Source organism: Pseudomonas sp. W17 (assembly GCF_040268305.1).
GTDB classification, from domain to species: domain Bacteria; phylum Pseudomonadota; class Gammaproteobacteria; order Pseudomonadales; family Pseudomonadaceae; genus Aquipseudomonas; species Aquipseudomonas protegens.
In genome coordinates, this window is record NZ_CP158490.1 from 6,199,485 (window position 1) to 6,311,635 (window position 112,151).

The 112,151-nt window shown below is 63.5% G+C and carries 105 protein-coding genes and 2 pseudogenes (2 of these 107 cut by a window edge); 51 read left to right on the forward strand and 56 right to left on the reverse strand.

Features of this window, described 5'->3' with window-relative positions:
• A protein-coding gene (locus ABCR88_RS28495; protein WP_053160128.1) for a HigA family addiction module antitoxin crosses the window boundary here: on the forward strand, positions 1–115 show its end. 176 nt of this gene lie to the left of the window's left edge; only the last 115 of its 291 coding nucleotides appear in the window; its start codon lies beyond the left edge, outside the window; its stop codon occupies positions 113–115.
• A gap of 3 nt (positions 116–118) precedes the next feature.
• Here ABCR88_RS28495 and ABCR88_RS28500 read toward each other — a convergent pair whose 3' ends face one another.
• On the reverse strand, positions 119–670 hold the full coding sequence (locus ABCR88_RS28500) for a DJ-1 family glyoxalase III (RefSeq protein WP_350403742.1): 552 nt from the start codon (positions 668–670) through the stop codon (positions 119–121).
• A 66-nt stretch (positions 671–736) separates the two neighbouring features.
• Positions 737–1,186 carry a DUF4879 domain-containing protein gene (locus ABCR88_RS28505; RefSeq protein ID WP_350403743.1) on the reverse strand — a complete coding sequence of 150 codons (450 nt, stop codon included), beginning with the start codon at positions 1,184–1,186 and terminating at the stop codon, positions 737–739.
• A gap of 206 nt (positions 1,187–1,392) precedes the next feature.
• Between ABCR88_RS28505 and ABCR88_RS28510 the strand changes: the two genes are divergently transcribed.
• Together ABCR88_RS28510 and trmA are read left to right on the forward strand one after the other, a co-directional pair.
• Entirely contained in the window at positions 1,393–2,685 is a 1,293-nt protein-coding gene (locus ABCR88_RS28510) for an NCS2 family permease (RefSeq protein ID WP_041119966.1), read from the forward strand.
• On the forward strand, positions 2,682–3,761 hold the full coding sequence (trmA, locus tag ABCR88_RS28515) for a tRNA (uridine(54)-C5)-methyltransferase TrmA (RefSeq protein WP_350403744.1): 1,080 nt from the start codon (positions 2,682–2,684) through the stop codon (positions 3,759–3,761). Before ABCR88_RS28510 ends, trmA begins: the two co-directional genes overlap by 4 nt.
• 168 nt (positions 3,762–3,929) lie before the next feature.
• Here the strand turns inward: trmA and ABCR88_RS28520 are convergent, their stop codons facing one another.
• From ABCR88_RS28520 to ABCR88_RS28550, 7 genes are all read right to left on the reverse strand, one after another.
• A complete protein-coding gene (locus ABCR88_RS28520) occupies positions 3,930–5,267 on the reverse strand; it encodes a TolC family outer membrane protein (protein WP_350403745.1) in 1,338 nt (445 codons plus the stop codon).
• Complete coding sequence (locus ABCR88_RS28525; RefSeq protein ID WP_232644529.1) at positions 5,264–6,613, reverse strand: HlyD family type I secretion periplasmic adaptor subunit; 1,350 nt, start codon at positions 6,611–6,613, stop codon at positions 5,264–5,266. The genes ABCR88_RS28520 and ABCR88_RS28525 overlap by 4 nt, the downstream gene beginning before the upstream one ends.
• On the reverse strand, positions 6,610–8,403 hold the full coding sequence (locus tag ABCR88_RS28530) for a type I secretion system permease/ATPase (RefSeq protein ID WP_350403746.1): 1,794 nt from the start codon (positions 8,401–8,403) through the stop codon (positions 6,610–6,612). The genes ABCR88_RS28525 and ABCR88_RS28530 overlap by 4 nt, the downstream gene beginning before the upstream one ends.
• 218 nt (positions 8,404–8,621) lie before the next feature.
• Positions 8,622–9,239: a heme acquisition protein HasA gene (locus ABCR88_RS28535; RefSeq protein ID WP_011063600.1), complete on the reverse strand. Its 618-nt coding sequence runs from the start codon at positions 9,237–9,239 to the stop codon at positions 8,622–8,624.
• Between the two features lie 82 nt (positions 9,240–9,321).
• Positions 9,322–12,027: a TonB-dependent receptor gene (locus tag ABCR88_RS28540; RefSeq protein WP_041119970.1), complete on the reverse strand. Its 2,706-nt coding sequence runs from the start codon at positions 12,025–12,027 to the stop codon at positions 9,322–9,324.
• 131 nt (positions 12,028–12,158) lie between these two features.
• Positions 12,159–13,172, reverse strand: coding sequence for a FecR domain-containing protein (locus ABCR88_RS28545; RefSeq protein WP_183001057.1), 1,014 nt, complete (start codon positions 13,170–13,172; stop codon positions 12,159–12,161).
• Between the two features lie 63 nt (positions 13,173–13,235).
• Positions 13,236–13,757 carry an RNA polymerase sigma factor gene (locus tag ABCR88_RS28550; protein WP_011063603.1) on the reverse strand — a complete coding sequence of 174 codons (522 nt, stop codon included), beginning with the start codon at positions 13,755–13,757 and terminating at the stop codon, positions 13,236–13,238.
• A gap of 259 nt (positions 13,758–14,016) precedes the next feature.
• On the opposite strand from ABCR88_RS28550, the gene aroQ reads away from it, so the two are divergent.
• Positions 14,017–14,466, forward strand: coding sequence for a type II 3-dehydroquinate dehydratase (gene aroQ / locus ABCR88_RS28555; protein WP_011063604.1), 450 nt, complete (start codon positions 14,017–14,019; stop codon positions 14,464–14,466).
• A complete protein-coding gene (locus ABCR88_RS28560) occupies positions 14,463–15,317 on the forward strand; it encodes a shikimate dehydrogenase (protein ID WP_183001059.1) in 855 nt (284 codons plus the stop codon). Before aroQ ends, ABCR88_RS28560 begins: the two co-directional genes overlap by 4 nt.
• 67 nt (positions 15,318–15,384) lie before the next feature.
• On the opposite strand, the gene ABCR88_RS28565 is transcribed toward ABCR88_RS28560, so the two are convergent.
• The 3 genes from ABCR88_RS28565 to quiC form a co-directional block, all read right to left on the reverse strand.
• Entirely contained in the window at positions 15,385–15,609 is a 225-nt protein-coding gene (locus ABCR88_RS28565; RefSeq protein ID WP_015637127.1) for a hypothetical protein, read from the reverse strand.
• Positions 15,610–15,723: 114 nt separating this feature from the next.
• The gene (locus ABCR88_RS28570) at positions 15,724–16,401 is read right to left on the reverse strand and encodes a TetR/AcrR family transcriptional regulator (protein WP_041119973.1); all 678 of its coding nucleotides are present in this window, start codon (positions 16,399–16,401) and stop codon (positions 15,724–15,726) included.
• Positions 16,402–16,503: 102 nt separating this feature from the next.
• A complete protein-coding gene (gene quiC, locus ABCR88_RS28575; protein WP_350403747.1) occupies positions 16,504–18,414 on the reverse strand; it encodes a 3-dehydroshikimate dehydratase QuiC in 1,911 nt (636 codons plus the stop codon).
• A gap of 537 nt (positions 18,415–18,951) precedes the next feature.
• Between quiC and ABCR88_RS28580 the strand changes: the two genes are divergently transcribed.
• Together ABCR88_RS28580 and ABCR88_RS28585 are read left to right on the forward strand one after the other, a co-directional pair.
• On the forward strand, positions 18,952–20,286 hold the full coding sequence (locus ABCR88_RS28580) for an MFS transporter (protein WP_011063608.1): 1,335 nt from the start codon (positions 18,952–18,954) through the stop codon (positions 20,284–20,286).
• Positions 20,287–20,376: 90 nt separating this feature from the next.
• Complete coding sequence (locus ABCR88_RS28585) at positions 20,377–21,999, forward strand: methyl-accepting chemotaxis protein (RefSeq protein WP_350403748.1); 1,623 nt, start codon at positions 20,377–20,379, stop codon at positions 21,997–21,999.
• A gap of 6 nt (positions 22,000–22,005) precedes the next feature.
• Here ABCR88_RS28585 and ABCR88_RS28590 read toward each other — a convergent pair whose 3' ends face one another.
• The 4 genes from ABCR88_RS28590 to ABCR88_RS28605 form a co-directional block, all read right to left on the reverse strand.
• Positions 22,006–22,884 carry a DMT family transporter gene (locus ABCR88_RS28590; RefSeq protein ID WP_210458035.1) on the reverse strand — a complete coding sequence of 293 codons (879 nt, stop codon included), beginning with the start codon at positions 22,882–22,884 and terminating at the stop codon, positions 22,006–22,008.
• A gap of 100 nt (positions 22,885–22,984) precedes the next feature.
• Complete coding sequence (locus tag ABCR88_RS28595) at positions 22,985–23,800, reverse strand: sugar phosphate isomerase/epimerase (RefSeq protein WP_350403749.1); 816 nt, start codon at positions 23,798–23,800, stop codon at positions 22,985–22,987.
• Between the two features lie 7 nt (positions 23,801–23,807).
• A complete protein-coding gene (locus ABCR88_RS28600; protein ID WP_350403750.1) occupies positions 23,808–24,860 on the reverse strand; it encodes a Gfo/Idh/MocA family oxidoreductase in 1,053 nt (350 codons plus the stop codon).
• Positions 24,861–25,096: 236 nt separating this feature from the next.
• Positions 25,097–25,873 carry an IclR family transcriptional regulator gene (locus tag ABCR88_RS28605; protein WP_011063613.1) on the reverse strand — a complete coding sequence of 259 codons (777 nt, stop codon included), beginning with the start codon at positions 25,871–25,873 and terminating at the stop codon, positions 25,097–25,099.
• 320 nt (positions 25,874–26,193) lie between these two features.
• On the opposite strand from ABCR88_RS28605, the gene ABCR88_RS28610 reads away from it, so the two are divergent.
• The gene (locus ABCR88_RS28610; protein WP_123431473.1) at positions 26,194–27,042 is read left to right on the forward strand and encodes an aldo/keto reductase; all 849 of its coding nucleotides are present in this window, start codon (positions 26,194–26,196) and stop codon (positions 27,040–27,042) included.
• 80 nt (positions 27,043–27,122) lie between these two features.
• On the opposite strand, the gene pcaG is transcribed toward ABCR88_RS28610, so the two are convergent.
• From pcaG to pcaQ, 3 genes are all read right to left on the reverse strand, one after another.
• A complete protein-coding gene (gene pcaG / locus ABCR88_RS28615; RefSeq protein ID WP_232644541.1) occupies positions 27,123–27,728 on the reverse strand; it encodes a protocatechuate 3,4-dioxygenase subunit alpha in 606 nt (201 codons plus the stop codon).
• A gap of 10 nt (positions 27,729–27,738) precedes the next feature.
• On the reverse strand, positions 27,739–28,458 hold the full coding sequence (gene pcaH / locus ABCR88_RS28620) for a protocatechuate 3,4-dioxygenase subunit beta (RefSeq protein ID WP_011063616.1): 720 nt from the start codon (positions 28,456–28,458) through the stop codon (positions 27,739–27,741).
• Between the two features lie 103 nt (positions 28,459–28,561).
• Positions 28,562–29,491 carry a pca operon transcription factor PcaQ gene (pcaQ, locus tag ABCR88_RS28625; RefSeq protein WP_011063617.1) on the reverse strand — a complete coding sequence of 310 codons (930 nt, stop codon included), beginning with the start codon at positions 29,489–29,491 and terminating at the stop codon, positions 28,562–28,564.
• Positions 29,492–29,630: 139 nt separating this feature from the next.
• Here pcaQ and ABCR88_RS28630 point away from each other — a divergent pair, with 139 nt between their 5' ends.
• Both ABCR88_RS28630 and ABCR88_RS28635 read left to right on the forward strand, forming a co-directional pair.
• Positions 29,631–30,527 carry a neutral zinc metallopeptidase gene (locus tag ABCR88_RS28630; RefSeq protein ID WP_011063618.1) on the forward strand — a complete coding sequence of 299 codons (897 nt, stop codon included), beginning with the start codon at positions 29,631–29,633 and terminating at the stop codon, positions 30,525–30,527.
• Positions 30,528–31,499: an alpha/beta hydrolase gene (locus ABCR88_RS28635; RefSeq protein WP_232644542.1), complete on the forward strand. Its 972-nt coding sequence runs from the start codon at positions 30,528–30,530 to the stop codon at positions 31,497–31,499. It begins immediately after the preceding gene.
• A 75-nt stretch (positions 31,500–31,574) separates the two neighbouring features.
• Here the strand turns inward: ABCR88_RS28635 and ABCR88_RS28640 are convergent, their stop codons facing one another.
• The 3 genes from ABCR88_RS28640 to ABCR88_RS28650 all read right to left on the reverse strand — a co-directional run bounded on the left by ABCR88_RS28640 (position 31,575) and on the right by ABCR88_RS28650 (position 33,705).
• Positions 31,575–32,168 (reverse strand): HAD family hydrolase, encoded by a 594-nt coding sequence (locus ABCR88_RS28640; protein ID WP_047289414.1) that lies wholly within the window; start codon positions 32,166–32,168, stop codon positions 31,575–31,577.
• Positions 32,165–33,034 (reverse strand): acyl-CoA thioesterase II, encoded by an 870-nt coding sequence (gene tesB, locus ABCR88_RS28645; RefSeq protein ID WP_011063621.1) that lies wholly within the window; start codon positions 33,032–33,034, stop codon positions 32,165–32,167. Before tesB ends, ABCR88_RS28640 begins: the two co-directional genes overlap by 4 nt.
• 101 nt (positions 33,035–33,135) lie before the next feature.
• Complete coding sequence (locus ABCR88_RS28650; RefSeq protein ID WP_236186392.1) at positions 33,136–33,705, reverse strand: GNAT family N-acetyltransferase; 570 nt, start codon at positions 33,703–33,705, stop codon at positions 33,136–33,138.
• Positions 33,706–33,780: 75 nt separating this feature from the next.
• Between ABCR88_RS28650 and ABCR88_RS28655 the strand changes: the two genes are divergently transcribed.
• The 4 genes and pseudogenes from ABCR88_RS28655 to ABCR88_RS28670 all read left to right on the forward strand — a co-directional run bounded on the left by ABCR88_RS28655 (position 33,781) and on the right by ABCR88_RS28670 (position 37,847).
• On the forward strand, positions 33,781–34,701 hold the full coding sequence (locus ABCR88_RS28655) for a histone deacetylase (protein ID WP_041119986.1): 921 nt from the start codon (positions 33,781–33,783) through the stop codon (positions 34,699–34,701).
• A 326-nt stretch (positions 34,702–35,027) separates the two neighbouring features.
• Positions 35,028–35,312, forward strand: a pseudogene (locus tag ABCR88_RS28660) (hypothetical protein); the annotation flags it as partial.
• 76 nt (positions 35,313–35,388) lie between these two features.
• Positions 35,389–36,411, forward strand: a complete 1,023-nt coding sequence (gene galE / locus ABCR88_RS28665; RefSeq protein WP_350403751.1) for a UDP-glucose 4-epimerase GalE — start codon at positions 35,389–35,391, stop codon at positions 36,409–36,411.
• 203 nt (positions 36,412–36,614) lie between these two features.
• Positions 36,615–37,847 (forward strand): TIGR03862 family flavoprotein, encoded by a 1,233-nt coding sequence (locus ABCR88_RS28670; RefSeq protein WP_041120715.1) that lies wholly within the window; start codon positions 36,615–36,617, stop codon positions 37,845–37,847.
• A gap of 77 nt (positions 37,848–37,924) precedes the next feature.
• On the opposite strand, the gene ABCR88_RS28675 is transcribed toward ABCR88_RS28670, so the two are convergent.
• A complete protein-coding gene (locus ABCR88_RS28675; protein ID WP_065364703.1) occupies positions 37,925–39,259 on the reverse strand; it encodes a DEAD/DEAH box helicase in 1,335 nt (444 codons plus the stop codon).
• A gap of 215 nt (positions 39,260–39,474) precedes the next feature.
• On the opposite strand from ABCR88_RS28675, the gene ABCR88_RS28680 reads away from it, so the two are divergent.
• Entirely contained in the window at positions 39,475–39,933 is a 459-nt protein-coding gene (locus ABCR88_RS28680) for a hypothetical protein (RefSeq protein ID WP_350403752.1), read from the forward strand.
• 77 nt (positions 39,934–40,010) lie between these two features.
• Entirely contained in the window at positions 40,011–41,060 is a 1,050-nt protein-coding gene (locus tag ABCR88_RS28685) for an alpha/beta fold hydrolase (protein WP_350023263.1), read from the forward strand.
• Here ABCR88_RS28685 and yedA read toward each other — a convergent pair whose 3' ends face one another.
• A complete protein-coding gene (gene yedA / locus ABCR88_RS28690; protein WP_350403753.1) occupies positions 41,061–41,969 on the reverse strand; it encodes a drug/metabolite exporter YedA in 909 nt (302 codons plus the stop codon).
• 161 nt (positions 41,970–42,130) lie between these two features.
• Here yedA and ABCR88_RS28695 point away from each other — a divergent pair, with 161 nt between their 5' ends.
• Positions 42,131–42,577 (forward strand): Lrp/AsnC family transcriptional regulator, encoded by a 447-nt coding sequence (locus tag ABCR88_RS28695; RefSeq protein ID WP_011063630.1) that lies wholly within the window; start codon positions 42,131–42,133, stop codon positions 42,575–42,577.
• A 10-nt stretch (positions 42,578–42,587) separates the two neighbouring features.
• Here the strand turns inward: ABCR88_RS28695 and ABCR88_RS28700 are convergent, their stop codons facing one another.
• From ABCR88_RS28700 to ABCR88_RS28710, 3 genes are all read right to left on the reverse strand, one after another.
• The gene (locus ABCR88_RS28700) at positions 42,588–43,199 is read right to left on the reverse strand and encodes a 3'-5' exonuclease (RefSeq protein WP_011063631.1); all 612 of its coding nucleotides are present in this window, start codon (positions 43,197–43,199) and stop codon (positions 42,588–42,590) included.
• A 27-nt stretch (positions 43,200–43,226) separates the two neighbouring features.
• Positions 43,227–43,706, reverse strand: coding sequence for an NYN domain-containing protein (locus tag ABCR88_RS28705; RefSeq protein ID WP_011063632.1), 480 nt, complete (start codon positions 43,704–43,706; stop codon positions 43,227–43,229).
• Between the two features lie 136 nt (positions 43,707–43,842).
• A complete protein-coding gene (locus ABCR88_RS28710; RefSeq protein WP_350023265.1) occupies positions 43,843–44,625 on the reverse strand; it encodes a DUF2076 domain-containing protein in 783 nt (260 codons plus the stop codon).
• A gap of 181 nt (positions 44,626–44,806) precedes the next feature.
• Here ABCR88_RS28710 and ABCR88_RS28715 point away from each other — a divergent pair, with 181 nt between their 5' ends.
• Together ABCR88_RS28715 and ABCR88_RS28720 are read left to right on the forward strand one after the other, a co-directional pair.
• Positions 44,807–45,469 (forward strand): YciC family protein, encoded by a 663-nt coding sequence (locus ABCR88_RS28715; RefSeq protein ID WP_236186400.1) that lies wholly within the window; start codon positions 44,807–44,809, stop codon positions 45,467–45,469.
• A gap of 89 nt (positions 45,470–45,558) precedes the next feature.
• Positions 45,559–46,635 (forward strand): endonuclease/exonuclease/phosphatase family protein, encoded by a 1,077-nt coding sequence (locus tag ABCR88_RS28720; protein WP_015637151.1) that lies wholly within the window; start codon positions 45,559–45,561, stop codon positions 46,633–46,635.
• A 37-nt stretch (positions 46,636–46,672) separates the two neighbouring features.
• Here the strand turns inward: ABCR88_RS28720 and hrpB are convergent, their stop codons facing one another.
• Entirely contained in the window at positions 46,673–49,192 is a 2,520-nt protein-coding gene (gene hrpB, locus ABCR88_RS28725) for an ATP-dependent helicase HrpB (protein ID WP_015637152.1), read from the reverse strand.
• 130 nt (positions 49,193–49,322) lie between these two features.
• Here hrpB and ABCR88_RS28730 point away from each other — a divergent pair, with 130 nt between their 5' ends.
• Together ABCR88_RS28730 and ABCR88_RS28735 are read left to right on the forward strand one after the other, a co-directional pair.
• Positions 49,323–49,742 carry a hypothetical protein gene (locus tag ABCR88_RS28730; protein WP_011063637.1) on the forward strand — a complete coding sequence of 140 codons (420 nt, stop codon included), beginning with the start codon at positions 49,323–49,325 and terminating at the stop codon, positions 49,740–49,742.
• A 27-nt stretch (positions 49,743–49,769) separates the two neighbouring features.
• Positions 49,770–50,666, forward strand: coding sequence for a cation diffusion facilitator family transporter (locus ABCR88_RS28735; protein WP_350403754.1), 897 nt, complete (start codon positions 49,770–49,772; stop codon positions 50,664–50,666).
• Here ABCR88_RS28735 and ABCR88_RS28740 read toward each other — a convergent pair.
• A complete protein-coding gene (locus ABCR88_RS28740; RefSeq protein ID WP_236186401.1) occupies positions 50,660–51,760 on the reverse strand; it encodes a DUF6515 family protein in 1,101 nt (366 codons plus the stop codon). The genes ABCR88_RS28735 and ABCR88_RS28740 overlap by 7 nt on opposite strands.
• A 416-nt stretch (positions 51,761–52,176) precedes the next feature.
• On the opposite strand from ABCR88_RS28740, the gene ABCR88_RS28745 reads away from it, so the two are divergent.
• Positions 52,177–52,656, forward strand: a complete 480-nt coding sequence (locus ABCR88_RS28745; RefSeq protein ID WP_011063640.1) for an Lrp/AsnC family transcriptional regulator — start codon at positions 52,177–52,179, stop codon at positions 52,654–52,656.
• A gap of 110 nt (positions 52,657–52,766) precedes the next feature.
• On the forward strand, positions 52,767–52,976 hold the full coding sequence (locus ABCR88_RS28750; protein ID WP_003228500.1) for a DUF2788 domain-containing protein: 210 nt from the start codon (positions 52,767–52,769) through the stop codon (positions 52,974–52,976).
• On the opposite strand, the gene ABCR88_RS28755 is transcribed toward ABCR88_RS28750, so the two are convergent.
• From ABCR88_RS28755 to ABCR88_RS28770, 4 genes are all read right to left on the reverse strand, one after another.
• Complete coding sequence (locus ABCR88_RS28755) at positions 52,971–53,609, reverse strand: pseudouridine synthase (protein WP_041119996.1); 639 nt, start codon at positions 53,607–53,609, stop codon at positions 52,971–52,973. The genes ABCR88_RS28750 and ABCR88_RS28755 overlap by 6 nt on opposite strands.
• Positions 53,610–53,683: 74 nt before the next feature.
• The gene (gene amn, locus ABCR88_RS28760) at positions 53,684–55,156 is read right to left on the reverse strand and encodes an AMP nucleosidase (protein ID WP_015637154.1); all 1,473 of its coding nucleotides are present in this window, start codon (positions 55,154–55,156) and stop codon (positions 53,684–53,686) included.
• A 100-nt stretch (positions 55,157–55,256) separates the two neighbouring features.
• A complete protein-coding gene (locus tag ABCR88_RS28765) occupies positions 55,257–56,909 on the reverse strand; it encodes an acyl-CoA dehydrogenase family protein (RefSeq protein ID WP_041119997.1) in 1,653 nt (550 codons plus the stop codon).
• A gap of 74 nt (positions 56,910–56,983) precedes the next feature.
• Complete coding sequence (locus tag ABCR88_RS28770) at positions 56,984–59,350, reverse strand: 7TM diverse intracellular signaling domain-containing protein (RefSeq protein ID WP_350023269.1); 2,367 nt, start codon at positions 59,348–59,350, stop codon at positions 56,984–56,986.
• A gap of 289 nt (positions 59,351–59,639) precedes the next feature.
• On the opposite strand from ABCR88_RS28770, the gene ABCR88_RS28775 reads away from it, so the two are divergent.
• The 4 genes from ABCR88_RS28775 to ABCR88_RS28790 all read left to right on the forward strand — a co-directional run bounded on the left by ABCR88_RS28775 (position 59,640) and on the right by ABCR88_RS28790 (position 63,153).
• Positions 59,640–60,437: a hydroxymethylpyrimidine/phosphomethylpyrimidine kinase gene (locus tag ABCR88_RS28775; protein WP_011063645.1), complete on the forward strand. Its 798-nt coding sequence runs from the start codon at positions 59,640–59,642 to the stop codon at positions 60,435–60,437.
• A gap of 18 nt (positions 60,438–60,455) precedes the next feature.
• Positions 60,456–61,079, forward strand: coding sequence for a thiamine phosphate synthase (thiE, locus tag ABCR88_RS28780; protein ID WP_236186403.1), 624 nt, complete (start codon positions 60,456–60,458; stop codon positions 61,077–61,079).
• A gap of 17 nt (positions 61,080–61,096) precedes the next feature.
• Entirely contained in the window at positions 61,097–62,380 is a 1,284-nt protein-coding gene (gene hemL / locus ABCR88_RS28785) for a glutamate-1-semialdehyde 2,1-aminomutase (RefSeq protein ID WP_337155247.1), read from the forward strand.
• Between the two features lie 218 nt (positions 62,381–62,598).
• Positions 62,599–63,153: a tetratricopeptide repeat protein gene (locus ABCR88_RS28790; RefSeq protein ID WP_350023270.1), complete on the forward strand. Its 555-nt coding sequence runs from the start codon at positions 62,599–62,601 to the stop codon at positions 63,151–63,153.
• 77 nt (positions 63,154–63,230) lie between these two features.
• On the opposite strand, the gene ABCR88_RS28795 is transcribed toward ABCR88_RS28790, so the two are convergent.
• The gene (locus tag ABCR88_RS28795; RefSeq protein ID WP_007927079.1) at positions 63,231–63,557 is read right to left on the reverse strand and encodes a DUF1820 family protein; all 327 of its coding nucleotides are present in this window, start codon (positions 63,555–63,557) and stop codon (positions 63,231–63,233) included.
• Between the two features lie 134 nt (positions 63,558–63,691).
• Here ABCR88_RS28795 and miaB point away from each other — a divergent pair, with 134 nt between their 5' ends.
• From miaB to lnt, 5 genes are all read left to right on the forward strand, one after another.
• Positions 63,692–65,020: a tRNA (N6-isopentenyl adenosine(37)-C2)-methylthiotransferase MiaB gene (miaB, locus tag ABCR88_RS28800; RefSeq protein WP_232644560.1), complete on the forward strand. Its 1,329-nt coding sequence runs from the start codon at positions 63,692–63,694 to the stop codon at positions 65,018–65,020.
• Between the two features lie 113 nt (positions 65,021–65,133).
• Positions 65,134–66,153, forward strand: a complete 1,020-nt coding sequence (locus tag ABCR88_RS28805) for a PhoH family protein (protein ID WP_011063651.1) — start codon at positions 65,134–65,136, stop codon at positions 66,151–66,153.
• Positions 66,146–66,604 carry an rRNA maturation RNase YbeY gene (gene ybeY, locus ABCR88_RS28810; protein ID WP_011063652.1) on the forward strand — a complete coding sequence of 153 codons (459 nt, stop codon included), beginning with the start codon at positions 66,146–66,148 and terminating at the stop codon, positions 66,602–66,604. Before ABCR88_RS28805 ends, ybeY begins: the two co-directional genes overlap by 8 nt.
• 42 nt (positions 66,605–66,646) lie before the next feature.
• The gene (locus ABCR88_RS28815) at positions 66,647–67,486 is read left to right on the forward strand and encodes an HlyC/CorC family transporter (protein WP_011063653.1); all 840 of its coding nucleotides are present in this window, start codon (positions 66,647–66,649) and stop codon (positions 67,484–67,486) included.
• A 190-nt stretch (positions 67,487–67,676) separates the two neighbouring features.
• Entirely contained in the window at positions 67,677–69,200 is a 1,524-nt protein-coding gene (gene lnt, locus ABCR88_RS28820) for an apolipoprotein N-acyltransferase (protein ID WP_053160199.1), read from the forward strand.
• 44 nt (positions 69,201–69,244) lie between these two features.
• On the opposite strand, the gene ABCR88_RS28825 is transcribed toward lnt, so the two are convergent.
• Positions 69,245–70,006, reverse strand: coding sequence for a YdcF family protein (locus tag ABCR88_RS28825; protein WP_015637160.1), 762 nt, complete (start codon positions 70,004–70,006; stop codon positions 69,245–69,247).
• Positions 70,007–70,133: 127 nt separating this feature from the next.
• A complete protein-coding gene (locus ABCR88_RS28830) occupies positions 70,134–70,454 on the reverse strand; it encodes a hypothetical protein (RefSeq protein WP_011063656.1) in 321 nt (106 codons plus the stop codon).
• A gap of 260 nt (positions 70,455–70,714) precedes the next feature.
• Between ABCR88_RS28830 and leuS the strand changes: the two genes are divergently transcribed.
• From leuS to ABCR88_RS28855, 5 genes are all read left to right on the forward strand, one after another.
• On the forward strand, positions 70,715–73,321 hold the full coding sequence (leuS, locus tag ABCR88_RS28835; RefSeq protein ID WP_041119999.1) for a leucine--tRNA ligase: 2,607 nt from the start codon (positions 70,715–70,717) through the stop codon (positions 73,319–73,321).
• An 89-nt stretch (positions 73,322–73,410) separates the two neighbouring features.
• Positions 73,411–74,016 (forward strand): LPS assembly lipoprotein LptE, encoded by a 606-nt coding sequence (gene lptE, locus ABCR88_RS28840; RefSeq protein WP_041120000.1) that lies wholly within the window; start codon positions 73,411–73,413, stop codon positions 74,014–74,016.
• 39 nt (positions 74,017–74,055) lie between these two features.
• Positions 74,056–75,093 (forward strand): DNA polymerase III subunit delta, encoded by a 1,038-nt coding sequence (gene holA, locus ABCR88_RS28845; protein WP_053160160.1) that lies wholly within the window; start codon positions 74,056–74,058, stop codon positions 75,091–75,093.
• 112 nt (positions 75,094–75,205) lie between these two features.
• A complete protein-coding gene (arfA, locus tag ABCR88_RS28850) occupies positions 75,206–75,367 on the forward strand; it encodes an alternative ribosome rescue factor ArfA (RefSeq protein WP_015637164.1) in 162 nt (53 codons plus the stop codon).
• A 63-nt stretch (positions 75,368–75,430) separates the two neighbouring features.
• Positions 75,431–76,753, forward strand: coding sequence for a lytic murein transglycosylase (locus tag ABCR88_RS28855; RefSeq protein WP_337155259.1), 1,323 nt, complete (start codon positions 75,431–75,433; stop codon positions 76,751–76,753).
• Positions 76,754–76,799: 46 nt separating this feature from the next.
• Here ABCR88_RS28855 and ABCR88_RS28860 read toward each other — a convergent pair whose 3' ends face one another.
• From ABCR88_RS28860 to ABCR88_RS28920, 13 genes and pseudogenes are all read right to left on the reverse strand, one after another.
• Positions 76,800–77,747: an LD-carboxypeptidase gene (locus ABCR88_RS28860; RefSeq protein WP_015637166.1), complete on the reverse strand. Its 948-nt coding sequence runs from the start codon at positions 77,745–77,747 to the stop codon at positions 76,800–76,802.
• A 151-nt stretch (positions 77,748–77,898) separates the two neighbouring features.
• A complete protein-coding gene (gene lipA, locus ABCR88_RS28865; protein WP_011063663.1) occupies positions 77,899–78,921 on the reverse strand; it encodes a lipoyl synthase in 1,023 nt (340 codons plus the stop codon).
• Position 78,922: 1 nt separating this feature from the next.
• Positions 78,923–79,570: a lipoyl(octanoyl) transferase LipB gene (gene lipB / locus ABCR88_RS28870; RefSeq protein ID WP_015637167.1), complete on the reverse strand. Its 648-nt coding sequence runs from the start codon at positions 79,568–79,570 to the stop codon at positions 78,923–78,925.
• Complete coding sequence (locus ABCR88_RS28875; RefSeq protein WP_011063665.1) at positions 79,570–79,845, reverse strand: DUF493 domain-containing protein; 276 nt, start codon at positions 79,843–79,845, stop codon at positions 79,570–79,572. Before ABCR88_RS28875 ends, lipB begins: the two co-directional genes overlap by 1 nt.
• Positions 79,846–79,926: 81 nt before the next feature.
• Positions 79,927–81,084, reverse strand: a complete 1,158-nt coding sequence (locus tag ABCR88_RS28880; RefSeq protein WP_011063666.1) for a D-alanyl-D-alanine carboxypeptidase family protein — start codon at positions 81,082–81,084, stop codon at positions 79,927–79,929.
• A gap of 185 nt (positions 81,085–81,269) precedes the next feature.
• Complete coding sequence (locus tag ABCR88_RS28885; protein WP_011063667.1) at positions 81,270–82,268, reverse strand: septal ring lytic transglycosylase RlpA family protein; 999 nt, start codon at positions 82,266–82,268, stop codon at positions 81,270–81,272.
• On the reverse strand, positions 82,268–83,278 hold the full coding sequence (gene mltB, locus ABCR88_RS28890) for a lytic murein transglycosylase B (protein WP_232644568.1): 1,011 nt from the start codon (positions 83,276–83,278) through the stop codon (positions 82,268–82,270). Before mltB ends, ABCR88_RS28885 begins: the two co-directional genes overlap by 1 nt.
• Before the next feature lie 17 nt (positions 83,279–83,295).
• Positions 83,296–84,399 (reverse strand): rod shape-determining protein RodA, encoded by a 1,104-nt coding sequence (gene rodA, locus ABCR88_RS28895; RefSeq protein WP_015637169.1) that lies wholly within the window; start codon positions 84,397–84,399, stop codon positions 83,296–83,298.
• 31 nt (positions 84,400–84,430) lie between these two features.
• On the reverse strand, positions 84,431–86,326 hold the full coding sequence (gene mrdA / locus ABCR88_RS28900) for a penicillin-binding protein 2 (protein WP_232644569.1): 1,896 nt from the start codon (positions 86,324–86,326) through the stop codon (positions 84,431–84,433).
• Positions 86,327–86,338: 12 nt separating this feature from the next.
• Positions 86,339–86,806, reverse strand: a complete 468-nt coding sequence (gene rlmH / locus ABCR88_RS28905) for a 23S rRNA (pseudouridine(1915)-N(3))-methyltransferase RlmH (protein ID WP_011063671.1) — start codon at positions 86,804–86,806, stop codon at positions 86,339–86,341.
• A gap of 9 nt (positions 86,807–86,815) precedes the next feature.
• Positions 86,816–87,223: pseudogene (rsfS, locus tag ABCR88_RS28910) on the reverse strand (ribosome silencing factor); the annotation flags it as partial.
• 75 nt (positions 87,224–87,298) lie between these two features.
• Complete coding sequence (gene nadD / locus ABCR88_RS28915) at positions 87,299–87,943, reverse strand: nicotinate-nucleotide adenylyltransferase (protein WP_011063673.1); 645 nt, start codon at positions 87,941–87,943, stop codon at positions 87,299–87,301.
• Positions 87,943–89,208, reverse strand: coding sequence for a glutamate-5-semialdehyde dehydrogenase (locus ABCR88_RS28920; RefSeq protein WP_350403755.1), 1,266 nt, complete (start codon positions 89,206–89,208; stop codon positions 87,943–87,945). Before ABCR88_RS28920 ends, nadD begins: the two co-directional genes overlap by 1 nt.
• Positions 89,209–89,384: 176 nt before the next feature.
• On the opposite strand from ABCR88_RS28920, the gene ABCR88_RS28925 reads away from it, so the two are divergent.
• A complete protein-coding gene (locus ABCR88_RS28925) occupies positions 89,385–90,071 on the forward strand; it encodes a DNA-3-methyladenine glycosylase (RefSeq protein ID WP_011063675.1) in 687 nt (228 codons plus the stop codon).
• Between the two features lie 45 nt (positions 90,072–90,116).
• A complete protein-coding gene (locus ABCR88_RS28930; RefSeq protein WP_041120003.1) occupies positions 90,117–91,433 on the forward strand; it encodes a bifunctional DedA family/phosphatase PAP2 family protein in 1,317 nt (438 codons plus the stop codon).
• Between the two features lie 42 nt (positions 91,434–91,475).
• On the opposite strand, the gene ABCR88_RS28935 is transcribed toward ABCR88_RS28930, so the two are convergent.
• The 3 genes from ABCR88_RS28935 to ABCR88_RS28945 are packed head-to-tail and all read right to left on the reverse strand — an operon-like array spanning position 91,476 to position 93,152.
• The gene (locus ABCR88_RS28935; RefSeq protein ID WP_011063677.1) at positions 91,476–92,066 is read right to left on the reverse strand and encodes an LON peptidase substrate-binding domain-containing protein; all 591 of its coding nucleotides are present in this window, start codon (positions 92,064–92,066) and stop codon (positions 91,476–91,478) included.
• A 10-nt stretch (positions 92,067–92,076) separates the two neighbouring features.
• Positions 92,077–92,793 (reverse strand): LrgB family protein, encoded by a 717-nt coding sequence (locus ABCR88_RS28940; RefSeq protein WP_011063678.1) that lies wholly within the window; start codon positions 92,791–92,793, stop codon positions 92,077–92,079.
• Positions 92,790–93,152, reverse strand: coding sequence for a CidA/LrgA family protein (locus ABCR88_RS28945; RefSeq protein WP_011063679.1), 363 nt, complete (start codon positions 93,150–93,152; stop codon positions 92,790–92,792). Before ABCR88_RS28945 ends, ABCR88_RS28940 begins: the two co-directional genes overlap by 4 nt.
• Positions 93,153–93,330: 178 nt before the next feature.
• Here ABCR88_RS28945 and ABCR88_RS28950 point away from each other — a divergent pair, with 178 nt between their 5' ends.
• The 3 genes from ABCR88_RS28950 to ABCR88_RS28960 all read left to right on the forward strand — a co-directional run bounded on the left by ABCR88_RS28950 (position 93,331) and on the right by ABCR88_RS28960 (position 96,278).
• Positions 93,331–93,786: a MaoC family dehydratase gene (locus tag ABCR88_RS28950; RefSeq protein WP_015637175.1), complete on the forward strand. Its 456-nt coding sequence runs from the start codon at positions 93,331–93,333 to the stop codon at positions 93,784–93,786.
• 103 nt (positions 93,787–93,889) lie between these two features.
• The gene (locus ABCR88_RS28955) at positions 93,890–95,608 is read left to right on the forward strand and encodes a C13 family peptidase (protein ID WP_350403756.1); all 1,719 of its coding nucleotides are present in this window, start codon (positions 93,890–93,892) and stop codon (positions 95,606–95,608) included.
• A gap of 28 nt (positions 95,609–95,636) precedes the next feature.
• Positions 95,637–96,278, forward strand: coding sequence for an oxidoreductase (locus ABCR88_RS28960; protein ID WP_350403757.1), 642 nt, complete (start codon positions 95,637–95,639; stop codon positions 96,276–96,278).
• A 60-nt stretch (positions 96,279–96,338) separates the two neighbouring features.
• Here ABCR88_RS28960 and ABCR88_RS28965 read toward each other — a convergent pair whose 3' ends face one another.
• The 4 genes from ABCR88_RS28965 to ABCR88_RS28980 form a co-directional block, all read right to left on the reverse strand.
• On the reverse strand, positions 96,339–96,626 hold the full coding sequence (locus ABCR88_RS28965) for a YceK/YidQ family lipoprotein (protein ID WP_011063683.1): 288 nt from the start codon (positions 96,624–96,626) through the stop codon (positions 96,339–96,341).
• On the reverse strand, positions 96,619–97,251 hold the full coding sequence (gene ubiX / locus ABCR88_RS28970; protein ID WP_011063684.1) for a flavin prenyltransferase UbiX: 633 nt from the start codon (positions 97,249–97,251) through the stop codon (positions 96,619–96,621). Before ubiX ends, ABCR88_RS28965 begins: the two co-directional genes overlap by 8 nt.
• On the reverse strand, positions 97,248–98,597 hold the full coding sequence (gene mpl / locus ABCR88_RS28975) for a UDP-N-acetylmuramate:L-alanyl-gamma-D-glutamyl-meso-diaminopimelate ligase (RefSeq protein ID WP_041120006.1): 1,350 nt from the start codon (positions 98,595–98,597) through the stop codon (positions 97,248–97,250). Before mpl ends, ubiX begins: the two co-directional genes overlap by 4 nt.
• A 141-nt stretch (positions 98,598–98,738) precedes the next feature.
• Complete coding sequence (locus ABCR88_RS28980) at positions 98,739–100,661, reverse strand: sigma-54-dependent Fis family transcriptional regulator (RefSeq protein WP_015637178.1); 1,923 nt, start codon at positions 100,659–100,661, stop codon at positions 98,739–98,741.
• 375 nt (positions 100,662–101,036) lie between these two features.
• On the opposite strand from ABCR88_RS28980, the gene ABCR88_RS28985 reads away from it, so the two are divergent.
• The 9 genes from ABCR88_RS28985 to ABCR88_RS29025 form a co-directional block, all read left to right on the forward strand.
• On the forward strand, positions 101,037–102,557 hold the full coding sequence (locus tag ABCR88_RS28985) for an aldehyde dehydrogenase family protein (protein WP_011063687.1): 1,521 nt from the start codon (positions 101,037–101,039) through the stop codon (positions 102,555–102,557).
• A gap of 177 nt (positions 102,558–102,734) precedes the next feature.
• A complete protein-coding gene (gene eutH / locus ABCR88_RS28990) occupies positions 102,735–104,015 on the forward strand; it encodes an ethanolamine utilization protein EutH (RefSeq protein WP_011063688.1) in 1,281 nt (426 codons plus the stop codon).
• Positions 104,016–104,040: 25 nt separating this feature from the next.
• The gene (locus tag ABCR88_RS28995; RefSeq protein WP_011063689.1) at positions 104,041–105,477 is read left to right on the forward strand and encodes an ethanolamine ammonia-lyase reactivating factor EutA; all 1,437 of its coding nucleotides are present in this window, start codon (positions 104,041–104,043) and stop codon (positions 105,475–105,477) included.
• A gap of 29 nt (positions 105,478–105,506) precedes the next feature.
• The gene (locus ABCR88_RS29000; protein ID WP_041120009.1) at positions 105,507–107,702 is read left to right on the forward strand and encodes an ethanolamine ammonia-lyase; all 2,196 of its coding nucleotides are present in this window, start codon (positions 105,507–105,509) and stop codon (positions 107,700–107,702) included.
• A gap of 51 nt (positions 107,703–107,753) precedes the next feature.
• Complete coding sequence (locus ABCR88_RS29005) at positions 107,754–109,148, forward strand: ethanolamine ammonia-lyase subunit EutB (RefSeq protein WP_011063691.1); 1,395 nt, start codon at positions 107,754–107,756, stop codon at positions 109,146–109,148.
• A gap of 11 nt (positions 109,149–109,159) precedes the next feature.
• Positions 109,160–109,984 (forward strand): ethanolamine ammonia-lyase subunit EutC, encoded by an 825-nt coding sequence (gene eutC / locus ABCR88_RS29010; RefSeq protein WP_041120010.1) that lies wholly within the window; start codon positions 109,160–109,162, stop codon positions 109,982–109,984.
• A gap of 106 nt (positions 109,985–110,090) precedes the next feature.
• A complete protein-coding gene (locus tag ABCR88_RS29015) occupies positions 110,091–110,549 on the forward strand; it encodes a GNAT family N-acetyltransferase (RefSeq protein WP_011063693.1) in 459 nt (152 codons plus the stop codon).
• 242 nt (positions 110,550–110,791) lie between these two features.
• The gene (locus tag ABCR88_RS29020; protein WP_011063694.1) at positions 110,792–111,448 is read left to right on the forward strand and encodes a DedA family protein; all 657 of its coding nucleotides are present in this window, start codon (positions 110,792–110,794) and stop codon (positions 111,446–111,448) included.
• A 5-nt stretch (positions 111,449–111,453) separates the two neighbouring features.
• Positions 111,454–112,151, forward strand: partial view of a M90 family metallopeptidase gene (locus ABCR88_RS29025; RefSeq protein ID WP_015637182.1) — the 5' portion only. It continues 115 nt past the right edge of the window; the window shows 698 of its 813 coding nt (coding positions 1–698); the start codon lies at positions 111,454–111,456; the stop codon falls past the right edge of the window.

A 112,151-nucleotide genomic window follows, 5' to 3' on the forward strand; every position in this document is an offset into this window, starting at 1 on the left:
CGCCGGGATCGGCAAGGCCAAGGTCTGGCTGGCGGTACAGGCCGATTACGACATATGGCACACCGAGCAGGAACTGCAACCGGTGATCGAGCCCATCGTGGCCCATGTTGGCTGAGCCCTAAACCAGCAGCTCTCCAGCCACCTTGGCGCGCTTGCCGCGACCGCACAACGCTTCCACCAGGGCCAGGGCAAACGCCAGGGCCGCGGCGGAACCCTGGGCGGTGATGCAGTTGCCGTCCACCACCACCGGCTGATCGACAAAGGTGCAGCCCAGTAGCTGATGGCTGGCGCTGGGCAGGCAGGTCATGCGCCGCTGGCGCAGCACGCCATACGCCTGCAAGGCCAGGGCCGGGGCTTCGGCGATGCCGGCGAACAGGCGCCCCGCTGCGGCCTGATCCTTGACCAGTTGCTGCAGCGGTTGATGGGCCGCCAGGTGCTGGGCGCCCACCGCGCCGCCGGGCAATACGATCAGGTCGAAGCGCTGGGCCAGCACGTCCACCAACATGGCGTCGGCGGTCAAGCGGGTGCCCCGGGCGCAGGTGAGCATGCGCCGGCCTTCGACGCTGGCGGCCAGCACTTCGACTTCGGCACGGCGCAATACGTCGATCAGGGTCACGCTTTGCAGGTCGTCGATGCCTTCGGCAAGGGTGACCAGGGCTCTGAAGGTCATGGGGATGACTCCGCGTGGAGGTCTTTAGAGCTTAGTCAGCTTTGCCGGCTGCCGTTCAGGGCGCCGTCACTTGATGTAGATCTGCGCGCCCAGGCTGTTGCCCGGGGCGTTGAGCGAGGTGTTGCGGAAGCTGAAGGTGCCCTCCTGCTTGCCCGCCAGGTCGAAGATATAGACATAGCCGACGGTAGTCCCCGAGTTGCCGCAGGGCACATAGCTGGAGCCGTCCTCGCACACCGGCGAGCGGGTGCCATCGACCTCGAAGCCGTCCAGGGTCACATGAGGCTCGCGGCCATAGCCGATCTCCAGCACGTAGACCTTGATGTTCGAGCCGTTGTGATCGCACTGGGTCCGTTCACGGCCGTCGGAGACATCCTCCAGGCCGCAGGAAGGTGACAGCACCTTGAGAATCTCCACCCGGCTCAGCAGCGGGGCCGAGCGCGCCATGGCCGGGGCCGCCAGCCAGCAGGCTGTCGCGCCGAGCAATACCAGGGCTGTCATTTTCACTGTGCTGCGCATAAATCCCCCCTAAAACCAGGGCGCAGTATGCGCTACTTGCCAGCGCGGCAAAACATCGCCGACGATCGCAGCCATTGGCCCACGCTGCTGGTATGATGCGCGGCTTTTTCCGACCCAGCGCAAATCCGCAGGCACCTTATAAAGTCTGTGCTTTGCTGTTGGAGTCGATACATTCACGGCGCCCGGCGGCGCCACGGGGAGCAGACATGCTGGAAAGGCTGTTTCAACTCAAGGCACACAACACCAACGTGCGCACCGAGATTCTTGCGGGCGTGACCACCTTCCTGGCCATGGCCTACATCCTTTTCGTCAACCCGAGCATTCTCGGCGAGACGGGCATGGACAAGGGCGCGATCTTCGTTGCCACCTGCCTGGCGGCGGCCATCGGTTCCACCGTCATGGGCCTGATCGCCAACTACCCGATCGCCCTGGCGCCGGGCATGGGCCTGAACGCCTTCTTCACCTACACCGTGGTCCTGCACATGGGCCACACCTGGCAAGTGGCCCTGGGTGCCGTGTTCATCTCGGCGGTGCTGTTTTTCATACTGTCGATCTTCAAGATCCGCGAATGGATCATCAACAGCATCCCCCTGCCCCTGCGCTCGGCCATTGCCGCCGGTATCGGCCTGTTCCTGGCGCTGATCGCCCTGCATAACGCCGAGATCGTGGTGGGCAACTCGTCGACCCTGGTAGGGCTGGGCGACCTGAGCAAACCGGCACCTATCCTCGCGGCCCTGGGCTTTGCCCTGATCGTGGCCCTGGAGGCCCTGAAAGTGCGCGGCGCGGTGCTGATCGGCATTCTCGCGGTGACCATCGTCTCGATTCTCATGGGCGTCACCCCGTTCGGCGGCGTGACCTCGATGCCACCGTCCCTGGCCCCGACCTTCCTGCAACTGGACATCAAGGGCGCCCTGGATATCGGCCTGATCAGCGTGATCTTCGCCTTCCTGTTCGTCGATCTGTTCGACAACTCCGGCACCCTGATCGGCGTCGCCAAGCGCGCCGGCCTGATGGGCAAGGACGGCCACATGCCGAAAATGGGCCGGGCGCTGATCGCCGACAGCACCGCCGCCATGGCCGGTTCCTTGCTGGGCACCTCGACCACCACCAGCTACATCGAATCCGCGGCGGGCGTGAGCGCCGGCGGCCGCACCGGCCTGACCGCCATCGTGGTGGCGATCATGTTCCTGCTGGCGCTGTTCTTCTCGCCACTGGCGGCCAGCGTACCCGCCTTCGCCACCGCACCGGCCCTGCTGTTCGTCGCCGTGCTGATGACCTCGGGCCTGGCGGAAATCGACTGGGAAGACATCACCGTCGCCGCTCCCGTGGTCGTCACCGCCCTGGCCATGCCGTTCACCTATTCCATCGCCAACGGCATCGCCTTCGGCTTCATCGCCTGGACCGTGATCAAACTGCTGTCGGGCCGTGCCCGTGAGCTGAACGCGCCTCTGGTGATCCTGTCGATCCTGTTCGTGATCAAGCTCGGTTACCCCGCATGACTTTTGACGCCGCAAGCTACACCACCCAGTTGAATGACAAGGTCGCGCGCTTGCGCGACCTGCTGGCCCCCTTCGATGCGCCCGAGCCTCAGGTCTTCGACTCGCCCCTGCAGAACTTCCGCCTGCGGGCAGAGTTCCGCCTGTGGCGCGAGGCCGGTGAACGGCACTACGCGATGTTTTCCCAGGACGACAAGCGCACGCCGATCCTCATCGAGGAGTTCCCCATCGCCAGCCAGCGCATCAACCAGTTGATGCCCCAGCTCAAGACCGCCTGGCAAGCCAGCGCGCCCCTGAGCCACAAGCTGTTCCAGGTGGAGTTCCTCACCACCCTGGCCGGCGACGCGATGATCACCCTGTGCTACCACCGCCCCCTGGACGAGCACTGGCACAAGGCCGCGAGCCAGCTGGCTGCCGACCTCAAGGTCAGCGTGATCGGCCGCTCCAAGGGCAAGCGCGAGGTTATCGGCCAGGACTACGTGGTGGAAAAGCTCGAAGTCGGCGGGCGTACCTTCAGCTACCGCCAGCCCGAAGGCGCCTTCACCCAGCCCAACGGCACGGTGAACCAGAAGATGCTCAACTGGGCTTATGAAGTCCTGGGCGAGCGCGAGGACGACCTGCTGGAACTGTACTGCGGCAACGGCAACTTCACCCTGCCCCTGGCCACCCGGGTGCGCAAGGTGCTGGCCACCGAGATCAGCAAGACCTCGGTCAACGCCGCCTTGAGCAACCTCAGCGAAAACGCTGTGGATAACGTCACCCTGGTGCGTCTGTCCGCTGAGGAACTGACTGAAGCCCTGAACGACGTGCGCCCGTTCCGCCGCCTGCATGGCGTGGATCTGAAGAGCTACGAGTTCGGCAGCGTGTTCGTCGACCCGCCCCGGGCCGGCATGGACCCGGACACCTGCGAACTGACCCGGCGCTTCGACAACATCCTGTACATCTCCTGCAACCCGGAAACCCTGGCGGCCAACATCGCCCAGTTGCACGACACCCACCGCATCACCCGTTGTGCTCTATTCGACCAGTTCCCCTGGACCCACCACATGGAATCCGGAGTCCTGCTGACCCGCCGCTGATTTGCCGTGCAATAGCCAACAGCCGTCCTCGTGACGGCTGTTTGCATTCTGTCTCCCCCTCCGTAGGAGCCGGCTTGCCGGCGAAGAGGCCCCTGAGCCTTGTGCCAATCCGGCCGACGCCTTCGCTGGCAAGCCAGCTCCTACAGGGTAGGTGCGGCGGCACTGGTGTCAGCCCGTGGGGCGGAAGTAGCCGGCCAGTTGCTGCAGGTCCTGTTCGTTGAGCAGGCCGGCGTAGTACTTGAGCTGGATCCGCGCCAACAGGTAAGCATGCCGGGCATCCGCCAGGTCACGGCGGGCGGTAAACAGTTGTTGCTCGGCGTCCAGTACATCCAGGTTGACCCGCTCGCCGCCGTGCACGCTTTTCTGGGTCGCGGTCACCAGGGCCTCGGCGGAGCTGACGGCCATTTCATAGGCCCGGACCTTGGCCGCGGCGCTGGTATTGAGGTTGAACTGCTTGCGCAGTTCGTTGAGGGTGGTGGCGGTCTTGGCGTCCAGTTCGAACTGGGCCTGGGACAGCTGGCTGGCCGCCTGTCGGGTCGAGGCCGATACCGAGCCACCGGCAAACAGCGGCAGGCTGACCTGGATGCCCACGGTATTGGTGTCGTACTTCTGGTTGTAGGAGCTTTCCGAATCGGAACTGGTCTGACGGCTGCTGGCATACAAACTCACCTTGGGCAGGTGCCCGGCGCGCTTGCGTTCCACTTCGTACTCCGCCACTCGCAGCGCCTGCTGCTGGGACGCCAGGTCCGGGTTGTTGGCCATGGCCAGGTCACGCCAGCTGTCGAAGCGGTTGGGCAGCAGCGGCTGGATCTGGAACTGCCGGGTCAGCGGATCCAGTTGTTCGATCTGCAACGGTTCGCCAACGATGGCTTGCAGCTCGCGCAGGGCGGCATCCTGCTGGTCCTGGGCCTCGATCTCCTGCGCCAGGGCCAGGCTCAGCCGGGCCTGGGTCTCCAGCACATCGGTGCGGGTGCCCTCGCCGCCCTTGAGCAGGCGTTCGTTGAGCTGCAAGCGTTCGGCGTAGGCACGCTTCTGCGCCCGGCTCAGTTCGATGCGCTCCTGGGCCAACAGCGCCTGGCTGTAGGCACTGAGCAGGCGTACCGCCAGTTCCTGGCTCTTGCCGCGAAAGCGCTCATCGGAAAACAGCGCCTGGGCCGAGCCCTGGCGGTAGCGCGCATAGGCTTCGTAGTCCAGCAGCGGTTGCTGCAGGGTCAGGGTCGAGGCGTAGCTGCGGTAGTCCCGGTCATTGGTGACATCACCGCCAACCGTCTCCTGGGTCACTTCGGACTGGTTGCGCGAATTGTTGTAGCTCCAGGACAGGTTCGGCAGCAGCCCGGCACGGCCGATGGCGCGGTTCTGTTCCCCGGCATCGTGTTCCTTGATCGCCGCCTGGAAGGTCGGGTCATTGCGCAAGGCCAGGTCATAGGCGTCCAGCAAGCCCAGGGCCTGGACCGACGGGCTGCTCAACAGGCACAGCAGGGACAGGTAGCACCAGGCTCGAATCATTCTTCCACCAACGCCATGTGAGTCCGGTCCAGCAGGGGCTTGAACAGGTAATTGAGCATCGAGCGTTCGCCGGTACGGACAAAGGCTTCCACCGGCATTCCCGGGCGGATCTGCAAGCCCTGCAACTGTTGCATGCCCTGGGCGCTGACCGTGGCCCGCAGGGTGTAGTAAGGCTCCTCGGTGCGCTCGTCCACCTGCCGGTCGGCGGACACCAGGGTCACCTCCCCCGGCACCCTGGGCGTGGTGCTCTGGTTGAAGGCCGAGAACATCAGCTCCACCGGCAGCCCCGGGTGCACCTTGTCCACCAGTTGCACCGGCACCCGCGCCTCCACCAGCAGCGGCTCGTCCTGGGGCACGATGTCCATCAGCGGCTGGCCCGGCTTGATCACCCCACCTTCGGTGTAGACCTCCAGCCCCACCACCACCCCGGCGGCCGGGGCGCGCACCTGGCTGTTGGCCAGTTCGAACTCGGCGGACGCCAGGCGATTGCGCAGGTCTTCGGTGCGCACCCGGGTATCGGCCAACTGGCTGCGCAGGTCTTTCTGGAAATCCTCGGTGGTCTGGCGGATGCGCAGGCGCAGTTCGAGGATCTGCCGCTGCAATTGGCCGATGCGGCCGAAGTCCTCGGCGATCGAGCCATCGATCTGCGCGTATAGGCGCTCGCTGTCCAACAGCCGGTTGCGCGGGATATAGCCGTCCCGGGCCAGTTCCCGCAGCCCCTGCAACTGTTCATTCAAGGCGCGGCGCTGCGCCAACTTGCTGGCCTGGGAATCCCGGGTGCCACGCAACTGCGCCTCGGAGCCGGCGATGGTTTCGGCAATCCCCTGCTGCTCCATGCTCAGGGCCTGGCGCCGGCTGCTGAACAGCTGCCGTTGCAGCGCCAGGCTGGCGGCCACGTCCGGCTCGCTGGCCAGGGCCTGAAGTTGCGGGTCGAAGACGATATCGCTGGCGCCGTCGCGCTCGGCATTGAGCCGCGCTTCGCTGGCCAGCGAGCCCAGGTACTGGCTGCGCAGGGACTGCATCTGGGTGCGCAGCGGCGTCTCGTTGAGGCGCAGCAGCACCTGCCCGGCGCTGACCCGATCGCCTTCCTTGACCTCGATCCGCTCGACGATGCCGCCGCTCTGGTGCTGCACGGTCTTGCGATGGCCCGAGACCATGACCTTGCCCGACACCGCCACGCCCTTGTCCAGCGGCGCCAGGGCGGCCCAGCCGATAAACCCGGCAAAACCTCCCAGCACCAGGAGCCAACCGAGCCGTGAGTACTTCCTGTCGTCCAGGGACAACACATTGCTGGCGGCCGGCCCCGCGACCGGCGCAGCAGGACCTGTGGATAAATTCGCCTTCATGCCTTTTTCCCTTCGCCGCCGGCCACGCCCAGGCGGTAGTTCATGTTCAAGCTGGTCACCGGGCTGCTCGCCGGATTGCTCATCGGTACAGCCGGCGGCGGCGCGGCCTTGGCCTTGTTCGCCTCCAGCACCCGCGCCGTAGGACCATAGGCCTGCAACTGGCCGTCGCGCAGGATCATCAACTGGTCGGTCAGGGTCAGCACGTTGGGCTTGTGGGTAATCAGCACCAGGGTCCGCTGCTGTTGCTTGAGCTGGCTGATGGCCTGCAGCAGCGCCTGCTCGCCGGCTTCATCGAGGTTGGAATTGGGCTCGTCGAGCACGATCAGCGCCGGCAGGCCGTACAGCGCCCGGGCCAAGCCGATGCGCTGGCGCTGGCCACCGGACAACCCGGCACCGCCCTCGCCCAGGCGCGTGTCATAGCCCTGGGGCAATTGCAGGATCAGCTCATGCACCCCGGCCATTTGTGCGGCCTGCAGGACCTGATCCGAGTCCAGCTGGGCAAAACGCGCGATGTTCTCGGCGATGCTGCCGGCGAACAGCTGGATGTCCTGGGGCAGGTAACCGATATGCGGCCCCAGTTGCTGCCTGTCCCACTGAGCCAGGTCTGCGCCATCCAGGCGTACCTTTCCCGTCAGGGGCGTCCAGGCACCGACCAGCAGCCGGGCCAGGGTCGACTTGCCACAGCCGGAAGGGCCAATCACCCCCAGCACCTGGCCAGCCTCCAGGGTGAAGCCAAGGTTGCTCAAGGCCGGGCGACGACTGCCCGGTGCACAGGCGCTCAACTGTTCGACGCTCAACTTGCCCTTGGGCGTCGGCAGGCTCATGCGTGCCGGGCGCGGCGGGTTGGCCTGCAACAACTCGGACAAACGCTCGTAGGCCAGGCGCGCCGAACTCCATTGCTTCCATACCGCGATCAACTGGTCGATGGGGCTGAGCACGCGGCCCATTAGGATCGAGCCGGCGATCATCATCCCCGGGGTGATCTGGCCCTGCACCGCCAGCCAGGCGCCCAGGCCCAGCACCAGGGACTGCAGGGCCATGCGCACGCCCTTGGACCAGGCGCTGATGGTGGCGGTCTTTTCGCTGGCCAGGTTCTGCTGGGCCAGAAAGCCCTGGTGGCCAATGAACCAGCGCTCGCGCAGGGCGCCGAGCATGCCCATGGCTTCGATCGCGTCGGCATTGCGCAGGTTGGCGGTGGCCTGCTGGCTGGTGATGATCGACAACTGGCTGGCCTGGGCCAGCGGCGCCTGGCAAATGTGCTGGTTGATCCAGGCCAGCGCCACCAGCAGCACCGCACCGGCCAGGGCCAGCAGGCCGAGCCAGGGGTGAAAGAGAAAGATCACCAGCAGGTAGACCGGAAACCAGGGCGCATCGAAGAACGCGAACAAGGCATTGCCGGTGGCGAACTGGCGCAGCGCGGTCAGGTCGTTCAGAGCCTGGCCGGCGGCCTGGGGGCTGCCCTTGAGCTGGGCTTCGAAAGCGGCGTCATACACCCGCTGGTTCAGGCGCATGTCCATCTGGGTACCGAGGTGGATCACCACCTGGCTACGCACCCACTCCAACGCCCCCATCAGGCCGAACAGGCCGAGGATCATCAGCGTCAGCATCAGCAGGGTCATCTGATTGCCCGAGGCCAGTACCCGGTCGTAGACCTGCAGCATGTAAAGGGCCGGGGCCAGCATCAGCAGGTTGATCACCGCCGAGAACAGGCCGATGTTGAAAAAGCCGCCCTTGTAGGCCGTCAAGGCCGCCAGCGTCTCGGAAGCGGCAAGTGGATTCGGCCTGCTCATCAAGGTGTCCTGTGGAGAGTTTAGGGTTACAGGGCCTTCCGCTCGGGCAGAGCGGAACGACAAGAGGCGCGCCCGGTGCGTTGACAGGCACCACGGCGCTCCCCAGAATTTGCCACCGCCGCCGCCCTGGCCTTCGAAAACTCGGGCGACGGAGGTGAGTCAAGCCAGCGAATGGAGGAGCGATCCTGCATTCGCTTTTTTATGCCTCAGGCCTGCACTCAGGCGGCCAGCGCCCAGTCCTGGGCCACGTCCTGCACACCCACCAGGCCAACATCGGCAGCGGCTGCGGCAGCCGGGTTGACGTGAGCAACGCCAGCAGCGGCCAGGTCGTCAAAGGTGGAGTTCACCGACAGGCTTGGGTCGATCGCCTTGAGCAGGGCATCGATCTCGCCGGCCAGCGCCGAGCTGTCACCACTCATCAGGCCGTAGACCACCTTGTGCACTTCGCCTGCACGGCCTTCTTCCTTCAGGCTGTTGAGGCCCAGGTTGGTGAAGCTGACTTCCTGGCTGACCAGGTTGTAGTTGCTGCCCGAACCACCGGCGAGGGTGTCGCCCAGGGAGATAGTGTCCACCGAGCCCCACAGGGTGTGGCTTGGGTTGCTGAACAGGGTGTAGTGCAGGTTGCCGTCGGCGACGAAGGCCGCGTCACTGGCGGTGCTCTTGATGGCGTACTGGGTGCCGTCGAACGGGCCCGGGTTGAAGCCTCCGGTGTTGGTGCCGTCGACCACTTCGCCTGGGCGGTGGTTGACGTCGCCGAAGTAGGCCGACCAGTCAGTCAGGTATTGCGCAACAGTATTACCGCCGTAGGTAGCGCTGTAAGAGATCGAAATGCTCATGCAAAACTCCAATACATTAGGGGGTCATGTCCGCAGCACGCCACTGCCTGCTGCGGTTTTGCCCATCAATGGGCAAAAGCGGTCAGAACTGATACTCCACGGTGCCCTGCAAGGTCCGGCCACGGCCGAGGGTGAAGGCCAGGACATCGCCGAGTGGCACCAGGTAGGCGCGGTCGGTGACGTTTTCCATGGCCAGGCGCAGGGTCAGTTCTTCAGTGGCCCGGTAGCTGCCATACAGGTCGTAGACGGTGTAGGGCTTCCAGTCGGCCGGGTAGACACCGGTCTGGCTCACGGTGCCGGTGGCGGAGCCGGCGATCGAATAGCCGGCGCTGTAGCGGGCCCGGGCGCCGATATCCAGCTTGCGGTCGAAAAAGCGTGCGCCCAGGGTCAGGGTGCCGCGGTCCATGGGCATGTGTTCGGCCGAACCGAGGATCGCCGCATTGCAGCGGCTGGCGTTGTTGGCCGCATCATCGGGGCGCATGCCGGTGACGATCGCACCACGCCCACTGCCATTCTTCACCGGCTGGGTCACGCCCCCCAGCCAGGCGATTTTCGTGCAGAAATCGTTGTCGCCGATCATGCGGGTGTAGTTCAGCTGGCCGTAGGCGCGACCGGCGTCATAGTCCAGCTGGTACTCCACGCCCTTGAAGCGGGTGCTGCTGAGGTCGTTGACATAGGCACTGTTGCCGATGCCGGGCGAGCCGTAGCCAGGGGGCTGCACACCCATGGCCATATAGATGAAGTCATCGACCCGGGTATCGAAGTACGCCACCTTGATCCCCAGGCGGTCATCGTTGAACCAGAGGTTTTCCTTGAAGACGTTGACCCCCGCTTCCCAGGTGCTGGAGCGCTCCGGCTTGAGGAAGGGGTTGGGGAAGGTGCTCTCCGAGCCGCCGCCATGGGGCCGGCCGGTGATCATGGTTTCGGTCACCGCCGGTGGCCGCCAGCCCTTGCCATAGCTGGCGAACAACTGCAGCCATTCGACGCCCGGCTTGACCGACAGGCCGAAGGTCGGCGAGAAGCGCCCTTCCTCGTTGTCGATGTCATAGGCCACCGGCACCGAAATCTGCTGGGGCGTCTTGCCGATCACGAAGGTGCGGGTGTTGATTCCGGTCTCGCCCCGCAGGCGGTAGCGGTCGTAGCGCAAACCGGCGTTGAGGTTCAGCCAGCCGTCGTAGTCGAAGTCCAGGCGGGTGAACAGACTGCCCAGGACACGATCGCCCTCGGGGGTCATGCTGGCCGCGGGCGAAGCGCTGACCGCCGATCCTTTGGGCACCGGCTGGCTGGAGTCGGGGCGGACCTTGTCATAGAAGAATTCCAGACCGTAGTTGGCCTTCAGCGTGGCCAGCTCGCCGAGCGCGAAGGTCGAGGTGTTCTGCGCCTGAGCGCCATAGGTGTCGGTCTGGTAGGTGATCGAGTAGCCGGGGCTGCTGCGCCGGGTCAGGGTGCTCTGGTCGTTGCTGTTGTCGACGTAGTAGAGCTTGGCCTTGAAGTCGATCAGCGGGTTGTCCGGGGTGTAGCTGTAGTCGAGGCCGAAGTTCTGCGAGCGCACATCGCTGCTGCCGAGCTTTTCCCAGAGCTGTTGCTTGTTCTCGACGTTCATCATGTTGGCGTCGTCGTAGGACACCTGGGTGGTCAGGTAGCTCAGTTGCAGACGCTGGTCCTGGGGCAGGTTGAGCCCCAGCTTGGCCAGGCGCGAACGCATCACGGAAGCGGAATAGGCCACCTTGGAATTCTTCACCCGGTCATTGATCGACGGGTCCATCCAACTGCCAGTACGCAGCTCGCCAATGCCGCCCTTGGTCCCCGGGTTGTAGTCCCCCAGGTGCCGTTCACTGGCGGCCAGCAGCATGTCCCAGACCTCGGTGCCGATGGCGAAGGCGGTGCTGCCGATGAAATGGGTGCCGTTGCTGCGGCCACCCAGGCCGCTAGTCACGCGGATCCGGCCACCGATTTCCTGGCCGGGCTTGAGCAGGTCACGGGCTTCGACGGTACGAAAATTGGCGACCCCGCCAATCACCCCGGCGCCGCCCATGGTCGAAGTGGCGCCCTTCTCCACCATCACCTCGGAGAGCAGCTCGGGGTCGACGTAGAGGGTGCCGTTGCGCTGCTGGTGGCCGCTCTGCTGGTAGTTCTGGCGCATGCCGTCCACTGACATGTTGACCCGACCATAGTCCTGGAGGCCGCGGATATTCACGGACAGGCCCGGGTCCTGCTGGCTGACTGCCGAATACACACCGGAGGTTTCCTCCAGCATGTCGGCCGCGTGCCGGGGCGGGTTGCGATCGAGCTGCTCGCGGCCGACCACGCTCACCGAACGCGGCGCGTTATACACCCAGTCGCTCTGGCGGCCTTCGAGGTTGCCGGAGATGGTGGTGGGCGCCAGGGCCAGGGCGCCGTCACGGCCGGTTTCCACCCGGCTCAGGGTCACTTGGCGCTCGCCGGTGAAGCGGTACTGCACCGGCGCATTGCCCAACAACCGCGCCAGGCCCTCCTCGGCGCTGTAGCGGCCCTTGAGCGACGAGCTGTGCAAGCCATGCAGGCGCAGGCTGTCGAACAGCACCTGCACCCCGGCCTGCTCGGCAAACACCAGCACCGCACTGCCAAGGGCCTGGGCGGGGATATCGAAATCCATCTCGCGTTGCTGCTGGGCGCTCTGTGGGGCTGCATCCACAGGCTCTGCCGCGTGCAGCAAACCGCCTCCTGCCAACAGCCCTGCGACGCCCAAGTGAATGGCCAGGGCCAAACGACTTGCTGCGTGAATTCCAGTGCGACTGCCTACCCTCATGTCCCTTGTTCCTGCGCTGGCTATTTTTGTTTATGCGAATGCATCTCAATTAGCTAGACGTGCCAGACAGGAAAACTCAGTAAGGTTTTTTCCAATTATTTTGCACAAGGGTGGAAAAAGGCCCGCAGGCCTCAGTAAATCAGGCTGACGCCGGCCAGGTCGAAACGCTGCACCTGCAATTCCTGGGTCAGGGTAACCAGGGCTGCATCGAGCATGTCCAGACGGAAGACACCGCTGACCTGACGCTGGGCCAGAGCACTGTTGGTCAGCACCACCCGCCCGGGCCGATAGCGATTGAGGCGCTCCACCACCAGGCCCAGGGGCTGGCGGTCGAACACCAGGACACCGCGCCGCCAACTGGTGGCCCGCTGCAGGTCGAGCCCATCAAGCGCCACCACCCCCGACTGCGGGTCATAGCGCACGCTCTGCCCCTCTTGCAGCACCCGCTCGGAGGCCCCGCGTTGCGCCGGGGCATCCAGGCTTACCGCGACACTGTGCTGCAACACGCCGACCCAGGCTTGTTGAGCGCTCTCGCGCCCGACCACGAAACGGGTGCCCAGGGCGCGGGTCTGGCCGCCGGCACTCTGCACGATAAAAGGTCTTTTTTCCTCGCCGGCCATGGGCGCCACGTCAAACACCGCGGAGCCGGCCAGCAATTGAACCTGGCGCTTGTCGCCGCTGTAGTCCAGGCGAATGGCGCTGCCCGAATCCAGCTCCACCTGGCTGCCATCGGCCAGTTGTACGGTGCGCACCTCGCCCTTGCCGGTAAGGTAGTCAGCCTGCAGGTACAGCAGCGCCTGCGGTCCTTGCAGCCAGCCCAGGGCCACCGCCAGTACCAGCATCGCCGCGCTGGCGGCCCGCACCAGCCGGCGTCGACGGCGCGGGCGCGGTATTGTCGCCGCAGGCCGCGCCGCCTGGCGCCGTGGTGGGGCAGTGGCCGCCAGTTCGGGGTCCAGGCGCAACTCGCCCAGGGCCTCCCAGGTCTGCCGGGCAAACACCAGAGCCTGGGGATGACGCGGGTCGGCGGCCTGCCATTGGGCAAGCTGCGCCTGCTCGGTGGCGCTCAGGCCTCCCGCGTGCAAACGCACCGCCCAGTCGGCGGCGGCCTCGGTGATACTGCGCTCTTGCGGACCCTGGCTATTCACGTGTGAATCTCGATTTCTCGTTATATATAAGCAGTGACGTCTGACCCCGACTTTTACCGTAACTCACTCGTCGACCGGCCGACCGTCGGTAGCCTGCAAACGCTGCATCACATAGGCCAGCGCCCGGGACAGGTGCTTTTGCACCGAGCTGTCGGAAATATTCAGGTGCCGGGCCACCTCGGCGTGGGTCATGCCTTCGATACGGTTGAGGCGAAAGATTTCCTGGGTCCGCGGGGGCAGTTCCATGATCGCCTGTTTCAGTGCCTTGCGCTGTTGCTGCGCCATCGCCTGAGCCTCCAGCCCGGCCGCCTCATCCTCGATGTCGGCCAGCACTTCATGGGGCACGGTCTCGGTCTTGCGCCGCGCCTCCTGACGTACATGGTCGATCAGCAGATTGTTCGCCGTGCGGTAGAGATAGCCCTGGGAGTTGTCGATACGCTCGCCGCGCGTGTGCTCGGCCAGCCGCAGGAAACTCTCCTGCACCAGATCAGCGGCCAACTGCGGGTCCCGTATCTTGCGCGCCAGGTACCCACGCAAGGCAGCGGCATGCTTGAGAAACAGTCCCTTGAGATCCACGTCCGACAAACCGACTCCCTGGAACATGAAGGAAATTGCCGGGCATCTTACGGTCAGTCGAGAATGATTTTCAATTGATATAAGCACTCATTGGCGGCAGCCTTGCACCTGCGAGCCCTACGCTGCCGTTCGATTACCGAACACTTAATCCGCCCGCCCCCCGTTGTGCATCTACCGCCAATTGACCAAATTAACCAGTTAGTACAATTTACCTTTCAACGCCTCGTACGCTCTCCCGAGGCCGACAATAACAACGGAGATTTACCCCATGCGTCCTATCGTTCTGGTGCTCAACGGCCCGAACCTGAACCTGCTCGGCACCCGCGAGCCGGCCACTTACGGCCACGAAACCCTGGCTGACATTTCCGCCCTGTGCGGCCGCGCCGCCGAGGAGTTCGGCCTCGCCGTGGAGTTTCGCCAGACCAACCACGAAGGCGAGTTGCTCGACTGGATCCACGGGGCGCGTGGTCGCTGCGCCGGCATCCTGATCAACCCGGCCGCCTGGACCCACACCTCGGTGGCAATCCGTGACGCCCTGGTGGCCAGCGAGCTGCCGGTGATCGAAGTGCACCTGTCCAACGTCCACGCGCGCGAACCGTTTCGCCATCACTCCTTCGTTTCCGCCATCGCACAGGCGGTGATGTGCGGCTTTGGCAGCCATGGCTATCGCCTGGCGCTGGAACACTTCAGCCAGCGGTTCAAGGAGCAAGGCGCATGAGCCGGCAAGCCAGTGTTCTGGCCGGGCTGATTGGCGCCGGCATCCAGGCCTCCCGCACCCCGGCCCTGCACGAACAAGAGGGCGATGCCCAGCATTTGCGCTACCTGTACCGCTTGATCGACCTGGATCAACTGGGCCTGGACAGCAGCGCCCTGCCTGAACTGTTGCGCGCCGCCGAGCAGATGAGCTTCACCGGCCTGAACATCACCTTTCCCTGCAAGCAGAGCATCCTGCCGCTGCTCGACGAACTGTCCCCGGAAGCCCGGGGCATCGGTGCGGTGAACACCGTGGTGCTCAAGAATGGCAAACGAGTCGGCCACAACACCGACTGCCTGGGTTTTGCCGAGGGCTTTCGCCGCGGCCTGCCGGACGTGGCAAGGCGCCAGGTGGTGCAGATGGGCGCCGGCGGTGCCGGGGCCGCAGTGGCTCACGCCCTGCTGAGTGAAGGCGTGGAGCAACTGAACATTTTTGACGTGGAGCCGCAGCGGGCGCAAAGCCTGGCGGACAACCTCAACCAGCATTTCGGCAGCGCCCGGGCCCGTGCAGGCGGTGATCTGTCGAGTGCCCTGCACAGCGCCGACGGGCTGGTGAACACCACGCCCATGGGCATGGCCAAGCTGCCGGGCATGCCGGTGCCGGTGGAACTGCTGCGAGCGCAGCTGTGGGTTGCCGAGATCGTCTACTTTCCCCTGGAAACCGAACTGCTGCGCAACGCCCGGGCCCTGGGTTGCAGAACCCTGGACGGCGGCACCATGGCGGTGTTCCAGGCGGTCAAGGCGTTCGAGCTGTTCAGCGGCCAACGCGCGGACCCGCAGCGCATGCTGGCGCACTTTCACAGCATGAACGGCTGAGACAGGGCTCGGTAGCAGCTGCTGCCTTCAGGGCGCTGGCGAGCCTGCGGCAGCGGCTACAGCCTGCTTAGTCGGATTTGAGCTGCAGGCGCGAGAGCAGGCCGATCAGCAGCACATTGAAGAGAATCATCAGCAGGCTGCCGAGGATGCCCACCAGGCTGATCACCGACGACGGCAACCAGTCGAACATGCTGAACCCGGTGAGGGACAGCAGGCGCTCGCCGAACCAGAACGTGTCGACCACGATCATCAGGATCAGGATTATTTTCAGGGTTGGAACGGGGTTGCCCATGGTGCCTTCCTTGTCGTGGTGCAGGTTGCAGAAGCCTTGGTGGCGATGGCGATCTTACGGGCGCTTTCGCTGGCAAGCCAGCGCCTGCCAAGCCAGCTCCTACAAAGAGTGGGATCAGGCCTGCAGGTAGCGCAGCACCGACTCGCAGATCATCTCCCGGTGGCGTTTCTTGATGCCTTCATCCGGCAGGTCGATCTGGAAAATCTCGCCAAAGGTGTGGCGATTCGAGACCCGGTAGAAACAGAACGAGCTGATCAGCAAATGCACGTCCAGCGGATCCAGGCCGCCGCGGAACACGCCTTCGCGCGCGCCGCGCTCGAGGATCTCGCCGAGGGCATGGAGAATGGTGTTGTTCATGGCCTTGATCACGCCGGACTGCTTCACGTACTCGGCCTTGTGGATGTTCTCGATGCTGACGATACGCACGAAATCGACGTTGCGGTCGTGGTGATCGAAGGTGAACTCCACCAGCCGGCGAATCGCTTCCTGCGGCGCCAGCTCTGCCAGGTGCAGGCGGCTCTCGGTGCTGCGGATATCGCCGTAGAGCTTCTCCAGCACCTCGACGTACAGCTGCTCCTTGCTGCCGAAGTAGTAATAGATCATGCGCTTGGAGGTATGGATGCGTTCGGCGATCGCATCCACTCGCGCGCCGGACAAGCCCTGCTGGACGAACTCGACAATGGCTTCTTGAAGGATGTTCTCGCGGGTCTTTTCCGGGTTGTTCTTGCGACTCTTGCGCGGTTCGAGAGCAGGCTCATCGGGCGCAATCGAGCGTTCACTGGTCATTGTCATTCTGGGCTCACGGCCATCACTGCACACGCGGGCGATTATGGGCCGCGTCACCCTGCGAAAGAAAGCGCGACGGCGGCCGTTACCGCCGTCGTTAACAATCTTCTACAACTTGGCCTGGCGCACGGCACCGCTGCGTGATTTGGCCATGGCCGCCAGGCGCACCGCGACGTTGGCCGCACCGTAGCCGGCATAGCCGTTCTTGCGCTGGATGATCTCGAAGAAGAAGCGCCCTTCGAAGGGCTCGGTGTAGACGTGAAACAGCTCGCCGCCCTGGGCATCGCGGTCGTAGAGGACGTTGTAGTAGGCCAGTTCGCTGAGAAACTCGTCGTCGAAATCAAAGCGTGCCGCCAGGTCGTCGTAGTAGTTGAGCGGGATGTCCAGCAGCGGCACTCCAGCCTCCTTGGCCCGGCTGACTTCGGCAAAGATATCGTCGCAATCGAAAGCGATGTGGTGCACCCCGGAACCGCGATAGCTGGACAAAGCATGGGAGATCGCAGTATTGCGATTTTCCGAGATGTTCAGCGGCAGGCGGATCGAGCTGCAACGGCTGCGCAGGGCGCGGCTTTTCACCAGGCCGTAGGGGTCGGGCAGCACCACTTCGTCGTCGGCCTCGAAGTCCAGCAGGCTCTTGTAGAACAGCACCCAGCTGTCCAGGCTGTCCGCCGGCAGGGCCATGGCCATGTGGTCGATGCGCTTGAGGCCGCCCTTGGCCACCACGCCGCTGTGCATATTGAAATCGGTGTCGTACAGGTGCTGGCCGCCCTGCTGCTGATCCACCAGGTAGATCAGGCTGCCATCGGGCTCGCGCACCGCCGCCAGCTCCAGCTCATTGGGGCCCACCAGGCCGCGATAGGGCTGGCCCTTGTAGGCCACCGCCCGCTCCAGGGCCTTGGCGCTGTCCTTGACCCGGATTGCCGTGGCACACACCGAAGGGCCGTGAGCCTCGAAGAAACTGTGGGCGAAGGAATAGGGCTCGGAGTTGAGGATCAGGTTGATCTCCCCTTGGCGCATCAGGCTTACGCTCTTGGAGCGATGCTGCCCAGCCCTGGCGAAACCCAGGCGCTCCAGCCAGCCGCCGAGCTTGGCGCCCAGGGCCTCGTCCACGGCGAACTCGAGAAACTCGGTGCCGCCATAGGCCTGCACCGCAGGCGGCGCGAACAGGGTGTCGATGTTCGCCACCGGCAGGCCTTCCTGCAGCAGGCGCTCGCGGGTCTTCTCTTCCAGGTACAGCAGCGAGCGCAAGCCATCGGCGGCGTTGGCCCGCGGCGGCGCGGCGCGAAAGCCGTCGTTGAAGATCTCCAGGGACAGCGGCCCGGTGTAGCCGCTCTTGATGATCGGCGCCAGAAAGCCCGGCAGGTCGAATTCGCCCTGACCGGGGAAGCAGCGGAAATGCCGGCTCCACTCCAGCACATCCATGGCCAGGATCGGCGCATCGGCCATCTGCACGAAGAAGATCTTGTCCCCCGGAATCTCGGCAATCGCCGCCGGGTCGCCCTTGAGCGACAGGGTGTGGAAGCTGTCCAGCAACACCCCGAGGCTTGGGTGATCGGCGCTGCGCACGATGTCCCAGACCTGTTGATAAGTATTCACGTGACGGCCCCAGGCCAGGGCTTCGTAGCCGATGCGCAGGCCCCGGGCACCGGCCCGCTCGGCCAGTAGGTGCAGGTCGTCGATGAGGATCTGCCGGTCCCCCAGGCTGTCCGCCGAGGCGTTGCTGCACACCAGCACCAGGTCGGTGCCCAATTCCTGCATCAGGTCAAACTTGCGCTCGGCGCGCTCCAGGTTGCGCGGCAGGCGGTCGCGACGGCAGCCCTCGAAATCCCGGAATGGCTGGAACAGGGTGATGGCAATGCCCAGGTCGGCGCACATCTGCTTGATTTCCCGAGGGCTGCCGTCGTAGTAGAGCAGGTCATTCTCGAAGATCTCCACGCCGTCGAACCCGGCGGCGGCGATGGCTTCGAGTTTTTCCGGCAGGGTACCGCTCAGGGACACGGTGGCAATGGAACGCTGCATGATTCGACTCCCGGGTAAGGACGGCCAGTCGGGCACAGGGGGACCGCGGCTTTTTATTGGATGTTGCGGATTATTCCACAGGCCTTGTTAAAGTGTACGAACCAGTTAGTTTTGTGTTCGATTATCGAACAAAATACAGATTGGCGAATTGACGATTTTTCAGCCACTGCGCACCATCGATAGCACATTGAGCCGGCCCCAACCCCCCGGCTTCAATCACCCAGACCCAGAACACACCATAAAAATTTCAAAAATCGGGTACACCCTCATGCTTGCACTCAACGCCCTTCACTGCTGCACATCCCTTTGGCTGATACCGCCAACGGCCTCAACCGGCACTCTGGAATACGCCGCGCTACAGCCCTGAGCTGCAGCCGACCCGATGGCGTTCGCCTGCCCGGCATCTGCCGCAGCGACGCGCCGCCCCAGCCGATCAACCCGCAAGTTCCCGGGCTGCCATGCCCCCGCCGACGGTTGATCACGCGCCCTTGAGTTCCGACGAGCCCCGGCTCGCCAGTCACTGAACGGATGGCCCACATGACTCCTTCCCAAAGCTCTCGCATCGCCCCGAGCCTCAGCGTTGCCGGCGGCATCGGCGACAAGATCCGCGGCGCCATGGCGGTCGGCAAGACCCGCTGGGGCATGCTCGCCCTGGTGTTCTTCGCCACCACCCTGAACTACATAGATCGCGCCGCACTGGGCGTGATGCAGCCGATCCTGGCCAAGGAAATGAACTGGACGGCGATGGACTACGCCAACATCAACTTCTGGTTCCAGGTCGGCTACGCCGTGGGCTTCGTGCTCCAGGGCCGCCTGATCGACCGGGTTGGGGTGAAGCGGGTGTTCTTCTTCGCCGTGCTGTTGTGGAGCCTGGCCACCGGCGCCCACGGCCTGGCCACTTCGGCGGCGGGCTTCATGGTCTGCCGGTTCATTCTCGGGCTCACCGAAGCCGCCAACTACCCGGCCTGCGTGAAGACCACGCGGCTGTGGTTCCCGGCCGGCGAACGGGCCGTGGCCACCGGGATCTTCAACGCCGGGACCAACGTCGGCGCAATGTTCACGCCCATGCTGCTGCCGCTGATCCTCCACGCCTGGGGCTGGCAGGCGGCGTTCCTGTGCATGGCCGCGCTGGGTGGCATCTGGCTGCTGTTCTGGGGCCTGAAGTACTTCAACCCTGAAGATCATCCAAGCGTCAAAGCCTCCGAGCTGGCCTACATCCAGCAACAGGTGGAGCCGGAAGAAACCCGCGTGCCCTTCAGCCGCATCCTGCGCATGCGCGGCACCTGGGCCTTCGCCCTGGCCTACGCGATGACAGCGCCGGTGTTCTGGTTCTACCTGTACTGGCTGCCGCCGTTCCTCAACCAGCAGTACAACCTGGGCATCAACGTGACCCAGATGGGCATCCCGCTGATCATCATCTACCTGACCGCCGACTTCGGCAGCGTCGGCGGCGGCATCCTCTCTTCGTTCCTGATCGGGCGCGGCATGAACCCGATCAAGGCGCGGCTGCTGTCGATGTTCCTGTTCGCCTGCTGCATCATCGGCGTGATCATGGCCGCCGGCACCGCCAACCTGTGGCTGGCCGTGTTCGCCATCTCCCTGGGGATCGGCGCGCACCAGGCCTGGACCGCCAACATCTGGAGCCTGGTGATGGACTACACGCCCAAGCACATGATGAGCACGGTGTTCGGCTTCGGCGGCATGTGCGCGGCCATCGGCGGCATGTTCATGACCCAGATCGTCGGCCACATCCTGACCGTGACCAACAACAACTACACCCTGCTGTTCACCCTGATCCCGGCGATGTACTTCATTGCCCTGACCTGGATGTACTTCATGGCCCCGCGCAAGATTCCCCGCGTAGAAGACTGATGCTCCGTTCACGCAGGCCCACTCCGGGCCTGCGTTTTTTTATCTGCTCCCCCTCCCCCCTTTTGTATTTCCAGACTCGGAGATCGTCCCATGACGCTCGGTAACCTGAGCATCGCCCAACGCGCCGTGATCAGCTTCGGCGTGATTGCCCTGCTGGTCCTGCTGCAGGGGCTGTTCGCCCTCAAGCAAGTGGCCGAAGTCCGCGCTACTGGCCAACACACCGAAAACATTTCCCTGCCCAGCACCCGCTACCTGGGGGAAGTGCGCGACTATGTGTTGAGCATCCGCGTGCTGAGCCTGCGCATGGCCCTCAACCGTGAACCGCAAGTGCTGGAAAGCACCATCGCTCGCCTGCACCAAGTGCAAGCCTGGCTCGACCAGGCCCTGGCCAGGTTCGCGCCGCTGGTGGGCGATCACAACCGGGTGCAATACGAGACATTCCTCGCCACGGTCAAGAGCTACCAACAGGCCCTGGCCCAGTATGAAGCCCTGTCCCAGGACAACCGCAGCGCCGAGATGACCGCCCTGCTCAACGGCAAGATCCAGGATTACTCGACCCAGACCGGCGACCAGTTCACCGAGCTGATGAACCTGACTGCCGAGGAAGTCAGCCAGTCGGCGCAGCATGCCGACGCGCTTTACACCCAAGTAAAAATCACGGTGATCGGCGCCCTGATCGCCGTCGCCCTGCTGACCCTGTGCCTGGCCTGGCTGTTGATTCGCAGCATCGTCGTGCCCATCCGCCAGGCTGTGGACGTGGCCGAGCAAGTGGCCGCCGGCGATCTCGGCCGCCCCATCCACTGCGAGGGCAGCGATGAAACCGCGCGCCTGCTCAAGGCCCTGGCCAGGATGCAGGCCAGCCTGCGTGAAACCCTGCAACTGATCAGCAGCACCTCGACCCAACTGGCCGCCGCCGCGCAACAGATGAGCCAGAGTACCCATCAGGACTCCAGCCGGCTGCAGCAGCAACACAACGAAATCGAGCAAGCAGCCACGGCCGTCAACGAGATGACCGCGGCCGTCGAGGAAGTGGCACGCAACGCAGTGTCCACCTCCGATACCACCCGCCAGTCCACCGCCCAGGCCACCCAGGGGCAAACCCGGGTGACCCAGACCCTGGACGCGATCCAGGCCATGAGCAGCGATGTCGGCATCGCCCTGCAGCAAGTGCAGACCCTGGCCGAGCAGTCACGGGAAATCGGCAAGGTGCTGGACGTGATCCGCGCCATTGCCGAACAGACCAACCTGCTGGCCCTGAACGCCGCCATCGAGGCCGCGCGGGCTGGGGAAGCCGGCCGTGGTTTTGCCGTAGTGGCAGACGAAGTGCGGGCCCTGGCCCATCGCACCCAGCAGTCGACCCAGGAAATCGAACAGATGATCGGCCGGGTCCAGGGCGACACCGACAGCGTGGTGCAGTCCATGCACGGCAACAGTCAGCGGGTGGCCCAGACCCTGTCCATCGCCGAGCAGGCCGGGCTGGCCCTGGGGGAAATCACCCGGGCCATGGAACAGATCCACGAGCGCAACCTGGTGATCGCCAGTGCCTCGGAAGAACAGGCCCAGGTGGCCCGTGAAGTGGACCGCAACCTGCTGAACATCCGCGACCTGTCCCTGGAAAGCGCCGACGCCGCCACCCGCACCAACGCCACCAGCCAGGAGCTGTCGCACCTGGCGGCCGGCCTGCAGAACCTGGTGGTGCGCTTGCGCTTTTGAGCCGTCTCAGCGGTGGCGTTGCTGCCAGGCCGCCGCCAGCCCGCTGAGGCAGATCACGGCGATGCCCACCTGGGTGATCAACGACGGCGCGTGGCCGAACAGCAACCAGCCCAGCAACCCGGCAAAGACAATCTGGCAATAACCGAAGGGCGCCAGCAGCGCCGGCGCCGCATGACGAAAGGCCTGGGTCAGGAACAGATGGGCACTCATGCCGCAGGCGCCCAGCGCCAGCATCAGCAAGCCATGGAGGAACCCGGGGGTCTGCCAGAAGAACGGCACCAGCGCCGTCATCACCAGGGTGTTGCACAGCCCGGCAAAGAAGTTGCTGGTGGTGGGGCTGTCATGCTCGGCCAGCTTGCGTGTGAGCAGTTGATAGAAACAGAAGAACAGCGCCGAACAGAACGGCAGCAACACCGCCGGCGTGAACAGCTCGCCGCCCGGATGCACGATGATCAGCACCCCCACGAAACCGCAGATTACCGCCAGCCACTGGCCCCGGGTCACCTGCTCGCCAAGCAAAGGCACCGACAACGCGGTGACCAGTACCGGGGCGAGAAAGTTGACCGCCGTGGCTTCGGCCAGGGGAATGAACAGCAGCGCCGAGGTGAACAACAGGCTGGTGCTCAGCAAACACAGAGCCCGCAGCAGTTGCAGCAGCGGTCGCTTGCTACGTAGTACCCGCAGGCCGGATTGCGGCAGGAAGATCCCGGCCATCAGCAGGGTGTGGATCAGGTAACGGGCCCAGACCACCATGATCACCGGAAAGAATCCCGAGAGGTATTTGGACAGGGCATCGTGGCTGGCGAACAGAAAGGTCGCCAGAACGATCAGCACAATGCCCTTGAAAGGGTGGTTGGTCCCGGAAAGGGGCGTGCTGCGGGTCATGGGCTTTCCTTGGGGCAATTGTAGAAACGGCTTCGCCGGCCAGCCGGCCCCTACCGGATGTTGGCAGGAGCCGGCAGGCCGGCGAAAGGCCTGCGCGGCTTCAAATCCGAGCCAGCAACTCCCGGGTTCTGCCCAGGGCCATCTGTGCTCGCTGCAAGGCACTCACGCCCTGCTCCAGCAATTGCACCGTAGGAATCTCCAGGCTCAGGGGCAGGTTTTCCGGCAGGCACTTGAGCAGCCCCGCCAGATCGCAATCGCCCTCCCCCGGGAAACGCCGCTCGTTACGGGCCTGGCGCAAGATTTCCTGCATATCGTCCGGCCGCGGCCCGGCCACGTCGCACAACTGGGCATACCGCAACCGCGCCGGAGCCACCTTGGCCAGGTCCTCCAGGCGCGATCCCGAGCGGTCGAAGTGAAAGGCGTCCACCAGCACGCAGCCGTTGCTGCGACCGGCGTTCTCCACCACGCGCACGGCTTGCTCCAGGTTGCGCGCATCGGTCCAGGGCATGAACTCCAGATGGGGGTGCAAGCCATACTGCGCCGCCAGATCACACAAGGCGGCAAAGTTGTCGGTCATGCGGGCTTCATCCGGGTCATTGCCCGCCACCAGCAACTCGCTGGCGGCAAACTCGGCGCCCACTGCCAGCACGCCCTCGAAGTCCTTGATCCGGGTCTGCGGCTTGAGCCGCAGGATTTCCACATCCAGCACCCGCACCCCGGTATCACGTAACCGGGCCAGGGTCTGGCGGCGTAAATCGGCATCCGCCACCAAGGGAAAATGGTGCTCTTGCGGCGTCGCCGGCACCAGCCGCAGGCCAACGTGGCTGTAGCCGGCCTGGGCCGCCACCTCGATCATCTGCGGCGGGGAAAGCTCCAGCACGGTCAGGCTGGCCAGGGAGAAAATCCGCTCACTCATGCGTTCTTCACTCAATCAGGGTTGGGGTGCAGGCACGGCCGGTGGCGGCGGCCTCTCGAATCGCTTCAATCAGCGCCAGGGTGCGCGCGGCATCGGCGGCACTGACTAGAGGCTCGACTTCCCCCCGGGCCACTTGGACAAAGTGCTGCAACTGCAGGCGCAGGGCTTCGCCCGGGTCAAAGGCCTCCTGGTGCATCAGCAGAGGCTCATGCCAGCCGGCCCCGGCTTCGGCGTAGTACCAGCGCTTGAGTTGGGGGATGCTCAACGCCCCCTGAGTACCGGCCAGCAGGTAACAGGGCTGGTCGGGCTGGCGCGGGTACACCGGGTTTTCCCCGGAATCCAGCTCCCAGCTCCAGGGCGCGGCCGCGGCGTCGGAACCGGTCAGGCTGCCCAGGGCGCCGTTGTCGAATTGCAGCAGCACCGCTGCGCAATCCTCGTTGGCGTAGCCGCGCACGCTGTTGCTGGTGATGGCCTGGACCTGGCGCACCTCGCCGCACAGGTGGCGCAGCAGGTCCAGGTCGTGGATCAGGTTGGTCAGCAACATGCCGGCCCCGGCCTCGCGGCGCCAGGGAATGTCGAAATAGTGCTCGGGCTTGTGCAATTGCCAGAGTGCGGTGACGTTGGTCAGGCGCCCCAGGGCGCCGCTGCGCAGCAGTTCATGGGCGCGGGCGATCAATGGGTTGTGCCGTCGATGATGACCCACCAGCACCGGGACCCCAGTGGTCCGCGTGGCCGCTACCAATTCGCGCACTTCATCCAGATGCACGCCCACTGGTTTTTCCAGCAGCACCGGCACGCCTGCGGCGAGGCAATCCAGGGCGGTGCTGACATGGAGGTTGTTAGGATTGGCAACGATCACCGCATCCGGGCGGACTTCCCGGAGCAGGGTCTGGTGATCGGCAAAGTGCGGCACCTGCCATTGTGCGGCGACAGCCGCCGCCTGGGGGCCGGGATCGGCCACCGCGCAGAGGCAGGCCTCGGCCAGAGTCTTGAGGTACTGATAGTGCTGCTGGCCCATATTGCCGACGCCGATCAGGGCGATGCGCAGTGGCGTGCTCAATGGAAGATCCTCTTGTGATTGTTATAGGGACACTGAATTTGAAATATTTAGAACTCAGTTCCACTTTCACACAAGAGGGATAAAAAATACCGTCCGATTATCGAACAGCTTTGTGCCGAGTCGAGGTCTACGTAGCCGCTGCCGCAGGCTGCGAACGGCTGTGCAACAGATGCGGCGGTATCAAGGCCACCACCGGCCCGACGGCAGATCGCCAAGCAAGGCCCTGCGGCGTTATCTCAATTGAACAACTCGGACGCCTGGCTGGCGGCCGACAGTTCCTCGGCAAACTGCAGCAGCAGTGGCGCCAGTTCGTGCAGCCGCGCCAGAGGCAGGCGTGCGCTGGGCCCGGCAACGCTGAGCACGCCCACGACCCGGCCATCAATGGGATGGCGCACCACCGCGGCGATCGCCGAGGTGCCCACGGCGGAGCTTTCTTCGACCCAGGCATAGCCCTGCTCCCGAGCCAGGCGCAGGCGCTCCAGCAGTTCGATGTTCGAGCGCGGAGCGTTGGGCCCCAGGTCCGTCGGGGGCTCGGCCGCCTGGCGCTCCACCAGGGACAGGGCCTCGGCATCACTCAGGGTGGCCAGCCAGGCATGCCCGGAGGCGGTATAGAACAACGGTGCTTCACGGCCCATGTCCGGGTCATAGCGCAAGCCAGAACGGGCGCCCTGGGACTTGGCGATCCAGGTCTGGCGCTCGCCCTCGATCACGCCCAGGCGCACCAGCTCGCCGGATTCGACAGCCAGGCGGTCCAGTACTGGCTGAACGATATCGGCGCCGCTGGCGGACAGGTAGCGAAAGCCCATGGCTACCAGCCGCGTGGACAGCTGGTAGCGCAGGTTGTCCGGGTTCTGCCGCACATAACCCAGGCGGATCAGCTCCGCCAGCAGGCGGTGGGTGGCGCTTTTGGGAATCTCCAGTTGCTCGGCCAGGGTCTGCAGCGGCAGCCCACGGGGATCAGCGGTAAGACGTTCGAGAACACTGAAGACGCGTTCGATTTGACTGCCAGCCATGGTCGGGTCCCGACAAAATTTGGCCGATTCTAGAGACAAGCGGCCGGTTGGGGAACCGGGCGGCGGTGTTCGATTACCGCCCGGAATCGGCGCCGATCGAGTCTTGTACCCGGCACGGCGCCTTGTGGCAGGGTAGCCGAGCTCGTATATTTTTTGGAACCCGCTTCCATAAAACGCAAAATAACGGCTTACCCGCCGCATCGATTTTCCGGGCATTTTCCGCCCGCCAATGCTGTCCAACCTTCAGCAACACCCCCGCAGCCCGGATCGTCACTCGCCCCTCAACCGGCTGTGCTCTTTTATCCACAGGGAGATTGCCCATGCCTCATACCCTTGACTGCCCCGTCCTCACCCACAGCGGCCTGCACATGCCCAAGCTCGGCCTGGGCACCTGGCCAATGCTCGACCAGGAATGCACCCGCGCCGTGGAACAGGCACTGGAACTGGGTTACCGGCATATCGACACCGCCCAGGCCTACAACAACGAAGAAGCGGTGGGCCAGGCCTTGGCCAACACTCCTGTGCCCCGGGAGCAGATCCACGTCACCACCAAGGTCTGGTGGGACCAGTTGCAACCCACCGCCATGCGCCACTCACTGGAGCGCAGCCTGAAAGCCCTGCAAACCGACTACATCGACCTGTTCCACATTCACTGGCCCACCAGCGACTGGGAACTGGAACGCAGCATCGAAACCCTGGTGTCGTTCAAGGAGCAGGGGCTGGTGAAACACATTGGCGTGGCCAACTTTCCCCTGGCCCTGCTGCGCCGAGTGATCGAAGGGCTGGGCGCTCCGCTGTCGGCGATCCAGGTGGAGTACCACGTGCTGCTGGGCCAGAGCGGCCTTCTGGACTACGCCCGCGAGCGCGACATGGTGTTGACCGCCTATACCCCGCTGGCGCGCAACAAGGTCTCAGAGGTGGCCGAAATCCAGCAGATCGCCGCCAAGCACGGCGTGCTGCCGACCCAGGTGGCCCTCAAGTGGCTGCTCGACCAGGACAATGTGGCAGCCATCCCCAAGGCCAGCAGCCGGGCCAACCAGCTGGCCAACCTGGAGTCCCTGAAGATCCACCTGGACGATGCAGACCGGGCGCTGATCGCCGCCCTGCCCAAGGACCAGCGTCAGGTCAACCCGGATTTCGCCCCGGTGTGGGACCACTTCGACCACTGAAACGAAACGCCCCCTGACACCGCAGCGTGGCGTCAGGGGGCGGATTCTCGAGCGCTGGCCATCCCTGGCTTGGCGATGCTTCAGAAATCGAAGAACACTGTCTCGCCTTCACCCTGAATGCGGATATCGAAACGGTAGGCACGCTGGCCATTGACCTCACAGGGATGGGCCAGCAGGGTTTCCCGGCGCTGGGGCTGTTCGATCAGGTTCAGCACCGGGCACTGGGCGTTGGCTTCCGGCTCATCGGCAAAGTACAGCCGGGTGTGCAGGTGGATATTGATCCCCCGGGCAAACAGCGACAGGTTGATGTGCGGCGCCATGGGCACGCCGGCAGCGTTGTTCACCACCCCGGGCTTGACCGTGTTGAGTGTCCATTCCCCGGCATCGAAGGTGGTGGCGGTACGACCGAAGCAGTTGAACGGTTTCTCCGTATCGAACACCGGGTCGTAGACCCCGGCGTGGTCGGCCTGCCAGAACTCCAGGAATGAATCGCGCACCAGGTGGCCATTGCCATCGTAGACGTGGCCGATCAGCAGGATCCGCTCACCCGGCGCATCGGCCTTGGCCATCTGGTTCCAGATTTCCTCGGGGCGCGGCGGGTTTCCCGCGGCCACCAGGGCCAGGCCGATATGCACATAGGGGCCGGCCGTTTGCGAGGGGGTTTCAGGCAGCAGTTGAACAGGCATGTCAGGCTCCTCAGCAGTTCTCGAAGTGGGTCTTGCGCTGGCCGCGCAGCACGATGTCGAAGCGGTAGGCCAGGCAATCCATGGGGTTGGCGCCGCCCATGTCCAGGCGCGCGATCAGGCTCTGTACCGCGTCCGGGTTGGCGATGGACTTGACGATCGGGCACAGCGGGATCAGCGGGTCGCCTTCGAAATACAGCTGGGTGATCAGGCGCGTGGCGATCGACGGGCCACTGATGGAGAAATGGATATGCGCCGGGCGCCAGTCATTGGGGCCGTTGCGCCATGGGTAGGGGCCGGGCTTGATGGTGCGGAAACTGTAGTAGCCATCACGGTCGGTGAGAGCCCGGCCGACGCCACCGAAGTTCGGGTCCAGGGGCGCCAGGTAGCGGTCGTTCTTGTGCCGGTAGCGACCGCCGGCGTTGGCTTGCCACATTTCCACCAGGGTATGGGGAATGGGTTTGCCGTACTGATCGCAGACCCGCCCGGAAACGATGATCCGCTCGCCCACGGGCAAGCCACCGTTGTTGAAGTTGAGCAGTAGGTCGTTGTCGAAACGCCCGGTGCGCAGGTGGGAAAAGTCCGGGCCTGTGGTTTCACTAACCGATTGTGGAATGCTCACCAGCGCCTGGCGCGGGGAGCGAGTGACGGAGGTCTTGTAGTCGGGGGTCAGGGCCTTGGGGTGCCAATTACGGTCGCGAATCACGAAGCGACTGCTGTCTGCATCAGACATGTCGATCTCCTGTTGTTTGATTTATGGAGCGCAGCCGGCGCAGTTTCAAACAAACCAGGAGCGGGGAAAATTGAAATGCCGCCCTCAATCAATAACCAAATGGTTATGGATAACTGCCCTCGCGATAGGCCAGCCCCACTTCCCGGAGCACCTCCACCGCCCATTGCGCCGCCAGGGACAAAGGCAGGCTGGCATTGCTGGAAATCCCCACCGAGCCACCGGGTTCGCGCAGGCCCAGGTCCAGCTCCCGCAGTTCACCATTGGCCAGGTCCAGGCGCACGGCATCCAGCGGCGCGATCCACAGCGCATCGCTGGACAAGGTGTAGCGTCGGCTCAGGGCCACCGAGAGGGTTTCCAGGCGCTGCTGCGACGGGGCAATGCCGCACTGGATGAACAGGCTGTCGGCGTGCTTGCGAATGCTGGTGCCGGCCAGGGGCAGCACCAAGGGATAGGCGCTCACCGCGTCGCGGTCCAGAGGGCCGGTTGCCAGTGGATGCTGCGGGCGGGCCACCAGGGTCATGGATTCGCTGTACAGATGCTCGAAGCTCAGGCCGTGGATCTCCGGGCTCTCGGTCATGCGCCCCACCACCAGGTCCAGGTCGCCGACCCGCAATTGCGACAGCAGGTAAGCACTGGGGCCGGTCAGCACACTCACGGTCAGCGCCGAATGGCGCTGATGCAGGCGCCGCATCACCTCCGGCAGCAGCAGGCTTTCCACCGTGGAAAGCACACCGATGCGCACCAGCCCGGCGGCGTACTCACCGCCGCGCAGGCTGCTGACACCCTCCCGCAGGGCCTGCACCGAAGGCCCGGCATAACGCAGGAAGGCCCGCCCGGCCTCGGTCAGGCTGAGGCCGGCCTTGCTCCTGGCAAACAGCCGGGTCTCCAGCAACGCTTCCAGTTCCTTGAGGGTTTTCGACATCGCCGGCTGACTCACCGCCAGGACATCGGCCGCCCGGGCCAGGCTGCCCTGGCGGGCCATTTCAAGAAAACACACCAAGTGACGGAATTTGATGCGGGTATCGATGTTCAATAGGGAGCCCCGAATGCGCCTGGATCGGATCGATCCGTAACCGGGCCATGGTAGCGTGCAGAAAAATCCCTGACGACCGGACTGGCGCCGGTTCGAGCCACCAGCAACACTGACCAGCAGAAAAAACGAGGACACCCCCATGCTTTGGAAAAAAGGCCGGCGCAGCGACAACGTCGTGGACGCGCGAGATGACAGCAGCGCCGGCGGTGGCGGTGGCATGCGGTTCGGTGGAGGCAAGGGCTTGAGCCTGACGGCGATCGTACTCATCGTCGGCATCGGCTGGGCCACCGGCCAGGATCCGCTGCAGATCCTCGGGCAACTGCTGGGCCAGCAGAGCGGGCAGACTTCAGCGCCGGCCACCACCCAGGCACGCAAGGCACCACCGGCCAATGACGAACAGGCAGAGTTTGTTCGCGCCATCCTCGGTGACACCGAAGACACCTGGGGCCAGATATTCCAGCAAGCCGGCCGCCAGTATCAGCCGCCCAAGCTGATCCTGTTCCGGGGCCGGGTCAATTCCGCCTGTGGCGCGGCCACTTCCGCCAGCGGGCCCTTCTACTGCCCCGCCGACCGCCAGGTGTACCTGGACATGGACTTCTTCCGGGAGATGGCCCAGCGCTTTTCCGCCGCCGGCGACTTCGCCCAGGCCTACGTGATTGCCCATGAGGTCGGGCACCACGTGCAGACCCTGCTCGGGGTCTCGGCAAAAATCCAGGCCGCACGCCAGCAAGGCCAGCAGATGCAAGGCGATGGCGGCCTGCTGGTACGCCAGGAGCTGCAGGCCGACTGCTTTGCCGGGGTCTGGGCCTATCACGCACAGAAGCGCCTGAACTGGCTGGAACCCGGGGATGTGGAAGAAGCCCTGAACGCCGCCAATGCCATCGGTGACGACCGCCTGCAGCAGCAAGGCCAGGGCCGGGTGGTGCCGGACTCCTTCACCCACGGCACCTCGGCGCAGCGAGTGCGCTGGTTCAAGACCGGCTTCAGCCAGGGCCAGGTCAGCCAGTGCGACACCTTCAGCGCCAGGAGCCTGTAGATGCGCCGCCTGCTGGCCCTGCTGCTGTGCCTGGGCTGCTGCGGCGCCCAGGCGGTGGAACAGGGGGTCAAGCTCATCAGCCCGCAACGCCTGCCCCTGGAGGGCGGGCAACTGGCGCTGGGCCTGAGCCAGGATTGGCGCCAGCCGCTGCCGGGCGTAGAGCGGGCCCTGATCATCGTTCACGGCCGGCTGCGCAACGCCCAGACGTATCTGCACAGTGGGCAAAGCGCTGCCGGGCAGGCCGGGCAAAGCACAACAACCCTGGTGATCGCTCCGCAGTTTCTCAACCAGGGCGACATCGCCCGCCATCAATTGCCAGACGCGCTACTGCGCTGGAAGGGCAATGGCTGGATGGCCGGCGAGCCTTCAGTGGGCCCGCAGGCCATTAGCTCCTATGCGGTGCTCGATGCCATCCTCCAGCGCCTGGAAGACCGCAAACGTTTTCCGGCACTCAAGGAAGTGGTGATTGCCGGTCACTCCGGCGGCGCCCAGGTGGTGCAGCGCTATGCGCTGAGCACCGGCAGCCACCCCGAGCTGGAAAAAGCCGGGATCGGCCTGCGCTACGTGATCGCCAATCCGTCGTCCTACGCCTACTTCGACGCATGGCGCCCGGTGGCATTCGAACCGGCCAGTTGCCCGGGCTTCAACGACTGGAAGTACGGCCTGAACCGGCTGCCGGGCTATGCCGGCGGCCATTCCCCGGCGCAGCTCGAACAGGGCTACGTGACGCGCGACATCACCTACCTGCTGGGCCAGCAGGACACCGATCCCAACCATCCCGCCCTGGACAAGAGCTGCGCTGCCGAGACCCAGGGCGCGTACCGGTTGATTCGCGGGCACAACTACTTCGACTACCTGGTGCGGCGTCATCCGCAAGGCTTGCTGCAACGGCTAGTGGAGGTGCCCGGGGTCGGGCATGACGGAGACCGGATGTTCACCTCGCCCGAGGGGCAGGCGGCAGTGTTCAAGTAAAGAAAGGCGCTGCCTGGAATGACGCTTTCGCCGGCAAGCCGGCGCCTACGGGTGCCTTGCCGGCGAACAGGGCCCTCAGGCCGACAGCAGGTCGCGCAACTGCGCACAATCCCGGGCATGCCAGTCGGTCAGCTCCGGCCAGGGGTTGTCCGGCAGGTTGACCAGCACCGTACGGGTCCCGGCGGCCCGCCCGCAGTCCAGGTCGAAGCGGTAGTCCCCCACCATGACCATCCGTGACGGCGAGATATCCCAGGCTTCGGCCAGCTTCAGCAAACCGCCCGGATGGGGCTTGGGCGGTGCTTCGTCGCGGCCCAGCACGTCGGCCTCGGCAAAGCAGTCCGCCAGGCCGATGGCCTCCAGGGTCACATGGGCCAGCTCTCGCGCATTGCGGGTGAGGATGCCCAGGCGATAACCGCGCCCGGCCAGTTCCCGCACCAGTTCCACCGCACCCGGCGCCGGGCGTGAACCCAGGGCCAGGTCGCGCTCGTGTTCCAGCAGCCAGGCATGCTTGGCCGCGGACTCGTCCGCCGGCAAGGCCGCCAGGTGTGTGAGGATGTCATCCTCGGCAGGAATCGACAGCGCCTCGCGGATCGCCGCGAAATCATGCACAGCGATGGTCAGGGTGCCGTCCATGTCGAACACCCAATGTTTTATCTCTGAAAGACTCATGCCCAATCCTTGCGATGGCGGATCAACCCTTCCTGAGTCACCGAGGCCACCAACTGCCCGGCACGGTTGAACACGCTGCCCCGGGAGAAGCCCCGGGAGTTTCCGGCCCAGGGGCTGTCCATGGCATACAGCAGCCAGTCGTCAGCACGCAGGTCGGCGTGGAACCACAGAGCGTGGTCGAGGCTGGCGACCTGCATGTCCTTCTGCCACACCGACTTGCCGTGGGGCAGCATCGAGGTGGTCAGCAGGCCGAAGTCCGAAGCGTAGGCCAGCAGGTACTTGTGCAGCGCCGGGCTGTCGGCCAGGGCGCCGTCGGCGCGGAACCAGACGTACTTCACCGGATCCATGGGCTGCGGGTTATAGGGGTCCTTCTCGGTCACCGGGCGCACTTCGATCGGCTTGGGGCACAGCAGCTTCTCGCGCATGTGCTCGGGAATCAGGTGGGCGCGCTGGGTGGTGATCTCCAGCTCCGATGGCAGGTTTTCCGGCCCGACCACCTGGGGCATGCTGTTCTGGTGCTCGAAACCCTGTTCGTCGTACTGGAACGAGGCGCTGCAGGTGAAGATCGGATTGCCCTTCTGGATCGCCGTCACTCGCCGGGTGCTGAAGCTGCCGCCGTCGCGCACCCGGTCCACCTGGTAGACCACCGGCAGCGCGGCATCCCCGGGACGCAGGAAGTAGCCGTGCATGGAATGCACGTGGCGCGCTTCCTCCACCGTCTGACTGGCTGCGGACAACGACTGGCCGAGCACCTGGCCGCCAAACAGCTGGCGAAAACCGAGGTCCTGGCTGCGACCGCGAAACAGGTTTTCTTCGATGGCTTCCAGGGTCAACAGATCGACCAGATCATCCAGCACATGACTCATTCAGACTCTCCTCACACAGAGCAAAACCGCGCAATCTCGGCTGCGGCGGTCAAATCAATTGGGGTCGCACCTCATCGGCACATTCTAAACGTGCGCGCTTGCTATCCATGCAAGGTTTCCAACCATTGTTCGCGGGTAATGCGGTACAGCACATGCTCGCGCAGCGGGTGATCGCCAGCGAGGTTCGGATGCTCGAAGTCGTCCTCGGCAGCGTGATGCATACCAATGGCCTGCATCACCTTCTGCGACGGCAGGTTGTTGCGGGTGGTAAAGGCCACGACTTCGTCGAGGGACAGACGATCGAAAGCGCAACGCAAGGCTGTCCAGGCCGCTTCGCTGGCATAACCCAGGCCCCAGTGCTCGCGAGCCAGGCGCCAGGCGATTTCCACTGCCGGGGTGAACGACGCCTCGAAACCGACGACGCCCAGTCCGGTAAAACCGATGAACGCACCAGTGTCCTTACGCTCCAGGGCCCAGACCCCGAAGCCGTGCTCGGCAAAATGCCCGCGTATCCGCCCGATCAGCGCGGCACTTTCCAGACGACTCAAGGGCGCGGGAAAGTAGCGCATGACCTGTGGATCGGCACACATTGCCGCAAATTCCGGCAAATCATCGTCGCGCCATTGACGCAGCAGCAGGCGCGCGCTTTCGAGTTGCAGTATCGGCTCCATCAGTGCCCTCCGTTTCCGTGGGTGCAAGTCTACATCGCTGGTAGGATCCTTCACGGGTTCCTCTAAGAAAATGCCATGCCATTGCCATTGATCTATCACGACGACTACAGCCCCGAGTTCCCGCCGGAGCACCGCTTTCCCATGGACAAGTTCCGCCTGCTGCGCGATCACCTGGTGGCCAGCGGCTTGACCCGCGACGCCGACCTGCTGCGCCCCGAGCTGTGCCCGGCAGAAATCCTCGCCCTGGCCCACGACCCGGCCTATATCGAACGCTACATGAGCGGCGAGTTGTCCCGGGAGGACCAGCGGCGCCTTGGCCTGCCCTGGAGCGAAGCCTTGGCCCGGCGCACGGTGCGTGCCGTCGGCGGCTCCTTGCTGGCCGCCGAACAGGCACTGGAACACGGCCTGGCCTGCCACTTGGCCGGCGGCACCCACCACGCCCACTATGACTACCCGGCGGGGTTCTGCATTTTCAACGACCTGGCGGTGATCAGCCATTACCTGCTGGAAAGCGGACGCGTGGGCCGGGTGCTGATATTCGACTGCGATGTGCACCAGGGCGATGGCACCGCGCGGATCCTGCAACATACCGCCGACGCGGTGACCGTCTCGTTGCACTGTGAAAAGAACTTCCCCGCGCGCAAGGCCCAGAGCGACTGGGATATCCCGCTGCCCATGGGCATGGGCGACGCCGACTACCTGAACGTGGTGGACGACACCCTCAACTACCTGCTGCCCCTGTACCAGCCGGACCTGGTGTTGTACGACGCCGGGGTCGACGTGCATCAGGACGACGCCCTGGGCTACCTCAAACTCACCGATGCCGGCGTGGCCGAACGCGACGAACGGGTCATGCGCCATTGCCTGGGCCGCGACATCCCGGTGGTCGGCGTGATCGGCGGTGGCTACAGCAAGGACCGCCAGGCCCTGGCCCGTCGCCACGGCATCCTCCACCACAGCGCACAACGAGTCTGGGAGTCGTCAGGCTGCTACTGAGCCCTTGCGCCCTTACCCACATCCGCTGTGGAGCCGCTTGTGGATAACCTGGGAGAAAGCCTCTACAGCCCTTGCTCCACGTGGCCTCAAGGCTATCGTCTGTTTTTTGATCAATGTCACCAGACGGTCATGTTGTTGTGGATCGCTTACCCCCAATACCTGTGGAGCTGCCTGTGGATAACCTGAGTGAAAGGCGCTAGATCCCTTGCGCTGTAAGGCTTGCAGAGCGGTGTCTGTTTTTTGATCAGGGTGGCGACACACCTCCATGGCGTTTTTCAACGCCCATACTCGTTGCCAGATAACGACTTGCTCGATAAGCCAGATGGGGCCGTAAACCTTTTCTGCCCTTTGAAGCTGCGCGTCGCGTCCTTGCGCAAGTCACTCAACCGCGCACCGGTAAACCTTGATGGAGCTGCCGAAGCATGATGCGGTCGCACGATTATGTGCGTCATGGCACCGCCACGCTGTTGATGGCCCTGAACTAACTTCAGGGGCATTCGACCAGGAGTATTGGATATAAACATCGGCATCAGCAGTGACTGGAGTTTCTCAAGAAGATCAATCGAGAAACACCCAGGCAACTCCAACCGCATTTGATCGCCGACAACTATTTTCAAAAATCCACAATCAGATCCAGATAATATTGCGGCCGGACTGTCAGCACTCACTTGAAACAGGCTCATTACTATGCGGTTCTTAATCACTGGCGGTGCAGGGTATATCGGTTCACACACATTGCTGGAGTTGCTCCAGGCAGGCCATGAGGCGGTGGTTCTGGATAACCTGTGCAATAGTTCCATGCTCTCGCTACAGCGCGTGCAACAAATAACCGGTGTCGCGCCTGTATTTGTTCAAGGTGATGTTTGCGACCGCGCCGTCCTTGACCGAATTTTTACCCAGTACGAGATCGATGGGGTATTGCACTTCGCGGGCCTGAAAGCCGTCGGAGAGAGCGTAAAACAGCCCTTGTCCTACTATCAGAACAACGTCAGTGGCAGCATCACCTTGTGCCAGGCCATGGCCACCGCAGGCGTCTACCGCCTGGTGTTCAGCTCCTCCGCCACAGTGTACGGCGACCCGGTGCAGATACCGCTGGTCGAAAACAGCCCGCTGGGAACACCTACCAACCCCTATGGCACCTCCAAGTTAATGGTAGAGAAGATACTGCAGGATATGGCAGCCGCCGATCCACGCTGGTCAGTCGCCCTGTTGCGCTACTTCAATCCGGTGGGCGCACATCAGAGTGGACTTATGGGCGAAGACCCAAACGGCCTGCCGGAAAACCTATTGCCCTACATAAGCCGTGTCGCTGTGGGAAAGCTCGAAAGACTTTCCATCTATGGCAACGACTATCCGACCCCCGACGGCACCGGTGTGCGTGACTACATTCATGTAGTTGATCTTGCCAAAGGGCACATAGCAGCCGTGAACTACATTTCCCAGCACACCGGTATAAATGCCTGGAACCTCGGGACCGGGGTGGGTTACTCAGTACTGGAAATGATCCGGGCATTCGAGGATGCCTCTGGCTGCACCATTCCCTACACCCTCTCCCCACGCCGTCAGGGCGACATTGCGCAATGCTGGTCGGATCCGTCCAAGGCACTGCACGACCTGGGCTGGAAGGCAGAACGCGGTTTGAAGGAGATGATGGAGGATACGTGGCGTTGGCAGTCGAATAACCCGGATGGGTACAGGTCATTTGAATGAAGACGGCACTGGCCGGCACGACTGCCTCATGGGTTTTCAGGTTTCGTGCAGATTAAATCAAGAAATTGGTGACTGGCGGTGTTGAAGAGCGGCTGGTGGAGCACCCAGGACATGCCTCGGGCCATGGCCGGCAATTCATCCAGCAGGCGCTGTTCCCGAGCATTGCTTACAATAACCGCCCCTTCCATTTTCTAGGCTTTTTGATGTCCCCCACCCTTACTTCCCGCGTCGCGATTATCGGCGGCGGCCCCGCCGGCCTGATGGCCGCCGAGGTACTGAGCCAGGCCGGGGTTCTGGTCGACCTGTACGACGGCATGCCATCGGTGGGCCGAAAATTCCTCCTGGCTGGGGTCGGTGGCATGAACATCACCCACTCCGAAGCCTATCCGGCCTTCCTCTCGCGCTACGCCGAGCGTGCGCCGCAAATCGCCCCGCTGCTGCGCGAGTTCGGCGCCGAGGCACTCTGCCAATGGATTCATGAGCTGGGTATCCAGACGTTTGTCGGCAGCTCCGGCCGGGTGTTTCCTACCGACATGAAGGCTGCGCCGCTGCTGCGCGCCTGGCTCAAGCGCCTGCGCGATGCCGGAGTCGTTATCCACACTCGGCACCGCTGGCTGGGCTGGAATGCCGACGGCAGCCTGCGCATCCGGCATGCCGAGGGTGAAAGTGCGGTACGGGCGGATGGGGTCCTGCTGGCATTGGGCGGCGGCAGTTGGGCACGCCTGGGTTCCGACGGGGCTTGGCTGCCCCTGCTGGAACAGCGCGGTGTGCAGCTTGCGCCCTTGCAACCGAGCAATTGCGGTTTTGAGGTCAGCGCCTGGAGCGAGCTGCTGCGCAGCAAATTCGCCGGCGCGCCGCTGAAGAACGTGGCCATCGGCCTGAATGACGATGTGCCTCGGCTGGGTGAATGCGTGATCACCGCCAGCGGCATCGAGGGCAGCCTGATCTATGCACTGTCGGCGCCGATTCGCGAATCCATCAACCGGCACGGGCAGGCGACGGTCCATATCGACCTGCTACCGAACAAGCCCCTGGACAAGGTCCAGGCCGCCCTTTCCAAGCCACGCGGCTCGCGGTCCATGGCCAAGCACTTGCAGAGCCAGTTGGGGATCGAGGGGGTAAAGGCGGCGTTGCTGCGAGAACTGACACCCGCCCCGGCCTTCAATGACCCGGCGCTCTTGGCGGCAGCCATCAAGGCCCTGCCCCTGACGCTGATCAAGCCTCGCCCACTGGACGAAGCCATCAGCAGCGCCGGCGGCGTAATGTTTGAAGCCCTGGACAACGACCTGATGCTTCGGCAGTTGCCTGGAGTGTTTTGCGCAGGGGAAATGCTCGACTGGGAAGCGCCGACCGGCGGCTACCTGCTGACCGCCTGCTTTGCCAGCGGGCGCCAGGCGGGGCTGGGGATGCTGAAGTGGTTGCGGCGCCAGCCATAAACAGCTTCGCCGGCAAGTCGGCGCCTACGAAAGGGTAGGAGCCGGCTTGCCGGCGAAGGGCCCGGCGCGATGTCAGATCAAGGCTTGCGCTTGCGCGGCCCGGTGTTGAAAGCCGGCACCTTGCGCACCGGTTTCACCGCCGGAGCTTCAGCCACTTCGCCACTGTCCACCCACTTGCCCAGGTTGCGCTTGCCGCCACCGCCGGAGGTTTTCGGCTTCTTGGGCTTCTTCGGCTTTTTCACCACCTGGCCACTGGCGTCGGTTTCCGGCACCCGGTGCTCGGGTTCGAAATCCTGTTCCTCATGGCGCTTGAGGGTCTGGCGGGTGAGCATCTCGATCGCCGAGAGCAGGTTCACCTCGTCGGCGCACACCAGGGAAATCGCCTCGCCGGTGGAACCGGCACGGCCGGTACGCCCGATGCGGTGGATGTAGTCCTCGGCCACGATCGGCAGGTCGAAGTTGACCACCAGCGGCAGGTCTTCGATGTCCAGGCCGCGGGCCGCCACATCGGTGGCCACCAGGATCTGGATCTCACTGGCCTTGAACCGGTCCAGGGCGCGCTGACGCGTGGCCTGTGGCTTGTCGCCATGGATGCCGTCGGCATTCACGCCCTGGCCCTGGAGTTTCTCCACCAGCGCATCCACACCGTTGCGGGTCTTGGCGAACACCAGCACCTGCTTCCAGCGATTCTTGCGCAGCAGGTGGCTGAACAGCTCCGGCTTGCGCTTCTTGTCCACTGGCACCACCCATTGCTTGACCGTGTTGGCAGCCACGTTGCGCGGGCTGACCTCGATGCTCAGCGGATCGTTGAGCATCTGCCCGGCCATCTGGCGGATGGCGTCGGAGAAGGTGGCGGAGAACAACAGGGTCTGGCGTTTCTTCGGCAGGGCCGCGTAGATGCTCTTGAGCTCTTCGGAGAAACCCAGGTCGAGCATGCGGTCGGCCTCATCCAGCACCAGGGTCTGCAACTGGCTGAACTTCACCGCATTCTGACGGAACAGGTCCAGCAGACGCCCCGGAGTCGCCACCAGCAGGTCCACGCCTTTGCGCAGCTTCATCATTTGCGGGTTGATGCTGACCCCGCCGTACACCGCATAGGTGCGCAGCGGCAGGTGTTCGGCGTACTGGCGCACGCTTTCGTGGACCTGCTCGGCCAGTTCCCGGGTCGGCACCAGGATCAGCGCGCGTACCGAGTTGCTATCGACTTTCGGCCCTTCCAGGGTCAGCAACTGCAACAGCGGCAGAGCGAAACCGGCGGTCTTGCCGGTGCCGGTCTGGGCCGCGGCCATCAGGTCACGCCCGCCCAGCACTGCCGGAATGGCTTGCGCCTGCACCGGGGTCGGGGTCTGGTAGCCGAGGGTTTCGAGGGCGCGCAGCAGGGGTTCGATCAGGCCAAGAGTGGCGAATGTCATGGGGGTACCGTAGGAAAAAGTCAGCACAGGGACGCAATGGGCGGCAGTTTACCCTAATTCAGGGGCTTGCTCCCGGGCCGCCCCAGGCCTGCCAAGCCCGCCCCGGTGAGTGTATGCTCGCCCCACTGTTTGCCACGGGTCGCGCACAAGGGCAGCGCAACATCCGAGCTGGCACTCAACCGCCCCTTTGCCCTTCCCAAGGAGCCTCACCGCGCATGGACAACCAAAACCCCTTCCAGGCCCCTGCCGCCGAACTCCTGGCCAGCAAGCCAACCGATCAGAGCCTGAGCCTCTACAGCGTGGCGGCCATTGGCCTGAGCACCTTCATCGGCACCTCCGTGGCCGGCGCCTATTTCATCAGCCAGAACCTCAAGGCCATGGGCCGCGAGAGCGAAGTGAACAAAGTCTGGGCCATGGGCATCGGCCTTTTCATTGCCATGAGCGTGGCAGGCTTTTTTCTTCCGGAAAGTATCCCTGCGGTGGTGTTCATCCTGCCGCCGATCTACGGGATGAACGCCTACGCACGCCAACTGTTCGGCCCCCAGGTGATAGAGCACAAGGCCGGCAACGGGCGCTTCTTCTCGCTATGGCGAGTGGCGGGAATCAGCCTGCTGTTTTCCCTGGCCCTCGCGGCAGTGTTATTCGCCCTCGTCCTGCTGAGCGGGTTCGAGTAAGGCCCCCTGGCAGCCCTTTCAGCCGCCACAAGCCCCCACCGGGCAGCCTCTTGCGGCCTGGCTCAATGGAGTGAGCGATGCGCAATCTTGTCCTGTACACCTCAATGCTAGTGGGGCTTTGCCTGCCACACGCCTATGCAGCCGAATCCATCGGCTTTCGTGAAATCCAGCTAGGGGATTCCAGCCACAACCGTGAGCTGCATGTCGGCCTCTGGTACCCCACCGAGGACGGGTCAACGCCTGCCACCTCCTCGGAAAATCCGGTTTTCCAGGGGGTGCCGGCGATCAAGGATGCCCACCCCACCTCCCCCGCCCATCCATTGGTGGTGCTGTCCCATGGCTATGGCGGCAACTGGCGCAACCTCAGTTGGCTGGTACCGTCACTGGTCAGCCAGGGCTATATCGTGGCGGCACCTGATCATCCGGGCACCAGCACCTTCGACAAGCGCCCGGTGCAAGCCGCAAGGCTCTGGGAGCGGCCGCAGGACCTGAGCCGGGTCATAGACGCCCTCAGCGCTGACCAGTCCCTGGCAGGCGCGGTCGACCCGCAGCGCATCGCCGCCATCGGCCATTCGCTGGGCGGCTGGACAGTCACCGCATTGGCCGGCGCCCGCTATAGCCCGCAACGCTTCCTTGAGGAATGTCGGCTGCATCCCAACCCGCGTCTGTGCGGGCTGGCTCCGGAGCTGGGGATTGCGCCGCAAAACCAGGGCTCTCTGAGCACCGACCTGCGGGACCCGCGAGTCAAGGCGGTCGTCTCCCTGGACCCGGGGCTGGTCCGTGGGTTCACCCCGCAAAGCTTGTCAGCGGTGCAGACGCCGACCCTGATCCTGGGAGCAGGAGTCGATATTGCCAGCATGCCGGTGCAGCAGGAGTCGGGCTACCTGGAAACCCACCTGCCATCGGCCACCTCCAGCCTGCTGGTGATCGCCGACGCCAGCCATTTCAGCTTCATGCAAATCTGCAAGCCAGGCGCCACGGCCCTGCTCCGGGAAGAGAACCCCGAGGATGAAATCATCTGCCGGGACGGCGGCCAGCGCAGCCGCGAAGCGATTCACCAGCAAGCGAGCCAGGTCATCGGCGACTTTCTCCAACGGAGCCTGGCCGGCCTGCCACCGGGACAGTGATCAGGCCGCCTCTTCCTGGGCCGCGGCCTTGGGCTTGCGCCATTGGGGCAGGCCGATCAGCACTACGGCACTGATGATCACCAGCATGGCCATGGCCTCCTCGATGCCAATGGTTTCGCCGACGAAGACGATGCCCAGCAGCACCGCCACCGCCGGGTTGACATAGGCGTAGCTGGTGGCCGCGGCTGGACGCACGTGCTTGAGCAGGTACATGTAGGCGTTGAAGGCGATGATCGAACCGAAACCGGCCAGGTAGGCCAGGGCCAGCCAGCCTTCCATCGCAGGCAGGGTGTCCAGATGCTCACCGCTCAGGGCACTGCCGATCATCAGCACCACGCCACCGACAAGCATTTCCGCGGCACTGGCCATGGCGCCCTGGGGCAGCGGCAGATGCTTGCTCCACACCGAGCCGAAAGCCCAGGCCGCCGCAGCGAACAGCAGCAAGGCGGCGCCCATCGGGCTCGACTGCAGGTTGGACCCCAGGTTGAGCATGCCGATGCCAATCATCCCGAGGACGATCCCGGCCCACTCCAGGCGCGTGTTGCGTGCGCCCCAGAAATACCCGCAGAGCAAGGTGAACAAAGGCACCGTGGCCACCGCCAGCGCCGCGACGCCGGAGGTCACCCCGGAGTGTTCGGCCAGCGTTACCGCGCCATTGCCACAGCTCAACAGCAGCACACCGATGATCCCTGCGGCCTTCCATTGTGCCCAGGTCGGCGCCGGTACTCCGCGCCAGCGCAGAAAGGCGTACATCAGGCTACCGGCGATGATGAAGCGAATGCCGCCGAGCATCAGTGGCGGCCAGTATTCGACACCGATGCGAATCACCAGGTACGTCGAGCCCCAGATCACGTAGAGGGCAAAAAAGGCGGCGATCAACGGCAGCGAAAAACGGCTTTGGCCAGGCATGGTAGGCGGCTCTGAGGCAGGCAGGGGGAGGTCTATTCTAGAAACTCGGCCCAGGGAACTTAAGTTACAAAACCTGTTTATAACGCCCGTACACTTTCCAAAAGATGGAGATAAGGGCTATATACCGTGCTTTCGAAAGCTGGATAGATCGAGAGCCTTCCATGGACAAGTACGACCGCATGCTCCTGGCCAGCCTGCTGGAAAATGGCCGGGCGAGTTACGCCGAGCTGGCACGCAAGGTGAATCTCTCGGCACCAGCGGTGGCCGAGCGCGTGGCCAAGCTGGAGGCCAGCGGAGTGATCACCGGCTACCAGGCCAAAGTCGACATGGCCAAGGTCGGCTTGCCGATCCAGTGCGTGATCGAACTGCGCCTGGCCCAGCACGGCAACCAGAAGGCCTATGACGAACTGATCAAGATTCCCCAGCTTACCGAGTGCCACCGGGTCACCGGCGACCCCTGCGTGATCATGCAGGCCGCAGTGGGATCGATGCCGGAGCTGGAGGAGTTGATCAACCGCGTGGCCCAGTTCGGTTTCAGCAAGACTTCCATCGTGCTCTCCAGCGCCATTGAACGGCGCGTGCCCCTGGGGCAACTGGAAAGCAAATGAACCTCGGGGCTCAGAACCCGCGGTGGCGCTTGAGGTGTTCGGGTACTTTGGCCGCGGGAACCTTCTGCAGTTTGCACAGGAAGTCATGGGACAGCTCGCGCAGGCCATGCTTGTGCCTCAGTTCGCCGGCCAGGTGGGCCACCAGGTTGGCGGCCATTTCCGCATCGGCCATGGCCCGGTGAGCCTGGCCAGTGTGCGGCAGGCCGGCGAATGAAGTCAGGGTGCCCAGCTTGTGATTAGGAGCCGCCGGCATCAGGCGCCGCGCCAGCAGCAGCGAACAGGCGAAGTTCTGCAGGCGGGTGCGCTTGATCCGGCCCAGCTCGAAATCCCAGAACTTCTGGTCGAAGGCCGCGTTGTGCGCCAGCAACGGCGTGATGCCGACGAACTCGTTGACCTCGTTCATCACCTGCTCTGCCGGGGGTGCGCTGCGCAACATGGCATTGCTGATGCCGGTCAGTTGCTCAATAAACGCCGGCACCCGCACGCCGGCATTCATCAGGCTCTGGTAACGCTCGACGATGCGCCCCTGCTCAAGGATCACCACGGCTATTTCCGTGGCCCGGCAACTGCTGCTCGGGGAGATCCCGGTGGTTTCAAAGTCGATGACGGCAATGCGTTCCAAACCTGTCCTGCTCCGTATGAAAATTGATCAGCTTTTAAGCAGCAAGGCGCCTTCGATCGGCACATAACGCGTAGCCGCGCGAATCAGCGAGTTGGCGGTCAGCCCCGGCACGCCATAGGCCACCGCGCTGACCCCGTGCTTGTGGATGATGCGCTCCAGCAGCAGGTCGAAATCACCGTCACCGGAAGCCAGCACCACTTCGTCGACATGGGCCGCAGCGTCCATGATGTCGATGGTGATGCCCACGTCCCAGTCGCCCTTGGCCGAGCCGTCGCTGCGCTGGATATAGGGCTTGAGTTTTACCGTGAAGCCCAGGTTGCGCAGGATCTGCTGGAACTGCTGTTGCTTGCTGTCACCACGATCGATGGCATAGGCATAGGCTTCGACAATCTGCCCTTGCTTGCTGATATCCGCCCACAGCGCCGCATAGTTGAAGTGGCAACCATAAGCCTGACGAACGGTGTAGTAGAGGTTCTGGACATCGGCGAACACAGCGATTTTCTTCACCGCTAATCCTCATGGCGCAGCAGCGCAGGGGCTGGATCGGGCCTCGGGCCCCGAAAAGTCGCCCAGTATGCCAGTCGCAGGGATTGTTCCGCGAATAATCGGTCCGGGGCAGGTGTTTGCCCCGGACCGACGCAGGTCAGACGAAGGAGTCGTCGTCGGAGAAGAACGAGCTGTCGTCGTTGTCGTAGTCGGCATTGCTGAAGCCACCCTGGTCGCTGTTGCCCCAGGAATCGTTGTTGGCCAGGCGCTGGTCGTCATTGCCCCAGCCGCTGTTGTCGCTGGCCGGCGCCGGCTCTTCCTTGATGACTTCGACGATTTCCTGGGGCTGCTGGTTGTTGTGGAACAGGCTGCTAATGCCCTGGGCCAGCATGACCCCGCCCGCAACGCCGGCGGCAGTTTTCAAGGCGCCGCCCAGGAAACTGCTACCCGCTGCCGGTGCCTGCTGCGGTGCATAGTTCTGTGGCGGTGCGGCGTAATTCTGCTGCGGCGCGCCGAAGTTCTGTGGCGCGGTGGCGCCAAAGGAAGAACGCGCCGGTTCACGCCAGCCTCCACCGGACGACGGCGGCGGCGCGCTCTGGTTCGGTGCCGGCTGTGGCTCGCGGGAACCGCCGAAGATGCTCGACAGGAAACCGCCACCGGCCGCCGGTGCCGGTGCACTGGCCTGGGCCCGGGCTTGTTGCAGGTCAGCCTGCAATTGCTGGACTTGCTGGGTCAGCTGCTGGTTCTGCTCGTTGAGGCTCTTAAGTGCGGCCTCCTGCACCAGGATCGCCTGGGTCATGAAATACCCGGCCGCAGGCTGGCGGGTCAGATGCTCCTTGATCCGCGCCTCTGCCTGGGCGTCGCGCGGGGCTGAATCCGTTTCGGCTTGCTGCAACCGTGAAAACAGTCCATCGATCAGGGTTTGCTCTTGGTTGTTCATGGCGACCTCTTTAGATTGCCGGTAGAAATCTGGTCCGCCGCTCGGACAGAGCGGTGGTACGCACCAGTTATGGGGCTGGTGCGACGACTTTCAATGGTCTTTACCCAAGGTTTACGTTTGCTCGGGCGGGGCCTGCATCGGTTAAAGTGTGCAACCGCTTCTTCAACTGCGATCTCATCGAATGAATCCGTTAGATGTACTGCGTGACTCTCTGTATTTCTTCCAGCGCAACCTCGGGCAGATCACCCAGCTGTGCCTGCCGCTGGTGATTCTCGAAGCCTTGCTGCAACAAGGGGTCAACAGCGCCCTGGGCCCCGATACCTTCCCGGGCTACAGCGTGGTGGTGGGCCTTCTGGTGTACCCGTTGTACACCGGTGCGCTGATCCTGTTTCTCGACGCCCGCACCCGGGGCGAGTCGCCGCGTACCCGGGACCTGCTGGCCATGGCCCTGACCCTGTGGCCGCGTTTTGCCCTGCTGACGGCGGTCAGCACCCTGCTGATCCTGGTGGGGTTGTCGCTGTATTTCCTGCCGGGGCTGTGGCTGATGGTGGTACTGGCTTTCGCCGAGTACCTGCTGGTGCTCAAGGGCATGGCGCCGCTGGCGGCCATCAGCGAAAGTTTCCGCCTCAGCCGTGGGCACTTCCTGCGGATCCTGGTGTGCATCCTGGCGGTAATGACCCCGCTGTGGCTGCTCAAGGGGGCCAGTGAAGCGGCCTATTCCGAACCGCTGAACCCGCTGCTGTCCCTGGCCATCGATAGCGCCTACAGCTTTCTGCAGCTGTTCACCAGCGTGGTGCTGTTCCGCCTGTTCATGCTGATCAGCGAGCAGCCGGACAAGCGCTGAATCCTCCCCCCGGCCGCTCTGCCCCTTGGGTGACGGCCGTGCTCTCGGTTATGCTCCGGGGCCATCCTGCAACGCCATAAGCCGAGCCGATGATCCGTCTACTTCGCATCACCCTGTTGAGCCTGTTGTTGATCGGTCTGGTGCTGGCCGGGCTGGTCTACAGCCTGACCTGGCGCCCGGAGGCCAAGGAAAGCCTCGCTGTCAGTTGCAGTGCCCAGGCCGCGCCGCTGGTGCCGGGCCAGGCCCTGAAAGTGATGACCTGGAACCTGCAGTACCTGGCGGGCAAGCGCTATGTGTTCTGGAACGACCAGGCACAGGGCGAGGACGAGCAGCCGACCCTGGAGGACATGGCCTTCAGCCTCGACGAAGTGGCTCGCGTGATCCGCGACGAACAACCGGACCTGGTGCTGCTGCAGGAAGTGGACAACGGCGCCAAGGCCAGCGCCTACCAGGACCAGCTCAAACTCCTGCAGGAACGCCTCACCGATCTCTACCCCTGCAGCACCCAGGCGTACGACTGGAAAGCCGATTTCGTACCATCGCCGCATATTTTCGGCAGTGTCGGCCGACAACTGGCCACCCTCAGCCGCTATCGCATCGATCACGCCGAACGCCTGCAACTGCCCACAGCCGAACACGGCTTCATCGGCCGGCAGTTCCAGCCCAGGGAGGCCCTGCTGCTGAGCTACCTGCCCCTGAACGACGGCGGCCAGGTGGCGGTGCTCAATACCCATCTGGAACGTGCTCGCACGCCTGGCCAGACGCAATCAAGGCAGGTCGCAGCCATTGGTAAAGTCCTGGATAAACTCGAAGGCCGCGGCACGCCCTGGCTGATTGGCGGGGATTTCAACCTGTTGCCCCTGGGCCAGTACCAGCGACTGAGCGACGTGCAACGGGCGCCCTACAGTGCCGACAGCCCGCTGCACCTGCTGTGGGACAAATACCCGATGATTCCCAGCAACACCCAGGCCAGCGGCGTCGACCGCGCGCATTGGCTGACCCACTACCCCAACGACCCGAGCCTCGACGGCCCGGATCGCACGGTGGACTACCTGTTCTACAGCCCGCGGCTCAAGCGAGTCGAATCCCGGGTGCGCCAGGACGACACCTTGCGCATCTCCGACCACCTGCCGGTGCTGGCCCGGTTCCTCTTGCCGGCGCAATAAACCCCAGAGCGGCTACAGGGCAGTACGGGAGTTCGGGTTATTTGCGCGGTTTGACCCGCGCCGTGGCTTCGGCGATCAGCGGGTCATCCGGCCAGTAGTGCTTGGGATAACGGCCCTTGAGGTCCTTTTTCACCTCGGCGTAGGTGCTGCGCCAGAAGTTCGCCAGATCCTGGGTGACCTGTACCGGACGTCGTGCCGGAGACAACAGGTGCAACTTGACCACCTGGCGGCCACCGGCAATGCGCGGTGTTTGCGCCAGGCCGAACAGCTCCTGCAGGCGTACCGCCAGGATGGGTGGATGCTCGCTGTAGTCCAGGCGAATCGACGACCCGGAAGGCACCGTCAGGTGATGGGGGGCCAGCTCATCCAGGCGCTGAGGCAGTGGCCAGGGCAGCAGGTTGTGGATAATTCCGGCCAGCTCCAGGTTGGCGAAGTGGCTGAGCCGCGAGACCTTGCCCAGGTAGGGCTGCAACCACTGCTCCAGCCCCTTGAGCAAGGCCCCGTCACTGACATCCGGCCATTGGCTGGTGCCCGTGGCCTCCAGGTCCAGCTGACGCAACAACGCTACCCGGGCCTGCCACTGGCGCAGCTCCGGGGTCCAGGGCAACAGCTCCAGGCCTTTGCGCCGGACCAGATTGACCAGGGCCAGGGTGCGGGCGGACTCATCCAGCCCGCTCAGCGGTTCGCGACTGAGCACCAGTTCGCCGACCTTGCGCTGGCGTTCGGCCCGCAGCACGCCTTCGCGCTCGTCCCAATCCAGCTGATCGACTTGCCGCACCTGCTCCGCCAGTACCGAATCGAACAACATCGGATCGAAATCCGCCGCCAGGTAGATGCGTTCCTCGCGCTGCCCCTGGCGGCTGCCCAGGTCGGCGATCACCAGCCAGGGTTGCTTCATCAGGCTGTCAGTTTCGCTGAACAGCGCCGCGCGGCCGTTGGCCAGGCGGTATTCGGCGCCGCCGGGGCGCCGCTGCTGGGCCACCCGGTCGGGATAGGCCAGGGCCAACAGGGCGCCGAGCCAGCGCGGGTGCTCGGGGTCGGCCACCGCAGCCTCGGGCTGCCCGCGCAGATAGCCCCGATACTGGCGCGCCAGTTGTCGGGCACGCTGCACCCCGCCCTGGGCTCCGCGAGCGGCACGTTCTTCTCCGCCAAGCAGCACCAGGCGGCTGTGCAGGTCGGCGCCGGCGCCGCGCAGGATATCCCGCTCCCCCAGCAGGGCCGCGACATCGCAAGCCATCGGCGCCAACCCCAGGGACTGGCCGCGCAGCAGCAGATGGGCGATGCGCGGGTGAGCCGGCAACTCGGCCATGGCCTGGCCGTGGCGGGTCAGGCTGCCATCGTCATTCAACGCCCCCAGGCGCACAAGCAAGTCCTGGGCCTGGGCATAAGCGGCACTGGGGGGAGCGTCCAGCCATACCAGTTGATTTGGCGTCACGCCCCAGCGCGCCAGTTGCAGGGCCAATCCGGCCAGGTCCGCCTGGAGGATTTCCGCACTGGCATAGGCGGCCAGTTGCTCCTGTTGATCGGCCGACCACAAGCGGTAGCACACGCCGGGCTCCAGACGCCCGGCACGCCCGGCGCGCTGGGTGGCGCTGGCCCGGGAAATACGCTGGGTATCGAGGCGGGTCATGCCGCTGCCGGGATCGAAACGCGGCACCCGCGCCAGCCCGGCATCCACCACCACCCGCACGCCATCGATGGTCAGGCTGGTTTCGGCAATGTTGGTGGCCAGCACCACTTTGCGCTTGCCCGACGGCGCCGGGTCGATGGCTGCGCGCTGGGCTGCCAGGTCCAGCTCGCCATGCAACGGGCAGAGCAGGATCTCGCTGCGCTCGCCCAGGGCTTCGGCCAACTGCTGGTGCACCCGGCGGATCTCCGCCTGGCCGGGGAGGAACACCAGCAGGCTGCCGCTTTCATCGTTGAGGGCCTCGAGCACGGTCTGCACCACCCTTGGCTCGATGAATTCACCGGGCTGGAAGGGTCGGCCCCAGCGCTGGGTCACCGGGTACATGCGCCCTTCACTGCGCAGGATCGGCGCATCGCCGAGCAGGGTCGACAGGCGCTCGCCTTCCAGCGTCGCCGACATCAGCAGGATCTTCAGTGGCTGCTCGTCACGAAACAGCTCGCGGCCATTGAGGCTCAGGGCCAGGGCCAGATCGGCGTCCAGGCTGCGTTCGTGGAATTCATCGAAGATCAGCAGGCCGACGCCTTCCAGGGCCGGGTCATCCTGCAGGCGCCGGGTGAGGATGCCTTCGGTGACCACCTCGATGCGGGTACGCGGGCCGACCTTGCTGTCCAGGCGGATGCGATAACCCACGGTCTCGCCGACTTTCTCTCCCAGCTCGCTGGCCAGGCGCTCGGCGGCGGCCCGGGCGGCCAGGCGCCGGGGTTCGAGCATGAGGATGGTCTGTCCGGCCAGCCAGTCCTGGTCCAGGAGCGCCAGGGGCACGCGGGTCGTCTTGCCGGCACCGGGCGGGGCTTCGAGCACAGCTTCATGGCGTGTCGCCAGGGCGGTACGCAGTGCAGGCAAAACTTCATCAATTGGCAAAGAATTCATGCTGGCTCCAAAACAGAGGCGCGAGTATAACGGCGAACTGCCTGGGGTTAATCATGGTCTGAGTGCTGATCGACAAGACTCAACACCCCGCTTCATCCCTCGTTGCTTTCGTGCTTGCTAGGAGATTTCCATGCGTATTTCCCACCGTGTCATCGGCGGCGTTCTGGTGGCCACCCTGCTGACCCAACTCACCGCCTGCGGCTCGATCTTCTTCCCCGACCGGCGCGGCCAGATCGACGGCAAGATCGATCCCCTGGTGGCTGTGCTGGATGCCGTTGGCCTGCTGTTCTACGTGATTCCGGGGCTGATCGCCTTCGGCGTCGACTTCGCCACCGGGGCCATCTACCTGGAGCCGGGCAAGACCGCGCAGATCGCGCCGGAAAAACTGCAACAGGCCATCGGCGCCGACGGTAAAGTCGACAACCGCAAGCTGCAGGCCATCCTGGAAAGCGAATTGGGGGGCAGCTTCCCCCTGGATGACCCACGCCTGATCCAGCACAAGGGCAGCGTGCAACAACTGGCGCTGTACGGCCTGCAACCTGCTGCCTGATCACTTTTACCCAGGAACCCGCCGTCGATGACCGCCGACTCGGAACACGCCCGCCTCCTGCGCCTGGCCACCCGCGCCTCGGTCACCGTGGCGGGCATACTGATCGTGACCAAGGCTGTCGCCTGGTGGCTCAGCGGCTCGGTGAGCATGCTCGCCGGGCTCACCGACTCGGTGCTGGACGGTTTCACCTCGCTGCTCAACCTGCTGGCAGTGCATTACGCCCTGCGCCCGGCAGACGACGACCACCGCTATGGCCACGGCAAGGCCGAGTCCCTGGCGGGCATGGCCCAGGCATTGTTCATCGCCGGCAGCGCGGTTCTGATTGCCCTCCAGGCGGCGCAACGCCTGCAACATCCGGAACCGGTAGGCGCGCCCTGGCTGAGCATCGGGGTGATCGTCCTGTCGCTGGCGCTGACCATTGCCCTGCTGCTCCTGCAGCACCGGGTGATCCGGGCGACCGGCTCCAATGCAGTGCGCGCCGACTCCCTGCACTACCGCTCCGACCTGATGCTCAACGGCAGCATCCTGCTGGCCCTGGTGCTGGCGGCGTTCGGCCTGCATCAGGTGGACGCCTGGTTCGGCCTGGGGATTGCCGTCTACATTCTCTGGAGCGCGATCCAGATCGCCCGGGAGAGCTTCTCGGTGCTGATGGACCAGGAGCTGCCACCGGACGTCAGCCAGCACATGCTGGAGCTGGCGTGTAGTGTGCCGGGAGTACTGGGAGCCCATGACCTGCGCACACGGATTTCCGGCAGCCACTGGTTTGTCCAACTGCACCTGGAATTACCCGGGGAACTGACCCTTTCGGTGGCCCATGGCATCAGCGACCAGGCCGCCGATGCCATCCAGAAGGCCTATCCACGGGCCGAAGTGCTGGTGCACGCCGACCCGCAGGAAGTGGTGAAGGCAGCCAGGGCTCAGTAGGTCACCTGATAGCCCCGTGAGCTCAAGCAGTTGCCCTGGGCCTGGCGGTAGGCCTGGACCACTTGCGGGGCCGGCTGATAGGTCACGCTCGCAGGATCGAAGCCGCTCTGCTGCACCGCCCAGCGATAGCAGTCGTAACGGTCCTGGTCGATCTGCTGCGGCGACTGGCCGTTGACCGGGTAGGCCAGCACGTCATAGCCATTGCCGCTCTGCTGCGGGTCCGCAACCGGCACGCCGGCAGGTGGCTCGACCACCACGTACTGCTGGGTGTTGGCTTCGTAGGTGTAGTAGGCCCCTGCCGCCAGAAAGAACAGCGCGCTGCCGATCCAGACTTCCCGCGCATAGTCGGGCAGGTACGTCACGCGAATGCCATAGGGCGGGCGCACCACCACGTAGCGCGGGCCTTGCGGGCGGTACCAGTAACCACCGGAAAAAAAGTAATCCTGGCCGCGATAGGCGACCCGGTCATTGCGCCCGGGGAAGCGGTCGATCACATACCCGGGGCGGTACTGCGGCCCGGGGCCCCAGCCATTGCCATGGCCATCTGGGCGGCCCGGCCAGCGGTAGTCGTTGGGATGGCCGCCACCTGGCCGAGAGCCCGGGCCGCCAGCCTGCCAATGCTGGTTGTAGTCGTTGCGCCGGGGAATGTCCTGATAGTAGCCACGCTGTGGCTCCTGGGTCTGGCGCACGGTGTCGGGGCGGCCCTGGATCGGCAGGTTGTTCGGCTGCTGCACCTGGGGTTGTGGCGCGGGGGGCGGGCGAACCTGCTGATTGGGATCGTGCTGAGGCCGGTTCTGCCACTGCCCTCCCGGGTTCTGGCCGTTGTGCTCGAACTGACGGCTGTTATCGCCGCGAATGATTTCATTCTGCGGCCGCTGTGGCTGCGCACTGGGTGATGGACGGTTGGGAACATTGGCGGGCCGCGGCGGGGCATTTTCCGGGCGACCCTGGCCTTGATGCTCTCGCTGCTCGCCCCCGGGAGCGCCATGCTGCGCAGGCGGCCGATTCTCGTCTCGCTCATCGGCGAGCAACTGAGCGTTGACGCTCAGGCACAACACACCAACACCTGCCATACGCCAGATGCGCGACTTCATGCTATTCCTCACTGCGGATAGGGGGGGCCTGTACATAAGACTGAAAAAGCCCTGGGCGGTTCTGCATCAGGTTATCAGTCACGAGACTTATTTCGCAGGCAATAAAAAAGGGCGGCCCGTCGGCCGCCCTTTGAGATTTTGTCCGTGCTCGGCGCTTTTGACGCCGGCTCACCTCACTCCGTCTTCTGGACAGCGTGTAGCCCGGGGGCCGGCTCAACCCTGTGGGATTGGCGGCCGCGGCAGGCCTGATTCGGCGGGCCGCAGTGGACTCTATGTCCGGGCAGTGATTCTGGTGATAAGAATAGGCGCGCAGCGAAGACAGAGGATTGCGAAGATTGCTTGCAAAAACACCACTTGCGCAATTTTTAACCCAAGATAGATAATTAAACGCAATAGTTACGACAAAGGCCTGATTGATGAGCAAACTCGACCGCTACGACCTGAGCATTTTGGCGGAGTTGCAACGCGACGCCCGTATCTCCAACCAGGAACTGGCCGAGCGCATCGGCCTGTCGCCCTCCCCCTGCTCGCGCCGGGTCAAGCAGCTGGAGGACGATGGCTACATTTCCCGCCAGGTCGCCCTGCTGGACCGCAAGATGCTCGGTCTGAGCCTGACCGCCTATGTCCTGATCGGCATGGACCGGCACACGCCGGAACGCTTCGAGAATTTCGAAGCCGCGATCCGCAGCCTGCCCCAGGTGCTGGAGTGCAGCCTGGTGACCGGGGTCGATGCCGACTACCAGCTCAAGGTGGTGGTACCGGACATGGACCATTACCAGAAGCTGCTGCTCGGCCATCTGACCCGTATCGAGGGCGTGACCAGCGTGCGTTCGAGCTTCGTGCTCAATCAGGTGCTCAACAGCACCGAACTGCCGCTGACCCACTTGCGCAACTGAATCCCGGCCCCCGCTGTGGCGACATAACGCATGCAGATCAATGCTTGGGCCGCGGGCGTTGGCGTATACTCGCCCGGCATTTTTTGCCCTGCCTGCACTGGAGATGAGTGATGGACCCAGCAGTATTCGAAGAGTGGATGATGACCGGCCTGGTCAGCATCCTGATCATTTTTATGGGTTTCATCGTCTGGGACCTGGCCAAGAAGTCCAAGGCCGGGCGCTTCGGCTCGTTCATCCTGTTCTTCGTGCTGGGCCTGGGCGTTGCAGCATTCATCATCAAGAGCGTGGTGATCGGCCTGATCGAGTCCGGCGCCTTATAAGCGCGCCGCCACCTCTTTCCACTGGCCCTGCTCCAGGCCGTCCAGGGTCCAGTCGCCGATCCTGACTCGCACCAGGCGCAAGGTCGGTAGCCCCACCGCAGCGGTCATGCGCCTTACCTGGCGGTTGCGCCCCTCGCGTATCACCAACTCCAGCCAACTGGTGGGCACGCTCTTGCGAAAGCGCACCGGCGGGTTGCGCGGCCATAGCGTCGGTTCTTCGAGCTGGCGCGCCTCGGCCGGCAGGGTCATGCCGTCATTCAACTGCACACCTTCGCGCAAGCGCTGCAACTGCTCGGCACTGGGCTCGCCCTCGACCTGCACCCAATAGGTCTTGGCCAGCTTGTGCTTGGGATCGGCGATGCGCGCCTGCAACTGCCCGTCATTGGTCAACAGCAGCAACCCTTCACTGTCGCGATCCAGGCGCCCGGCCGGGTAGACCCCGGGAACCGCAATGAAGTCCTTGAGCGTGGCCCGCCCCTCGCCATCGCTGAACTGGGTCAGCACATCGAAAGGCTTGTTGAACAGGATCAGCTTCGGCTCGGTCGGCGCGGCCTTGGCCGCACGCTTGGCGGGAGAGGAGGAAAACGGTTTGGCGCCAGGGCGGCGGGAAGCGGGACGGGGCGGACGGGACATGGGAGCAGGAACATTCAGCGATCAGGACCGACAATGCTAGTGGCCTGACCGCCAAATGACCATGGCTTAAACGCTTAGCGGAAAGGCGGCTCGTCGAAGCTGCGCAGTTTGCGCGAGTGCAGGGAGTTGAGCTCGCTACGCATCAGGTCCACCGCTTCGATGCCGATCTTCAGATGCTGGCTGACCGCACGCTCATAAAAGGCGTTGGCCGCGCCCGGCAACTTGATTTCACTGTGCAATGGCTTGTCCGACACACACAGCAAGGTGCCGTACGGCACCCGCAGGCGATACCCCTGGGCGGCGATGGTGCCGCTTTCCATGTCCACCGCCACGGCCCGGGACAGGTTGATCAGCGGGCGTTCCTCGGCCCAACGCAATTCCCAGTTGCGGTCGTCGTAAGTCAGCACGGTGCCGGTGCGCAGGCGTTTCTTCAGTTGTTCGCCCTTTTCCCCGGTGACATTGGCCGCCGCCTGCTGCAACGCCAGCTGGACTTCAGCCAGGGCCGGAATCGGAATGTTCGGCGGCACCACGCGGTCGAGAATGCCATCGCGACGCATATAAGCGTGGGCCAACACGTAGTCGCCAATGGTCTGGGACTGCCGCAGGCCGCCGCAGTGGCCGATCATCAGCCAGCAATGCGGACGCAGCACCGCCAGGTGGTCGGTGATGTTCTTGGCGTTGGACGGGCCGACACCGATATTCACCAGGGTAACGCCGTGGCCATCGCTGGCCTGCAAATGGTAGGCCGGCATCTGGTAGCGGTGCCAGACCACGCCAGCGGCGATGGCCGAGGCCTCGCCGTGATCCATGCTTTTCTCGATGATCACGTTGCCCGGCAGGACCATGCGCACAAAGCGCGGATCGCTGCGCAACTGCTCCAGGCCATGAACGATGAACTGGTCCACATAGCGGTGATAGTTGGTCAGCAGGATCCACGGCTGCACATGACGCCAGTCGCTACCGGTGTAGTGCACCAGGCGCCGCAGGGAGAAATCCACTCGCGCGGCATCGAACAGCGCCAGGGGCAACGGATGGGTATTTTCCCAATCGTAGAGGCCATCGGCGATGCCGTCGGTGGCGGCCGACAGGTCGGTACTCGGGAACACCCGCGCCAGCGCCGCAGCGGTCACGCCGGAACCTGCCAGCTCGTCGCCCTGCTCCACGACATAGGGATAAGGAATGTTCTGCTCACTGACGCCCACTTCCACCGTCACGGTGAAATCGTGCATCAACGGCACCAATTGTTCGAGCAGGTAATTACGGAAGGCTGCAGGATGGGTCACGGTGACACTGTAGGTGCCCGGCAACTGAACCTTGGCATAGGCCCTTGTGGTCTGTGGGACTTCGCCGTGGCAGTGGTAGGTCAGGCGCAACTCAGGGTAGCGAAACAGTGCTCGTTGCTCGGCATCCGGCTCGACCCGATCCTTGAGATAACGCTTGAGCGCCTGGCTCAGCGCCGTAGTGGCCCGCTCATGCAGGGCGGCAAGCCGGTCCACGGCTTGCTCGGCGGTTTGAACGACAATAAAAGCTTCGGTCACGATAAGCATCCTGTGTTCTGAACTTGCAGGCGTTCATCTTGCCTGCAAGACCGTCCCACGGGAACAGCGTAATCACCGCAGGCGCCGGGAAGCCGGCGCCCGGGGAGGGTTAGAAGCCCTGAGGGGTGGAGCGGGCGACAATGGCTGCCACGTCCAGGCCACGCGGCAAGGTGCCGTAGACCCGCCCGCCCTGGCCGCCCAGGCGGCTGGCGATAAAGGCGTCGCTGACCACCTGGTTGCCGGCTTCCAGCAAGAGCTTGGCCTGCAGGCCCAGGGCAATGTCCTCGGTGAGTTGACGAGCACGGTATTGAATGTCGCCGGTGTCCTTGAAGCTCTCCTTCAGCCCGTTGATATGGGCGGCCAGGCGCTTGTCGCCGTGGCCATCACCCAATTCGGCGAACAAGGCGTCCAGCACGCCCGGCTCCTTCGACAAGGCTCGCAGCACATCCAGGCATTGCACGTTGCCGGAGCCTTCCCAGGTGGAGTTCACCGGCGCTTCGCGGTACAGCCGTGGCAGGATGCTGTCCTCGACGTAACCGGCACCGCCCATGCACTCCGCCGCCTCGTTGATCATCGCCGGGGCCCGCTTGCAGATCCAGTACTTGCCCACCGCCGTCACCAGCCGGGAAAACTTCGCCTCCTGGGCATCGTCCAGATGATCCAGGGCCCGCCCCATGCGCAGGCTCAGGGCCAGGGCTGCTTCGCTTTCCAGGGCCAGGTCGGCCAGCACGTTCTGCATCAGGGGTTGCTCGCTGAGCACCCGCCCGCCTACGGTGCGATGGGCACAGTGATGGCTGGCCTGGGTCAGGGCCTGGCGCATCAGGGAGCTGGAGCCGACCATGCAATCGAAACGGGTCATGGCCACCATCTCGATAATGGTCGGCACGCCGCGGCCTTCCTCGCCAATCATCCAGGCCAGGGCACCGCGGAACTCCACTTCGCTGGAAGCGTTGGAAAGGTTGCCGAGCTTGTTCTTCAGGCGCTGGATATAGAACTGGTTGCGCGTGTCATCGGGACGGTGCCGGGGCAGGAGGAAGCAGGTCAGGCCCTTGTCGGTCTGGGCCAGGGTCAGGAAGGCATCGCACATCGGCGCCGAACAGAACCATTTGTGACCCACCAGCTCGTACGCCTGCCCGGGGCCGCCAGCCCCCACCGGGTAGGCCCGGGTGGTGTTGGCACGCACATCGGTGCCGCCCTGTTTCTCGGTCATGGCCATGCCGATGGTCAGCCCGGCCTTGTGTTGCATGCCGACATTGCGCGGGTCGTACCGGGTGGCAAGGATCTTGGGCAGCCACTGGTCGGCGATATCAGGTTGCAGCTTCAAGGCCGGTACACAGGCGAAGGTCATGGTCAGCGGGCATCCGCTGCCGGCCTCGGCCTGGCTGTGCAGATAGGTCATGGAGGCGCGGGCAACGTGAGCCCCCGCTTGCGGATCGGTCCAGGGCAGCGAAGTCAGGCCGGCTTCGATCGCCGCCTGCATCAATTGGTGATAGGCGGGATGAAACTCCACCAGATCGATCCGGTGGCCAAAGCGGTCGTGGCTGGAAAATACCGGTTTGTTCTGATTGGCCAGGAACCCCGCCTCCATCAACGGACCACCGGCCAGGGCGCCATAGGCGTCGACCCGCGACTCGGCCCAACCGGCATCGAAACGGCGCATCCATTGCTGCAGCGGCAGGTCGATCCGATAGAGATTGGCGCCGTCCAAAGCTGGCGGCTGGTTGGTGACTTCGTGGGTTTCAGCGAACTGGTGGAGGTTCATCGCGGGGCTCCTTCAGGGTGTGCCAAGACCCCAGTTAAGCACCGCCCCCACCCCGAAAAAAGTGGCATACCTGCCTAAATGTCGGCGCTTTCGCCCTGCTCAACGGAGAGCACATATCTCGACAACGCCGTTTGCAAGGCCTCGAATTTCACCGGTTTAGCCAGATAGTCGGAGCCAGCCCCCGCCGGGCAGCCCTCTTTGCCGGGCACGCAGGCCAGCAGGATGGGCAATTGGGAATAGCCGGGCAGCGCCTGGGCCTGCAAGCGAAACGCCCCCAGTTGCGCCGTGGACATCTCGCCATCGATCAACACCGCACTGACCAGCTCACGCCCGAGCAATTGCAGGGCATCAGTAGGGCTACCGGCGGTGCGCACCTGGTAGCCCAGCTTGAGCAGCATGCCCCTGACCACCAACTGATTGACGTCGTTGTCGTCCACCAGCAGCACGGTACAGTCCCGGGGCAAGCGTCGCGCCACTGCCGCCGGCGAGCGCGGGGCGGGCTCCTGGGCGTCGAACTCCACCAGCAGGCGGAAACAACTGCCCCGGCCGGGTGTGGATTCGTGGGTCAATTGCCCGCCCAGCAACTCCACCAACTGCCGACAGATCGCCAGGCCGATACCCAGCCCGCCATATTCGCGGGTCATGGAGCCATCGAGCTGGAAGAAACGCTGATACAGGGTCGCTTCATCCAGGTTGACGAAGCCAATACCGCTGTCGATTACTTCGAAACTCAGACTGACCCGCTGCGCCGACACGGAACGCGTGAGCACCCGCAGCACCACGCTGCCCGAAGGGGTGAACTTGATGGCATTGTCCAGCAGGCACTCCAGGCAGTGGCTGAGTTTGCAGCGGTCGCCCTGCAAGCGATCGGGCAGCCCGGCGCTCAAGTCGATCTGGAAAGCCAGCGACTTGGCGGCGGCACTGGCGCCGTATTGGGTCTGCAGTGTCGTCAGCAGGGAGCGCAGGCTGAACGGCTGACGCTGGGCACTGAGCTTACCGGCCTGCAGCTCGGTCAGGGTCAGAATGCCGTTGACCATGCGCATCATGTCCCGCGCCGAGCCGGCCGCTGTCTGCTGGTATTGCTCCAGCTCCGGATCCAGTTCCAGGGTCTGCATCAGTTCCAGGGAGCCGATGACGCCGTTCATCGGGGTCCGCAGCTCATGGGTCAGGGTGGCCAGGAATTCGTCCTTGAGCCGGTTGCTGTGGGCCAGTTGCTGGTTCAGCACTTCAAGCTTCTGCCCGGCCTCAAGCAGAGTCTGGGCCTGTTGCTCGCGCATCGAATTGATCCGGTCGGCCAGAGCCAGGGACAGCAGCGCCACCTCGATCGCCGAGCCGATCTGGCTGGCGTACATGGTCAGGAATACGTTCGGCAGGTAACCCAGCACCATCAAGGTGTTGATCACCCCTCCAAACAAAAAGGCCGACCAGGCGATGATGAAATAGCGTGCCACGCGCAGGCCTCGACACCAGGCGACAATCCCGGCCACGTAGATCACCACGGTGAACACTAGGGCCAGGGTGGTGGCCAGGCGCAATGCCAGGGCATAACTGGTCATCAGTGAAAGCGCCATGACCAGCGCGCCAAAGGCCATCAAGGCCAGGAGTACACGGTCGACCCAGGGGCTGTGGCGGGAAGTCTGCAGGAAGCTGCGGGCGAACTGGCTGCCGAACACACCTGCCGAACCGATGAAGAACGGTGTCGCGGCATTGGCCCACCAGGGGCTGTCGGGCCAGAAGTACTCCACTGCGGCGCCATTGACCGACAGCTGATAGAGACCGAAGGAAGCGATATAGACGATGTAGTAGAGGTAGCTGGTGTCCCGCACGCTGAGGTAGATGAACAGGTTGTACACCAGCATCCCCAGCAGCACGCCATAAATCAGCCCGAGCACATACAACCGCACCGGCTGGGCTTCCAGGTAAGCACTGCTGGACCAAAGGCTCACCGGCGCCTGGATCGAGCCTTCGCTGGCCAGCCGCAGGTAGATGGTCTTGTGCTCGTGGGGAGAAAAATTCAGGTTGAACAGGTAATTGTTCTGACGAATCTCTCGACTGTCGAAGGGCAAGGCATCCCCGGTACGACCCGCCAGGCGATAACCACCAGACTCGTCAGGGACGTACAGTTCAAGATGGTCCAGAGGCGGATAGGCCAACTCCAGCAACCAACTGCGTTGTGCGCTCGGGTTGGCAGGGCGATAGTCGAGGTCGATCTTCAGCCAGAACGCCGAGCGCGAATAACCGGCGTTGAGGGTGTCTTTGTCGTGGGGTTTGAGTTGTTCAGCCAGAGGCCCCGAGCTGACATCGGCAATGGTCGCCTCACCCCCCGCGTCTTCGAGTACTTGCATCACTCGGCCCAAGGGCAGGCGTTGAGTGAACTCGTCGAACTCGGCGGCGCCAGCCAGCATCGGCAAGCTCAACAGCAACATCAGCAAATAGTGCATAAAGCCCCAGCGTGGCTTGTCCGGTGGTGTCAGGAAGTCCCCCATTTCCCTTGAGCAGACGTAGAACCGGCATGACCTGTTATTGATTTGAATCCACTCTAGCATAGCCGCTGATGGCCATTGAACACCATTGTAAGTTTTAGTCTAAAGGCTCTAGAACGGGGCTTTCAGCGCAATCCAGCGGGCTAGAGCTGTTGCTTCGGTCAAGTGGGCTGGCCGGCGCCAGATCGCCCCCCTCTTATATGTCGAGCACCGCGAAAAAAAACGTTTGGTGGTAAGCTCGCCGCCCATGAATATCTACAGCTCTCGCCCCGTTGTCCTCTGTCTCTCCGGCCACGACCCCAGTGGTGGCGCCGGCCTGCAGGCAGATATCGAAGCCCTGCTGGCTCAGGGTTGTCATGCAGCTCCGGCTGTCACCGCGTTGACCGTGCAGGACACGGTCAATGTCAGCGACTTCCGCGTTCTGGATCGCGAGTGGGTATTGGCCCAGGCCAATGCCGTGCTCAACGACTCCACGGTAGCGGCGGTCAAGCTGGGCATGCTCGGTTCCCTGGAAATGGTCGACACCGTGGTCGAGCTGCTCCAGGCCCACCCGCACCTGCCAGTGGTCTGCGATCCGGTGTTGCGCGCCGGCGGCGGTGGCCGGCTGGGCAAGGATGAAGTCGGCTACGCCATGCGCGAGCGCCTCCTGCCCCTGGCAACCATTGCCACCCCCAACCTTCCCGAAGCCCGAATTCTCGCGGAACTGCCTGAAGGCAGCGCCGACCAATGCGCCGAAAAACTCCTGCCCTTCGTCAAGCATTTGCTGATCACCGGCGGCCACGGCGATGAACACGAAGTCCACAATCGCCTGTACAGCCGTGACGGCCTGCGCGAAACCTATACCTGCCAGCGCTTGCCGGGCAGCTACCACGGCTCCGGCTGCACCCTGGCCAGCGCACTGGCCGGCCGCCTGGCCCAAGGTGAACACTTGGCCAGTGCGGTGAAGTCCGCCCTGGATTACACCTGGCGCACCCTACGCGATGCCGAACAGCTTGGCCGTGGCCAGTTCGTTCCGCGCCGTTTGCCGCTGGATTTCTGCTCGTAATGTCATGAGGCCTGCTCAATGAAACTACGTGGTCTGTACGCCATCACCGACAGCCAACTGTTGGCCGGCAAGTTTCTGAAGTACGTGGAGGCGGCGCTGGAAGGCGGTGTCACGCTGTTGCAGTACCGCGACAAAAGCGACGACCAGGCCCGCCGACTGCGGGAAGCCGAAACCCTGCTGACCTTGTGCGAGCGCTACAAGACCCGTTTGATCATCAACGATGATGCCGAGCTGGCGGCGCGTATCGGTGCCGGCGTGCACCTGGGCCAGACTGACGGCCCATTGACTCCGGCCCGAGCCTTGCTGGGCCGCCAGGCGATCATCGGTGCCACCTGCCACAGCCAGTTGCCACTGGCCGAGCAAGCTGCCAAGGAAGGCGCCAGCTATGTCGCCTTCGGCCGCTTCTTCAATTCCACCACCAAGCCCGGCGCGCCTGCGGCCAGCCTGGAGCTGCTGGACCAGGCCCGGGCCAGCCTGCACCTGCCGATCTGCGTGATCGGCGGCATCACCCTGGACAACGCCGCACCATTGGTGAACCACGGCGCCGACCTGCTGGCGGTGGTCCACGGCCTGTTCGGCGCCGAGAGCGCCGAGGAAGTGACCCGCCGCGCCCGCGCCTTCAACGCCTTATTCAACAGCTGATTTTTGAGAGCCCGATCATGTCTCGTTCCGAAACCCTGTTTGCCAACGCCCAGAAACACATCCCGGGTGGCGTCAATTCGCCTGTCCGCGCCTTCAAGAGCGTGGGCGGCACCCCGCTGTTCTTCAAACACGCAGAAGGTGCCTACGTCACCGACGAAGACGACAAGCGCTATGTCGACTACGTTGGCTCCTGGGGCCCGATGATTCTTGGCCACAGCCACCCTGATGTCCTGGACGCCGTGCGCAAGCAACTGGAACACGGCCTGTCCTACGGCGCCCCGACCGCCATGGAAACCGAAATGGCCGACCTGGTGTGCTCCATCGTGCCGTCGATGGAAATGGTGCGCATGGTCAGTTCGGGCACCGAAGCCACCATGAGTGCCATTCGCCTGGCACGAGGCTTCACCGGCCGGGACAGCATCATCAAGTTCGAAGGCTGCTACCACGGCCACTCCGACAGCCTGCTGGTAAAGGCTGGCTCCGGCGCCCTGACCCAAGGCGTGCCGAGCTCCGCCGGTGTGCCCGCGGCTTTCGCCAAGCACACCCTGACCCTGCCCTTCAACGACATTGTGGCGGTGGAAAAAATGCTCGCCGAAGTAGGCCAGGAAGTGGCCTGCATCATCGTTGAACCAGTGGCCGGCAACATGAACTGCGTACCGCCGGCACCGGGTTTCCTCGAAGGCCTGCGTCGCCTCTGCGATCAGCACGGCGTAGTGCTGATCTTCGACGAAGTGATGACCGGTTTCCGTGTTGCCCTCGGTGGCGCTCAGGCCCATTACGGCGTGACACCCGACCTGTCGACCTTCGGCAAGATCATCGGCGGCGGCATGCCGGTAGGCTGCTTCGGCGGCAAGCGCAAGATCATGGAACATATCGCGCCCCTGGGCCCGGTCTACCAGGCCGGCACCCTGTCCGGCAACCCGCTGGCCATGGCCGCTGGCCTGACCACTCTGCGCCTGATCAGCCGCCCGGGCTTCCACGCCGAACTGAGCGACTACACCAGCCGTCTGCTCGAAGGCCTGCAACAACGCGCCGATGCAGCAGGCATTCCGTTCGTCACCACCCAGGCTGGCGGCATGTTCGGCCTGTACTTCAGCGGTGCCGATGACATCGTCACCTTCGACGATGTGATGGCCAGCGACGCCAACCTGTTCAAGCGCTTCTTCCACCTGATGCTGGAAGGCGGCGTGTACCTGGCGCCGAGTGCCTTCGAAGCCGGCTTCACCTCCATCGCCCACGGCGAGGCCGAGTTGCAGCTGACGCTGGATGCGGCAGAGCGGGCATTCGCCGCCCTGAAGTAAGCGCTGGACGGCGGGCGTGTGAAACATCACGCCCGTTGTAGTCTTTACTTGAATTTTCTCCAGCGAAACCTGGAAATGCTGATGAATCCTTGGGATATAGCGCCCACGCAGCAGAAAAACGAGTAAAGACTTTGTAAGGTGGGCCCTGCTTATTTCATAATGCGCGCTTATTGGGCCCCACGCTGGGCCCCGCGCCCCTCAGAGGTAAGTCGATTCCCATGAACCGCACCGGCCGCGCCCTGACACTGGGCTGCCTGTTGCTCCTTCAGCCCCTGCTCGCGCATGCACAAGCAGGTGGCAACTCGTTGTTGATCCCGGCGCTGGGTCGCTGCACCCTCGATCCCCAGGCTCAGGACCAGGCCGAGGCCCTCACCGCCTGCCAGAAGGCCGCCGACGAGGGGGATGCCGAGGCGCAATACGAGTTGGGTGAGTTCTACTACGAGGGCAAAGGTGCGCCGCAAGATTTCAATCAAGCCCTGACCTACTTCGAAAAGGCCTCCTTGCAAGGCCATGCCCAGGCGCAATTCAAGCTGGGCACCATGTTCTTCCACGGCGAAGGCGTGCCGGCCAATAACGTCCAGGCTTACATCGTGCTGAAGATGGCTGCGGTCAATGGCGCCGAAGACGCCCTGGACACCGCCGACGAAGTCGCCGAGCACATGCAGCGCGACGAACTGGAAGTAGCGACCCAGGTGCTGGGACAGATTTTCCGCAAATACCTGATGGAACTGCAGAGCGCCGATGGGCGTTCACCCTTCTCGCCCCTGCCGTAGGCATTTGCGCCTCAGTCGCCGGTGAGCCGGCTTCCACACAAACAACCGCCCTCCCGGAAAGACGGAATCGGCCAGGCTTATTTTTCCGGCATCGGCATCGGGAACGGCATGACGTTGCTCACCCCGCGGGCCTCGCTGATCTTCGGCGTACCCAGGCGCTCGACTTCATCGATGCGCACGATCGAGTGCATCGGCACAAAGCTGCGCACTACACCTTCGAACTGGGCCTTGAGCTTCTCCTCGCTCGGGTCAACGACCACTTGCGTGCGCTCGCCAAAGACGAACTCTTCCACTTCCAGGAAACCCCACAGATCACTCTGATAGATCTGCTTGGCGTACATTTCGAACACCTGGCCCTGGTTGAGGAAAATCACCTTGTAGATTGGAGCTTCACGTTTGGTCATGGCGGGCGGGTAACACATCGGGGGACAAAAATAGGGCGCGAACTATAGCATAGCTACCCGATGCACAACCCTAGGAACCTGTGGGCATGGCCCCTATAATGCGCGGTTCTTTGAATCACGTGATGATCCCGTCCATGGCCAAGAAGCTTTACATCGAAACCCACGGTTGCCAGATGAACGAGTACGACAGCTCGCGCATGGTGGACCTGCTGGGCGAACATCAGGCCCTGGAAGTCACCGCACGCGCCGAAGATGCGGACGTCATCCTGCTCAACACCTGCTCCATTCGCGAACGCGCCCAGGACCGGGTGTACTCCCAGCTCGGGCGCTGGCGTGAGCTCAAGCTGGCCAATCCCGACATGGTGATCGCCGTAGGCGGCTGCGTGGCCAGCCAGGAAGGCGCGGCCATCCGCGACCGCGCACCCTATGTGGACGTGGTCTTCGGCCCGCAGACCCTGCACCGCCTGCCGGAAATGATCGACGTCGCGCGCATCACCAAATTGCCGCAGGTCGACGTCTCGTTCCCGGAAATCGAAAAGTTCGACCACCTGCCCGAGCCCCGGATCGATGGCCCGAGCGCCTATGTCTCGGTGATGGAAGGCTGCAGCAAGTACTGCACCTTCTGCGTCGTGCCCTACACCCGCGGCGAAGAAGTCAGCCGGCCCTTCGACGATGTGATCGCCGAGATCATCCACCTGGCGGAAAACGGCGTCCGCGAGGTGACCCTGCTGGGCCAGAACGTCAATGGCTATCGCGGCCAAACCCACGACGGGCGCATCGCCGACCTGGCCGAATTGATTCGTGTGGTTGCCGCGATCGATGGCATCGAGCGAATCCGCTACACCACCTCACATCCGCTGGAGTTCTCCGACAGCCTGATCCAGGCGCATGCCGAAGTACCAGAACTGGTGAAGCACCTGCACCTGCCGGTGCAATCCGGCTCGGACCGGATCCTCGCGGCCATGAAGCGCAATCACACCGCCCTGGAGTACAAGTCCAAGCTGCGCAAGCTCAGGGCGGCTGTTCCGGGAATCTGCATCAGTTCGGACTTTATCGTCGGCTTCCCAGGCGAGACGGAGAAGGATTTCCAGCAGACCATGAAACTGATCGAAGACGTCGGTTTCGACTTCTCCTACTCCTTCGTCTACAGCCAACGGCCGGGAACACCGGCCGCCGACCTGGCCGACGAAACACCGGAGGCGGTGAAAAAGGAACGGCTCAACGCCTTGCAGCACCGCCTCAACCAGCAAGGTTTTGAAATCAGCCGACAAATGGTCGGCTCTACCCAGCGCATCCTGGTGACCGACTACTCGAAGAAAGACCCGGGCGAACTGCAGGGACGGACCGAGAACAACCGCATCGTCAACTTCCGCTGTGACAATCCCACACTGATCGGCCAGTTCGCCGACGTGTACATCGACTCGGCGCAGCCTCACTCGCTGCGCGGCTCCCTGCTGCAATAACCTGGCAGGGAAAAGCCCCAGCAGCCCTTGCTCCGCATAAGAGCTTTCGCACCCAGGCTGCTGGCGTTATCCTTGAATTCATCTTAATTGCCGTTGGGCGGCTAAAAACGACCTTGAACGCACCCATAGAACCTCATCGTTTCATCCTCGAGCCCTTCGAGGCTCGCCGCTTCGCCAATCTGTGCGGGCAATTCGACGAGCATCTGCGCTTGATCGAACAGCGCCTGACGATCGAGATCCGCAACCGCGGCAATCAGTTCGAACTGATCGGCGAACCCAAGCAAACCACCTCCGCGGAAAACCTTCTGCGCCGTCTCTACCGGGAAACCAAGGGCACCGAGCTGTCGCCGGACTTGGTCCACCTGTTCTTGCAGGAGTCTGCCGTGCAAGAGCTGGACAACCCTTCGGTAGCCGATGCCGCCGTGGCCCTGCGCACCAAGAAAGGCATGATTCGCCCCCGCGGCCTGAATCAGCAGCGCTACGTCAAAGAGATCCTCGGCAACGACATCAACTTCGGCATTGGCCCGGCCGGTACCGGCAAGACCTACCTGGCCGTGGCCTGCGCCGTGGACGCCCTGGAACGCGAGCAGGTGCGACGCATCCTGCTGGTGCGCCCGGCGGTAGAAGCCGGCGAAAAGCTCGGTTTCCTGCCCGGCGACCTGGCCCAGAAGATCGACCCCTACCTGCGCCCGCTGTACGACGCCCTGTATGAAATGCTCGGCTTCGAACACGTGGCCAAGCTCATCGAACGCCAGGTCATCGAGATCGCGCCCCTGGCCTACATGCGCGGCCGCACCTTGAACAACAGCTTCATCATCCTCGATGAGAGCCAGAACACCACCGTGGAACAGATGAAGATGTTCCTGACACGGATCGGTTTCGGCTCCACTGCGGTGATCACCGGCGACATCACCCAGGTCGACCTGCCCAAGGGCACCAAGTCCGGCCTGGCCCATGTGATCAACGTACTCAAGGATGTGCCTGGTATCAGCTTCACTCACTTCATGCCCAAGGACGTGGTGCGCCATCCGCTGGTGCAACGCATCGTCGAAGCCTACGAGCGCTTCGAACTGCACGCTGCCGACGAGGCCGCCAAGGCTGCCGCAGACCGAGGCAACCGCCACGATGCTTGAGCTTGACCTGCAGCGCGCCAGCCAACAGCCGGCCCCCAGCGATGAACAGTTCCGCCAGTGGTGCGAGCTGGCCCTGCGCCAGCGCACCGCCGATTCGGAACTGACCATCCGCCTGGTGGACGAAGCAGAAGGGCGTGAGCTGAACCACACCTGGCGTCATAAAGATTACGCCACCAATGTGCTGTCATTTCCTGCCGATGTACCGGATGAGCTGCTGGATATCCCATTGCTGGGGGACCTGGTGATCTGCATTGCGGTGGTCGAGCGCGAAGCGGCTGAACAAGGCAAAGAACTTCAGGCCCACTGGGCCCATCTGGTGATTCACGGCTGCTTGCATCTGTTGGGCTACGACCATATAGATGACGACGAAGCCGAAGAAATGGAAGCGCTGGAACGAACGTTGCTTGCAGAACTGGGCCATCCGGACCCTTATGCAGACGACGAAAGCTGATCAACAACCCCCTGTAACAACCAAGGATTCAGAGCAATCGCTATGAGCGAAGATCGATCGAGCAACGGGCAAAAGTCATGGCTGGGCAAACTGACCCAGGCTTTTGCCCATGAGCCGAAAAACCGCCAGGAGCTGCTGGAGCTGCTGCGCGAAGCCCATCAGAACAAGTTGCTGGACAGCGAAGCGCTGGCCATCGTCGAAGGCGCCATCCAGGTCGCTGACCTGCAAGTCCGGGACATCATGGTTCCGCGCTCGCAAATGATCAGCATCAAGGCGACCCAGACCCCTCGGGAGTTCCTGCCCGCAGTCATCGATTCGGCGCACTCGCGCTACCCGGTGATCGGCGAAAGCCATGACGACGTGATGGGCGTCCTGCTGGCCAAGGACCTGCTGCCGCTGATCCTCAAGGAGAACGGTGACAGCTTCAACATCAAGGACCTGCTGCGCCCGGCGACCTTCGTCCCCGAGTCCAAGCGCCTGAACGTGCTGCTGCGCGAGTTCCGCGCCAACCACAACCACATGGCCATCGTCATCGACGAGTACGGCGGCGTGGCGGGCCTGGTGACCATCGAAGACGTGCTGGAACAGATCGTCGGCGACATCGAGGACGAACATGACGTCGAGGAAGACAGCTACATCAAGCCACTGCCCAGCGGCGACTTCCTGATCAAGGCGCTGACGCCCATCGAGAACTTCAACGAGTTTTTCGACAGCGACTTTTCCGACGACGAATTCGACACCGTAGGCGGCCTGGTCATGAGTGCGTTCGGCCACTTGCCAAAACGCAACGAAATCACTGAAATCGGCGCCTATCGCTTTCGCGTGCTCAACGCCGACAGCCGGCGGATTCATCTGCTGCGCCTGACCCCCATTTCCCGCTGAGGAAACGGGTCATCTGCCCTCCCCCGCACCGCGATATCGTCTTGAGGCCACTTGCCTGGCCTCAGGCGATACAGGGCGGGGACGCATCGGCCGAGCAGCGCTGCGTGACTCGACGCTCATCTGAAACAACCCAACCATTCTCCTCGTGCCTCGCGCGGTACGACACAGGAAAGAGCTGATGAAACGCCTCTTGCAGCGCTCAACCCGCCCCGGCTGGCCCGGCAACCTGCTGGCCGTGATCGCCGGCGCCATCACCACCCTGGCCCTGGCCCCCTACAACATCTGGCCTCTGGCGCTGCTGGCAGTCGGCCTGTTCTACGCCGGGCTGCGCGAGCTGACACCGCGCCAGGCCCTGGGCCGCGGCTGGTGCTTCGGCTTCGGCCTGTTCGGGGCTGGCACCAGTTGGATCTACGTCAGCATTCACACCTATGGCGGCGCCTCGGCCCTGCTTGCCGGCCTGCTGATGCTGGCCTTCATCGCCGCCATCGCCTGGTTTTTCGCACTGCCTGCCTGGCTCTGGGCCCGCTGGTTGCGACGCAATGAAGCGCCGCTGGCGGACGCCCTGGCATTCGCGGCCCTGTGGCTGGGCCAGGAAGCCTTTCGCGGCTGGTTCCTCACCGGTTTTCCCTGGCTGTATTCCGGCTACAGCCAGCTTGACGGCCCACTGGCCGGGCTTGCGCCGCTGGGCGGCATCTGGCTGATCTCCTTCTCCCTGGCCCTCACCGCAGCGCTGCTCTACAACCTGCCGCGACTGATCAAGGCCGGGCGCAAAGCCTTCATCGTTGCGGGCGTGCTCCTGTTGGCAGCCCCCTGGGTCGTGGGCCTGGCCCTGAAAGGCCATGCCTGGACCAGCCCGGCCGGAGAGCCGCTATCGGTCGCCGCCATCCAGGGCAATATCGAACAGAGCATGAAGTGGGACCCGGCCGAGCTCAACGCCCAGCTGGCGCTGTATCGCGACATGAGTTTTCGCAGCAAGCGCGTAGACCTGCTGGTCTGGCCGGAAACCGCAGTACCGGTGCTCAAGGAGTCGGCCGAAGGCTACCTGACGATGATGGGCAACTTTGCCGCCGACCGTCATTCCGCGCTAATTACCGGCGTTCCGGTGCGCCAACTGGTACGCCATGAAAAACGCTACTTCAACGGCATCACCGTGACCGGCGAAGGGGACGGCACCTACCTCAAGCAGAAGCTGGTGCCTTTTGGCGAGTACGTGCCCCTGCAGGAAGTGCTGCGCGGCCTGATCGACTTCTTCAACCTGCCGATGTCGGACTTCGCCCGCGGCCCGGCCGACCAGCCGCTGCTGCAGGCCAAGGGCTATCAGATAGCGCCGTTCATCTGCTACGAAGTGGTCTACCCCGAATTCGCCGCCAGCCTTTCGGCCCGTAGCGACCTGCTACTGACCATCAGCAATGACACCTGGTTCGGCACTTCCATCGGCCCCCTGCAACACTTGCAGATGGCGCAGATGCGCGCCCTGGAAGCCGGGCGCTGGATGATTCGCGCGACCAACAACGGCGTCACCGGGCTGATCGATCCGTTCGGCAGGATCACGGTACAGATTCCCCAGTTCGAACGCGGCATTCTGTACGGCGAGGTCGTGCCCATGCACAACCTGACGCCGTATCTGCAATGGCGCTCCTGGCCGCTGGTGGTGCTCTGCACCCTGCTGTTTGGCTGGGCCTTGCTGGCCAGCCGTATTGCCAAGACCGTTTGAGGGCCCTCACTGGCAATCCGGCTCCCGAGAGAGCCGGATTGCCATCAGCGATAGAACAACCGGTAGCCCAATTGGCCCATTGCCTCATTGAGCAACTGCCCGCTCTGCCAGATCGACTTGAACTCAGGCATCCAACCTCCGAGCGGACGGGCGTTATCCATTCCCAGGAACCCCACTGGCGCAGGCACCACTTCAAACCCGGCGTGCTCGAAACTCCACACCGAGCGGGGCATGTGCCAGGCCTGGGTCACCACCACCACACGCTTGATCCCCAATGGCAGCAGGACTTCGGCGCTGAACTGCGCGTTTTCCCAGGTAGTGCGGCTGCGGCCTTCCTGCCAGCGCACCGTCACGCCAAAGTCATCGAGCAGGGATTGCGCCATCAACGCAGCCTCGGTGGGCGGCGTACCGTAATGCAAGCCGCCGCTGGTCAGCACCGGCAGCCCGGAGGCCTTGGCCAGGCGCGCGGCATAGCGTTCGCGCTCCAGGCCCACGCCGGTGGGCTGATCGGAGCCCCACGCCGGATCGCCCCGCTCCCGCCCCGAACCCAGCACCACAATCACATCCGCCTGCTCGGCCAGGCTCGCCCATTGGCTTTGCGGCAAGGGCGGCAGGCGCTCCAGACCGCGCGCCCCCCACTCCACCATGACCGGCAGACTCATCAACCAGAAACCACCCAGCCCCAAGGCAAAACACCAACCTGCCAGCCGTGGCCGGGAACGGCGCAAGCCCCAAGCAAGCAGCAGCAACAGCAATAGAATGCCGGGCGGCAGCAGCAACTGTTTGATGAAATAGCGAAAAGGCATCGAGCATCTCCAACAAGATGCCCGAAGCCTAAAGGGGATACCTGTCCGGCAACAACCAATGCCTGGTATTTTTGCTCCCGAGGTCCTCGGCCGCGACCTCGCTCGACCCGATAAGGGGCCCTGGGACCTACTTGAACTGCTGAGATCGGACTTTCACCGATGCCTTGACGGGTGCCTGATCCTTCAGCCAAATGATCTTGGCCGAACGAGGCACCTCCTGGTGTTGCAGACTGCCCATTGGATTGATCTGCATTTCACGTTGATGGCGGGCCAGATAGGCCCTGATCAATTCAAACTCCGCCCGGCTCAAACCCCGCAGCTCCAGCTCGATAGGCCGCTCATTGCGCAGTCGATCCGCCGTTTTTGCCGCATCCAGGGCCAGAGCCAGTCGATTGAGGAGCCTTTCATACACCTCCGGTTCTGTTGCTTTTCGCTGCGATTCAAGCATCCGTTCACCTCATCGAAGATAAGACTCACTCCCCTTTTTGAGCTTAGTCGGACAGCCGAAAGCGACGCGCCGCCGCGACCAACGGCCCGCCCGAGCAATCAGGGTTTCCCTCGGCAGAGTGCGGTCATGTATGCTACGGCGCTTCCTGTAACTCCACTTCCAGCTCCATCGGGCACTGAAAAACGCCGCATTTGGCGTCATCGCCACCCGAAGTTGCGTTGAAGAGGATTAGGCCACCCCTATTCAGTACAAAAGTAGCCATGCACGAACACTATCAGCCCCGTGAAATCGAAGCCGCCGCCCAGTCGTTCTGGGACGAGCAAAAGTCCTTTGAAGTCAGTGAACAGCCAGGCAAGGAAACTTACTACTGCCTATCGATGTTCCCTTACCCCAGCGGCAAGCTACACATGGGGCACGTGCGCAACTACACCATCGGCGACGTGATCTCCCGCTACCAGCGCATGCAAGGCAAGAACGTTCTGCAACCCATGGGTTGGGACGCCTTCGGCATGCCGGCGGAAAACGCCGCGATGAAAAACAACGTGGCTCCCGCCAAGTGGACCTACGAAAACATCGCCTACATGAAGACCCAGTTGCGCAGCCTGGGCCTGGCGGTGGACTGGTCCCGCGAGGTCACCACCTGCAAGCCGGACTACTACCGCTGGGAACAGTGGCTGTTCACCCGTCTGTTCGAAAAAGGCGTGATCTACCGCAAGAACGGCACTGTGAACTGGGACCCCATCGACCAGACCGTGCTGGCCAACGAACAGGTGATCGACGGCCGCGGCTGGCGTTCCGGCGCGCTGATCGAAAAGCGCGAAATTCCGATGTACTACTTCAAGATCACCGCCTACGCGGATGAACTGCTGGAGAGCCTCGACGAACTGCCGGGCTGGCCCGAGCAGGTCAAGACCATGCAACGCAACTGGATCGGCAAATCCCGTGGCATGGAAGTGCAATTTCCCTACGACCAGGCCTCCATCGGCGAAGCCGGGACACTGAAAGTCTTCACCACCCGTCCAGACACCCTGATGGGCGCGACCTACGTTGCCGTGGCAGCCGAGCACCCGCTGGCCACCCTGGCAGCAAAGGACAACCCCGAGCTGCAGGCCTTCATCGCCGAATGCAAGGGTGGCAGCGTCGCCGAAGCCGACATGGCGACCCAGGAAAAGAAAGGCCTGCCGACTTCGCTGTTCGTCGAGCACCCGTTGACCGGTGAAAAACTCCCGGTCTGGGTCGCCAACTACGTGCTCATGCACTACGGCGACGGCGCAGTCATGGCGGTACCGGCCCACGATGAGCGCGACTTCGAGTTCGCCACCAAGTACAACCTGCCGATCAAGGCCGTGGTACGCACCAGCGCTGGCGATGAAACTCCGGCGCCCTGGCAGGACGCTTACGGCGAGCATGGCGAGCTGATCAACTCCGGCGAGTTCAACGGCCTGGACTTCCCTGGCGCGTTCGATGCCATCGAAGTGGCGCTGCTGAAGAAGAACCTCGGCCAATCGCGCACCCAGTTCCGCCTGCGGGACTGGGGCATCAGCCGCCAGCGCTACTGGGGCTGCCCGATCCCGATCATCCACTGCGACAGCTGCGGCGATGTACCCGTCCCGCAAGAGCAGTTACCGGTGGTATTGCCGGAAGACGTGGTTCCCGATGGCGCCGGTTCGCCACTGGCGCGCATGCCCGAGTTCTACGAGTGCAACTGCCCGAAATGCGGAGCACCTGCCAAGCGTGAAACCGACACCATGGACACCTTCGTCGAGTCCTCGTGGTACTACGCCCGTTACGCCTCGCCGCACTATGAAGGCGGCCTGGTAGATCCGGCCGCGGCCAACCACTGGTTGCCGGTGGATCAGTACATCGGCGGTATCGAACACGCCATCCTGCACCTGCTCTACGCGCGCTTCTTCCACAAGCTGATGCGTGACGAAGGCCTGGTGAGTTCCAACGAGCCGTTCAAGAACCTGCTCACCCAGGGCATGGTGATTGCCGAGACCTACTACCGTCGCGAAGCCAATGGCAGCTACACCTGGTACAACCCGGCGGATGTCGAGCTGGAGCGTGACAGCAAGGCCAAGATCATTGGCGCCAAACTCATCTCCGACGGCCTGCCGGTGGAGATCGGTGGCACCGAGAAGATGGCCAAGTCGAAGAACAACGGTGTAGACCCGCAATCGATGATCGAACAATACGGCGCCGATACCTGCCGCCTGTTCATGATGTTCGCCTCGCCGCCCGACATGAGCCTGGAATGGTCCGACTCCGGCGTTGAAGGTGCGCACCGCTTCCTCAAGCGCGTCTGGCGCCTGGCCCAGGCCCACGTCAGCCAGGGGCTGCCGGGGGCTCTGGATGTAGCGACCCTGAGCGACGAGCAGAAAGCCATTCGCCGTGCAATCCACCTGGCCATCAAGCAGGCCAGCCAGGACGTAGGCCAGCATCACAAATTCAACACCGCCATCGCCCAGGTGATGACTCTGATGAACGTCCTGGAAAAAGCGCCGCAAGGCAGCGAACAGGACCGTGCACTGCTGCAGGAAGGCTTGCAGACCGTAGCCCTGTTGCTCGCCCCGATCACTCCGCATATCAGCCATGAGCTGTGGGGCCAACTGGGTCAAAGCGGCGCGATCATCGATGCCGGCTGGCCAGCATTGGACGAAAGCGCGCTGGTGCAGGACAGCCTGCAACTGGTGATCCAGGTCAACGGCAAACTGCGTGGCCAGATCGAGATGCCAGCCAGCGCCAGCCGTGAAGAAGTCGAAGCGGCCGCTCGCAGCAACGAGAACGTACTGCGCTTCACCGAAGGCCTTACGATTCGCAAGGTCATCGTGGTGCCGGGCAAACTGGTCAACATCGTCGCCAGCTAATTGGATCAGGCGCCCGGTCCGCGATCGGGCGCCGAATAAAACCTCCAGGGCCACAAGGTTGGCCCATCTGGTTTCAAGGGGAGCAATACATGATCAAACGTAATCTGCTGGTGATGGGCCTGGCCGTGCTGCTGAGCGCCTGTGGCTTCCAGCTGCGCGGCACTGGAACTCAGGAGCTGACCATCAAGGAACTGGACCTGAGCGCCCGGGACGCCTACGGCACCACCATCAAGATGCTCAAGCAACAGCTGGAAAGCAGCGGTGTGCGAGTCCATGCCGGCGCACCTTACAAGCTGGTGCTGCTGAGCGAGGAGAACTCCCAGCGTACCCTCAGCTACACCGGCGGTGGCAACTCGGCCGAGTACGAGATCGGCACCACCCTCAAGTACGAGATCCTGACTCACGACAACCTGCACCTGCTGGACGACAAACTGGAAGTGCAGAAAGTCTTCCTGCACGACGGCAACAACATCACCGGTTCCGACCAGGAGTCTTCCGAGACCCGCAAGGAAATGCGTCGCGACCTGATCCAGCGCATGCTGATCCGCCTGCAATTGCTGACCCCGGAACAGCTTGCCCAACTGCAGGCGACCGCCGAAGCCAAGGCCAAGGCAGAAGCCGACGCCCTGGAAGCCGCACGCAAGGCTGAGGCGGAAACCCCGCGACAGTCCCCTATGGAACTGCCGAACCAGTAAGCCATGCGGGGCGCTCCGGCGCCCCCCTGGCACCCGCCTATGAAACTAGCCCCCGCCCAACTCGGCAAACACCTGCAAGGCTCTCTCGCGCCGATCTACGTGATCAGCGGCGATGATCCACTGCTTTGCCAGGAAGCCGCCGACGCCATTCGCTCTGCCGTACGCCAGCAGGGGTTCGATGAGCGCCAGGTATTCAGCGCCGACGCCAGTTTCGACTGGGGCACCCTGCTGCAAGCAGGCGCCAGCATGTCGCTGTTCGCCGAAAAACGCCTGCTGGAATTGCGCCTGCCCTCGGGCAAGCCTGGTGACAAGGGCGCAGCAGCGCTGATCGAATACTGTTCGCGGCCTGCCGAAGACACAGTGCTGTTGATCAGCCTGCCCAAACTCGATGGCAGCGCGCAGAAAACCAAATGGGGCAAGGCGCTGGTCGAGGGTGCCCAGACTCAGTTCGTACAGATCTGGCCGGTGGATGCCAACCAGCTGCCGCAGTGGATTCGCCAGCGCCTGTCCCAGGCCGGCTTGTCCGCCAGCCAGGATGCCGTCGAATTGATCGCCGCCCGGGTCGAAGGCAACCTGCTGGCTGCCGCCCAGGAAATCGAGAAGCTCAAGCTGATGGCCGAGGGTGGCCAGATCACCGTCGAAACGGTCCAGGCGGCGGTGGCCGACAGTGCCCGCTTCGACGTATTCGGCCTGGTGGACGCCATCCTCAATGGTGAAGCGGCCCATGCCCTGCGCATGCTGGAAGGCTTGCGCGGCGAAGGCGTGGAACCACCGGTGATTCTCTGGGCACTGTCCCGGGAACTGCGCCTGCTGGCCAACCTGGCCCTGCAGTTCAGCCAGGGCGTGCCATTGGACAAGGTCTTCAGCCAGGCTCGCCCGCCCGTCTGGGACAAACGCAAACCCCTGATGAGCAAAGCCCTGCAGCGCTACTCCGCACAACGCTGGGGCCAACTGCTGCTCGATGCCCAGCGCATTGATGCGCAGATCAAGGGACAGGCCAGTGGCTCGCCCTGGAGCAGCCTGAGCCGCTTATCGCTGCTGATGGCCGGCCAGCGCCTGGCGCTTGCGGCCGAGTAAAGCGGCCACCCCGTCACGCTTACAATTTTCTGTATCCATGATGCTGGACAGCGGCCCGACTCTGGCCGATGATCTGCGCCGCAACACCTCCCTCCCAAAGTGAGTATTGAGCATGAGCAAGCCATCCAAGCATGGCCCCAACAAGGCCAAATCCATCGTCGCCCAGCCACTGTTCCGCAGCCGTCAGGAACGCCCGGCCAAGGGCAAAGGCAGCTACCGCCGCGAAGCCTTCCAGTCTAAAAGCTGGGAGGCTTCTTACTTTCTGGCTGCCTGAAGCCCAGAACCCCGCCGGCATGATAAGGTCTGCACCTGATTGTTATTCTCTCTGGACCCGTGCATGCCCTTTTGTCTTTCCCGTCGTTGGCACATGCGCCAACTGATCGCTGCCTCCAGCCTTATTCTGCTAGTCGCCTGCGCGGAAAAACCCACCGCCGCCGACGCCCAGCCACTGCCCAGCCTCCAGGCAGCCCCTCTTGCCGCACCTGCCACTGTCGCGCCCCTGACCGTCGACAACCTGGATATCCAGCCCACCCAGACCTTTGACCAATGGTTGAACGCCTTCCGTGCCGAAGCCTTGGGCGCCGGTATCCGTGCCGAAGTATTTGATCGCGCCTTTGCCGGTGTGACCCCGGACATGAGCGTGATCAAGGCCGACCGCAGCCAGCCCGAGTTCAGCCGCCCAGTATGGGAATACCTGGAGGGGGCGCTGTCCCCGGTCCGGGTACGCAAGGGCCAGGCGCTGCTGGTGCAGTACAGCGACATCCTGCAACGGATTGAACAGCGCTATGGCGTCGACCGCCAGGCATTGGTGGCGGTGTGGGGCATGGAAAGCAATTTCGGCGACTTCCAGGGCAACAAATCGGTCATTCGCTCCCTGGCCACCCTGGCCTATGAAGGTCGGCGCCCGGCGTTTGCCAACAGCCAATTGATCGCTGCGCTGCAGATCATCCAGCATGGCGATATACAGCCCGAGAAAATGCTCGGCTCCTGGGCCGGAGCCATGGGCCAGACCCAGTTCATTCCCACCACCTATAACACCCACGCCGTGGACTTCGACGGCGATGGCCGCCGGGATATCTGGAACAGCCCGGCCGATGCATTGGCCTCCACCGCGCACTATCTGCAGAGTTCCGGCTGGCAGCAGGGACAGCCCTGGGGTCTTGAAGTACAGCTCAATAGTGGTTTCGATTACGCCCTGGCCGACGCCTCCACCCGCAAGGCCGTGGGCGAATGGATGCGCCTGGGCATGACTCCTGCCAATGGCAAGGCCCTGCCTTACGGCTCAGAGCACCTGTCGGCCTCACTGCTCTTGCCAGCGGGTTACCGCGGCCCGGCGTTCCTGATCCTGGACAACTTCCGGGCAGTGCTCAAATACAACAACTCCTCCTCCTATGCCCTGGCGGTGAACCTGCTCTCCGAACGCTTCGGCGGAGCCGGCCAGATCAGCGGCAGCTGGCCCAAGGACGACCTGCCCCTGAGCCGCTCCGAGCGCATCGAGCTACAGACACTGCTCAGTGCCAACAGCTATGACGCCGGTAATCCCGACGGTATCATCGGCGCCAACACCCGCAAGGCCATTCGCAATGCCCAACAGGCACTGGGCTGGCCGGCGGATGGCTATCCGACCCACAAGCTGCTGGAAAGCCTGCGCAATCGTTAGGAGCCGGTCCGGCCCAGGGGAAACACTCCCCTCGCCGGCCCTGCGATTACTTGAAGACCACATCCTGCGCCAGGGTCAGTTCCCTGGCTCCCGCATCCAGCCTGACCAACGCGCCCATGGGCAAGGTCAGGTTGGGGTCGCAGTGACCACTGCGCCATCCCGCCAGCACCGGAATCCGCAGCGGTTCGAAGGTCTGCTTGAGCAAAGCGCACAACGCCGCAAAATCCACACCGGCCATATCCCCCACCAATACTCCACGCAGATTTTCCAGCTTGCCGGCCAGGCGCAGGTGATTGAGCAGGCGATCTATGCGGTACAGCGGCTCATTGACATCCTCGATAAACAGGATGATGCCGTCGGTATTGATCTCATACGGGGTGCCCAGGGTACTGGCGATCAGCGACAGGTTCCCGCCCAGCAGGGAGCCCAGCGCAATGCCCGGCTCGATGGTGGTCAAGGGGAAGGCCACGGGATGGGGCAGCAGGCTGCCAGCCCGGGCCTGGCCTCGAAGCAGATTGAAAAAGGAAGCCTCGGTGGGCGCCTGCTTGTCGCCCAGCAGGTCGGCGTTGAGCATCGGCCCGTGAAAGCTCACAAAGCCGGCATAACGGTTGATCGCCAGGTGCAGGGCGGTGATATCGCTGTAGCCGACAAAGGGCTTGGGATTGCGCCGCAACAGATCGAAATCGATCTTGTCCAGCAGGCGGGGGCTGCCGTAGCCGCCACGCAGGCACAGAATGGCGTCTATGTCCGTGTCGGCGAAAGCCTCATGCAGGTCCTTGAGGCGCGCTTCGTCGCTACCGGCCAGGTACCCCTCCTGCAACCCGACACCCGGGAAGATCCGTAGGCTGTATCCCCTGGAGCGCATCCATTGGTGGGCTTTTTCAGTATCCAGCGCTGCGGGACCGGCAGGTGCAATAAGGCCGATAACGCCTTCTGCGGCCAGCGCCGGCACCGGCAGGTGGGCGTTCAGCGCAGCAGTCGGTTGGATAGGCATGCAGATTCTCCCTGTGTGAATTCACTCAAGCACAGTAGCCATGAATGGTGTCAAACAGAAGAGGCGGGATTTAAAAAGCGGCAGGTGTTGCGAAAGTGCTCGAAAGAGCCGGGGAACTGCCCGCAAGACGTGCGCCTTGCGGGCAGGCAGATCAGGAAACCAGGCCTGCCTTGGCCAGTTTCGCTTGTTCGTCGGCATGGTACGAAGAACGTACCAGCGGGCCGGAAGCAACGTTCTTGAACCCCATCCGATAACCTTCCTCGGCGAACCAGGCGAAGGTGTCAGGGTGCACGAAGCGCTGGACCGGCAGGTGGTTGCGCGACGGTTGCAGGTACTGGCCAAGGGTCAGCATGTCGATGTCGTGCTCGCGCATGCGCTTCATGACCTCGATGACTTCGTCATCGGTTTCACCCAGGCCCAGCATCAGCCCGGACTTGGTCGGCACATGCGGCACCAGTTGCTTGAATTTCTGCAGCAGGGTCAGCGACCACTGGTAGTCCGAGCCAGGACGGGCGGCCTTGTACAGGCGCGGCACGGTTTCCAGGTTGTGGTTGAACACGTCCGGCGGCGTGGCGGCGGTGATTTCCAGGGCAACATCCATGCGGCCACGGTAGTCGGGAACCAGGGTTTCCAACTGCACGTTCGGCGACAACTTGCGGATTTCACGGATGCAGTCGGCAAAGTGCTGGGCACCGCCGTCACGCAGGTCATCGCGGTCCACCGAGGTGATCACCACGTATTTCAGGCGCAGATCGGCGATGGCCACCGCAAGGTTCATCGGCTCGTCGACATCCAGAGGCTTCGGACGGCCATGACCAACGTCACAGAAGGGGCAGCGACGGGTGCAGATGTCACCCATGATCATGAAGGTCGCGGTGCCACCGGAGAAGCACTCGCCCAGGTTCGGGCAGGACGCCTCTTCGCAGACGCTGTGCAGCTTGTGCTTGCGCAGCAGCTGCTTGATCCGATCGACTTCCGGGGAGACGGGGATGCGTACGCGAATCCAGTCCGGTTTCTTCGGCAGTTCGGTGGTCGGAATGATCTTCACCGGAATGCGCGCGACCTTTTCCGCACCGCGCAATTTGACGCCGGTTTCAACTTTCGGACGGGCCGCTCGCTCGGAGATATCCAGCGTCGGGATCAGGGTTTGAACAGCGTCTTGCGCAGTAGTCATATCAGTCGATTCCGCCCGTTAGGGTCGTCTGCTCAGCATAGTCGAGGTGTTTGACGAGCTGCGCACGCAGCCGGGCACTTACCTCGGCAAATTCAATCGGCCCTGCATGGTCGCTCAGCTGGGTCATCGCCAACCCGGCATAACCACAGGGGTTAATCCGTCGAAACGGCTGCAAATCCATGTCCACGTTCAAGGCCAGACCGTGAAAAGAGCATCCGTGACGGATACGCAGGCCCAGGGAGGCGATTTTCGCCCCATTGACGTAGACGCCCGGTGCATCGGGCTTGGCCGCCGCCGGCACGCCGTAGCTGGCCAGCAGCTCGATCAGGCAGTGCTCCATGCGGTTGACCAGGTCACGCACACCGAAACCTAATCGGCGCACATCCAGCAGCAGGTAGGCCACCAACTGGCCAGGGCCGTGATAGGTCACCTGGCCGCCGCGGTCCACCTGCACCACGGGGATATCCCCCGGGAGCAGCAGGTGCTCGGCCTTGCCGGCCTGGCCCTGGGTGAATACCGGTGGATGCTGCACCAGCCAGACTTCATCCGGTGCATCGCTACCGCGTTCATTGGTAAAGCGCTGCATCGCTTGCCAGACCGGCTCGTAAGCCATCTGGCCAAGCTCACGAAAGCCCAGCGTCTGTGGCATCACAGCACCATGTGGACGACACCGGTAGCACGCAGGGCACTATTGATATCACGCAGTTGGTCTTCACCGGTGGCGGTGATGTGCAGTTGTACGGTGGTGTACTTGCCGTTGCTGCTTTGACGCTCGGCCAGGGACTTGATGTCCAGCTTGGCGTACTTGGCAAGGATCTCGATCACGGTGTCCTTGAAGCCGACAACCGTGTCACCGATCACCTTGATCGGATAATCATCGACGGGAAACTCAATCTTGTGCGACTTAACGTCAGTGTCTGTCATGGCAGTAACGGCCTCGTATAGCCGGACGACGGACATGGCCCCCGCTCCACTGGGGAACGAGGGCCACGCAGGTCGACAATATCAGTTGAACAAGCCGTAGAAGAATAGACGGATGCTATCCCACATGCGACGGAAGATACCACCTTCGTCGACCGCTTCCAGGGCGATCAGATCAGCGCTGTGCACCACCTTGTCGTCCAGTTTCACTTCGACTTTACCAATCACGTCGCCCTTGGCGATCGGCGCGATCAGTTGCGGGTTCATGGTCATGCTGGCGGCGAGCTTTTTCAACTGGCCTTTAGGCATAGTCATGGTCAGGTCTTCGGCCAGACCGGCTTTGACCTGATGAGTGGTGCCCTTCCAGACCTGGGCCTGGGCCAGCTCAGTGCCCTTCTGGTAGAAGGTCTGGGTTTCGAAGAAACGGAAACCGTAAGTCAGCAGCTTCTGGGTTTCAGCAGCACGAGCCTGTTCGCTGTTGGTACCGAACACCACGGCGATCAGGCGCATGCCATCACGCACCGCCGAGGACACCATGCAGTAGCCGGCTTCGTCGGTATGGCCGGTCTTCAGGCCATCAACGGTCTTGTCGCGCCACAGCAGCAGGTTGCGGTTGGGTTGCTTGATGCCGTTCCAGAAGAACTCCTTCTGCGAGTAGATCGCGTAGTGCGCAGGGTCTTCGTGGATGATCGCGCGAGCCAGCACCGCCATGTCGTGGGCCGACGAGTAATGCTCTGGGTTCGGCAGGCCGGTAGGGTTCATGAAGTGGCTGTTGCTCATGCCCAGGTCGGTAGCCGTCTTATTCATCATGTCGGCGAACGCGTCTTCGCTACCGGCGATATGCTCGGAAACCGCGACGCTGGCGTCGTTACCCGACTGGATGATGATGCCGTGCAGCAGGTCGCTGACGGTGACTTGCGAACCCACCTTGATGAACATCCGCGAACCGCCGGTACGCCAGGCGTTCTCGCTGACGGTCACCGGATCGTTCTCGCCGATCTGGCCGCGACGGATTTCCAGGGTCGCGATGTAGGCGGTCATCAGCTTGGTCAGGCTGGCCGGCGGCAGGCGCTGGTCACCATTGTTCTCCACCAGCACGTTACCGCTGCTGGCGTCCATGAGCACATAGGATTTGGCGGCCAGTTGCGGTGGCGACGGCATCGCTTCGACCGCCCAGGCGGCGGGCGTGATGATCAGCGGGACAAGCAGGCACAGGCGTTTGGCAAAGGTGGTGATGTTCATCCGTCTCTCGAAGTTGCTAATGGAAACTTGCCCTTGCGGGCAAAACTATTTCAGACAGCCTTCTAAAGGGCTGTCGCGTGTGCAGTTGTTCACTCACTGACCCTTGCCGGGCTTTTGTTGTTCGACGAGCCAACAACCAGGACCCACCCCCAATACCGCAAGCGGATCTTCAATCTTCAGTATTCTTACTCGGCAGAAACCACGCTGGCCTGCCCAAGGTTCGCCAGGCGTACGCTGTTCTGCGCTTGCTGGGCCTCACCCGGCGTGCCGAATGGCCCCAGGCGGACCCGATGCAGCGTCTGTTGATTGCGGACGATCGAGCTGATGAACACCGGGGCGCTCACCATGCCACTCAATTTCGACCTCAACAGCTCGGCAGCGTCAGGGTTGGCGAAGGCGCCCACCTGCAGATACTGGCCGGAAGCTGCTGCCGTGTTTTTCACTTGTACGGGAACCACAGCCGCCGCGTGCTGCTGGGGCGGCGGGGTCCATTGTTCGACAGTGCCGGCCGAGGCCGTGACCACCGGCGCGCTATTCTGGGCCACTTGCGGCTCGTTGAGCATCAGCGGCGCCGGACGGCCACGCTGAGCCCACCATTGCTGCGGATCGATGCCCTCGACCTTGACCCGGGCGGTGCCGGTCTCGGCATAGCCGAGCTTCTTGGCCGCGGCGTAGGAGAGGTCGATGATGCGGTCGGAATAGAACGGCCCACGGTCGTTGACCCGCAGGATCACGCTGCGATTGTTGTCCAGGTTGGTGACCTTCACGTAACTGGGCAACGGCAGAGTCTTGTGCGCGGCACTCATGCCGTACAGGTCATAGACCTCGCCATTGGCGGTGTTCTGGCCGTGGAACTTGGTGCCATACCAGGACGCCGTGCCGGAGGCCACATAGTTCTTCGATTCCTGGATGGGGAAATAGGTCTTGCCCAGTACCGTGTAGGGGTTGGCCTTGTACGGGCCGGTATGCAGGGTCGGGGTCGCATCGGGGATGCGCGAAACGTCGACATCCCACCACGGCGCGCCATCCTTGTGGGCGCGGTTGACGTCCAGGCCCGGCATGGAACGCACAGCGGTGGAAGATTTCTGCTGCGGCGAGCGACTCGTCGAGCAACTGACCACCAGCAAGGACAACGCGGCAAAAGCCACCAGCTTCAGGGGTTTGCGAATTGGCATTGCCAGCATTACTTGACGCCCCGTGCTTGGACCAGCTGTTCAGATAACTGATGTACGGCCATGGCGTACATCACGCTGCGGTTATAGCGAGTGATCGCGTAAAAATTCTTCAGGCCCATCCAGTATTCCGGGCCATTGTCACCTTCCAGACGGAAAGCGGTGACCGGCATATCATCGCGCAGCGCATCATGACTCGACCAGCCCAGGGCCCGCAACTCCCCGACGGTTTTCGTCGGTTCGATCCCAGTGGTCAAGCCTTCATCTACCCGATCGCCACGCACATCGGCGCGACTGACCACCGGCTCGCCGGCCACCCAGCCGTGGCGTTTGAAATAGCTGGCCACACTGCCGATGGCATCATCGGGGTTGGTCCAGATATTGATGTGGCCGTCACCGTCGAAGTCCACCGCATAAGCCCGAAAACTGCTGGGCATGAACTGTGGTAAGCCCATGGCTCCGGCGTAGGAACCCTTGAGGCTCAATGGATCGACCTGCTCCTCACGCGCCAGCAACAGAAACTCGCGCAGTTCCTTGCGGAAGAACTCGGCACGGGGCGGATAATCGAAACCCAGGGTGGACAATGCGTCGATCACCCGGTAATTCCCGGTATTTCGACCGAAAAAGGTTTCAACGCCGATGATCGAGACAATTACCTGAGCCGGTACGCCATATTCCTGCTCGGCGCGGGCCAGCACCGCTTCATGCTGGCGCCAGAAATCCACACCGCGGGCAATGCGCGCGTCGGTGATAAACATCGGCCGGTATTCCTTCCACTGCTTGACCCGCTCGGCGGGCCGCGAAATGGCGTCAAGAATCGACTGCTTGCGCTCGGCCTCGCGGAACACAGCCATCAGCTGCTCCCCGGCAAAACCATAGTCCCGAGTCATTTCGCCCACGAATTCGGCCACCTGGGGCGAACCTTCGTAATCACCGGCGAACGCGGGCTGCGCTGCACCAAGGATGCTTACCAGACCGACCCATGGCGCTTGCCGAGCGACCCAGCCACGCATTGCTTGCATTGAATTCTTCACCTTAATCAAACCTGCGCGATCCACTTGCGATGGGTATGGATCGACATCAAAACCCCAAACGCTGACAGTAGCGTCACCAGCGAAGTTCCTCCGTAGCTAATGAACGGCAACGGCACCCCTACGACCGGCAACAAGCCACTGACCATACCGATGTTGACGAAAACGTAAACAAAAAACGTCATGGTCAGGCTGCCCGCGAGCAATTTGCCAAACAGTGTCTGGGCCTGGGCGGTGATCACCAGCCCGCGCCCGATCAACAGCAGGTAGATCAGCAGCAGGGCACAGATGCCCACCAGGCCGAACTCCTCGCCCATGACAGCGATAATGAAGTCGGTGTGGCTCTCCGGCAAAAAGTCCAGGTGCGACTGGGTGCCCAGCAGCCAGCCCTTGCCGAACACCCCACCGGAGCCGATGGCGGCCTTGGACTGGATGATGTTCCAGCCGGTGCCCAGCGGATCGCTCTCCGGGTCGAGGAACGTCAGGATCCGCTGCTTCTGGTAGTCATGCATGATGAAGAACCACATGGCGATGGCCACGGGAACCGCAGCCGCCAGCACGCTGAGGATCCAGCGCCAGCGCAAGCCGCCCATGAACAGCACGAAGGTGCCACCGGCCAGGATCAGCAAGGCCGTACCCAGGTCAGGCTGGCGCACGATCAGGATGAACGGAATGCCAATCAGCACCAGGCTGATCCCCACATGCTTGAGATGGGGTGGCAGGGTGCGCTTGGACAGGTACCAGGCGATGGTCGCCGGCATGATGATCTTCATGAACTCCGACGGCTGGAAGCGGATCACCCCGGGGATGTTGATCCAGCGGGTAGCTCCCATGGCGTTGTGGCCCATGACATCTACCACCACCAGCAGCACCACGCCGAACACGTAGCCCAGCGGCACCCAGCGGGCCATGAAGCGCGGCTCGAACTGGGCGATGACGATCATCGACACCAGGCCGATACCGAATGAAGTGGCCTGCTTGGCCAGCAGGTCCCAACTCTTGCCGCTGGCGGAATACAGCACAAACAGGCTGCCGGCAGCCAGGGTCAGCAGCAGCACCAGCAGCGGGCCATCGATATGCAGGCGCTGCAACAGCGTCGCGCGACGGCGCATCACATCCTCACTGGAGAGGATGCGGTCAAAATTACTCTTCACGGGCCGTAGCCTCCGCGCTGATAGGGCTAGCGAACTCGGGCTTGAGCTGGCCGTCCTGGCCGAGAAGCCAGGCATCCATCACCTGACGCACTACCGGTGCCGCGACGCCGGAGCCCGACTCACCGTTCTCGACCATGACCGAGACCACGATCTTGGGGTTTTCCGCCGGCGCGAAGCCGACGAACAAGGCGTGGTCACGATGCCGTTCCTGGACCTTGGAGCGGTCGTACTTCTCGCCCTGCTTGATCGCCACCACCTGGGCGGTACCACTCTTGCCGGCAATCCGGTACGGCGAACCGACCGCAGCCTTGCGCGCGGTGCCCCGGGCACCGTGCATCACCTGCTGCATGCCATGGTTGACCTTCGTCCAGTCCGAGGGGTCACGCAGGACAATGTCCGGCATCGGGTTGTGATCCACCGGCTTCTCGCCCTCGATGCTTTTGGCCAGGTGCGGCCGGTTCCACTTGCCCTTGCTGGCGACCAGGGCGGTGGCCTGGGCCAGTTGCAACGGCGTGGACTGCATGTAGCCCTGGCCGATCCCGAGAATCAGGGTCTCCCCCGGGAACCAGGCCTGGCGCCGGGTGGCGCGCTTCCATTCGCGGGTCGGCATCAAGCCCGGCGACTCCTCGAACATGTCCAAAGAGACCTTCTGGCCGATACCGAACTTGCTCATGTAGGCGGACAGCCGGTCGATCCCCAGCTTGTGGGCCAGGTCGTAGAAATAGGTGTCGTTGGACCGCATGATCGCGGTATCCAGGTCGACATAACCGTCACCGGTACGGTTCCAGTTGCGGTACTTGTGGTCGTAGTTGGGCAACTGGTAGTAGCCCGGATCGTAGACCCGAGTCGAAGCCGTGACCACGCCGGCATCCAGCCCGGCAATGGCCACCGCCGGCTTGATGGTCGAACCCGGCGGATAGAGGCCCCGCAGCACCCGGTTGAACAGCGGCCGGTCGATGGAATCGCGCAGCTCGGCATAGGCCTTGAAGCTGATGCCGGTGACGAACAGGTTGGGGTCGAAGCTCGGCTGGCTGACCATCGCCAGCACTTCACCGGTACTCGGATCCAGGGCTACCACCGCGCCACGGCGCCCGCCCAGGGCCAGTTCCGCGGCTTCCTGCAACTTGATGTCCAGGCTCAGGACAATGTCCTTGCCGGGAATCGGGTCGGTGCGCTTGAGCACCCGCAGCACCCGGCCCCGGGCGTTGGTCTCGACCTCTTCATAACCCACCTGGCCGTGCAGCTCAGGCTCGTAGAAGCGCTCGATGCCGGTCTTGCCGATATGGTGGGTGCCGCTGTAGTTCACCGGATCGAGGGACTTGAGCTCTTTCTCGTTGATCCGCCCCATATAGCCCACGGAGTGCGCAAAGTGCGCGCCCTGGGGGTAATGCCGGACCAACTGGGCCACCACTTCCACACCGGGCAGGCGGAACTGGTTCACCGCGATCCGGGCGATCTGCTCTTCCGTCAGCTCGAACAGGATCGGCACCGGCTCGAAAGGCCGACGCCCCTGCTTCATGCGCTTTTCAAACAGCACCCGGTCTTCCGGAGTCAGCTCCAGCACCTCGACGATCACGTCGAGCACCTGCTGCCAGTCGCCGGAACGCTCGCGGGTCATGCTCAGGCTGAAGCTGGGCCGGTTGTCCGCCACCACCACGCCATTGCGGTCGAAAATCAACCCGCGAGTCGGTGGAATCGGCTGCACGTGGACCCGGTTGTTCTCCGAAAGGGTGGAGTGATAGTCGTACTGGATCACCTGCAGGTAATACAGCCGGGCAATCAGCACACCGATCAGGCAAACCACCATGATGGCGCCGAACACGACACGGCCACGCACCAGACGGGCGTCTTTTTCGTGGTCCTTGATGCGGATCGGCTGGGACATGAGGGGCGCGGGCTACTTGTGGTAAGGGTGCCCGGACAGCACGGTCCAGGCGCGATACAGCTGTTCACCGATGAGAATCCGCACCAGCGGGTGCGGCAAGGTCAGCGGCGACAGCGACCAGCGCTGATCCGCCCGCGCACAGACCTCCGGCGCCAGCCCTTCCGGGCCGCCGACCATGAAATTCACGGTGCGCGAATCGAGACGCCAGCGATCCAGTTCCACCGCCAGTTGCTCGGTGCTCCAGGGTTTGCCATGCACCTCGAGGGTGACGATGCGCTCGTTATGCCCGACCTTGGCCAGCATGGCCTCGCCCTCCTGACGGATGAAGCGAGCCACGTCGGCGTTCTTGCCCCGGGTATTGAGCGGAATTTCCACCAGTTCCAACGCCAGCTCGGATGGCAGACGCTTGGCATACTCGTGCCAACCCTCCTCCACCCACTTGGGCATGCGTGAACCGACAGCGATCAGACGCAGGCGCACAGCCGTCCCTTATTGCTGGTCTTTGTTGAGCTTGGTGAAGTGCTCGTGGCCATGCTCCGGGCTGTGGTGCTTGCCATCGGCCGCGCGGCTCTGCTCGGCGCCCTGCCACAGACGCTCCAGGTCGTAGAACTGGCGGGCCGAGGCGGTCATCATGTGCACGATCACGTCGTCCAGGTCCAGCAGCACCCAGTCACTGTCGCCCTTGCCTTCTTCACCCAATGGGCGCACGCCCTGGGCCTTGACCATTTCACGGACCTTTTCCAGCATCGCGCCGATCTGGCGGTTGGAGGTACCGGTCGCGATGATCATGTAGTCAGTGATGCTCTGCTTGTCGCGAACATCGATCACCAGGACGTCCTGGGCCTTGACGTCTTCCAGCGCGGCGACAGCCACCTTGACCAGATCTTCGCCTTTCATTACTTGGTTAGTCATATAAAACTCGTTTAGCTCGTATGTTTGGAACGCCGCTCAGCACAGGCCGGCAGCGCTCCTTCAGTTCGGCGCACGGTAAAGCCCGTGTGCATCGATATAGGCCAGGACCGCGTCAGGCACCAGGAAACGTACCGACTTACCGCTGGCCAGCAGTTGACGGATCTGGGTGGCGGACACCGCAAGCGGCGTCTGCCAGACGAATGCAATGTGTCCCCCAGGCCCTTGCAGGGCCAAAGGGTCGCTCACCGAACGCGCTGCCAGCAGGTTGCGCAAGGCATCCGGCGGTTCGCTGTCGGCATCCGGGCGTTGCAGCACCAGGATGTGGCAATGCTGGAGCAACTCTTCCCAACGATGCCAGGTGGGCAGGCCGCAAAACGCGTCCCAGCCCAGTAACAGAAACAACTGGTCATCTGCGGCCAGCTCGGCCCGCATCTGTTCCAGGGTGTCGATGGTGTAGGACGGCTTGTCCCGTTTCAGCTCACGGTCGTCCACCACCAGGGGTGAAACGCCCGCCACCGCACACTCGACCATCGCCAGACGATCGAGAGCCGACACCTGCGGTGTATCCCGATGGGGCGGCCTGGCACTGGGTACCAGGCGCAACTCATCGAGTTGCATGGATTCCGCCACCTCCAGCGCGCCACGCAAGTGGCCGATATGCACTGGATCGAAGGTGCCGCCCAGCAGACCGATACGTTTGCCCATCAAGTACGCACGTGACCGTCGCCAAAGACTACGTACTTCTCGCTGGTCAGCCCTTCCAGCCCAACCGGGCCACGGGCGTGCAGCTTGTCGGTGGAAATGCCGATCTCCGCGCCCAGGCCGTACTCGAAGCCGTCGGCAAAGCGCGTCGAGGCATTGACCATGACCGAACTGGAATCCACTTCGTTAAGGAAGCGCCGGGCGTCACTGAAGTTTTCGGTGACGATCGAGTCGGTGTGGTGCGAGCCATAGGTATTGATGTGCTCGATGGCCTGCTCCAGGTTGTCTAGCACGCGGATCGAGAGGATCGGCGCGGTGTACTCGGTGCGCCAGTCTTCTTCGGTTGCTTCCAACACACCGGCAACGAGGAGTGCGCGGGTTTGCGCACAACCACGCAGTTCGACGCCCTTGTCGCGGTAGATCGCGGCCAATGGTGGCAATACGCGCTCGGCAATGGCGGAGTGAACCAGCAGGGTTTCCATGGTGTTGCACGGTGCATAGCGCTGGGTCTTGGCGTTGTCGGCAATGCGAATGGCTTTGTCCAGGTCCGCCGCGACATCGATATACACGTGGCAGACGCCGTCCAGGTGCTTGATCACCGGCACCTTGGCGTCGCGGCTGACCCGCTCGATCAGGCTCTTGCCGCCACGGGGCACGATCACGTCGACGAACTCGGGCATGGTGATCAGTGCTCCAACCGCAGCGCGATCGGTGGTTTCCACTACCTGCACCACGTGAGGCGGCAGGTCGGCCGCCGCCAGGCCCTGCTGAATGCAGGTGGCGATGGCGCGGTTGGAATGGATCGCCTCGGAACCGCCGCGCAGGATGGTGGCGTTGCCCGACTTCAGGCACAGGCTGGCCGCATCGATGGTCACGTTCGGGCGCGACTCGTAGATGATGCCGATCACCCCCAGGGGCACGCGCATCTTGCCCACCTGGATGCCCGACGGCAGGTAGCGCATGTCGCGGATTTCACCGATGGGGTCAGGCAGCTTGGCCACCTGACGCAGGCCTTCGATCATTTCGTCGATACGCGCCGGGGTCAGCGCCAGGCGATCCAGCAGAGCCGGCTCCAGACCATTGGCCCGGCCGTTGGCCAGGTCCTGCTCGTTGGCCGCAGTCAGTTCCGGTCGTGCCGCGTCCAACGCATCGGCAGCCGCCAGCAGCGCACGATTCTTTTGCGCGGTGGTGGCACGGGCGATCACCCGGGAAGCCTGGCGGGCAGCGCGACCCAGGCGGGTCATGTAGTCAAGAACGGACTCAGTCATGGTCTGGTGTGGTCTTGGCAAAGAGGAAAGCGGCTGATTATAGCTGTCGCGCCGGCCCACGGACAGCGGTCACGGGCGGATGGTCGAAATGGAGTGCAAATACCCGGCGTTCAGCCTGAATTAAGCCTGGAGTTGTTACCATTGCGTCACCTTTTCCGCCATAACCCTTCGCCACCATGTCCATTCTGACCTCTGCAAAACTGCCAAAAGCCCTGCCGGACGGCTTTTTCGACCGTGATGCCGAGCTTTTGGCCCGCGAACTGTTGGGCAAAGTCATCCGCCATAAAGTCGGCGATCTGTGGCTGTCAGCGCGCATTATCGAAACCGAAGCCTATTACTGCGAGGAAAAAGGCAGCCACGCCTCCCTCGGCTACACAGAAAAGCGTAAGGCTTTGTTTCTGGACGGCGGCCACATCTATATGTACTACGCCCGCGGCGGCGACTCCCTGAACTTCAGTGCCCGGGGCCCTGGCAATGCCGTACTGATCAAATCCGCCTATCCCTGGGTCGATGAAGTCTCCGGCCCTGCCAGCCTTGCGCAGATGCTGCTGAACAATCCGGACGCCAGTGGCCGGCCGCGCCCCGCGCAAAAGCTCTGCGCCGGCCAGACCCTGCTGTGCAAGGCCCTGGGCCTGAAGGTTCCGGTCTGGGACGCGAAACGCTTCGATCACGAGATTCTCTTCGTCGAAGATGTGGGTGCCGCCGTGCCACACATCCTCCAGACCACCCGCCTGGGCATCCCCCATGGGCGTGACGAACACCTGATGTATCGCTTTGTCGATGCCGCCTACGCCCCCTACTGCACGCGTAACCCTATGCGTCGCGGCCAGGTCGAAGGACGCGACTATCTGGTGCTCGGCTGACGCCACCGTCCCACCTCTGCAAAAAACAACAACGGAGTTGAATTTATGGGCCCATGGCTCGACAGCGTGACCGCCTGGCTAACCAGCAACCCCCAATGGCTGGCAGCCGCAGTGTTCATCGTGGCCTGTATGGAATGCCTGGCGATCGTGGGCCTGATCGTGCCGGGCACGGTCCTGCTGTTCGCGATTGCGGTACTGGCCGGCAATGGCGCCCTGTCACTGGGGGAAACCCTGCTCCTGGGTGCTGCCGGCGGATTGCTGGGGGACGTGATGTCCTATCTGCTGGGACGGCATTTCCACCAAGGCATTCGCCGCTTGCCCGGCCTTCGTCATCACCCTGAATGGATCAGCGGTGCGCAAACCTACTTCCAGCGCTATGGCATCGCCAGCCTGCTGGTGGGCCGCTTCATCGGCCCGCTACGACCGATGCTGCCGATGGTGGCCGGAATGTTCGACATGCCGTTCCCACGCTTCCTCGCCGTCAGCCTGCTGGCGGCAGCGGGCTGGTCACTGGCCTATCTGTTGCCGGGCTGGGCCACGGGTGCGGCGATTCGCCTGCCCCTGCCCGAAGGCTTCTGGCCCCAGGCGGGCATCGTCATTGGCAGCCTGGTGGTGCTTGTCGGCCTGAGCGTCAACAGCAGCCTGCGGCGCCATCGCCGGGCAACCCTGTTGATGTCTGGCCTGAGCCTGCTGATTCTGGCAGGGCTGTTCATCGGCTATCCGTACCTGACGCAGTTCGACCAGGGCCTGATCGCCCTGGTACAGGAGCACCGGGACCCGACACTGGACAAGATCATGGTCATGGTCACCCAGATCGGCGAGTTCCGCGCCATGTTCATCCTCAGCGCAGTGCTGACCCTGCTGCTCCTGGCCCTGCGCCAATGGCGCCAGGCCGCGTTCGCCGGAGCGACCCTGCTGTGTACTGCCCTGGCCAACACCGGCAGCAAATGGTTCTTCGCACGGGTACGCCCTGAAGTGCTGAGCGAGCCTCTCACCAGTTTCAGCATGCCCAGCGGTCACTCTTCCGGCTCCTTCGCCCTGTTCTTGACCCTGGCAGTTCTGGCCGGCCGCGGCCAGCCACCCCGCATGCGCCTGACCTGGCTGTTGCTGGGCTGCCTGCCGGCGGCCGCCATTGCCTTGTCCCGGGTCTATCTGGGGGCCCATTGGCCAACCGACATTCTCGCCGGCGCCATGCTCGCGGCCTGTGTCTGCGCCGCCAGCCTGACCCTGAGCCAATGGCAAGGCCCGCTCAAGCCGATGCCGGCCAGGGCCTGGTGGCTGCTACTGCCGGTCATGCTGTTGATGTGCGGATACATGGCGACACGGCACTTGCCTCACGCCCTGCTGCGGTACGCCTATTAAAACCGCCAGAGGCAAGCTGCAGCCGTCACTACAGGCTGCGGCTCAGGCGAAGAGTTCGCCTTGCAGCTCGTCCAGCAACTGCTGGATGGCATCCAGACGCTGCTGCGGGTCATCCAGTTGCAGCAGGTCGATCTTGTCCTGTTCGGAAAAAGGCAGCAGGTAGGCCAACTGATTGGCCAGTGACAGCTGCCCCGTAGCCTCGACGCCCATATCCAGGGCCTCGACCATCGGATGTTCGGCCAAGGCCTTGAGCAGCGCAATCAGGTCCGCATCCTCATCCTGCAACGGCTGTTCGGGGGCCTCTTCCAGCCATTGCACCCGGGCCACCGTCAGTTGGTCTTTCTGCACTTCGCTTTGCAGAATGCGAAAACGCCGACCGCCCTTGACCCTGATTCCCAGCAGCCCGTTGTCCTGCTGGTGAAAGTCGGTGATCAAGGCTTCACAGCCAATTTGCGCATAGCCCTGGGCGGCCGTTCCGACCTCCTCCCCTTCAAGGATGCACACCACCCCAAACCCGCTGCCCTGCTTCATGCAGCGCCCGATCATGTCGAGATAACGCGCCTCGAAAATCTGCAGATCGAGAATGCAATCGGGAAACAGCACGGTATTCAGAGGAAAAAGCGCCAGGTTCATACTTCCTTCCTTAAACCAGCAACGACACCGCCAACGGCAGCAACACTGCAGTGGCCACGCCCATCAGACTCATCGCCAGCGCCGCAAAGGCGCCGCACTCCTCACTTTCCTGCAGGGCCACCGAGGTGCCCACTGCGTGGGCGGTCATGCCCAGGGCCATGCCTCGCGCTTCCGGGCCATGCACCCCCAAACGGTTGAGCAGCCCCGGGCCAAATATCGCTCCGATCACTCCGGTAATCAGCACGAAGACCGCCGCCAACGCCGCCACGCCACCAATCTGCTCGGCCACCAGCATGGCAATGGGCGAGGTCACCGACTTGGGCGCCATGGTCATTAGAATCATGTGCTCGGCACCAAACCACCATCCCAGCAGTACGCCCAGGCTGGTAGCCACGACGCCACCCACCACCAGCGTAGCCAATATCGGCCAGAACAATTGGCGGATCCGTCGCAGGTTGAGGTACAGCGGCACCGCCAGGGCTACCGTCGCCGGGCCCAGCAGAATGCTCAGGATTTCGGTGCTCTTGCGGTACTCGGCATAGCTCAGGCCGCAGCCGAGCAGCACGCCGATCACCAGTAGCATGGACACCAGCACCGGCTGCAGGAACATCCAGCGGGTCTTCTCGAACGCAGCCAGCACCAGTTGATAGGCACCCAGCGTGATGCCGATGCCAAACAGCGGGTGATGGATCACCGCGGCCCAGGCCCCCTGCCAATCGAAGATCATTGACTGTCCTCCTGCCGGCCCTGGCGCTTGACCAGGCGCTGCATCAGCACGCCGACAAAGGCCATCGAGATCACCAGGGACAACACCAGCGCGCCGGTAATGGCCCAGAAGTCCGCGGCGATGTCTCGGGCATAGACCATGACCCCCACCGCAGGCGGCACCAGCAGCAGCGGCAGGTAACGCAGCAGGCTGCCAGCCGCGAGATTCAGCGGCTCGCCCACTTCACCGCGCACCACCAGGAAAACCAGCAGCAGCAACAGGCCGATGATGGGCCCGGGAAGCACGGGCAACAGCAGGTGATTGAGCGCCGTTCCGAGCAATTGGAACAGCACCAGCCATGTCAAACCGCGTAACAACATACCGCCTCTCCAGCCAGATCCCGTCGCGCATTATAAGCACGCAGGTGCTATGAACCGGCATTCGCCAAAAGCATGGATGTTTACCGGGAAGGATCGCCATGATGATCTAAAGTGGAAGTTTCAGAGCGCACCACACAACGTCGAATGCTAATAAATCGTTGATCCAAGGAGAGTCTCAATGCCCCATGTTCCTGTTGCAGAGCTCAAAGATTATGTCGGGAAGGAACTCGGACGTTCCCCATGGCTCACCATCGACCAGGAGCGCATCAACCTCTTCGCCGAGGCGACCGGTGACTTCCAGTTCATCCACGTTGATCCGGTCAAGGCCGCTCAGACCCCGTTCGGCAGCACCATTGCCCACGGTTTCCTGACCCTGTCGCTGATCCCCAAACTGATGGAAGACATCCTAGTGCTGCCCCAGGGCCTGAAGATGGTGGTCAACTACGGCCTGGACAGCGTGCGTTTCATCCAGCCGGTGCCAGTCAATTCCAAGGTGCGGCTCAAGGTCGACCTGACTGAAGTCACCGAAAAGAAACCCGGTCAGTGGCTGCTCAAGGCGACCGCCACCCTGGAAATCGACGGCCAGGAAAAACCGGCCTATATCGCCGAGCCGCTGTCGCTCTGTTTCGTCTGAAACCTCTCCGATGCGAAACAGCTCACGCTGTTTCGCTCAACCTCTCTATATATAAGACACACCGCTGCGGCATACTCGGTCCCCTAATTATCCGGAACCCGTTATGCGCCCACTTGCACCCCTGGTTTTGACCCTATTGCTCAGTGCCTGTGGCGACGGCGAATCGCTGTTGCCGCCCGATGCCCGCCTGCCGGACGGCGGGCGCTATCGAGGCGACCTGGTCAATGGCCTGCTCCAGGGACAAGGGCGCATCGACTACCCCAACGGCAGTTGGTACGCCGGCCAGTTCGACAAGGGCCAGTGGCATGGCCAGGGGGAATGGCACGGCAGCAACGGCGAGGTCTATCGCGGCCAGTTCCAGCAAGGGCTGTTCCATGGTCAGGGCACCCTGACCACCAAGGACAGCAGCTACAGCGGCGGCTTCAAGCTCGGCCGCCGGGATGGCGAAGGCACCCTCAAAGAAGACGGCATGACCTACCGCGGCGAATTCAAGGCCGACCTGTATTCGGGCCTCGGGCGCCTGGAACTGGACGACGGCAGCCAGTACCAGGGCCAGTTCGCCAAGGGCAAGCCCAATGGCGAAGGCCAGCGCAGCGACGCCAGCGGCAACCAGTTCACCGGCAACTTCGTCAACGGCCAGCTGGAAGGCAACGGCACCTTCAACAGTGCCGAAGGCGACATCTACGTCGGCGGCTTCAAGCACAACCAGCTCAACGGCAAGGGCCGCTACGAAAACTCCGACGGCGACGTCTGGATCGGCCAGTTCAAGGAAGGCGCCCTGAGTGGCAAGGGCGAACTGACCGGCGCCGACGGCAGCCACTATGTCGGCACCTTCAGCGACTGGCGCTTCAGCGGTGAGGGGCGGCTCAACCTCAGCGATGGCAGCTTCTACGTTGGCGGCTTCGACAGTGACAACTACCAAGGCCACGGCGTACTGGTACTGCGCGATGGCAGCGTGCAAAGCGGTGTGTGGAACAACGGCCTGCGGGTTCGCGACGCCGATGGCAAGCTACTGCCAGACCCGCTGGAAACTGCGTTGCTGGTCCAGGGCCGCTTGCTCAAGGAAGCCCTCGATACGGTGCCCGCCTCCACCCCGGCCATCGAACTCTACAGCCTGACCCTGGCCGGTGACGGCAAGCAGAGCGTGTTCCTGCGCGAGGCCGACTATGTCAGCAACATGCTCGCCAGTCGCTTCGGCGCCTACGGCCAGATCCGCCTGGTCAATCACCGCGACCACCTGATGAACCGGCCCATGGCCACCCGGGAAAACCTGCGCCGCGCCGCCCAGACCCTGGCCGAACGCAGCGGCCCGGAAGACCTGGTGTTCATCTACCTCACCAGCCACGGCACCAGCGCCCACGAACTGGTGCTGGACCAGCCGCGCCTGGAGCTGGCAGACCTGCCCGCCGATGAACTGGCCACCGCCCTGGCCCCGCTGAAGAACCGCGACAAGATCATCGTCATCTCTTCCTGCTACTCCGGCGGCTTCATTCCGGCCCTCAAGGATGAGCGAACCTTGATCATGACCGCATCCCAGGCAGACCGGGTGTCCTTCGGCTGCTCGGAAGAGGCCGACTTCACCTACTTTGGCGATGCCCTGATCGCCCAGGCGCTGAACCAGACCGACGACCTGGAGCATGCATTCAAGCTGGCCCGGGGCATCGTTGCCGAGCGTGAGCAGGCAGACGGCTTCGAAGCGTCGGAACCGCAGATCTGGGCGCCCAGAGGCGTCATTGCCCATTGGCAACAATTGCGCAAACAGCAGGCACGAAAGGCCCTGCAGAGTGTCTCTATAAGCAGCAAGGAAGCACAGAGCAACTAAGCTGAAACAGTATCAAGGGGGAATGACCATGTACTTGACGCCTCAGCATATCCTGCTCGCCGGCGCCTCTGGCCTGACCGGGGAGCAACTGCTCGATCGTCTGCTCAACGAGCCCACCATCACCCGCGTCCTCGCGCCCAGCAGACGCCCACTGAGCGAACACCCACGCCTGGAAAACCCGGTCGGCGAACCCGCCGTATTCCTGCCGCAACTCAGCGGCAAAGTGGAAATCGCCTTCTGCTGCCTGGGTACCACCCTCAAGCAGGCCGGTTCCGAAGCCGCTTTTCGCGCGGTGGACCTGGACATGGTGGTGGCCTTCGGCAAACGCGCGCGGGAGCTGGGCGCACGGCACCTGATCGTGATCAGCGCCCTGGGCGCCGACCCCAAGTCGTCGATCTTCTACAACCGGGTCAAAGGTGAAATGGAAGAAGCGCTGAAACTGCAGGGCTGGCCACAACTGACCATCTGCCGGCCATCACTGCTGCTGGGGGATCGCATCGAGCCGCGCCTGGGCGAACAGCTGGCCGGACCACTGTCGCGGCTGATACCGGGCAAGTACCGCGGGATCGAAGCCTGCCAACTGGCCCGGGCCATGTGGCGCCTGGCCCTGGAAGAGCAGACCGGCACGCGGATCGTCGAGTCCGACGAACTACGCAAGCTGGGCAAATGAATCGCTCGCCCGCAAGCCGCTCCTGCACGTACCTGTAGGAGCCGGCTTGCCGGCGAAGCACTACAACCCGCCCGTTGCCTGAAACCCCACCCCCAATACCGTCAGCACCGACAGCGGCAGCAACAGGGTATCGAGCAGGGCACTGGCTGGCAGATCCACGCCAGGATAGCTCGGTGCCTCGGCGCCAAAGCGGTCCATGGCGCAGCACCCACCCTGCATCGCATACAAGTCCAGGCGCGTCCCCGAATACACCACCGGCGCCCCGGGCTGGGCGGCATTCAAGGTCCGGGCCGTGGCACAGCCGCCCAGTTGCAGGGCGGCCAACAGCACCAGCAGGGACTTACTCATCGCTGCTCAGATGATGCTCGCCCCAGCGCGGCAACATGTCCTGCGGGATGTTCAACAGATTGAGAATCCGCGCCACGACAAAATCCACCAGGTCATCGATGGTCTGCGGCTGGTGATAGAAGCCCGGCGAGGCCGGCAGAATGGTCACGCCCATGTTCGACAACTTGAGCATGTGCTCCAGGTGAATGCTGGAGTACGGCGCCTCGCGAGGCACCAGAATCAACTGCCGGCGCTCCTTGAGGGTCACGTCCGCGGCGCGCTCGATCAGGTTGTTGCAGGCACCGGTGGCAATCGCCGACAAGGTACCGGTGGAGCACGGCACCACTACCATCGCCGCCGGCGAGCCGGAGCCCGAGGCCACCGGCGACATCCAGTCCTCCTTGCCATAAACGCGGATCTGCCCCGCCGACGCACCGGTGTATTCGGTGAGGAAGGCCTGCATGGTCTGCGGCTTGGGCGGCAGGGTCACATCGGTTTCCGTGGCCATGACCAATTGCGCAGCCTTGGAGATCAGAAAATGCACCTCCCGGTCCTCACGCACCAGGCAGTCCAGCAGACGCAGGCCGTACTGGGCGCCCGAGGCACCGGTCATGGCCAGGGTGATGCGTTCCGGGCCGTTGTTCATCGCAGCGCCTCGGCCAGTTTGCCGTGCAGGCCGCCAAAGCCGCCGTTGCTCATGATCACCACCTGGGTGCCCGGCTTGGCCTGGCTCTTCACCCGCTCGATGATGCCTTCCAGAGAGTCGCTGACAATCGACGGCACCGTGCACAAGGCCGCCGTGGCGGCCAGATCCCAGCCCAGGTTGGCCGGGGCATACCAGATCACCTGATCGGCCTGGTTGACGCTTTCCGGCAGGCCATCACGGTGCGCGCCGAGCTTCATGGAGTTGGAGCGCGGCTCGATGATGGCGATCACCGGGGCATCGCCAACCCGCTTGCGCAAGCCATCCAGCGTAGTGGCGATGGCCGTCGGGTGATGGGCGAAATCATCGTAGATGGTCACGCCATGCACTTGCGCGACTTTCTCCATGCGCCGCTTCACGCTCTTGAACGCGCTCAGGCCGGCAATGCCCATCGACGGCACCACGCCCACATGGCGTGCCGCAGCCAGGGTGGCCAGGGCATTGGCAACGTTGTGCTGGCCGGTCAGCTCCCACTCCACCACGCCCTGGCTCACGCCTTCGAACATCACCTCGAAGGCCGAACCGTCGGCGCTCAGCAACTTGACCTGCCACTGGCCACCGGCGCCGGTAGTCTGCACCGGGGTCCAGCAGCCCATCTCGATCACCCGCTGCAAGGCAGGCTCGGTGGTGGGATGGATCACCAGGCCTTCGCTGGGAATGGTCCGCACCAGATGGTGGAACTGCCGCTCGATAGCCGGAAGATCAGGGAAGATGTCCGCATGATCGAATTCCAGGTTATTGAGGATCGCGGTCCGTGGGCGGTAGTGGACGAACTTCGAGCGCTTGTCGAAGAAGGCGCTGTCGTACTCATCAGCCTCGATCACGAAGAACGGCGTACCTCCCAAGCGCGCGGAGACGGCGAAATTCTGTGGCACGCCGCCGATCAGGAAGCCCGGGCTCATGCCCGCATGCTCCAGGACCCAGGCCAGCATGCTGCTGGTGGTGGTCTTGCCGTGGGTCCCGGCCACCGCCAGTACCCAACGCCCCTGCAGCACATGGTCGGCCAGCCATTGCGGGCCGGACACATAGGGCAGGCCCTTGTTCAGCACGTACTCCACCGCCGGGTTGCCGCGGGACATGGCATTGCCGATCACCACCAGGTCCGGCGCCGGGTCCAGCTGGGCAGGATCGTAGCCCTGGGTCAGCTCGATGCCCTGGGCCTGCAACTGGGTGCTCATCGGTGGATACACGTTAGCGTCGGAACCGGTGACGTGATGGCCCAGCTCTTTGGCCAGAACCGCCATCGACCCCATGAAAGTGCCGCAGATACCGAGAATATGGATGTGCATAGTCGACCTCGAAAAACATCGGCGCAGGTTAGCGTAGAGGGCTGCAAATCGCACCCATTAGCTGACCGGGAGGTTGCTGCTGGCCTGCGCTGGCGCAAGCCCGACGGGCCAGCAGCGGCCGGCAGCGGCCGGCAGCTCGGACTATCGCGCGATGCCGTGCTTGCGCAGCTTTCTATAGAGGGTGTTGCGGCTCACGCCCAACTGCTCGGCGGTATGGGTCATGTGCCAGCGCTGCTGCTCCAGGGCCGCCAGCAACGCCACCCGCTCGGCGTCCTCCAGTGGCCGCTCCAGCACCTCTGCTACCGCTTCGCCCAGCGGCGCCGGGCGGCTGTGGCGGATCAGCGGCGGCAGATCATCCAGGCCAATGCGGCCGTTTTCACACAAGGCCGCCAGGGTGCGCAGCACGTTGCGCAATTGCCGCACGTTACCCGGCCAGGAATAACTCAACAGGCTCTGGCGCACCGCGTCCTCCAGCATCACCGGCTGGCCGCCCGCCTCTTCGGCCAGGAGGAAATCCAGCAACTGGGATTTGTCGCTGCGATCGCGCAAGGCCGGCAAGGCGATCTCCAGGCCATTGAGCCGGTAATACAGGTCCTCACGGAAGCTACCGTCGCGCACCCGCTCCAGCAGGTCACGGTGGGTCGCGCTGATGATGCGCACGTTGACCGGTTGCGGCTCGCCGCCGATCGGCACCACCAGCCGATCCTCCAGTACCCGCAGCAAACGGGTCTGCAGGGCCAGGGGCATATCGCCGATTTCATCGAGGAACAGGGTACCGCCATCGGCCTGCTGCAACTTGCCGCGCATGCCCTCCTTGCGCGCCCCGGTAAAGCTGCCGCCGCGATAACCGAACAGCTCGCTCTCGATCAGGCTTTCCGGGATAGCCGCGCAGTTGAGCGCGACAAAGGCCTTGCCCGCCCGCGCGCTGCCCTGGTGCACCGCCTTGGCGAAGGCCTCCTTGCCGGAGCCGGTCTCGCCATTGATCAGCAACGGCACATCGCGCTCGAACACTCGCGAGGCGCGGCGAAAATCGTTCTGCAGGCCGTCATCCCCCAGGCAGATCCCCGAGGGCCGCGCCGGCGCAATGGCCTGCGGTGCCCGCAGCACCGCTGGTTGTGCGGCCGGCTGTGGCTGGCCGCGCAACAAGGCGAACAGGCGTCGCCCGTCCCGGGTGCGCAATGGCCAACTGGCGCTGGCATTGATACTGGCGCGGCCGAGCAGTTCATCCAGGGAGCAGTCGAAAAAGCTTTCCACCGGCTTGCCCAGCAACCCGCCGCGAATATGCCCCAGCAGGTTCAGGGCGCTCTGGTTCACCGCACAGATCCGGCCATCGCCATCGAACGCCAGCAGGCCCTCGCTGAACAGCCCCACCGACTCCGCCTGCAGATGAAAGCGCAGCAGCCACTGGTTCTCGAAATAACGCAGGAAATAGCAGCTCTCGATCATCTTCGCCGACAGATTGACCAGGGCCATGGTGTGGAACTGGCTCTGCCGGGACACGTCCTGGCGCGCCGACGACACATCCAGCACCGCCAGCAACTCGCCATGGGGGTCGAACACCGGGCTCGCAGAGCAGGTCAGGCCGGTGTGCCGGCCGCGGAAATGCTCGCCCTGGTGAATGGTCAGCGGCTGGCGCTCCACCAGGCAGGTGCCGATGCCGTTGGTGCCCTCCCGGGCCTCGCTCCAATCGGCGCCCAGCCACAGTCCGGCATGCTCGAAGATCTTGCGTTCGCTGGGGGCGGTAATGCAGTTGAGGATCACGCCCCGGGCATCGGTCAGCAGCACCGCATGCCCGGCGCCGGACAGTTGTTGGTGCAGGTTGGCCATCTCGGTGCCGGCAATCTGCAAGACATCTTGCAGGCGCTCGCGGCTCTCCAACAGGCGGCCATGTTCAAGCACCGTAGGGGCCATGACCTGGGCCGGGTCGAGATGATAGTCCTCGAGGCAGCGCAGCCAGGAGCGGGCAATGGAAGGATCGCTGCCCGGGCCCTGCAAATGAGCCTTGCCCTGGGCCACGGTGAGCACCTGCTGGGCATGCCGGCTCAAGTAATTGCTAGTGTGCATTTCTTATTATTCTCCTGCTGCGCTGTCACGCTCAGACGAAATACTGTCGCCACTGCCGGGCTGCAATCGACTACGAAGGAGGAATGCTCATCAGACTTGTCCGACAAGATTCGACACGCGAACCAGCATCCTCCAGGCGCTGCTGCATTGCAATGCCGGCTTGACTCCCGAGTCACAGGTTGTGCCACTTAGGTTACAAACTGTCACTCAAGCCTGTACCGGATCCGTCACAGCGCCCCGTAGCGGTCCCCTCGAAACATCCGCAAACCCTTGATGCATATGGCCTGTAGCACGCTGGCCCGACCTTTGCTCTACGCTTGATATGCGCTCAAGCGCGTCCTCCCCCATAAGCATAAAAGCCAGGAGATACCCACCATGCGTTACGCACACCCCGGTACTGAAGGCGCTATCGTTTCGTTCAAGAGCAAATACGGTAACTACATCGGCGGCGAGTTCGTCGCGCCTGTCAAAGGCCAGTACTTCACCAACACCTCGCCGGTCAACGGCCAGCCGATTGCCGAATTCCCCCGCTCCACTGCCGAAGACATCGACAAGGCCCTGGACGCCGCTCATGCCGCCGCTGACGCCTGGGGCGCGACCTCGGTGCAGGCGCGCTCGCTGATCCTGCTGAAGATTGCCGACCGCATCGAACAGAACCTCGAACTGCTGGCCATCACCGAAACCTGGGACAACGGCAAGGCCGTGCGCGAAACCCTGAACGCCGACATTCCCCTGGCCGCCGACCACTTCCGCTACTTCGCCGGTTGCCTGCGGGCCCAGGAAGGCAGCGCTGCGGAAATCGACGGCAACACCGTGGCCTATCACATCCATGAGCCCCTGGGCGTGGTCGGGCAGATCATTCCGTGGAACTTCCCGATCCTGATGGCCGCCTGGAAACTCGCCCCGGCCCTGGCAGCGGGCAACTGCGTGGTACTCAAGCCCGCCGAGCAGACCCCGCTGGGCATCACCGTGCTCATGGAAGTGATCGGCGACCTGCTGCCACCCGGCGTACTCAACGTGGTGCAAGGTTTTGGCCGCGAAGCCGGCGAAGCCCTGGCCACCAGCAAACGCATCGCCAAGATCGCCTTCACCGGCTCGACTCCGGTGGGCTCGCACATCATGAAATGCGCCGCCGAGAACATCATTCCGTCCACCGTGGAACTGGGCGGCAAGTCGCCGAACATCTTCTTCGAAGACATCATGCAGGCCGAGCCAAAATTCATCGAAAAGGCCGCCGAAGGCCTGGTGCTGGCGTTCTTCAACCAGGGTGAAGTCTGCACCTGCCCATCCCGTGCCCTGGTACAGGAATCGATCTACGACGAATTCATGCAAGTGGTGATGAAGAAGATCGAGCAGATCAAGCGCGGCGACCCGCTGGACACCGACACCATGGTCGGCGCCCAGGCTTCCGAGCAGCAGTTCGACAAGATCCTCTCCTACCTCGACATCGCCAAGAACGAAGGTGCGCAGCTGCTCACCGGCGGCAAGGTGGAAAAACTCGAGGGCGACCTGTCCAGCGGCTACTACATCCAGCCGACCCTGCTCAAGGGCACCAACAAGATGCGCGTGTTCCAGGAGGAAATCTTCGGCCCGGTGGTCAGCGTCACCACCTTCAAGGACGAAGCCGAAGCCCTGGCGATCGCCAACGACACCGAGTTCGGCCTGGGTGCCGGGGTCTGGACCCGCGACATCAACCGCGCCTACCGCATGGGCCGCGGGATCAAGGCCGGCCGCGTCTGGACCAACTGCTACCACCTGTACCCGGCCCACGCCGCGTTCGGTGGCTACAAGAAATCCGGCGTCGGCCGTGAAACCCACAAGATGATGCTCGACCACTACCAGCAGACCAAGAACCTGCTGGTGAGCTACGACATCAACCCGCTGGGATTCTTCTGATCGATCCTCCCGGCGGCCCAGGCCGCCGGGAGGCCTTTTCGCGGCCCTGCCGCACAGGTTCACCTGCTCTGATCCGGTGCCGACGGCTTGCCGGACGGGACACTGCTGTCGGAAGTTCTGCGCCAAACCAGTCGTGCACAGACCCTGCTTGAAAAACAATAACAAGGGACAAACGCAATGGATCAGATCGGCAACTACGTGCTCTACCTCATCATGCTCTGCGCCGTACTTGGCGCCTTCGCCGCCATTTATGACAGCGAGCGAGGATTGGGCAAAGAATTCATGGAAGGCATTCACGCCACCGGCTATATCTTCGTGCCGGCCGCGGGCATCATGGCCTCCATCCCCTATCTCACCGTGGTCATCGAAACCGTCTTCGGACCGTTCTTCAATTCCCTGGGAGCCGATCCGGCCCTGGCGGCGACCATGATCATCGCCTCGGACATGGGCGGCTATCAGCTGGCCTCGGCCCTGGCCGCCAGCAAGGAAGCGCTGGTAATGGCGCTGATCACCGGTTTCATGGGTGGCGCCACCATCGTCTTCTCGATCCCCATGGGCCTGGCGATGCTCGACAAGCGCGACCACAAGTACATGGCCCTGGGGATTATGTCCGGGATCCTCACCATTCCCGTGGGCGTAATGATCGCCAGCCTGATCCTGGCCTTCAGCAACCCGCAGGTACGCGAACTGGTCAGCACCAGCGGCGAAGCCAGCTACCAACTGGCCCTGGGCCTGGGCAGCATCTTCGCCAACCTGCTGCCGATCCTGATCTTCGTCGTGGCCCTGGCCCTGGGCCTGCGCTTTTTGCCGGACATGATGATCAAGGGTTTCATCATCTTCGGCCGGGCAATGGATGCAGCGATCAAGCTGGTACTGGTGTTCTCCATCGTCGAGTACTTCACCGGGGCCTTCTCCGCGGTGTTCGGCGGCTGGGGCTTCCACCCGATCATCGCCGACGCCGAGGACCAGACCCGCGCCCTGGAAACCGCCGGCTACATCGGCATCATGCTGGCCGGCGCCTTCCCCATGGTCTATCTGCTGCGCAAATACCTGGGCAAGCCTCTGGAAAACCTCGGCGGCAAGATCGGCCTGAGTGCGGTAGGCAGCGCCGGCATGCTGGCCACCATCGCCAACATCCTCGCCATGTTCCGCCTGGTGCGCTTCATGCCGCCCAAGGACAAGGTGGTGAACATCGCCTTCGGTGTCTGCGCCGCCTTCCTGCTGGGGGACCACCTGTCCTTCACCGCCAACTTCCAGCCGACCATCATCCTCCCGGTATTGATCGGCAAAATCAGCGCCGGCTTCGTCGCGGTGGGACTGGCCTATTGGCTGTCGGTGCCCAAGGCCCTGCAACTGGAAGCCCAGGACCGGGCTGCCGGAATCATCGGCGAAGGCGAGTACCTGGGCGGCACGGCCCTGGAAACCCCGGAACCGGCAGGCCAGAAGGCCACGGCCTGACTCCGGCGCGGCGAGGAGCGCCTGCATGCAAGCCTTCACCGGCGGCGCCCAGGTCTTGCTGCTGGGGCTGGACTTCGGGTCCACCACCAGCAGCGTGCTGATTGCCCAGGCCAGCCTCAGCAGCCACTGCATCACCGGGCGCATGGCCCTCAACGAACCCCGGGTGCTGTTTCGCGGCGACCCGGTGTTCACGCCCTTCAAGGATGAGGTCATCGATGAAGCCGCGATCCGCGGCCTGATCGAAACCTGGCTTGAACAGGCGGACGTGCGCCCGCAGCAGTTGTTTTCCGGCGGGGTGATCATCACCGGGCTGGCGGCCCGGCGGCACAACGCCCAGGCCCTGGCGCAACTGGTGGGGCAACTGATCGGTAACGCACTGATCACCCGTGCCGACGATGGCGGGCTGGAGTCCTGGCTGGCGTTCATGGGCAGTTGCTCGGCCCTGAGCCGCTTTCACGCGCAGCAGCCCATGCTCAACCTGGATATCGGCGGTGGCACCACCAATGCCGCCTGGGGCCTGGAGGGCAATGTGCTGGCCAGCGGTTGCCATTTCATCGGTGCCCGGCACCTGCAATTCGAGCCGGGCAGCTATCGGCTCAGCGGAATGTCGGAGTTCGGCCGGGCCCTGCTCGATCACCTGGCGATTGGCAAAACATCCGGGCAACTCCTCGACAGCTCACAACTGCAGGCCGTGCTGGATTGGTACATCGACGCCCTGCTGGCGCTCGTGTCGGGGGACCGGGCGTTCTTCGCCAGCCCGCTGGGCCGGTTGACGGAGCAACTGCCGCTGAACCTTCCGGCTCACGAACCCGATGTGGCGCTGACCTTTTCCGGTGGCGTCGGCGAGCTGCTGTATCGGCACTTGCAGGGTGAAACCCTGCCCGGCACTACTCACTACGGCGACTTGGGCATCGACCTGGCCCTGGCCATTGCCCGCCAACCGCGGCTGGTACGTGACGCCCGCCGCCTGGTTCCGGAAAACCGTGGCCGGGCCACGGTCTACGGGCTGACCCTGCACAACACCGAAATCTCCGGCAGCACCTTGTTCCTGCCCCGGCCCGAAGCACTGCCACTCAAGGACCTGCCCATCGTTGCCCGTCTATCGGTGCGCGCCTCCCGGCAGCAACTGGAGGCGGCCCTGGAACTGGCCCTGAGCAGCCGCGACGGTGCCTGCCTGCAACTGCTCGATGGCGGCCAGGCGCCAGGCCTGGAAGAAATACGCCACCTCGGCGCCCTGCTGTGCCGGGCCCTGGGCACTGCCCGCCCGGCTCCCCAATGGCCGCTGGTGCTGCTGTTGGAGAGCAACGTCGGCAAGGTCCTGGGCAACTACGCCACGGATTGGGGGCGCAGTTCTTGCAACCTGATCGTCATCGACGAAGTACGTGAACGCTCGGCGCACTTCATCAATCTGGGAACACCCCATCAGCACATAGTGCCCGTCGCCTTTTACGGTGTGCACTGATGCCGATGCCGGCCAAGGAGAGTCTTGCCATGTCACTCACCGAACTGCAGCACATCCGCCTTCCCGTCGTCCCGGCCGAACGTGGCTACAGCACCCGGGTGCTGGATCGCGAGATCGCCTTCGACAGCCTCAAGGCAGTGCTCGGCGCCGCCGACATCAGCAAGGCCGGGGACCGCGTGGCGGGGCTGGCCGCCGTGGATGAAATCACTCGCGAAGCAGCGCGCAAGGTGCTCTCGGAACTGACCCTGGATCACTATTTCCAGCACCCGCTGACCGACCGCCACGGCCATATCGACAGTGTCATGCAGGTCAACTACGACATCGACCACGAAGTGTTCGGGGAAATCGCCCCTCTTACCCTGGGCGCCCTGAAAGATCGCCTGCTGCGCAGCCACGGCACCGAAATACGCCGCATCGGCCGCGCCCTGACCGGGGTGATGGTGGCCGCCCTGGCCAAGCTACTGGACGTGCATGAACTGATCCTGTTGTCAAAAAAGCTCAAGAGTGGCGCGGCCGCCAAGGCCCGAACCCTGGTGGGCCTGCCCGGCACCCTGTCGTCGCGCTTGCAGCCCAACCATCCCACCGACAACCTCAGCGGCATCACCCTGCTGGTCTACACCGGCCTGAGCATGGGCTCGGGGGATGCACTGATCGGCCTCAACCCGGCCATCGACACCGTGGACAACATCAGCGCCACGCTCCACCACCTGGACAAGCTGCGCCGGGAAACCGGAGCACCCACCCAAATCTGCGTGCTCTCCCATATCAAGACCCAACTGGCCTGCCTCGACCAGGGCGCTCCAGTGGAGATCATGTTCCAGAGCCTGGCGGGCACCGAACGTACCCTGACCGACGAGTTCGACGTTACCGTGCAGCTGCTGGACCAGGCCTGGCAGACCATGGCCGAGCGCGGCCCGCTGCGGGATGTGGCGGAAAACTTCATGTACTTCGAGACCGGCCAGGGCAGCGAGCTGACCTACGGCAAGCACGAAGGCATCGACATGACCACCTGCGAAGCCCTGTGCTACGGGCTTGCCCGGCGCTACCGGCCGTACATGGTGAACAACGTCACCGGCTTCATCGGCCCGGAAACCCACCTCGACAACTTCGAGATGACCTACTCCTGCCTGCAGGATCAGTTCATGGGCAAGTTGCTGGGCCTGCCCATGGGCATGGCCCCCTGCTACACCCTGCACTCGCAAGTAACCCTGGAAGGCCAGCAGATGGCCACCGAGTTGCTGACCGCGGCCGGGGCCAACTTCTTCATGGACGTGTACCTGAGCACCGACCGCATGCTCGCCTACTTCGACACCAGCGCCCACGACAACCAGACCCTGCGCGAGGTGCACGACCTGGCACCGGCCCCGGAATACCTGCGCTGGGCCCTGGGCAAGGGGATTTTCCAGGAAGACGCCCACGGCAACGTGGAACGCGGGCCGAACTGGGGCAACCCGCGGATTTTCTGCCAGTCGGACATCGACTTCCAGCGCCTGCTGGAATCCACCCCGGCCACCTACGGCTTCGACAACGCCGGGCCGCGCCCGGCCAACAGCGTTTCGCGTACGGTGCGCGCCAACCTGGCAGTGGCCCGCGAGGCAATCTACGTCGACCTGCGCCCCAGCGAAATCGGCGCCATTGCCCTGCGCGAGCTGCGTACCGCTGCCCCGGACAAGCTGGCTCATCTGCAAGACCCGGAGCTGGGCGCGCGGCTGACCGAGGAAGTGCTGCGGCGCCTTAAACCGGAATACAACGACGTGCAGATCGTGATTTCCGACGGCCTCAGTGCCGAGGCCATCCACCACAACATTCCCGAGCTGCTGCCGGTGCTGATGGACGGCTTGCACAGCCGCGAGCTGCGCATCGGCCAGCCGATCCTCGCGCCCTATGGCCGGGTCAAGCTGGCGGAGTCGGTGGGCGAGGCCCTGCAACCCCAGCTGATCATCGTGCTGATCGGCGAGCGGCCCGGCGGCGATGCCCTGGCCTCACGGAGCATGTCCGCCTACCTGGGCTACCGCCTGCCGGACGACCAGGCGCGCCGCGCCGCCGCCCAGTTCAGCGGCAATGCCGACATTCGCTATGAATACACCGTGATCTCGAACATCTACAGCGGTGGCCTGCCACCGCTGGAAGGCGGCAGCCTGGTGGCGGAAAAGGCCTTTGCCATCCTCCATCACCGGGCTGCCGGCAACCGTCTGGAAAACCTGCTGAAGAAGGTGGCATCCTGATGATCCGCCAGCACTCGGCAACGCCCCTACATCGTTGAAACGGAGACTGAGATGGCCCAATTTTCCCACAGCGTAGGTTCTCAGACCTATCGCTTCGACAGCCTCAAGGACGTCATGGCCAAGGCCAGCCCGGCCCGTTCCGGCGACTTTCTGGCCGGGGTTGCCGCCCTCAACGACGGCGAGCGAGTTGCCGCCCAGATGACCCTGGCGGATATCCCCCTCAAGCACTTTCTCGAAGAGGTGCTGATTCCCTATGAGTCCGACGAAGTCACCCGGCTGATCATCGACACCCATGACCGCGAGGCCTTCGCCACGGTCAGCCACCTGACCGTGGGCGGCTTTCGCGACTGGCTGCTCAGCGACGCCGCCGACGAACAGAGCCTGCGGGCCCTGGCGCCGGGCCTGACCCCGGAAATGGCCGCCGCGGTGTCGAAGATCATGCGCGTGCAGGACCTGATCCTGGTGGCGCAGAAGATCCGCGTGGTGACCAAGTTTCGCGGCACCCTGGGGCTGCGTGGACGCCTGTCCACCCGCCTGCAGCCCAACCACCCCACCGACGAGCCGGCGGGCATCGCCGCAAGCATTCTCGACGGCCTGCTGTACGGCAACGGCGACGCGATGATCGGCATCAACCCGGCCACCGACAGCATCGCCTCGATCTGCGCCATGCTGGAAATGCTCGATGCCATCATCCAGCGCTACGAGATCCCCACCCAGGCCTGCGTGCTGACCCACGTCACCACCTCCATCGAGGCGATCAATCGCGGCGTGCCCCTGGACCTGGTCTTTCAATCGATTGCCGGCACCGAAGCGGCCAATGCCAGCTTCGGCATCAACCTCAACGTGCTCCAGGAAGGCTACGAGGCGGGCCTGAGCCTGAACCGCGGCACCCTGGGGCAGAACCTGATGTATTTCGAGACCGGCCAGGGCAGCGCCCTGTCGGCCAACGCCCACTTCGGCATCGACCAGCAGACCTGCGAAACCCGCGCCTACGCCGTGGCCCGGCACTTCAAGCCGTTCCTGGTCAATACCGTGGTGGGGTTCATCGGCCCCGAGTACCTGTACAACGGCAAGCAGATCATCCGCGCCGGCCTGGAAGACCACTTCTGCGGCAAGTTGCTGGGCGTGCCCATGGGTTGCGACATCTGCTACACCAACCACGCCGAAGCCGATCAGGACGACATGGATAACCTGCTGACCCTGCTGGGGGTGGCAGGAATCAACTTCATCATGGGCATCCCCGGGTCCGACGACATCATGCTCAACTACCAGACCACGTCCTTCCACGACGCGCTCTATGCCCGGCAGACCCTTGGCCTGAAACCCGCTCCCGAATTCGAGCAATGGCTGGCCAGGACCGGCATCTTCACCCAGGCCGACGGCAAGGTGCATTTCGGCAACAACCTGCCGCCGGCTTTCCGCCAGGCGCTGGCCCAGTTGGGATAAGGAACAGGCTCATGCAAAAACACCCGACCGATTCGCAGAACCCCTGGCTGGAACTGCGCCGCCTGACTCCGGCACGCATTGCCCTGGGCCGTACCGGCACCAGCCTGCCCACCGATGCTCAACTGGACTTCCAATACGCCCACGCCCAGGCCCGGGACGCCGTGCACCTGCCCTTCGACCACGCCGGCCTGAGCGCTCAATTGGCCGAGCGCGGACGTGACAGCCTGCTGCTGCACAGCGCCGCCACCGACCGCCACAGCTACCTGCAACGCCCCGACCTGGGACGCCGGCTCAGTGACGACTCGGCCCAGGCCCTGCGCGACTACGCCAGCGCCCATCCCGGCGGGTTCGATCTGGCAGTGGTGGTAGCCGATGGCCTGTCGGCCCTGGCGGTGCATCGCCATACCCTGCCATTTCTGGCACGCATGGAGGAACAGACCGCCGCCGAAGGCTGGTCGCTGTCGCCCGTGGTGCTGGTGGAACAGGGCCGGGTGGCGGTGGCCGACGAGGTCGGGCAACTGCTGGGGGCGAAGATGACGGTGATCCTGATCGGCGAACGCCCGGGGCTCAGTTCCCCCGACAGCCTGGGGCTGTATTTCACCTACCAGCCGAAAATCGGCCTCACCGACGCCTATCGCAACTGCATCTCCAATGTGCGCCTGGAGGGCCTGAGCTACGGCATGGCCGCTCACCGCCTGCTCTACCTGATGCGTGAAGCCTGCCGCCGCCAACTGTCGGGGGTGAACCTCAAAGACGAGGCGCAAGTGCAGACCCTGGACAGCGACGAGCCGGCAGATATGAAGGGCAACTTCCTCCTGGGCCCGCCCCAAGCGTGATTTTGCAAGACGATTGCGCTTTTTCGCCGCTTTGGGCAGCATCGCAACACGGCTGCCCGAGTCATCCAACCTGTGCCGTCACATCCACTTGAAGTTGAGAGCCACCATGCGGATTACTCAAGCAACCCTCGAGCACCTGGATCTGTTGACCCCCTTATTCGTCAAATACCGCGAATTCTATGGCGCACTGCCCTACCCGGATTCGTCCAGGGCCTTCCTGGAAAAACGCCTGCGGCGCAAGGAATCGGTGATCTACCTGGCCCTGGCCGACGACGACAGCAACAAATTGCTGGGCTTCTGCCAGCTGTACCCGAGCTTTTCCTCCCTCTCCCTCAAGCGTGTGTGGATTCTCAACGATATCTACGTTGCCGAAGACGCCCGGCGCCAGCTGGTGGCGGACAACCTGATGCGCACCGCGAAGAAGATGGCCAAGGAAACCAACGCCGTGCGCTTGCGGGTGTCCACCAGCAGCAACAACGAAGTGGCACGCAAAACCTACGAGTCCATGGGTTTTCGCGAAGATACCGAGTTCAAGAACTACGTCCTGCCCCTCAGCGACGACTGACTCTGCAGACAGCGGCCCCAGGGCCGCTTTGGTATTTCCGCCCCTGACGCGCGCCCTCCCGGCAACCTACCAAGCACCGGCCAAGCCGAAACGCCCCGCTACAATCTGAACACGCATTTCACTTGTCAGCCCTTATAATGCCGACCTTTTCGGATCGTAAGAAAAGCTACACACCCCTGTAGTCCCTTTCTCCGAGTCATCGCACAGGCCTGCCGAGCCAGGCTGTCATCACAGGTGCCCCAATGGATTTCAACCCGATCGACCTAATCCTTCATCTCGACGTTTATCTCGACATGCTGGTGACCAACTACGGGCCCTGGATCTACGCCATCCTGTTCCTGGTGATTTTCTGTGAGACGGGCCTGGTGGTAACCCCCTTCCTGCCCGGCGACTCCTTGCTGTTCATCGCCGGCGCGGTGGCCGCAGGCGGCGGCATGGACCCGGTACTGCTGGGCGGCCTGCTGATGCTGGCGGCGATCCTTGGCGACAGCACCAACTATGTGATTGGACGAACGGCAGGGGAACGGCTGTTCAGCAACCCCAACTCGAAGATCTTCCGCCGCGACTACCTGCAGAAAACCCACGACTTCTATGAAAAGCACGGCGGCAAGACCGTGACCCTGGCGCGCTTCCTGCCGATCATCCGCACCTTCGCGCCCTTCGTCGCCGGCGTGGCGCGCATGCCTTACCCACGGTTCTTCGCTTTCAGCGTGGCCGGCACCATCCTCTGGGTCGGCGGCCTGGTGACCCTGGGCTACTTCTTCGGCAACGTGCCCTTCATCAAGAAAAACCTCTCGCTGCTGGTGGTGGCCATCATCCTCCTGTCCCTGGTGCCGATGATCATTGGCGTACTGCGCAGCCGTTTTGGCCGCAGTACCGAAAAAGCCGAAACCCGCTAAGCACCATGTGGTCCCTCAGCGCCTGGCGCCGCAAGCGCCGGCTGGCCAGGCACCCGGTCAGCGATGAAACCTGGCAGCGGGTACGCCAGCACCTGCCCTTCCTCGACGGCATCAGCGCCGCCGAGGACCAGTGGCTGCGCGAGGCCAGCGTGCTGTTTCTCGACGACAAGCACCTCACCGCCCTGCCCGGGGTCGAGCTGCATCAGGAACAGCGCCTGCTACTGGCGGCCCAGGCACAGCTGCCGCTGCTGCACCTGGGGGACCTGAACTGGTATCAGGGCTTCCACGAAATCATCCTTTACCCCGACGACTTCCTCAGCCCGCAACGCCATCGCGACGCCAGCGGTATCGAGCACGAATGGGATGGCGAGCACAGTGGCGAAGCCTGGCAGCAGGGGCCGGTCATCCTCGCCTGGCCCGGAGTCCTGGCCAGCGGTGGCTGGGAAGCCTACAACCTGGTGATCCACGAACTGGCCCACAAGCTGGACATGCTCAACGGCGACGCCAACGGCCTGCCGCCGCTGCACAGCGACATGCGGGTCAGCGAGTGGGCGCAAGTGATGCAAAGCGCCTACGACGACCTCAACCACCAGTTGGACCGCAATCCGGACGCAGAAACCGCCATCGACCCCTACGCCGCGGAAAACCCGGCGGAATTCTTCGCCGTCACCAGCGAATACTTCTTCAGCGCCCCGGACTTGCT

Excerpts from the sequence above, each read along its gene's own strand:
- ABCR88_RS28500 (WP_350403742.1), bottom strand. The coding sequence starts at position 670 with ATGACCTTCAGAGCCCTGGTCACCCTTGCCGAAGGCATCGACGACCTG.
- ABCR88_RS28505 (WP_350403743.1), bottom strand. The coding sequence starts at position 1,186 with ATGCGCAGCACAGTGAAAATGACAGCCCTGGTATTGCTCGGCGCGACA.
- ABCR88_RS28510 (WP_041119966.1), top strand. The coding sequence starts at position 1,393 with ATGCTGGAAAGGCTGTTTCAACTCAAGGCACACAACACCAACGTGCGC.
- trmA (WP_350403744.1), top strand. The coding sequence starts at position 2,682 with ATGACTTTTGACGCCGCAAGCTACACCACCCAGTTGAATGACAAGGTC.
- ABCR88_RS28520 (WP_350403745.1), bottom strand. The coding sequence starts at position 5,267 with ATGATTCGAGCCTGGTGCTACCTGTCCCTGCTGTGCCTGTTGAGCAGC.
- ABCR88_RS28525 (WP_232644529.1), bottom strand. The coding sequence starts at position 6,613 with ATGAAGGCGAATTTATCCACAGGTCCTGCTGCGCCGGTCGCGGGGCCG.
- ABCR88_RS28530 (WP_350403746.1), bottom strand. The coding sequence starts at position 8,403 with ATGAGCAGGCCGAATCCACTTGCCGCTTCCGAGACGCTGGCGGCCTTG.
- ABCR88_RS28535 (WP_011063600.1), bottom strand. The coding sequence starts at position 9,239 with ATGAGCATTTCGATCTCTTACAGCGCTACCTACGGCGGTAATACTGTT.
- ABCR88_RS28540 (WP_041119970.1), bottom strand. The coding sequence starts at position 12,027 with ATGAGGGTAGGCAGTCGCACTGGAATTCACGCAGCAAGTCGTTTGGCC.
- aroQ (WP_011063604.1), top strand. The coding sequence starts at position 14,017 with ATGCGTCCTATCGTTCTGGTGCTCAACGGCCCGAACCTGAACCTGCTC.
- ABCR88_RS28560 (WP_183001059.1), top strand. The coding sequence starts at position 14,463 with ATGAGCCGGCAAGCCAGTGTTCTGGCCGGGCTGATTGGCGCCGGCATC.
- ABCR88_RS28565 (WP_015637127.1), bottom strand. The coding sequence starts at position 15,609 with ATGGGCAACCCCGTTCCAACCCTGAAAATAATCCTGATCCTGATGATC.
- ABCR88_RS28570 (WP_041119973.1), bottom strand. The coding sequence starts at position 16,401 with ATGACAATGACCAGTGAACGCTCGATTGCGCCCGATGAGCCTGCTCTC.
- quiC (WP_350403747.1), bottom strand. The coding sequence starts at position 18,414 with ATGCAGCGTTCCATTGCCACCGTGTCCCTGAGCGGTACCCTGCCGGAA.
- ABCR88_RS28580 (WP_011063608.1), top strand. The coding sequence starts at position 18,952 with ATGACTCCTTCCCAAAGCTCTCGCATCGCCCCGAGCCTCAGCGTTGCC.
- ABCR88_RS28585 (WP_350403748.1), top strand. The coding sequence starts at position 20,377 with ATGACGCTCGGTAACCTGAGCATCGCCCAACGCGCCGTGATCAGCTTC.
- ABCR88_RS28590 (WP_210458035.1), bottom strand. The coding sequence starts at position 22,884 with ATGACCCGCAGCACGCCCCTTTCCGGGACCAACCACCCTTTCAAGGGC.
- ABCR88_RS28595 (WP_350403749.1), bottom strand. The coding sequence starts at position 23,800 with ATGAGTGAGCGGATTTTCTCCCTGGCCAGCCTGACCGTGCTGGAGCTT.
- ABCR88_RS28605 (WP_011063613.1), bottom strand. The coding sequence starts at position 25,873 with ATGGCTGGCAGTCAAATCGAACGCGTCTTCAGTGTTCTCGAACGTCTT.
- ABCR88_RS28610 (WP_123431473.1), top strand. The coding sequence starts at position 26,194 with ATGCCTCATACCCTTGACTGCCCCGTCCTCACCCACAGCGGCCTGCAC.
- pcaG (WP_232644541.1), bottom strand. The coding sequence starts at position 27,728 with ATGCCTGTTCAACTGCTGCCTGAAACCCCCTCGCAAACGGCCGGCCCC.
- pcaH (WP_011063616.1), bottom strand. The coding sequence starts at position 28,458 with ATGTCTGATGCAGACAGCAGTCGCTTCGTGATTCGCGACCGTAATTGG.
- ABCR88_RS28630 (WP_011063618.1), top strand. The coding sequence starts at position 29,631 with ATGCTTTGGAAAAAAGGCCGGCGCAGCGACAACGTCGTGGACGCGCGA.
- ABCR88_RS28635 (WP_232644542.1), top strand. The coding sequence starts at position 30,528 with ATGCGCCGCCTGCTGGCCCTGCTGCTGTGCCTGGGCTGCTGCGGCGCC.
- ABCR88_RS28640 (WP_047289414.1), bottom strand. The coding sequence starts at position 32,168 with ATGAGTCTTTCAGAGATAAAACATTGGGTGTTCGACATGGACGGCACC.
- tesB (WP_011063621.1), bottom strand. The coding sequence starts at position 33,034 with ATGAGTCATGTGCTGGATGATCTGGTCGATCTGTTGACCCTGGAAGCC.
- ABCR88_RS28650 (WP_236186392.1), bottom strand. The coding sequence starts at position 33,705 with ATGGAGCCGATACTGCAACTCGAAAGCGCGCGCCTGCTGCTGCGTCAA.
- ABCR88_RS28655 (WP_041119986.1), top strand. The coding sequence starts at position 33,781 with ATGCCATTGCCATTGATCTATCACGACGACTACAGCCCCGAGTTCCCG.
- galE (WP_350403751.1), top strand. The coding sequence starts at position 35,389 with ATGCGGTTCTTAATCACTGGCGGTGCAGGGTATATCGGTTCACACACA.
- ABCR88_RS28670 (WP_041120715.1), top strand. The coding sequence starts at position 36,615 with ATGTCCCCCACCCTTACTTCCCGCGTCGCGATTATCGGCGGCGGCCCC.
- ABCR88_RS28675 (WP_065364703.1), bottom strand. The coding sequence starts at position 39,259 with ATGACATTCGCCACTCTTGGCCTGATCGAACCCCTGCTGCGCGCCCTC.
- ABCR88_RS28680 (WP_350403752.1), top strand. The coding sequence starts at position 39,475 with ATGGACAACCAAAACCCCTTCCAGGCCCCTGCCGCCGAACTCCTGGCC.
- ABCR88_RS28685 (WP_350023263.1), top strand. The coding sequence starts at position 40,011 with ATGCGCAATCTTGTCCTGTACACCTCAATGCTAGTGGGGCTTTGCCTG.
- yedA (WP_350403753.1), bottom strand. The coding sequence starts at position 41,969 with ATGCCTGGCCAAAGCCGTTTTTCGCTGCCGTTGATCGCCGCCTTTTTT.
- ABCR88_RS28695 (WP_011063630.1), top strand. The coding sequence starts at position 42,131 with ATGGACAAGTACGACCGCATGCTCCTGGCCAGCCTGCTGGAAAATGGC.
- ABCR88_RS28710 (WP_350023265.1), bottom strand. The coding sequence starts at position 44,625 with ATGAACAACCAAGAGCAAACCCTGATCGATGGACTGTTTTCACGGTTG.
- ABCR88_RS28715 (WP_236186400.1), top strand. The coding sequence starts at position 44,807 with ATGAATCCGTTAGATGTACTGCGTGACTCTCTGTATTTCTTCCAGCGC.
- ABCR88_RS28720 (WP_015637151.1), top strand. The coding sequence starts at position 45,559 with ATGATCCGTCTACTTCGCATCACCCTGTTGAGCCTGTTGTTGATCGGT.
- hrpB (WP_015637152.1), bottom strand. The coding sequence starts at position 49,192 with ATGAATTCTTTGCCAATTGATGAAGTTTTGCCTGCACTGCGTACCGCC.
- ABCR88_RS28730 (WP_011063637.1), top strand. The coding sequence starts at position 49,323 with ATGCGTATTTCCCACCGTGTCATCGGCGGCGTTCTGGTGGCCACCCTG.
- ABCR88_RS28735 (WP_350403754.1), top strand. The coding sequence starts at position 49,770 with ATGACCGCCGACTCGGAACACGCCCGCCTCCTGCGCCTGGCCACCCGC.
- ABCR88_RS28740 (WP_236186401.1), bottom strand. The coding sequence starts at position 51,760 with ATGAAGTCGCGCATCTGGCGTATGGCAGGTGTTGGTGTGTTGTGCCTG.
- ABCR88_RS28745 (WP_011063640.1), top strand. The coding sequence starts at position 52,177 with ATGAGCAAACTCGACCGCTACGACCTGAGCATTTTGGCGGAGTTGCAA.
- ABCR88_RS28750 (WP_003228500.1), top strand. The coding sequence starts at position 52,767 with ATGGACCCAGCAGTATTCGAAGAGTGGATGATGACCGGCCTGGTCAGC.
- ABCR88_RS28755 (WP_041119996.1), bottom strand. The coding sequence starts at position 53,609 with ATGTCCCGTCCGCCCCGTCCCGCTTCCCGCCGCCCTGGCGCCAAACCG.
- amn (WP_015637154.1), bottom strand. The coding sequence starts at position 55,156 with ATGCTTATCGTGACCGAAGCTTTTATTGTCGTTCAAACCGCCGAGCAA.
- ABCR88_RS28765 (WP_041119997.1), bottom strand. The coding sequence starts at position 56,909 with ATGAACCTCCACCAGTTCGCTGAAACCCACGAAGTCACCAACCAGCCG.
- ABCR88_RS28770 (WP_350023269.1), bottom strand. The coding sequence starts at position 59,350 with ATGCACTATTTGCTGATGTTGCTGTTGAGCTTGCCGATGCTGGCTGGC.
- ABCR88_RS28775 (WP_011063645.1), top strand. The coding sequence starts at position 59,640 with ATGAATATCTACAGCTCTCGCCCCGTTGTCCTCTGTCTCTCCGGCCAC.
- thiE (WP_236186403.1), top strand. The coding sequence starts at position 60,456 with ATGAAACTACGTGGTCTGTACGCCATCACCGACAGCCAACTGTTGGCC.
- hemL (WP_337155247.1), top strand. The coding sequence starts at position 61,097 with ATGTCTCGTTCCGAAACCCTGTTTGCCAACGCCCAGAAACACATCCCG.
- ABCR88_RS28790 (WP_350023270.1), top strand. The coding sequence starts at position 62,599 with ATGAACCGCACCGGCCGCGCCCTGACACTGGGCTGCCTGTTGCTCCTT.
- ABCR88_RS28795 (WP_007927079.1), bottom strand. The coding sequence starts at position 63,557 with ATGACCAAACGTGAAGCTCCAATCTACAAGGTGATTTTCCTCAACCAG.
- miaB (WP_232644560.1), top strand. The coding sequence starts at position 63,692 with ATGGCCAAGAAGCTTTACATCGAAACCCACGGTTGCCAGATGAACGAG.
- ybeY (WP_011063652.1), top strand. The coding sequence starts at position 66,146 with ATGCTTGAGCTTGACCTGCAGCGCGCCAGCCAACAGCCGGCCCCCAGC.
- ABCR88_RS28815 (WP_011063653.1), top strand. The coding sequence starts at position 66,647 with ATGAGCGAAGATCGATCGAGCAACGGGCAAAAGTCATGGCTGGGCAAA.
- ABCR88_RS28825 (WP_015637160.1), bottom strand. The coding sequence starts at position 70,006 with ATGCCTTTTCGCTATTTCATCAAACAGTTGCTGCTGCCGCCCGGCATT.
- ABCR88_RS28830 (WP_011063656.1), bottom strand. The coding sequence starts at position 70,454 with ATGCTTGAATCGCAGCGAAAAGCAACAGAACCGGAGGTGTATGAAAGG.
- leuS (WP_041119999.1), top strand. The coding sequence starts at position 70,715 with ATGCACGAACACTATCAGCCCCGTGAAATCGAAGCCGCCGCCCAGTCG.
- lptE (WP_041120000.1), top strand. The coding sequence starts at position 73,411 with ATGATCAAACGTAATCTGCTGGTGATGGGCCTGGCCGTGCTGCTGAGC.
- holA (WP_053160160.1), top strand. The coding sequence starts at position 74,056 with ATGAAACTAGCCCCCGCCCAACTCGGCAAACACCTGCAAGGCTCTCTC.
- arfA (WP_015637164.1), top strand. The coding sequence starts at position 75,206 with ATGAGCAAGCCATCCAAGCATGGCCCCAACAAGGCCAAATCCATCGTC.
- ABCR88_RS28855 (WP_337155259.1), top strand. The coding sequence starts at position 75,431 with ATGCCCTTTTGTCTTTCCCGTCGTTGGCACATGCGCCAACTGATCGCT.
- ABCR88_RS28860 (WP_015637166.1), bottom strand. The coding sequence starts at position 77,747 with ATGCCTATCCAACCGACTGCTGCGCTGAACGCCCACCTGCCGGTGCCG.
- lipA (WP_011063663.1), bottom strand. The coding sequence starts at position 78,921 with ATGACTACTGCGCAAGACGCTGTTCAAACCCTGATCCCGACGCTGGAT.
- lipB (WP_015637167.1), bottom strand. The coding sequence starts at position 79,570 with ATGCCACAGACGCTGGGCTTTCGTGAGCTTGGCCAGATGGCTTACGAG.
- ABCR88_RS28875 (WP_011063665.1), bottom strand. The coding sequence starts at position 79,845 with ATGACAGACACTGACGTTAAGTCGCACAAGATTGAGTTTCCCGTCGAT.
- ABCR88_RS28880 (WP_011063666.1), bottom strand. The coding sequence starts at position 81,084 with ATGAACATCACCACCTTTGCCAAACGCCTGTGCCTGCTTGTCCCGCTG.
- ABCR88_RS28885 (WP_011063667.1), bottom strand. The coding sequence starts at position 82,268 with ATGCTGGCAATGCCAATTCGCAAACCCCTGAAGCTGGTGGCTTTTGCC.
- mltB (WP_232644568.1), bottom strand. The coding sequence starts at position 83,278 with ATGCAAGCAATGCGTGGCTGGGTCGCTCGGCAAGCGCCATGGGTCGGT.
- rodA (WP_015637169.1), bottom strand. The coding sequence starts at position 84,399 with ATGCGCCGTCGCGCGACGCTGTTGCAGCGCCTGCATATCGATGGCCCG.
- mrdA (WP_232644569.1), bottom strand. The coding sequence starts at position 86,326 with ATGTCCCAGCCGATCCGCATCAAGGACCACGAAAAAGACGCCCGTCTG.
- nadD (WP_011063673.1), bottom strand. The coding sequence starts at position 87,943 with ATGGGCAAACGTATCGGTCTGCTGGGCGGCACCTTCGATCCAGTGCAT.
- ABCR88_RS28920 (WP_350403755.1), bottom strand. The coding sequence starts at position 89,208 with ATGACTGAGTCCGTTCTTGACTACATGACCCGCCTGGGTCGCGCTGCC.
- ABCR88_RS28925 (WP_011063675.1), top strand. The coding sequence starts at position 89,385 with ATGTCCATTCTGACCTCTGCAAAACTGCCAAAAGCCCTGCCGGACGGC.
- ABCR88_RS28930 (WP_041120003.1), top strand. The coding sequence starts at position 90,117 with ATGGGCCCATGGCTCGACAGCGTGACCGCCTGGCTAACCAGCAACCCC.
- ABCR88_RS28935 (WP_011063677.1), bottom strand. The coding sequence starts at position 92,066 with ATGAACCTGGCGCTTTTTCCTCTGAATACCGTGCTGTTTCCCGATTGC.
- ABCR88_RS28940 (WP_011063678.1), bottom strand. The coding sequence starts at position 92,793 with ATGATCTTCGATTGGCAGGGGGCCTGGGCCGCGGTGATCCATCACCCG.
- ABCR88_RS28945 (WP_011063679.1), bottom strand. The coding sequence starts at position 93,152 with ATGTTGTTACGCGGTTTGACATGGCTGGTGCTGTTCCAATTGCTCGGA.
- ABCR88_RS28950 (WP_015637175.1), top strand. The coding sequence starts at position 93,331 with ATGCCCCATGTTCCTGTTGCAGAGCTCAAAGATTATGTCGGGAAGGAA.
- ABCR88_RS28955 (WP_350403756.1), top strand. The coding sequence starts at position 93,890 with ATGCGCCCACTTGCACCCCTGGTTTTGACCCTATTGCTCAGTGCCTGT.
- ABCR88_RS28960 (WP_350403757.1), top strand. The coding sequence starts at position 95,637 with ATGTACTTGACGCCTCAGCATATCCTGCTCGCCGGCGCCTCTGGCCTG.
- ABCR88_RS28965 (WP_011063683.1), bottom strand. The coding sequence starts at position 96,626 with ATGAGTAAGTCCCTGCTGGTGCTGTTGGCCGCCCTGCAACTGGGCGGC.
- ubiX (WP_011063684.1), bottom strand. The coding sequence starts at position 97,251 with ATGAACAACGGCCCGGAACGCATCACCCTGGCCATGACCGGTGCCTCG.
- mpl (WP_041120006.1), bottom strand. The coding sequence starts at position 98,597 with ATGCACATCCATATTCTCGGTATCTGCGGCACTTTCATGGGGTCGATG.
- ABCR88_RS28980 (WP_015637178.1), bottom strand. The coding sequence starts at position 100,661 with ATGCACACTAGCAATTACTTGAGCCGGCATGCCCAGCAGGTGCTCACC.
- ABCR88_RS28985 (WP_011063687.1), top strand. The coding sequence starts at position 101,037 with ATGCGTTACGCACACCCCGGTACTGAAGGCGCTATCGTTTCGTTCAAG.
- eutH (WP_011063688.1), top strand. The coding sequence starts at position 102,735 with ATGGATCAGATCGGCAACTACGTGCTCTACCTCATCATGCTCTGCGCC.
- ABCR88_RS28995 (WP_011063689.1), top strand. The coding sequence starts at position 104,041 with ATGCAAGCCTTCACCGGCGGCGCCCAGGTCTTGCTGCTGGGGCTGGAC.
- ABCR88_RS29000 (WP_041120009.1), top strand. The coding sequence starts at position 105,507 with ATGTCACTCACCGAACTGCAGCACATCCGCCTTCCCGTCGTCCCGGCC.
- ABCR88_RS29005 (WP_011063691.1), top strand. The coding sequence starts at position 107,754 with ATGGCCCAATTTTCCCACAGCGTAGGTTCTCAGACCTATCGCTTCGAC.
- eutC (WP_041120010.1), top strand. The coding sequence starts at position 109,160 with ATGCAAAAACACCCGACCGATTCGCAGAACCCCTGGCTGGAACTGCGC.
- ABCR88_RS29015 (WP_011063693.1), top strand. The coding sequence starts at position 110,091 with ATGCGGATTACTCAAGCAACCCTCGAGCACCTGGATCTGTTGACCCCC.
- ABCR88_RS29020 (WP_011063694.1), top strand. The coding sequence starts at position 110,792 with ATGGATTTCAACCCGATCGACCTAATCCTTCATCTCGACGTTTATCTC.